This is a genomic window from Pseudidiomarina atlantica (genome assembly GCF_000753735.1).
Taxonomy (GTDB): Bacteria; Pseudomonadota; Gammaproteobacteria; order Enterobacterales; family Alteromonadaceae; genus Pseudidiomarina; species Pseudidiomarina atlantica.
Genome location: NZ_JPIN01000002.1, coordinates 170,939 through 263,046 on the forward strand (window position 1 = coordinate 170,939; position 92,108 = coordinate 263,046).

The window sequence follows — 92,108 nt, forward strand, 5'->3', positions numbered from 1 at the left end:
TGGATTAAATATTCTCCAGCATTTTGATTTGAGACCAGATGGTACACCGTCTGCACAGATGCGCTTATGGCACGCTTTAGAGCAGCAATTACTTGCACCATTTGAATACTATGCGTGTGCTGATGGCATCGATTATTCCGGTGTCAACTGGCGGAGCACAAATCAGGTAGCACAATTGGACCAGTTGCTCACCGGAGAACGTGGCCGCGCCCTTGCGGTGTTGCGCGCCTGGGAAGAGCATGTGAGTTCAATCACGGAATGCCGAGCATTGGCGTTCTGCGTCTCAATTGCTCATGCGGAATATATGACACGATTCTTTAATGGGCATGGCGTTAAAGCTGCACTCGTCACAGGTCAGACGCCAGCGCAAGAACGAGCACAATTACCGAAGCTTCTGGAACGACGAGAAATCAACGTGATTGTGACAGTTGATCTTTACAACGAGGGTGTCGATTTACCGTTTGTAGATACACTTTTGTTACTGCGTCCGACACAAAGTGTGACTTTGTTTCAGCAGCAAATTGGGCGGGGACTTCGTCTTCATGACGGGAAAGAAAGTTGTTTGATTCTTGATTTTGTTGGCCAGTACTCAGAAGACTTTCGTTTCGATATTTTGTACAGCGCAATTACAGGCTTGTCGAAACGACAAGTGGTTGATGGCGTTGAATACGGTTTTGGACACTTGCCGCCGGGCTGTTATCTGCAAATGCAAAAGCAAGCGCGTGAGCAGATTCTGAAGAGTTTACGCTTTGCCGTAAATTTGAATTGGAATCGTCTGCAAACTGAACTTACCAGTTACCGAGCGCGACACGGAGTGCAAGATGTTCATTTAGCAGAATTCGTTCGCGAGCAAGCTTTAGAGTTCGAGGATATTTATCGAAAGAATGGCGCTTCGGGCTGGACCCGTTTAAAGCGTGATGCACAGATATTGGAAGATAGACCTTCGGAACTCGAAACTCGCCTCAACCGCCGCTTTAAAGATGTGTTACACATCGACGATCCCGATTATTTGGCAGTGATGCGCGCCATCGGTAAGGGTTCGCTTGATACCGATGCTCTCTCGCGTAAGCGTGCGCTCATGTTGGCTTATCAAATATGCGGAGGAAGTGGTATTCAGACGGTTGATGGGTTTCTTGATGACTTGTCGCGTACGCCAGAGTTATTGGTCGAGTTGGTGGAGCTTGCTGACGCGTTGGATGCTGCCACGAACGAGCAATTTAGTCCGTTACCGGAGCTCGAGTCATCGGGTTTGAAGCTGCATAGTGCCTATCAAAATCGAGAGATTATGACCGCAGTTGGTTACCATACCGAATCGCATTTTGCAGCGGTGCGAGAGGGTGTTTGGCGTGACCAAGAAGCCAAGATAGAGCTGCTTTTTGTCACCCTCGACAAGCAAAACGCGCTGCATGAAGGTGTCGCATACGATGACTATGCGATCAACCGAGAACTGTTTCATTGGCAAACTCAAAATACTGCTGCACCTCACACCACAGCTGGGCGTCGCTACCTTGAAAGTGCGACAAATGGCTGGCGCTTTCAGCTATTTGTCCGACTAAACAAGCAGCAACCCTATCGTGCTTGTGGACCGCTCGAGTTCGTAAAAAGTGAGGGAGAACGGCCGATGAGTATTACGTGGAAGTTGAAGTATCCGCTTACGGCACGGCTTTTTCAGGAATATTCGATTGCGCGATGACATTTGGCTGCTTATGTTTGTTAGCGCTGAGGTGTCCGCCACTGTCCACTGCAATGTCTGTAATTAGAGTATTTAGAGAGATAGATTCAGTTGGCACCTACAAAAAAGGAGAACAGGATGCCATCAAGTAACTCTAATGAGTCTTTTAATATTTCAGCAGGACTGAGAGCGCACACTACTGAAAAACACAATGTCATTGCCTTGCAATGCGGTATTCATGACAAGACTGTTCAGCGTGCTATGAATGGGAAATTAGTATCTGCAGATACTGTTATGAAGATTGCACGCGGACTGGGCTTGGAGTTAGACGACCTAGTTAAGCAAGAATATTGCGGACGTGTTTGGATCGCCGCGCGAGGTGGAGACTTCCTCAAATTTGTTGCAATGGACTTTTATGACACTCTTGTTGAGGCAATACTCAAGATAACCGAAGAAGTTCGTGGATCTATCACGGAGCTGTCAAATGATGCTGTCGCGGTTGAAATTAAAGAGTCCGCCAATGAGATTTCTGTTTCGATAAGTTCGAAGTTAAATAGTTATGCGGCTAACTGGAAATTACGTCCCGCACGCTTGCGCGAAAGCGGTGTCTGCTATGAAAGATTCTCCAATTGGGACGATTTGAATTGGCATGACGCAAAGTTTGATCTGATGCTCAACCTATCGGATGACGTCACATTAAATGATTTACCCTACGTTTCAAAAATTCTCCCAGTGGGATGGATTGTGACGTTTTTGAATCCTGATGAAGTCGGACTGAAACAGAGGGTCGGAGTACAACATTTTGCTACCGATGCAGATTTTTGTGCTTCGATTAACGAGTTTCTCTCGACAGGACCTGTAATCAACGTCGAATTCGACGAGAGACTGCTGAGAATCGTCATTCATTTAAAGTTAGGGAGGTTAGAGCGACGAAAGATATTGATTGAGCGAGCAGCATTCGCGCCAGGTGGTAATCCCTACAAAGCCAGTTTCAATCGGCAGTTGGCTGAAGTCATGGTTCGTGAAATTAGCACACCAAACGAGCCCCGGCTAACATGTTTAATGGGCGATACCACGGAGGTGCGACCGTTTGGGCCGTGCGCAAAATCGATGTCGACCTATTAAAGCATCACCCGCGCGACAACACCTTAATCAAGTGCCAGCCGAACTGCGTTTTCACCGGTCCATGCACCTCCAGCGTGGGCTTGCCGAACACGACTTTGTCAAAGGCTGGCACCATTTGACCGCGACGAAATTCGCCAAGGTCACCGCCTTTTTTGCCTGACGGGCAAAGTGAGTGCTTGCGCGCTAAATCACTAAACTTCTTGCCCGCAGCAAGCTGCTTTTTCAGTTCTGCGGCTTGTTCTTGGGTCTTTACCAGAATGTGTAGAGCGTGAGCGCGGGCCATGGTGGTCTCCAATGAGTGTCAGTAATTACCAGTCTTGCAGTTGCTGCAATTGCTTAATGCGATCGCGTTGCACGGTGAGCGCTGCGAACACGTCTTCAAAATTGGTGTTGGCTGGCGCTAAATCAGGCAACGCTAGATTGGCTTTGGTGAAAAACTCGCGCGAATTGTCCTGCCATGCGCGTTGCCACCAGTTCAAAATGTAGTCTTTTGAATGCAGCAACCGTTGTCGGGTGGGGAGTTTATCCGATTTTGCTGCGTTGATGGCGGTTTTTGTCGGCAAGAGGTTCCACAAATCATTGTTTGGCCAGCGGGCAAACGGGAATGCGTGATCGACGGCGTAGGCGCTTTTGTTCAAGTGACTGCCGCTCCAACAACAATCAACGTCAGCCAAAGCTGCAACACGGTCACGAACTTGGCGAGTTGACCGCTCAGGATTTTCCCAGCGCAATGCGTTTAGATAGTCGACTTTGCTGTAGGCATTCGGATGGCTTCGATTGTAGCCTTCCATTAAGGTGACCCACTCGTTGACGAGTGCGGGCTCTATCCACACGCTGTAGTTGGCGAGTACGTCCCAAATGCTAATCGGGACATAGAAGATGCCTAATGATTTTAGATACTCATAGTCAAGCATTAAGCCATGCTTCGGCGCGTTTGTGCGCTTGAGTTCGACCTCGAAAACGCCTTCGTTGGTGCCCGGTAGCGTGATGTACTTGGCGGGCATGTTTTTAATCGTCGAGGCAATATCTTTTAGGGTGCGATGCAAGTTCTGCGCTTCACCTTGGTCGAGAATACAGCGACCAATATAGAAGTCATTGGCGTTAAAGCGTGTCAGCGTTTGCCAGCCGTTTTCTTTTACAAAGCCAAGTCCGCGACTGCCGCCCTGTTGCATGTTAAACGTATCAAGCAACGGCTTATAAAGCTTCAGCCAGTAGAGCGCAACGAGCCCCATGGGGAGTGCGACGTGTTTTGCAGTACGCTCAATTACGGCGCCGGGATGCCCTTCGGCAATTCGCAAAAGCGTGCGAAGCAGTGCCACCTTGTACGTCGAGGCTTTAGAGTCATTGATCACAATATTACGGAGGAGCGGAAATGCGCCGGTGCCGTCGTCGGGGAGTCGCAATATGACGGTTTGCCAGTAAACATCGGGGCGTTCGAGTTTGTCATCGCGGCGTTCTAGTAATTTGTAACTCAACCCTTGCTGCTGCGCGTACTGCTTCAGCTCATCGGCATCAACCGGGTGCATCGTCCGCCCGTCGGGGCTGGCACCGTGGCGCAACGAAACGACCATTTTGCCGTTCGGTTTTAGCAGCGAGCTGAGTTTGCGAAACGCGCGTTGGCGCTGACTCGGCGCTATGTGCATCCATACGGCACTCAACAGAATGAGGTCGAATTTGGTGGCTTGGCGTTGTACATGGGCGAGTTCTGGCAGGCTGTCGTCAATCCAATGAATGTTCGGGCTGGTGGCGTAGCGTTGCGCTTGTTCACGAATGCCGTGCGCGGGCTCGACGGCATACACGGTCAGGCCTTTACTGGCGAGGTAACGGGCATCGCGACCCGAGCCGGCACCGACGTCGAGCGCAATGCCATCGCGCGGCAGCTCTTCGAGCCAGTCTTGGTGCACTTGCTCGAAGTCGAGGCTGTCGTATTGCGCCGCTAGCTGCTCGGCGTGCTTGGTGTAATACTGAATCGTGTCGTCCATGTGCTCTTGGGTTGCGCGCTGCAGTCTGATTCGCATGTGCGATTCGCTTGTACGGTTAGCTCTCACTATAATGGCTTTTTGCGCTTAATCAAAAGAAGGTGTTCGATGGATTCGTTGCAGCCAGGTATTTACAAGCACTACAAAGGGCCTGAATACCAGGTGTTAGACGTGGTTAGGCACTCGGAGACCGAGGAGTTATTGGTGCTCTATCGGCCGCTATATGGCGAGCGCAAGCTATGGGTGCGACCCTATCCGATGTTTGTTGAAACGGTGCTGGTCGATGGTGTTGAGGTGCCACGTTTTCAGTATGTGCGGGGTGGTTAGGGTGGTTTGAAGTTTCAATTGGACGCAATAAGACTTTCAATTAGACGAACAAAAACTTTCAATTGGACGGAAGGCTATCTACACTTAGACGAAATCTGTCATTTAAAGGGGTTTAAGGCGTGTCTGAGTTTTATCCTCGGTTTGCTGAATCAATCATTAACGATGCCTTGCGAGATTCGCCGGTTGTATTGATACATGGCTCGCGGCAGAGTGGCAAAACAACGCTGGCAAAACAAATCGGTGAGCCTTTGGGCTATCATTATTTTAGTTTTGACGATGCGAACCAACTCGCCGCGGCAAAAGCTGATCCAGTGGGCTTTGTACGAGACCTCCCAGATTTCTGTATTCTCGACGAAATTCAACGAGCACCAGAATTGTTTGCCGCGATTAAAGCGAATGTCGATGCGAATCGAGTTGCAGGGCGCTTTATCTTGACGGGTTCAGCGAATATTTTGTTGTTACCAACGTTATCGGACTCGCTCGCTGGACGAATGGAAATAGTGCATTTGCGGCCACTTTCCAGAGCTGAGATTGCAGGACGCGTCGCTAAGACTGTATTTGATGAATTGCTCTCTGCTAAAGGATCTCCTACATTCGCACCAGCTAGATTACGACGATTGGGTAGCGAGTTAAGTGAAATTGTCTGTGCTGGCGGCTATCCTCCTGCGATCTTACGATCGAGCGTAAGGCGGCGTTCCGTGTGGTATCGCGATTATGTGACAACGCTCATTCAACGCGATGTTCAGGATATCGCAGCGATTCAAAATCTCAGTGTATTGCCACGTCTTTTAGAAACTGCTGCGAGCCAGACTGCGCGCCTTTTTAATGTAAGTGAATTGGCCTCACCTTTCGCTCTCTCGCGTCCCACAATCAGCGACTATATAGGGTTGTTAGGCCAGCTATTCATTATCGAACAGTTGCAACCTTGGCATACCAATAGACTCAGTCGGAGTATCAAAACGCCAAAGCTGCACTTCCTTGATACCGGCCTCGTGTGCTCATTATTGGGGCTGACAGCAGACACGCTTTATCAAGATCGAGGGCTTCTAGGGCAAATTCTCGAAACCTTTGTTTTGCAGGAGCTTCGTAAACATGCGGACTCATTTGATGAGCCTTTGAAGTTTTTTCACTTCCGCAATAAAGATAAAGTCGAAGTTGATATCGTGGTCGAAGCGGGACGTCGCATCTACGGAATCGAAGTAAAATCAGCAAGTACTGTAACTGCTGCCGACTTCAAAGGATTAAAAAAGCTACAACAGCACGTTCCAAGCGACTTCGGTTTAGGAGTTGTATTTTATGATGGCGATGCTGTTCTTCCATTTGGCGAAGGTCTATTTGCTGTACCTGTGAGTGTGCTTCTGTAGTCGAATTTGCGAACAACTGAGCCGGAGACTTGATTGCGCGCGTGTATTATTTTCCTGCAGAGTAGTCGGGGAGACCTATATGTCGCTAACCTACGAATCAGAATTCAGTTGCCCGTATTGCATGGCACCGAACAGCATCGAAGTGGACCCGCTGTACGATATTGGCGAGCAGCAAATTGTCGATTGCCAAATCTGCTGCCAGCCGATTGAAGTGGTCATCGTCGAGCTTGCTGCGGGCGACTTCGAGGTTATCGCCCGCACTGATGACGAGTAGAAAGGGCAGCCCTCCCTCGCGGTCGGGCGCAACCGCAGGAGGGGCTGCCCTTTTTCTAGCTGTTTTGCAGGCGGGACCAGAGCTGGCTGTTGTTGCGTTGCAGCATTACGAGCTGCAATTCGAGCGCTTCGGTGATTTTCAGCAGCGTCTCAATTCGGCCATCGCCAGAGCGCTCAAACCTTGATACCACGGCCTGTGTAGAGCTTATTCGTGCCGCTAACTCTGCCTGTGACCAGCCCAACGCCAGCCGTGCCTTTTTGATACTTTCCCCAATTTCTTTTGCCGTTTCGAGCCGCATAATCGCTTTATACCTTTTCCGATATATCCTGTTCTCCTTAAATATATCGTATTAGGCATAATAGGCAAATTAAATTTGCCCAATCCCCGCAGGAGGGGCTGCCCTTTCTACCGCGGGAAACGGGCGGTAGGTCTTGATGTCACTACATTGTCATGGAAAAGTTCGATACTATCTCGGCAATGAAATTTCTATGGTACGAGGGTGAAGATGCGAGTTATTGTTCTGGCGTTGCTGTTGGTAGGCGCGTTGCAAGTGAGTCATGCACAAGAGCAGGACCAAACGGTGGTGTTGATTTCTATCGATGGTTTTCGTCATGACTACATCGAAAAATACGATGCCAAGAACATTGCGGCGATTGCTGAACAGGGCGCTCGTGCTGAGGGGTTGATTCCGGTTTATCCGGCCAAGACCTTCCCGAATCACATCTCCATTGTGACTGGCCAGTATCCATCGAATCATGGCATTGTTGATAATCGCTTTTTTGATACTGAGCGGCAGCAAAAGTACCAAATGGGCGATGGTGTCAAAGACAGCACCTGGCTGACCACGCTGCCAATTTGGAACCTTGCCGAATTTCAGGGGGTAAAAGCGGCAACATTTTTCTGGCCAGAGTCTGAAGCACGCATCAATGGACGCACCGCCAGCTACTACTTTAATTACAGCAAGCCTGCGCCTTACGAGCAGCGCATCGACCAAATTGTGCAGTGGCTGCAACTACCGAAGCCCGCGCGGCCACGCTTGGTCACCGGTTATTTCTCGTTGGTGGATACCATGGGGCACCGCTTCGGACCTGACTCTGAGCAGGTCAAAGAGGCGGTCAGCTACCTCGATGAGCTCATCGGTGATCTGTGGCAACGTCTGCAAAATGATGTCGACGCACCCGTTAATCTGATTCTGGTTTCCGACCACGGCATGACGCAAATCACCGCTGCCGAGATGATCGATCCGGCGCAGCTGCCTATTGATAATGAATTGTTCACCGTCGTCAATGCGCAGACACGCCTGCTGATTTATCCAAACCAAGAGACAACAGAAGCGCAGGTGAACGAACTACGACAGCAACTTGAAGCGATGCCAAATCGTCAATTCGTCATTGAATCTGAAGCGCAGTTACAAGCCTTAAATGTGAGCCAAGGTCCGCGAAAACCCTCGTTAATTCTCGGCGTAGACGCGCCTGCGAGTTTCGGTCGAGGAGCACCTGAGGAGTGGCGCGATGGTGGCACCCATGGTTACCACTCCCATCGCGATATGGATGGCATTTTCATCGCTGCTGGTCCTGCGATAAAGCAACAACATCCGCTGCCGCGTTTTCAGAACATCCACATTTACCCGTTTATGGCGAAATTGCTAAGCCTTGAGCTACTGACGCCGATCGATGGTGACGAAACCGTTTTACAGCCTCTGATTTTAACGAAATAAGGGCTGCCCTTTCTGGCGGGGTGGGCGCATTTTAAAAGGCGTCCCAGCTCGGTGGGTCGCCGAAGTAGCCATCGATGAAGTCGATAAAGCTGCGCACTTTACTGGCGAGTAATTGGCGGTGTGCGAATACCGCGTAAAGTCCGAGAGGGGCGGGTGTCACGCCTGTCAGAATGGCCTGCAAGCGGCCAGCCGCGAGATCGACTCCGGCGATAAAGGTCGGTTGCAAAGCAATGCCTTGGCCGGCACACGCCGCGGCAACGAGCACGTCGCCATTATTGCTGCGCAATACTTGTTGTGCGTCATCTAAAACTGGTTCGCGCAAATAGCTGTAGTGCAAATATCGATGCGTCTGTAATGCGGCTAGGTCGGCAGGTTCACCATAGCGCGCAAGATACGCGGGTGCGGCGCAGTAGACTAAGCGAATCGGCGCAATGCGACGGGCAATGAGCGAGGACGATTCGAGTTGACCAATGCGTAAGGCAATATCAAAACCCTCCTCGACAATATCGACTTTGCGATCGTTGAGCTGCAAGTCGATGACCACTTCCGGATAGGCAGCCTGAAACGCCGCTAGCGCTGGCGGCAAATGGCGAATCGCAAACGATACCGGCGCGCTGATGCGCAGAACACCGCGCGGTTGCTGCTGCATACCGGTCAGTTGTAGTTCCATACTCTCGATATCGTCGAGTACCTGCTGGGCGCGTAAATAATAGGTTTGCCCAGCTTCGGTTAAATGCTGTCGCCGCGTAGTGCGATTTAGCAATCGAACATCAAGATCAGCTTCAAGTTGTGCGAGTGTTTTGCTAACAAGTTGCGGCGAAATATTGAGCTTATCCGCCGCGCCAACAAACGAGCCAGCGTCGACCACTGCCACGAATATGCGCATTGCTTGTACTTTATCCACTGTTTTACCTATCAATTAACCACGATTTGTAGTTAATAAAGCAAATTTTAAGGTATTAATCTATACCTAAGCGAGGCGTAAAGTAGCCACATCTTAAAACGTCATCGAGGATTTATTATGAACACAGCAAAATTTCGCACACTCTTACGCAGTAACGCCGGCTTCGCCGCACTTATTTTACGCGTTCCAGTCGGCATCATCTTGGCTGCGCATGGTGCGCAAAAACTATTCGGTTGGTTTGGTGGCTACGGTCTCGAAGGTACCGGACAATGGATGGCAAGTATCGGTCTCGAGCCTGGTTTTCTCATGGCGTTGCTAGCGGGTGCAGCTGAGTTCTTCGGCGGTCTCGCGTTGATACTGGGTATCCTGACGCGTCCAGCAGCGCTCATTTCGGCGGTTACCATGGTGGTGGCGATTTTCACGGTGCACTTTGAGAATGGCTTGTTCATGGCTAACAATGGTTATGAATTTGCCTTGAGCCTGCTGGCCGCCACTGCTGCCCTTACGGTTATGGGTGCGGGTCGTTTTTCACTTGATAATGCCATTGCAGGTAACTGATGAAATCACAGCAAGTCATCTTTGTGTCGCACGGTGGGGGCCCTTTGCCCCTGCTTGGCGATCCCCAGCATCAAGAGCTGACGATGCAATTGCGACAACTCGGCTCACGCATCGCCAAGCCGACTGCGATACTGGTGGTCAGTGCGCACTGGGAAGCGCTGCAGCCGACTGTAACAAGTGCCGCGCAGCCAGCGCTGCTCTACGATTATTACGGGTTTCCACCCGAATCTTACCAGCTCACGTATCCAGCGCCTGGGCATCCGCAACTGGCGCAGCAGATCGTCGCTACCTTGCACAAACATGGCATCACAGCAACGCTAGATGCACAGCGTGGACTCGATCATGGCGTCTTTGTGCCGCTTAAGCTGATGTTCCCGACTGCAGCTATTCCGGTGGTCCAGCTGAGCCTCAAGGCCAATCTCGACCCCCAGCAACACATCGATTTAGGACAGGCGTTAGCCGACTTGGAGTACGAAAACTTGCTGATTCTCGGCTCGGGCTTCTCGTTTCATAATATGCGGGCGTTTTTCGCGCCGCAAACGGAAGCTACTGAACGCCGTAATCAGGCATTTGAGAATTGGTTAAAATTGACCTTAACCGATACCCAATTGAATGAGAGTGAACGCCAACAGCGACTGATCCATTGGGAACAGGCACCCGAAGCACGCTTTTGTCACCCGCGTGAGGAACATTTGTTGCCGCTTTTAGTTTGCTACGGCGCCACGCGACGCGCTGCGGATAGCTATCAAATGGCACGAACTTTGGGCCGTACGGCCGGCATGTTTATCTGGTCCAAGCGATAATTCCGGCACTCATCCAAACCATTCCTTAGCTCGTAAGGAAAGCTTGGCGAGCATCGCAATGCCCGCGTCATACTGGCTCCAGTACAAAACAACAACACCCAAATACTGGAGCACAAACATGAACGCATTCGAAAAGAATCTACTTCGTTTAGGTATCGTCGCAAGTTTGGCAATGGCCGGCACAGCGCTGTATAACACCACTGTAGAACAGCCCAATCACTTCGAAACTTTAAATGTTGAGCGCATCAATATTGTTGAAGCCGACGGTACAGTTAAACTGCTGATCACCAACACCGAGCGTTTTCCGACTACCGAAGAAGTCAACGGCCGCGTACTGAACGAAACCCGTAAAAAGCGTTCGGGCATGTTGTTCTTCAACGAAGAAGGTATGGAAGCGGGCGGCTTGATTTTTGACGGCAGCAAAAATGAGCAAGGTCATAGTTCTGGTTTGTCGCTCACCTTTGATCAATACAACGGTGACCAAGTCATGCAGTTGTTGACGACTGATCAGGAACGCGGCGACCAACGTCGGGTGAGCTCGGCACTGGTTTTCAACGACCGTCCAGAGCACGAAACCCAAGATAAAGTGCGCGAGGTGATGCGTGAGATTGAACAAATCGAAGATCCGGCAGTGCGGCGCGCGAAAATTCAAGAGTATCAAGAGCAAGGGATTATCGGTGGCTCAACGCGCTTACTGCTCGGTAAAACCGGCTCACAAAATAACGGCTTGTTTTTGTTTGCGAAAGACGGTTCGCCACGGGCGATGTTTTATGTCGACGCTAACGACCAAGTTCAGTTACAGTTTATGAATGACAAAGGTGAAGTGACCCACTCATGGCCAGAACAGTAATGCTGCAACGTTTTATGCAGTTCCTCCACATCGACCGCGCCTTTTTAGGTGCGGTCTTTGTGTTTGCTTATATTTTTGTGATCAGCGTACGGCTTACGTCAGGCCAGTGGTCTTGGTATGTCTTCACGCCTGAAGGGCCGCTTGCGCAATTTATCCAGGCGCTGTTGATTTTCACGTTACTGCGGCTATTACTGAATCGGTTCGCCACCAGCGCACGTAAAAGCTATGTCAAAGCCAGCGTCGCAGCGCTCCTTGTCTATCTTGCAGCCGCCAACGCTCTAAGTCTGCTTATCGCGCTGAGCTTCGGAACCGTCGAACGCAATTTCAACAGCTATACGTTGCTGCTCAACAACGTCAATCTGGTCGTGCAATTCGTGCTGTTTGGTGGACTTTATTTGGCGTACAGCTACGCGCAGGACCTTAATCATGAGCGCACACAGTTGGCCAACTATCGCCAACAAGTGGCTGAATTACAGCTACAACAACTTAAACAGCAGTTGAATCCACACTTTGTTTTCAACGCCTTAAATGTGCTCGATGAACTGATTTATGCCGACACGCAACGGGCGAGCGACTACTTGAATGCGTTCGCGGAGCTTTACCGCGCAGTTTTAGAAGCCAGTGGCGAACGCCTCGTCAGCCTTGCGCACGAACTCAATTTCGCCAGCAATTACTTCAAGCTTATGCAGGTGCGCTACGGCGAGGGCTATACGCTGCAAGTACAAGGCGAGCCATCGGCACAGCGCTACTTACCGCCCTACAGCCTACAAGTGCTGATTGAGAACGCCTTGCAGCACAACCAAGCAAGTGCCACCCAACCGGTCGTCATCACTATCACCATCTCGGACGCTGACGTTACCGTGCATAACAACCGTCACCCTCGGCAACACGCGAAACTGTCTCACCAAGTCGGCTTAACAAGCCTTACCAAGCAATTTGCGGTGCTGACGCAACAGCCGCTCGAAATTAGGTCAACGGCAACGGAATTTAGCGTACGCATGCCGTTACTCACAACACAGGTAACGCAGCCATGACGAACGTCGTGATCATTGAAGACGAGCCTTTGGCGCGCGACAAATTACGTCGCATGCTACAAAACCTTGGCGAGCCAATTGAGGTTGTGGCCGAACTCGGTAGTGTTGCAGAGGTGAAACACTGGCTCGCAACTACCTCCCAAGCGGTTGATGTGATTTTCTCTGATATCGAGCTCAGTGACGGTAATGTCTTTGCGGCGTATGAACACGACATGCCGCCGGCACCTTTGATTTTCGTCACCGCTTACGACGCTTTTATGCTCGAGGCCTTCGAATCACAGGGTATCGCCTACTTACTGAAGCCGTATAGCGGCGCAAAGCTGGCGCAGGCATGGCAAAAGTTTAAGCAATTGACGCAAAAAGCCGCCGCACCGAGCGCGCATACGCAACCCGCAAACGAGCCCCTACAGCGCATCGCCATTAAAACTGCGCAACAAGTGTACTTTATGCGTACCGGTGAATTCGCTTACATCAAAGCCGATGGCAATCTCATCATGGGCTTTGATCAGCAAAACCGTCGTCATTATTTGCCATTCCCATCGCTGCAAGCGTTGGAGAAGCACCTCGATTCACGCCAATTTTTTCGCATCAATCGCAGCGAAATCGTTAATGTAGACGCTATCGACAAACTCGAACGTTACTGCAAAAACTCGTACTTGGTGTTACTCAAAAATGGCGCCCAACTCAAAACCAGTCAAAGCCGCACCAGCACGTTTAACCAATGGTTACGCTAAACCCCGGCGGCAATCTCGAAGCTGCGCAAACGTGCGGTATGGTCGTAGGCGTGACAGGTGAGCATCAGCTCGTTGACGCCGGTTGAGGCGACGAAGTCGCGTAAGTAAGTATGCACTTCTTCGGGCGTGCCGCAGGCGGTGTACTTCAGGGCGTGGTTGGCGCCCGCTAAAGAAACTGGATCAACTAAAGAATGAATGTCATCAACGGGCGCCGGTAAAGGCCCCGGATTGCCGCGGCGCAATGCGACAAACTGCAGTTGCATCGAGCTTTTCATCCGCAATGCCGCGTCGGCAGTGTCAGCCGCAAACACGTTCACTGCTGCCATCGCATAAGGCTCGGATAAGTAACGTGAAGGCTTAAATTCGCGCCGATAGGTATCTAAAGCAGCATGTAGGTGGTCGGGCGCAAAGTGTGAGGCAAACGCATAGGGCAGGCCGAATGCTGCTGCTAGCTGTGCGCCGTACAAGCTAGACCCCAAAATCCATACGGGCACATGCGAGCCTTGCCCCGGCACGGCGCGAATCTGCGCAGTATCATCGGCATCGCCCAAGTAGCCTAGCAACTCCCGCACGTCGTCGGGAAAACTAGATGCTGAGTTGTAGTCACGGCGCAGCGCACGCAACGTCACACCATCAGTTCCCGGGGCGCGACCCAAGCCCAAATCAACGCGGTCGCCATACAACGCCGCCAAGGTACCAAACTGCTCCGCCGCCACTAAGGGCGCATGATTAGGCAGCATAATGCCACCCGCGCCAATGCGAATCGTTGAGGTGACATTGCCAATATGCGCGAGTGCCACAGCCGTGGCCGCACTGGCAATACCCGTCATGTTGTGATGCTCCGCCATCCAGAAACGCTGGTAGCCCCAGCGTTCGGCATGCACAGCAATGTCGCCGGAGCGACGCAAGGATTCGCCCGCTGATGAACCAGCGGTAATCGGTGCTAAATCTAAAATCGAAAGAGGGACCACGAAAACTCCTCTGTTAACATGCTTAGTCTTTAAATTCGGTCGAACTCGCCCGCGCTTGACCATCGGCCGAGCGCGTGAACCGTTTATCGGTGCGTTCGGTGTAATCCATTAGCAGTATCGTAAGGTAAATCTTGGTAGGAAGCGACAGCACTACACCGATTGCACTCATCGCCGCGCCCAATATAAAGCCGCGATGGCCAATGGTGTCACTGGCGAAAGTCACCGCTAGCACGATGTGTCCACAGATCAGCAAGGTGACGCCAAGAATCATGGCAATTTTGAGCAAACGAACTTGTGTGGCTTCTGTCATCAGTGCTACCTCTACTGCATAATTTAGCGATGCCTTAACTATAAACCCATGTCGGTAATCGAAACAAATTGATAGCGATCAAGGTTTACTGCAATAAGCGCAATATTCAGCTAACCTTAAGCAAACTGTAAGAAAACTCATCTACTCTAAACCTACAAAACAGACCAAGGAGTCTACTATGCACTTACGCAAAATCGCATTCGTTGTCGCCGCAGCAGCTACACTGGCAGCTTGCAGTGGCGCCAAAGAAGTCACCCAATGCACGGTCGCGCCGATGAGCGATTGGCAGGACCAAGCACAATTCCAATTGGAATTGGTGAATCAAGGCTACGATATCAACGAATTTAAAGTCACCGAAGGTAACTGTTATGAAATTTACGGTACCGACGCAGACGGCAAAAAAGTTGAAATCTACTTTAACCCAGTGAACGGTGAAGTCGTCAAACGTGAAGAGCACTAAGCAGCGCACTGCCATGATGGTGCGGATCTGGCATCCGCTGATCCGCATCATTCATTGGAGTTTAGTGGCGATTTTTATCGCCAACTATTTTGTTTTAGAAGCTGGCAGTGATTGGCATCAATGGCTTGGCTACGCAGCGGTAGCACTTATCGCGGTACGCATTATATGGGGTTTTATCGATCCTGGTTTCGGTAACTTTAAAACCGTTCACCTGAGTCAAGCTGCAATCAAAAGCCACTTTTCCCACCTTAAACAGCGCCATCTGCCGATCAAGTCGGGGCACAATCCGCTTGGCTGGCTTATGGTGTTTGCGGTGATTGCCCTGTTCACCGGGCTGGGTGTGACCGGCTTTATGATGGAAGAAATCGACGCACTGTTTGGTAATTCAACGCTCGAAGAAGTCCATGGGTGGCTTGCCGACATCCTTTACGCCGCGGCAATTGTTCATGTAGTGGCTATTCTCATCACCGGTTGGCGCGGCCGCATCGAACTGATACGACCGATGATCACCGGTAAACGTCGGGTGCGCTAAAAAGCGCAACCCGTTACGGGCGACGGCGCCCCGTCATCGTCTGCAACACACCATCGCGACGAATCAGACCATGCTGAAGGGCGGCAGCCACGTGCACTAGAATCAGCACGATAAAGGCCAAGGCTACCCAGCCATGCACTTCTCGCAACATCCCGTACACTGCTAAATCCACCTCAAGCAACGCGGGTAGGGTCAGCACTCCAAACACTTCGAGCGGGCGACCGGCCGCATTTTGCATCAGATAGCCACTTACTGGCATGGCAAGCATACAGGCGTAGAGCCCGATGTGGCTCAACCGCGCACTGACGCGTTGCCATGCAGCCAGGTCTGCAGGCAACGCGGGCGCTTGGGTGCGCATGCGTACCCAAAGCCGAATCAGCACCAGCACCAAGGCGACCAAACCAAATGACTTGTGCAACTGCAATAAGGTTAGCTGCCACGGCTCTAGCGCGCGCACCATGGTCAGTCCCGCAAAGAGTAAGGACAGGAGAAGCAAGGCCATCGACCAGTGTAACCACCGCGCAGCGCGGCTAAATTGCGGTACCTTACTCATGTTATTGCTCCCGTGCGCGGCGGCGATACGACTCGGCATAGGCGGCCGAACGTGCGCGCAAAATTTTATCTGCGGTAGGGGCCATGCCGTCTGGCAACACCAACGGATCAAAATTAATGGCGTTACAGTCACCCTCGAGTTGCGCAGTGGCGCTGCGCAATACAATTTGACCGGCGACAATTTCAGTACGCGCTGCTGGCCACAACACCGTTGGGTCAGTTTCGTCGTCGCTGGCCTCCGCCAAGGTGAACACTAAATCAAATACCACCGGTTGTTCGCGTAAACGCGCAGTGAACTCTTGTTGCAGCGCATCGTCACTGTCAGCAAACTCTGCAGGAACAGTATCTACCAGCTCAGCACGCGGCACCGCGCGCCAACGCACGGCTTGGCGTTCGCCGTTGGCAGCAACCAGATAAAACGCATTAATGCTGTGGTACACCTCGGTGGCAAAGCTGCCGCTGGCGCGATATCCAGCCGCCCATTCACGAAAGGTTGCACTTTCAGGGTGTTCAGCAAAAAACTGCTGAATGGTGCCATTACCAAGCGCCACTAATTGCTGATAAAAATCTTGCGGATGACGCACCGCCATCACGGGTGGCGTGTTCATTGCGGTGCGCCAGACGTCACCTGCCGCAGTCTCGATACTGAGCGCTAAGCTGCGTACTGGTGCTTTTAAATCGGGTGCCATTGGATTGTTACCGGCAATCGAAATACGCCCTTGTAGCGGTGTTGAGCCCGCTGCAAACAGCGTCGCTGTTGAATAATCAGCCAACGCGCCACTACTGACAAAGTCACCAGCGACACAAAAGCCTTTGGCATGAGCGCGGCGAAAGCCTTCATGTGGGGTGGCGCCTTGTTGTAAATCGACAAAGTCCTGTGCATCGACCTTGCTTGACGGGAATCCTGTTGCGGCAACGTAAAATGCTAAGGCTAGCGCGCCAACCAGCACCCCTACCAAAGCATATCGCCACCAGCTGACTGCTTGTGCCATGATCAATCACTCCAACAAAATCTTGAATTCAAGATAAATGAATAGTAGTTTGAATTCAAGATAAATAAACCACGTGAGGGATTACCTGCCAATGGACGCTTTAGATCACATTCAACAACTTTGGGCTAAGCAAATGCCAGAGCTTGATACATCGAGCATGGCGCTCATTGGCCGATTACAGATTTTGCACAAGCAATTAACCCAAACAATGTCGCAAACCTTTCGTCAATTCCAGCTCACTGATGCGGGTTTCGATGTGTTAGCGACTTTGCTACGCAGTGGCCCACCACACGCGCTAACGCCCAAACAGTTGCTTGAACAGCTGCTCGTCACTTCAGGTTCAATGACCAGCCGCATAGACTCGCTTGAAAAGCAGGGCCTTATTGCGCGCACTATAGGCATAAACGACAAACGTCAGCGCCAAGTACAGCTAACCCCTAAAGGAAAAACAACTATCGAGCAGGCGATTAAGGCACACGTGGAGACACAGAAAAGGCTACTAAGTGTGCTGATCGAGCAGGAACAACGGGATTTAACAGAAATGCTGCGCACCTTTATGGCGCGCAGCGCACAAACTTAAGATTCGAGTTTTGCGTCAAGGGTGATTTCGGCTTTGAATAGCTTGGAAATTGGACAGTTTTCTTTGGCAGCTTCGGCCGCTTCCAGGAATTTATCAACATCAGCACCAGGAATTTTGGCGCGTAATTCTAAGTGAATTTTCGGTACGGCAAAGCCACCGTCTTGTTCTTCAAGGTGCACTGTCGCTTTGGTATCAATGCTATCGGCGACCATGTCATGCTCGCCCAACACCATCGACAAGGCCATTGAAAAACAGCCCGCATGTGCAGCACCAATGAGTTCTTCAGGATTGGTGCCTTTACCATCTTCAAATCGAGTACCAAACGAATACTGCTGCTCGTCGAGCACACCACTTTGCGTTGAAACAGTACCTTTACCGTCTTTCAAACCACCTTGCCAATGAGCAGATGCAGTGCGTTTCATAAGTACCTCCTTTTTAAAAGTGTACCTATAGTGTAGTCGCTACCCCCGGCTAAAGATCAAGTTAGCGGGTGCCGAATATCTTATCTCCCGCATCACCGAGCCCCGGTACGATATAGCCATGCTCGTTCAGATGGTCGTCGAGCGCAGCAGTATAAATCGGTACTTCGGGGTGGACAGCCGTCACTTTTTCAACGCCTTCAGGGGCGGCGACGAGCACCAGCACGCGAATGTCGGTGCAACCCTTGGCCTTGAGCATATCAAGCGTTGCGATCATGGTGCCGCCAGTGGCAAGCATGGGGTCGATGACCAATGCGGTACGGTTGTCGATTTCACCGGCTAACTTTTCAAAATAAGCCACAGGTTCAAGAGTTTCTTCATTACGATAAAGGCCAACCACACTGACCTTTGCCGCCGGCAGTGAGCTCAAAACACCGTCGAGCATCCCTAGGCCCGCACGTAAAATCGGCACCACAGTGACTTTCTTGCCTTTGATACGCTGCACCTTGATGCGCGCACCGTCCCAGCCCTCAATTTCCTGCTCGACCAACGCAAAATCTTTGGTTGCTTCATAGGTCAACAGGTTGCCAAGTTCATTGGCAAGTTCGCGGAAGCTTTTAGTCGAAATACCAGCTTCGCGCATGAGTCCGAGTTTGTGTTGGATCAAAGGATGGTCGATTACGTGTAGCGTCATGCTCTTTACTCGTAGTAGCTTGATTGGTACAAATGATTGACGGTAATTCTAGGTCAAAGGGAAGTGTCATGCAGCTATTGCTACGAATTTTATTGTCTAGCGTCATGTTAGTAGGCCTGACGGGCTGTGTTGGCGGCAGCCAAACGGCAGAAAGCGAGCCGGCGATCGCGCCACCCGATGCTGAAACACTCGCACTCGGACAGAAACAATTTAAATACAAATGCGCCGCATGTCACAGCATGGAAGCAGGCGAAAATAGTCTGTTTGGACCTCATCTGAGCGGCATCGTCGGACGTCAAATTGGCACGCTGGCAGACTATTCATTCACCGAAATTGTCGCCGATCATGATTTTGTTTGGACGCGTCAGCGTTTAGACGACTGGTTGTTTGACCCGCAAACCATGGTTCCAGAAATGTGTATGCCTTTCCTTGGCTTACGCAACCCCACGCAGCGCCTGGCTTTGCTGCGTTATTTGGAATTTGCTGAGGTTGCCAAGTGAAGTTTCCGATTAACGTAATCTGATTTTTCAATCATCTTTGCCAGTCCTAATCTGCGAAAACTAGTCTATAGTAGTTTTGCTATATCGACATCTCCTAAACTACATAGCAAAGGTGATAACAATGATGAAAAAAACTTTACCCCTCGTGTCTGCTTTGGCACTAGCGGTGTCCATGGGAGTTGCATCTGTTGATGTATCTGCTCAGGAAGCTAAAAGCAAAATGTTCTGGTGGCCAGATCAACTCGATTTGACCCCTCTGCGTGACCACGACGTTACCTCTGACCCGTACGGCGATGACTTCGACTACGCCGAAGCCTTCAAACAAGTCGACCTCGAGCAGCTTAAGGCTGACATCGAAGCGCTGATGACTGATTCGCAAGATTGGTGGCCTGCTGACTACGGTCACTACGGTCCGTTCTTTATCCGCATGGCCTGGCACGGTGCTGGTACTTATCGGGTGAATGATGGCCGCGGTGGTGCAGGCGGTGGTCAACAGCGTTTTGAACCACTCAACAGCTGGCCAGATAACGTCAGCCTCGATAAAGCGCGCCGCTTGCTGTGGCCAATCAAGCAAAAGTATGGTCGTAGCGTATCTTGGGCCGATTTGATGGTGCTCACCGGTAACGTTGCGCTAGAGTCGATGGGCTTTAAAACCTATGGCTTCGCTGGTGGTCGTGAAGACGAATGGGAACCTGACAATGTGTACTGGGGCCCAGAAAAGCAATGGCTTGAAGACAAGCGTTACAGCGGCGACCGTGAACTTGAGAAACCACTTGCCGCAGTGCAAATGGGCTTGATTTACGTCAACCCAGAAGGTCCAAACGGTAATCCTGATCCATTGTTGGCAGCCAAAGATATTCGCGAGACTTTCGCGCGCATGGCGATGAACGATGAAGAAACTGTGGCACTTATCGCCGGTGGTCACACCTTCGGTAAAGCGCACGGTGCACATAAGCCTGAAGAATGTTTAGGCGCTGAGCCTGCAGCAGCCCCAGTTGAAGAGCAAGGTTTCGGTTGGAAAAACAAATGTGGTAAAGGCCACTCGGAAGACACCATTACTTCTGGTTTAGAAGGTGCATGGTCAGTCAATCCGATTGCTTGGACCACCCAGTACCTTGATAACCTGTTCGGTTTCGAGTGGGAGCAAACCCGAAGCCCTGCTGGTGCTATTCAGTGGATCCCCGTCGACGGTCAAGCGTCGAACTTGGTACCTGACGCGCATATCGAAGGCAAGCGTCACGCGCCAATTATGTTCACTACCGACTTGTCGCTGAAATTTGACCCTGAGTACCGCAAAATCGCGAAACGCTTCCAAGAAAATCCGGAAGAGTTTGAGTTAGCCTTTGCCAAAGCTTGGTTCAAACTGACACACCGTGACATGGGACCACGTGCACGTTACATCGTGGACACCTCACCAGCGGAACCTTTGCTGTGGCAAGATCCAATTCCTGAAGTTGATTTCACTTTGATCAACGACAGTGATGCAGCCGACATTAAAGCGTCGATTCTTGACACTGACCTGACCGTTGCTGAATTGGTACGTACTGCTTGGGCCGCTGCTTCGAGCTTCCGTGGCACCGACATGCGTGGTGGTGTGAATGGTGCACGCATCGCACTGGCGCCACAAAACGAGTGGGCGGTGAACGACCCAGAAGAGCTCAATCGTGTGCTGGGCGTGTTAAAAGAAGTGCAAGCCGACTTTAACGACGGTCAACGCGGTGACAAACGCGTGTCATTGGCAGACGTTATTGTACTTGGCGGTGCTGCAGCCATTGAAAAAGCTGCTGCCGACGCTGGTTACGACGTGACCGTGCCGTTTGCGCCAGGTCGTACTGACGCTACGCAAGAAATGACCGACGTGCAGTCGTTCAGCTTCTTGGAGCCAACTGCTGATGGTTTCCGTAACTACTACAGTGCTGATAGCCGCATGTCGCCAGCCGAAATGTTAGTTGATAAAGCCGACTTGCTGACGCTGACCGTACCAGAACTGACCGTACTCGTTGGTGGTATGCGTGCTTTAGGCGCTAACTACGATGACGTGCAACACGGTGTCTTTACCGACCGCCCAGGTCAACTGACCAATGACTTCTTCGTTAACTTGCTAAGCATGGATAACGAGTGGAAGCAGGGCGACAGCGAAGGCGTTTACGAAGGTTATGACCGCGCGAGTGGTGAAATGAAGTGGACCGCAACACCAGTTGATTTGATCTTCGGCTCGAACTCAGAACTGCGTGCGATTGCGGAAGTTTACGCGCTGAGCGACTCAAACGAGAAGTTCGTTAACGACTTCGTCGAAGCATGGGTAAAAGTGATGCGTTTGGATCGCTTTGACCTCGACAGCTAAGCCGAAACACATACAAGTACAAGGCGCCTACGGGCGCCTTTTTTGTGGTTAAGTTTCACTGCATAGTCAATAAACCGTCACCGGGCTGTCACCTAAGTGCTTGATCATAAGCGCTTCCAAACACGGAGGCGCTTATGACTTACAGCAAACATCAATTGGCTATCGATACTCTGTTTCTGTCCGATATTCATTTAGGCACTATTTCGTGTCACGCCGAAACCTTACTTGAATTCTTAAAGATGGTGCATTGTCGCCGCGTTATATTGGTGGGTGATATTGTTGATTTGTGGTCTATAAAAGCCAAACGTCGCGGCCTTTGCGATGCGCAACTACAAGTGGTGAAGCAACTCTTAGCGATGGCGCGTGAAGGTATTGAGATCGTCTATGTGATGGGCAACCACGATGCCGGTTTTCGTAAGATCCTCGCCGACTATCCGTTTGATTATGGCATCACCAATATCAAGCTGTGTAATCAGCATGTCCACCAAACACGTCAAGGCAAGCGCTTTATTGTGGTGCACGGCGACCAATTTGATAATCAAGTGCGCTGTCCACAACTGCTGAGCTCACTTGCCGATAGTATTTATAGCGGTCTGTTGCTGGTCAATCGTTGGTGGAATCGGCGCCGCACGCATCGGGGAGAGCACTATTTCAGCCTTGCTAAAGCGGTTAAATCACGCTCAACGCGCGCGTTACGTTATATCCATGATTATCAACTGGCGGCGGCCGATTATGCTGCGCGCAAACATTTCGATGGCATTATTTGCGGTCATATCCACGTGCCAGCCATGCTTGAAATCGACAATGTCAGCTACCTGAATACGGGTGATTGGCAAGACTCGTGCACCGCCATTGTTGAGCACCTGAATGGCGAGCTCGAGCTACTCGAAGTGCCAGCGTGGTTGCGCAGTCGCAATGCCGAGAAACTGTTGCCTCAGATAGTTGCGTAAATACCCTTACAACTGTCATAAAAACGTCATACTAAGTGTCGGTGCATCACGTAAAGTAATAACGTGATGTAACCGAGGGTAATGCATGAAATTCTTTCCTAAAGAGCTCAGTTGGTTAGCCTTTAACGAGCGCGTATTACAAGAAGCTGCTGATAAAAGCGTGCCAGTCGTTGAGCGGATGCGCTTTTTAGGTATTTTCTCGGCCAACATGGATGAATTTTTCCGTGTCCGTGTCGCCGACGTGCGGCGGAAAATCTTTTATGCACAAACCCCAAGCGAGCATGAACAAGCCGAAAAGCTGATGTCCCAAATTCAGCAAACCGTGGTGCGCCAACAAGAGCGTTTCGAAGCCATCTATCAAGATGTCATCAAGGCACTCGCGAAAAAGAATATTGCCGTTATCGATGAAACTCAAACCACTGAGCAAGAACGCGAATGGCTAACGCAGTATTTTCACGAAAAGATTAAGCGCTATATTGTGCCGCTGCTGATTGGCCCCACCACCAATATGATTCAGGCCATTAATCAAGACGCCACCTACATGTGTGTGGAAATCAAGCTCGGCAAGAGTGTGCGTTATGCAGCACTCGAAGTGCCTACCGACGAGTTGTCGCGCTTTTTAAAGCTACCCTTTAAGAGCTTGAAGCGGAAAAAGCGCGTGATCATGCTCGATAACGTGATTCGTTTATGCATCGATGAGCTGTTCAAGGGCATTGTGCCTTACGACTCGTTGCGTGCCTTTTCGTTTAAAATGACGCGCGATTCCGAATATCGCTTGCCGCACGATATTGACCAAAGCGTGCTTGAGCGCATGGAGGAGGGCTTGCGTCAGCGTTTTGAGGCTGAGCCTGTGCGCTTGGTCTACGACAGCAGCATGCCGAAAGATATGCTGTATTTTTTGCATCATCAGTTGGGGCTGACGACCCATGATTCACTGGTGGCTGGCGGCCGTTACCGCAATACCCGCGATTTTGCCAGTTTCCAGAACTGGGGGCACAAATCACTGTTAAACCCGCCGATGCCGCCGCTTGAGCATCCGCATTTTGTCAAACATCGCAGCGTCTTTGATGCCATTGCCGAGCAGGACATTCTGCTTTACTACCCCTATCACAAGTTCGCGCACCTTACCGAAGTGATTCGCCAAGCCGCTTACGATCCCTTGGTACAGAGCATCCAAATTTGTATTTATCGTGTCGCGCCACATTCGCGTATCGTACATTCGCTCGTTGAAGCGGTGAATAACGGCAAGAAAGTAACAGTGCTGGTCGAGCTCCAAGCGCGTTTTGACGAAGAAGCCAATATCGAGTGGGCGAAACGCATGACCCACGAGGGCATACGCGTGATATTTGGTATTCAGGGGCTGAAAGTGCACTCCAAGCTGATTTTGATCAAGCGCAAGGAGCAAAAGACGCTGAAGCGTTATGCGCATATTGGCACTGGTAACTTCAATGAAAAAACCGCACAAATCTATACAGACTTCAGCTTATTCACCGCAGATCGCAGCATTTGTGAAGACGTAGAGCAAGTGTTTCAGTACTTAGAGGCGCCTTATCGACGCTTCCGCTTCAATCATTTGCTGGTATCACCGGTGAATTCACGCGACCGTTTAGACGATCTTATCGAGACCGAAATTGTGCATGCACAGCAAGGCAAACGCGCGGAGATTTTCGTCAAGGTCAACAATTTGGTCGATGAAGGCATTATCACTCGACTGTACCGTGCATCTCGTGCTGGGGTTCGCGTCCGCGCCATTGTGCGCGGTATGTGTGCGCTGCGTGCTGGCGTTGCCGGCGTCAGTGAAAACATCGAAATCATAAGCATTGTTGACCGTTTTCTTGAGCATCCGCGGGTCTATTGCTTTCATAATGCCGGACAAGAACGTATCTTTATTTCTTCAGCTGACCTTATGGCGCGCAATCTCGATGATCGGGTTGAGGTCGGTTGCCAAATTCAAGCCCAAGAGCTACAGCAACAAATCAAAACGATTCTTGAGCTACAATGGCAAGATACCACCAAAGCTCGCGTGCTCGATGCCGAACAAAAGAATACCTATCGACCGCGTGGTAACCGTAAGAAGATCCGCTCACAGCTAGCTATTTACGACTACTTAAAAGCTCAAGCCCAAGCCCCCAAGGGAACTGTTGAATGAGTAATGGACCGCAATTCGCCGCACTTGATTTAGGCTCGAACAGTTTTCACCTGATCACTGCGCGTGTCATCGATCAACATTTGCAGCCACTGCTGCGATTTAAGCAAAAGGTGCGCTTAGCCGAAGGCCTACGCAACAACGGTAAGTTGACCGAAGAGGCCATGCAGCGCGGACTCGATGCGTTGCAATTATGCGCGCAGCGGCTTGAAGGTTTTACCAGCGAACAAGTGCACGTGGTTGCCACTCACACCTTACGCGAAGCGCGTAACAGCGATGTGTTTTTAGCGCGAGCTGCGGCGATTCTACCCTTTCCGATCACAATTATTTCGGGTCATGAAGAAGCGCGTTTAATCTACCGTGGCGTGGCCCAAACCAGTGCCAATGTCGGCAAACGGCTGGTTATTGATATCGGTGGCGGCAGTACTGAAATGGTGGCTGGTAATGAGTTTGAGCCAGAGCTGTTGACCTCACGCTCCATTGGTTGTGTCAGCTACACCGAGCGCTTTTTTAGCAAAGGCAAGCTTAGCGCTAAGCGCTTTAACCGCGCGTTGACCGCGGCGCGCAGTGAGCTTGAGCCGATTGCCCAAAGCTTCCGCAAGTTCCAAGCACAGCAAGTGATTGGCACCTCAGGCACCATGAAGGCAATTGCACAATGGTTACAAGCGCGCGATCAATCACCGCCTGACCGCATTACGCGTGCGCAGCTTGAGCAGTGTATGCAAGAAGTGCTGCAACATTCGCTGATTAGCAACTTTACCGCGCCAGGTATCGATAGTGAACGCTTACCGATTTTGCCGGCAGGCTTAGCTATTTTGATTGCGATTATGGATGAGCTTGAACTCAACGAACTGATGACCCACGATGCTGCTCTCCGCGAAGGGGTTTTGTACGAACTGGCGGAGCGGGCTATCGAGCACCGCGATGTGCGTGAACGTACCGTAGACGGCATGGCGGCGCGCTACCGTATTGATGAGATTCAAGCCGCGCGGGTGATTGAGACCGTGCAGCACCTGCTTAAACGGGCGGCTAAGCCGTGGGGTATCCGCGCCAAAGAATGGCAACCCTTAGTCACTTGGGCAGCACGTTTGCATGAAGTTGGCTTACAGATTAACTCCAGCGCGATTCAAGCACACTCCGGCTACATCTTAGCCAATGCTGACATGCCCGGCTTCAATAAAGAAGAACAAGCCGTACTCGCCGCCTTGGTGCGGCAGTTCCGCAAAAAAATCCAAATGGAGCGGGTGCCGTTGTTGTATTTGTATCAACAACAAGATTTGCATCGCGTACTTGGCTTATTGCGACTGGCCGTGCTGTTTAATACGGACCGGCAGCCGTCACAGTTGCTCAAAGACGTTCAGGCAGGTGGCGATTGGTTGGTGCTGCAGCTTACCGAACAAGGGCAAAGCAATCCGATGTTGGTGGCCGATTTAGAGAATGAAATTAAACAACAAGCAAAATTAGGAGTGCAGCTACGCTTCCATGCGTAACCACACTAAAAACGCTTTAGAATGCGAAACTTGCGCCCAACTTGAACACGGTACCGTCGCCGTTACCTTCAATGCCGGCGATGCCATGCAAGTTCTCAGTAAATAGGACGCGGCCTTCGACCCCAAAAGTGGTGTCGTCAGCGTCGTCGACATCGACATAGTTGGCGTAACCTTTGACATGGAAAGTATTGCTAATCACTTGATTGATACCGGCCTTCACGCCGTAGCCGTCTTCTTCGGTGGTAAAGTTGTCAGACTCGCCTTCAAAACGCACCCACGCCGGTTCAACAAACAAGTGTGAGGTACGACTCAGCGGAAATAAAAAGCCCACACCGGCGCGCCAAGTGTCAACATCCACGTCAACCCGCTGCCCGCCAATATTGTAATCTTCGCCGAGGCGGTCATAAGAGCCGATAATATAAAAGTTTTCGGTGATCAGCTTAGAGCCTTCGATTTGAAAGCCCGTCGGCTCATAGTCGACACCGAGAAAGTCGTCATCATCGTAGTTTGCTGACAAGTAGTTTACCGATACATAATCGTAGACCGGTGTGTCATCAGCAACGGCTGTACCGCTAGCAAGTAGCGCGAGCGCAGAAGTAGAGAACAAAAGCTTTTTCATGACTAACCTCCCTATTGATGGTTAGCCATTAGTTTAGGCTTCGCACACCGTGGTACAAGGCGGTCGATGTTAAAACTTGTGTTAAGAGAGGGGCTTGATGGTTTAGGCCGCTACCGCAGTCACCCGATTCCGACCGTTCGCTTTACTACTGTGCAAGGCTTTGTCGGCGCGATTGATCAGGCGATTTAAGGTTTCGTTAGGCAGCAATTGGGTTACACCAATGCTAATTGAAACGGCAAGCTCGTCTTTAAGGAGTTCTTGCCAACGAAAGTCTTTAACCGTGCCACGAATACGCTCGGCTAGCAGTTGTGCGTTTTCGAGTGTGGTATTCGGCAGTAACACTAAAAACTCCTCGCCACCCCAGCGCCCAATCACATCGTGTTGACGCAGCTCGGTGCGCAGCAACTTGGTGAGACAGCAGAGCACTTCATCGCCTTTTTGGTGACTGAAAATATCATTGATCAGCTTGAAGTGGTCGGCATCAATCAAGAGCACGCTGAGCGGCATCGCAAATCGCTCTGCGCGTGAAATTTCCGCTTCACCGACTTCTGTCATGTGCCGCCGATTCTTCAGCCCCGTTAACATGTCGGTGCTTGCCAATTTGCGCAACGCACGTTGCCCTTCGATGACCGTTTCGATGTAAAACAAAGCCAAGTAACTAAACATGGCGAACACCACCGTCAAATTAAACAGGTTCACACCATCGAGCGCCGCACGAGACACTAAAGGCTGTAGCGGTGGAATCAGCTCAGACATGACAAAGAGTCCAGTGTAGAGCACCCACAACACCAGCAACGCTGCAATCGCCTTCGACCGCTTGAGCGTAACCGCAAGTGCCGGAATGAAGACCAGCAAGTAGTAATGAAAGCCGCTGCCCCAGCCAATCAAGAGAATGCCAAGCGCGGCATGAATCACGACTTCCGACCAAATCAGCCCAACCCCAAGCTTATTTTTGCGTTGCCTAATCGCCCAATAAGCAATTGCATACACCGTCATACTTCCAACACTCACCCACGCTAATATGGGCGAGCCGACCGCAAGGAAAATAAGCAGAAATAGCAAATTGGTACTTCCGGCAATCACGCAAGTACGCAGGGCGACCCGCCAAAATTGCGGGCGTGCTGAGGGAGTGGTTCGGCGCTCCGTGCGGTTCATGTAAGTTCCTTATCGCATCCAAGCTCAAATTAAGCTTTAATAAACAAAAATAGAACAAAATCACCAGTTATGGGAACCAAACTCAAAAAAAACTTCCCCCACCCAACACATATGGATTACCATATATAACGATTAACGATTAACGATTAACGATTAACGATTAACGATTAACGACCATGCACATTCTCTTCGTCTGTACCGCCAACTCAGCCCGCAGCCTCATCGCTGAAGCGCTGCTACAACAACTGGCCGGTGACCGCATGCACGTCAGCAGTGCAGGAACCGAGCCCACCACGGCGCATCCCCGCGCGCTGGCAGCCTTGCAGCGTCGTGGCATCGCTACCGATAACCTGCGCTCGAAATCACTTGATGGTTTGGCGGATACGCAATTTGATTACGTGATTAGCTTGTGTGACCGCGCGCGCAAAGAGTGCCAACCCCTTTTTCGCGGGCAAAACTTTATCAGTTGGGACTTCCCTGACCCGGTGGCAGCAGACACTGACGCGGCCTTTGATAAAACCGTGCATGAGCTGAGCGAACGTATTCGCATGTTTTTGCTGATTCAAGATAAACGCGACACCACCAAGCACCTGTTCAACGCGCCCACGGACTTCTTCAAAGTAATGGCGGATCCGTTGCGCCTACAGATGTTGCTATTGTTGCACCGTGGTGAACTGTGCGTGTGTGACTTGGTCGATGCTACTGGCATGTCGCAACCAAAGGTCTCGCGGCATTTGGCGCAATTGCGTGAATATGGCTTGTTGCTGGACCGTAAAGATTCACGCTGGGTTTATTACCGACTCAACCCAGCCATGCCCGATTGGATGGCGAAAATTATCGCCACCACTGCTGAATACAACCCAATGAAAAGGACGACGTCATGACAATTAAAGTAGGTATTAATGGCTTTGGCCGCATCGGTCGTTTAGCGATGCGCATTGCTGCAGCGCGCGATGATCTCGAAGTGATACAGATCAACGACCCAGGTGGTGATGCCAAAACCTTCGCGCACTTGCTGGAGTTTGATTCGGTGCATGGTCATTGGGATGCAGCTATCAGTGCGGATGATGCAAGTATTACCGTAAACGGCAAAACGATGAGGTTTACTCGCGAGAAAACCATTGAAGACAACGACTGGAGTGCTTGCGATGTAGTACTCGAGGCGTCGGGCAAAATGAAAACAGTGGCGGTATTGCAGGGCTATTTAGAGCAAGGTGTGAAGCGTGTCGTGGTGTCAGCGCCGGTCAAAGAAGCGGGTGCGTTGAACATTACCATGGGCGTGAACGATCATCTGTTTGACCCAGCTCAGCATCGTATTATCACGGCAGCGTCTTGTACCACTAACTGCTTAGCGCCAGTGGTCAAAGTTCTGCATGAACAAATTGGTATCAAGCACGGTTCGATCACTACCATTCATTCAATTACCAATACGCAGAGTATTCTCGACACGCCACACAAGGATTTGCGCCGCGCGCGTGCTTGTGGCGAGAGTTTGATTCCAACTTCAACCGGCTCAGCCACTGCCATTATTGAGATCTTCCCAGAGCTAAAAGGGCGCTTAGATGGTCACGCGGTGCGGGTTCCGCTGGCAAATGCCTCGTTGACCGATTGCGTGTTTGAGCTTGAGCGTGCAACGACGGTGGAAGAAGTGAACGCGCTCTTCAAAGCAGCGGCAGAGCACGAACTGAAAGGTATTTTAGGTTACGAAGAACGCCCACTGGTCTCCATCGATTACCGCACCGACCCACGCTCGAGTATTGTTGATGCGCTGTCGACTCGCGTCGTGAACGGCACCCATGTGAAGGTCTACGCTTGGTACGATAACGAGTGGGGCTACGCTAATCGTGCCACTGAACTCGTTGCCAAGGTGGGGGCATGTTAAGCACGCTGAGCCCGGCAGTGCGCCAGTACTTGATTGTTACTGGTAACTATTGGGCATTCACCCTTACCGATGGTGCGTTGCGCATGCTGGTGGTGTTGCACTTCCATCAGTTGGGATACAGTGCGCTTGAAGTTGCCATGTTGTTTTTGTTTTACGAGTTTTTTGGCGTGGTCACCAACCTCTTCGGTGGGTGGCTAGGCGCGCGCTGGGGGCTCAACCGCACAATGAACATCGGGCTTGGCCTGCAGCTAGTGGCATTAGCGATGTTGTTGGTCCCGGCCAGTTGGTTAACTGTGGTGTGGGTCATGGCCGCCCAAGCATTGTCCGGAATCGCCAAAGATCTCAATAAAATGAGTGCCAAAAGCACGATAAAGCTGTTGGTGTCGGACCAACAGCAAGGCACTCTATACAAGTGGGTGGCGCTGCTGACCGGTTCCAAGAATACCCTCAAAGGCGTCGGCTTTTTCTTGGGTGGCTTGTTATTGACTGTCATTGGCTTTCAGGGCGCGGTTGCGGCAATGCTAGCGATGCTGGCGCTGGTTTGGATACTGAGTCTAGTCACGCTCAAACAAGACACAGGCAAAGCTAAGTTCAAACCCAAATTTCGCGAGATGTTATCGAAAAGCCGTGCGATTAATGTGCTTTCGGCGGCACGTTTCGCGTTGTTTGGCGCTCGCGATGTTTGGTTTGTCGTTGCGTTACCAGTATTCCTAGTCACTCAGCTGCAATGGCAGCAGTGGCAAGTCGGTAGTTTTTTGGCGCTCTGGGTGATCGGTTACGGTATCGTACAGGCTTTCGCACCGCGTTTTACGCGCAGTGCTGTGCTGTCGTTACGCACTCTTACTATGATCTGGGGTACTTTGTTGACGGCAACGCCATTGCTTTTGATCGCTGGCATCGGCAGTGACTGGCCGCTCGACTCTGTCATCATTGCTGGGTTGGCGCTGTTTGGCTTCTGCTTCGCGGTCAACTCATCGTTGCACAGTTACTTAATCGTATCTTATGCACGTGCCGACGGTGTCTCACTGGATGTCGGCTTTTATTACATGGCGAACGCCGCGGGGCGACTGCTCGGAACGGTACTATCGGGGTGGCTCTATCAAACCTATGGCTTGCTCACTTGCCTGCTGGTTTCGGCAATTTTGCTGGTTTGTGCTACTTTGGCTATAGGGCAATTACCGCTGCGGCCGACGGAAAATGCAGCGCATTTACAAGGAAAAGACTGATGAAAATGACTTCTATTCTGACTGCTTGCGCACTGAGTGCGGCTGCACTGCTAGCGCTACCAAGCACGGCAAAAGGTTCTCTGACGATGTTGTCTGAAGGCGAGCGGGTCCGCGCTGAATTTATTGATGGTGATTATCTACGCATGGAGTCTGGTGACCCCGAGCAGGGCTACATGCTGATGCGTGATGGTAAGCTTTATTCTGTAGCTAATCAGGGTGGCATGACCATGGTCATCGACATTGCCGACGCCATGCGCATGATGGGTGATGCAATGGAAGTGCCGCAAGACGATCTCAATAATGAATTTGAGGGCTTTGTTTCGTTAGAGGCAACTGGGCGCACCACCACTGTTGATGGGATTGAGGGCGAGTATTATTTACTCACCACGAAAGAAAATGACGGCACCGAGTCAACTGAAGAAATATTGATGACGGATAACCAAGTGGTCGTCGACTTCAATCTCGCCATGCTCAATATGGTTGAAATTATGCTCGACGCCATGGGTGAGGAACTGCCGGAAGGCTTTGCTCATATGCGCGCCAACACTGTGGAAAAAGGTTTGGGCGTGATGCAGCAAGACAACAATTATGAACTTACCGACATCGACGCTACGGTGCCAGCAGCCGAACGCTTCGTACTGCCAGCTGAACCGATGAAATTGCCAGGTATGGGCGGTTAACTCGCCACTTTAATCCGACAGATAATATTCGACGGTGGACACCACGCGAATATTTTTCAAATGCGGATTGTGCCGATCACGCGCGCTGATGCTGAATTGACCTTGGCTGGCGCGCTTGATTTTACCGAGAGTGCTTTGTGAATCTTCAGCAAATTTCATTGCTACCTCGCGCGCATTTACCGTTGCTTCCTCAATCATTTCAGGTTTAATTTCGTTGAGTCGGGTAAATATATATTCGGGCTGTGAGTTGTAATCATCACCGTTGAGTACGATGCCCTGTTGGCCGAGTTCTGCCATTGAGCTCATGATGAGACGAATGTCTTCGACGGCTTCTGAATACACCGTGATAGTTTGCGTCGCAGTGTAGCGAAACGGACCTGGATCGCCACCACCATAGCGTTGGGCAGATTTATCCACAATCGCCGGCGCAGAAGTGGATATTTCTTCTTCATTGATCCCTTTGAGTAGCAAGAAAGCCACAATTTTCTTATTTGAAGCTTCGATTTCTTGATAAATCGCGTCAAGATCGTTACTTGCGGTGGTGTATTGGATGGGCCAAAGCACGATGTCAGCTAAATATTCACGTTCTGACAGGCCTTTCACTGTGACACTGCGCTCCATTGCGCGCGCCTCAAGAAAACCATTTGCCGCAATACTTGCAGCGGCCACTAAACCGACAATTAGAGATACGCCTAAAATCGTGGCGACGGTATTTCGCATAGCAAATCCTTAATGTTACGCTTCGGGGAGGTGTGGGCTAGGTTTGCCAAACCAATAACCTTGGAATACCTCGCAGCCCATATCTCGTAGACGTCCAAACTGTTCGATAGTTTCAACGCCTTCGGCGATAACGGTTAAATTCATATTGCGCCCCAAGCCAATGATGGTTGCAGCAAGCAAGGCGCCTTTGCCATCGTCGGCGAGGTCGGTAACGAACGCGCGGTCAATTTTTAATTCATCGAGTGGGAAGCGAGTCAGGTAAGCGAGTGAAGCGTAGCCGGTACCGAAATCATCGAGTGATAAACTCAGCCCCAGATCCTTCAGCGCCTGCATTTGCTCGACAATAAAGTCGATATTGCCGGCCATTAGGGATTCAGTGAGCTCCAGCCGCAATTGCGCAGGATCAGCCCCCGCGCGTTGCAAGATGGATTGGGTGCGCTTAACGTAATCGTCGCGGCGAAATTGCACTGCACTGACGTTAATTGATAGGCGCAAATGATGATAACAATTGGCTTTCTGCCAACGCACAATTTGCCAGCAGCATTGCTCAAAGACCCAATCGCCAATGGCGTGAATACTGTGATTGGACTCAGCAATCGGAATGAATTCGTCAGGCGGAATCAGACCCAGGACCGGATGCCGCCAACGCAGCAAGGCTTCGTAACCGACAACATGTTGTTGCACGTCTACTTGCGGCTGAAACTCTAAAAAGAATTGTTCTTTTTCCAAGGCCGTACTCAGCGCTTGTGAAAGCTTAATCCGCCGTTGAATGTTGGCCTCCATCGAGCGATCAAAAAACGCGATGGCAGTTTCTTCGCGTGATTTGGCATGCTTTAAGGCAATGTCCACTTGGCGCAGCAGCTCATGCTGATCCTCACTGCGGTTACCAAACACGGTGATGCCGATTTTCGCTTGCAGGTTATGGGGCTGTTGATCAATCGCAACTGGACGGCGCAGGGCTTGCAGCAGACGTTGCGCCGCTAGCTCTGCTTCGGTTGCGGCCGCGCCAATCGAGTGCTCAAGTGGTTGCAGTAACACCACAAATTCGTCGGCAGCAATGCGCGCCACTATGGATGGCTCGCTAATGTGATGCTGCAACCGCCGTGCGCAGGCAACCAATACTTGATCCCCAGCATCGTAACCGAGGGTATCGTTGATGCCATGAAAGTTATCAATATCGAGCAACAGTAAGGCGCCATATTGATGTTCCAAGCGCAAACCTTGTAATGCACCCTGCAGATGATCAAGCAACAGACGTCGATTTGGCAAGCCGGTCAAGACATCGAAATACGACAGCTTCTGCACTTCGGCTTCGGCGAGATCGAGAGCGCGCATGTCGGCATCCATACAAAACATGATCGGCTCTTCACCGGGTAACTCGACCACGGTATGGCTTGAATAGACCGGCACACTGCTACCGTTTTTGTGTTTTAAGTTGAGACGTCCCGAAGGAATGCCGGTTTTGTTGGCGAACATCCAATCCACTGCGCTACGTACTTCTTCGCGCATTTCGCTTGGGATAATCAAGTCCAGCAGGTTTTTACCTAGCGCTTCAGCAGGGCTGTAGCCGTAGATTTTCTCAGACGCAGCATTCCAGTACACCACCGTGCCATCTGAACGGTAGCCTTGAATCGACATGGCATGCGTTTCGTCGAAGAGTTTACGAAAGCGTGCTTCGCTGAGCTGTTTAGGTTTGACTGCTGGCATAGGTGCCTTAGAAACATCAATTAACAGGATAAGTGTAGAATAAATATGAAAACTTAAGTAATTTTGTCGTTACAGAACATTTCTACATACTAGTACAAATATTAAGCGGCAACTATGAGTGCTTCGCACATTTACCAAGTTTTGATTATCGGCACGGGCTTTGGCGGGCAAAGCGCAGCGATTCAGCTGCGCAAACGCGGCATCGATGACTTCGTTATGCTAGAGCGTCGTGCCTTTATGGGCGGTACTTGGTGCCAGAATAGCTATCCCGGTGCGCAGGTCGATGTGCAATCACCGTTGTACTCGCTCGCCAGTGAACCCTATCCGTGGTCGCAAATGTTCGCGGAGCAGCCCGAGCTTGCTAAGTACACCGAGCAAGTGTTGGCCAAGCATAAGCTGGCGGAAAAAGCGCAATTGAATTGCACCGTGCAGGCACTGGAATGGCTCGAAGTTGCGCAACACTGGCGCGTGCAGACCACTCAAGGAGAGTTTTTAGCGCGCACGGTCATCGCCGCGCAGGGGCCTTTGAGTAATCCTGCTATTCCGGAATTCCCCAATTTTGCTGATTATCAGGGCGTGAGTTTTCACACCAATCAGTGGAACCACGACTTCGCCTATCAGGGTAAAAAAGTGGCGATCATTGGCAGTGGCGCGAGTGCTGCCCAGGTGATTCCGGCCATTGCCGATAAAGTAGGTGAGCTGCATGTGTTTCAGCGCACGCCACATTGGGTGATGCCACGACCTGACCGTAAGTTTGCCCCTTGGTTTCGTCGCTTACTTGGCGTGAAGCCTTTTTATCAAACGCTGCGCAAGCTGATTTACTGGGCTTTGGAATGGCGGGTGCTGGCTTTTAAGTATTCCAAAACCTTGATGAAACTCATCGCTGAGCGCGAAGCCCGTGCGCATCTACGCAAACAGGTACCCGATCCAGAGCTGCGGGCAAAATTGACGCCTGATTACATGATTGGCTGTAAACGCATCATTGTCTCCAATACGCTCTATCCAGCCTTGAGCCGCAACAACGTGACCTTGCATGATCGTCACGATAGTATCGATCACTTCACCACCACCGGCCTCGTCACCAAGCAAGGGCAAGTGCTCGAACTCGACGCGGTGATTTTCTCCACCGGCTTTAAAGCCACCGACGGGGCACTCGGCTTTCAAGTCAAGGGTCGTGATGGGGTGCAGCTTGATGCGGTCTGGGAAGACTATCCTAGGGCTTATTTGGGCACTACTATGCCCGGCTTTCCGAATCTGTTTCTGGTGACTGGACCGAATACCGGTATCGGGCATACTTCGGCAATTTTTGTGATTGAGTCGCAAATGATTTATATCATGCGGCTTATCGAAGAGCTTGCAAAGCGCCATGCTGCAAGCGTTGAAGTCACTGCTGACGCTGAAGCGGAATACACCACCATGATTCATCGTGAAATGGCGAAAACAGTGTGGCAAAGTGGGGGGTGTGACAGTTGGTACAAAAGTAAAAGTGGTAAGGTAACCGCTATGTTTCCCGGCTTTAGCTTTGTGTATCGTTTGCTGGCATGGCGTTTTCGCCCGCAACACCACCGTTTTACTCAAGCTCATCAGCAAGGAGAGCGATCGTGAGAAAATTCGTTTGGGGCTTTGTCATTGTCATTGCGCTACTGTGGGGCGCCACTTGGCATCCCGCTACCGGTCAGTGGGTGTATGATCGAACCCAGGCCCTAGAAGCTTGGGCTTATGGTTTTGAAAAGCAACAAGTTGCGCTCGGTGATATCACCTTGAGCTTGTATCACCGTCCAGCACGTGACGAAACCGCACCGACCCTCGTCTTGTTACATGGCTATACTGCCTCGAAAGAGTTATGGCTGCGCTTCGGCGATGCTATTGGCGATTCCTACCACCTCGTTATTCCCGATTTGGCCGGGCACGGTGAAACCGGCTTTGATCCGCAGTGGAGTTATCGTCCGCAAGCCCAAGCTGAGCGCGTTAAGCGGCTGCTCGACGCGATGCGGGTGGAACAAGCGGTGGTAGGCGGTAATTCGATGGGCGGTCTCATTGCCGCTAACTTTGCGCTCGCTTACCCAGAACGCACCGTTGCCTTAGTGGTGATTGACCCAGCTGGTGTCACCGCCCCAGTTCCCAGTCGCGCGGAAAAATTATTCCGTCAAGGCCAATCACCATTTGAAATCGATAGCTGGCACGACTTCCAAGAGTTCTATGACATGACTATGGCCGAGCCACCTTATGTACCAACTTTTGTGCTTAGGGGTATGGCAGCGCGTTACCAAGAGCATAAAGCGGAGTATATTCAAATTGCCGAGGACTTTCGTAACTTTGATCAGCTTGATGGTCGCCTCGCCGCCATCAGCGTGCCGACCTTGATTATCTGGGGCGGGGCTGATCAGCTATTAGATGTCAGTAGTGCAGCGGTATGGCACGCGCAAGTGCCACAAAACGAACTGATTTTGATGGAAGGCATCGGTCATATGCCAATGGTTGAAAGGCCAGAGCAAACAGCAACAGCAGTGACGAATTTTGTGCAGTCACTACCAAACGAGTAGACGGAGCTTTAATAGGATGTCGAAACGACGCGTGATGAATCGCGGTGCTTTAGCACTTGTAGCAGCTGCTATTGCTTACATGCTGTGGTGGCCGGTGCCGATTGAGCCGCAGCCATGGAATGCACCGCGTGATTTGGGCTATGTGGGAGCTTACCAGCCGAATAGCAAATTAGCCGCCGCAGAGCAGGTTGCGGTACCGACGTCTGAAGGCCCTGAAGACATTGCCATTGATCCGCAAGGACGACCTGTATTTGGGCTGAAAAGTGGCGATATCGTTCGGCAAGAGGCAGACGGCAGCTTTACTACGTTAACCACCACGGGCGGCCGTCCGTTGGGGCTTGAATTCGATGACAACGGTGATTTATGGATTGCCGATGCCTATTTAGGCTTGATGCATTGGTCGGCAGCCAGTGGTTTGCAGTTACTGGTGACCGAGGTGGACGGCACAACGGTGCGCTACGCTGACGATGTTGATATCGCAGCCGACGGTACGGTTTATTTTACCGATGCCTCCACACGCTTCCCGGCGGACGGCATTGGCACTTATGAAGCGAGCTTGCTGGATATTATGGAGCATCGCGGGAATGGCCGCGTGCTGGCGTATGTGCCGAGTACTGGGCAAACCTATACGTTGCTGGGCGGCGTGCATTTTGCTAACGGTGTGGCGGTCAGCCATGATCAGCAATGGGTACTGGTGGCCGAAACCGGTAGCTACCGAATTCTACGCATCGGCATAGGTGCTGCAAATAACGGCGAAATCGAAACCATAGTGCACAATCTTCCCGGCTTCCCCGATAACGTGAATGATGCGCCAGACGGTCGCTTTTGGGTGGGACTCGTGAGCCCACGCAGTGGCGCATTAGATACGCTGTCAAACTACCCGTTCGTGCGCAAAATGGTGCAACGCTTACCCAGTTTTATGCGCCCACAAGCAAAGCCATATGGGCATTTAATTGCGATTGATATCGAGGGCAACGTGATCGAAAGCTTACAAGCTCCGAATGGCGAATTTGCTTTTGTGACAGGGGCTGCTGAATTCGAGCATCAGCTTTATATCAGCAGCCTCCACGAAACCGCGTTTGCAGTACTTAAGCGTTAACTCGGTTCGGATTTGAGATCGACTTGCAGTTGTGAGGTGCAGCTCGGGCAACGTGTGGCCTTGAGTGGAATTGCCGAGAAGCAAAATTCACAAGTTTTGGTCGTCACTGGCGCCGGCTCTTCTTTGGCTTTGAGGCTATTCATCGCTTTGACTAGCCAGAATACGGCAAAGGCGACAATAATAAAGCTAATGGTGTTGGTGATGAAAAGACCATAGTTGACGGTCACCGCACCCGCCGCTTGGGCATCAGCTAGGGTCGCATAAGGGCCGAGCTTTTCGGTGCCAGCGCGCAATACCACAAACATGTCGGTGAAATCGACGCCACCAAGCAGTAACCCGATAGGAGGCATGATGATATCAGCGACAAAACTCTTGACGATGGTGCTAAAGGCGCCGCCAATGATAATACCAACGGCCATATCAACCACGTTGCCTTTCATGGCAAACTTTTTAAATTCGTTTAACATAGTTGTCATCTCGGATTACGCCGCTTCCCCCATGGTTGCGTGCGCTAACTATACTTATAGTCTTAAATCAGTCGTTTACAAAGCGGAATTCTGTCATGGCTAGTTTTTCTGAACTCACCACCCCGTACTTATTACTGGATCCCGTTGTGATGCAGCGCAATATCGACTTTTTGCAACAGCGTATGGAAAAGCTTGGCGTACAACTACGACCGCATGTCAAAACCGCGAAGTCGTTGCAAGTTGCGCAACGGATTTTTAACGGTGGCCACGGACCTATTACCGTTTCGACCTTGAAAGAGGCAGAATATTTCGCCGAGCATGGTTACACCGATATCACCTACGCCGTGGGCATTAGTCCCGACAAGCTGGCGCGAGTAGCGCGCTTGAACCGCGCCGATGTCACCGTGCGAGTATTGCTCGACAGCGTTACCCAAGCTGAACAAGTGATGGCCTGGGCGGTGCGGGAACAGGTAAAAATCCCTGTGCTGATTGAAATTGATTGTGATGGTGAGCGTGCAGGACTCCGCGAAAATGACCCTAAAATCGTCGAAATTGCAAAAATTTTGGCGAAAAACGACCTATTTTCTGGAATGTTAATGCATGCGGGTGGTTCCTATCACTGTCCGTCGAAAGCCGCGAAAGAAGCCGCTGCTGAACACGAACGGGCAACGGCTGTGGCGGTACGCGATCGCCTTCAAGCCGCGGGTCTTGAGTGTCCGATCGTCAGTGTGGGATCAACCCCCACTGCCTACTTTGCTAAAGACCTTAGCGGTGTGACAGAGGTGCGCGCTGGGGTTTATGTGTTCCAAGACTTGGTGATGGCGGGTATTCACGTCTGTCAGCTCAAAGATATTGCCATCAGTGTGGTAGCAACAGTGATTGGCCATCGTCCCGATAAAGGCTGGATCATGACCGATGCTGGGTGGATGGCGTTATCTCGCGACCGTGGCACCGCTAACCAAGAAATTGATCAGGGCTATGGCGTGGTGTGCGCAATGGACGGCACCCCTTATAGTGACCTTATCGTCACCAGCACCAGCCAAGAGCATGGCATTGTGGCGCTGCGCAAAGGGAGTAAGGCGAAGCTGCCGCAACTTGAAGTCGGCAGCAAAGTGCGGATTCTACCCAACCATGCGTGCGCCACGGCCAGCCAGTTCGACGGCTACGTGGTTCCCGACGCCGACCAACTCGCCTTTTGGCCACGCATTAACGGTTGGTAGCTGCGGTGCGCGTCGCATTCCAGTTGACCGCTTGCCAACCGTCGCGTCGCTCCACTAACACACCAGTGTTAAGAAAGGTCTCACGACTGGCATCGGCGGTGCTGGTCGCGACCAAGGTGAAATTGACGATAACCGCGTCGCCAAATGATTTGAGTTCGATGTCTTCAGCGGTATACCAAGCACTGACTTGTTCATCGGCGATGCGGACGGCATCGGTCATGCCTGCCATGAGTTGCTCTTTGCCGAAGCGCGTGCCGCTAGAGCTGGTATAAGTGAGTTCTGGCGCCCAGAACTTGTCATGTGCTTGAACGTCGTTCACTGAGGCGCCGTAAAGGAACGCTTCGACGGCGGCGATCACCCGCTCACGCTGCTCGGCGCTGATGGGCACTGCTTCTTGTGCCGTTAGTGTTGCAGAAAACAGTAAAACGGCAGCCAGTATCAAAGTACGCATAACTTCTCCTAGGTTTCGCTAGCGGTAATCCATTTCGGTTGCTGTGGCGCTTCGTAGTCACGCATAAGTTGCAACAGCGCGGCCGGCTCGTCGTGACTGAGCAATAAGTGGCGATGCTCATCACGGATAAAGCCTTGCGAAATAGCGCCGTCAATAAAGTTGAGAATGCCATCGTAATAGCCGTCCACATTCAATACGGCGCAGCTCTTGCGGTGGAATCCTAGTTGCGCCCACGTCAGCATTTCGAAGAGCTCTTCGAGGGTGCCCATACCGCCAGGCATGGCGATAAAACCATCGGCGAGCTCTGCCATTTTGGCTTTGCGGGCATGCATGGAGGCCACCACATGTAACTCGGTCAAATCGTTGTGCGCGAGTTCTTTGTCAACCAGCGCTTGTGGAATAACACCAATGGCTTTACCGCCACGGGCAAGCACCTGATCGGCAATTACGCCCATTAAGCCGACGCTCGAGCCACCGTAAACCAAGGTAATACCAGCGTCAGCAAGCGCGTTGCCAAGGGCAACCGCGGCGTCTTTGTAAACCGGACTGAAGCCATTGTTGGAGCCACAATAGACACACAACGATTGAAATTCTTGAGTCATACTAGATCCTTCACAAGTCGAATTAACGAATCACATGCCATTGCGTTTGACGCCCCGCCAAATAATGCACGGTCTCACCATCAAAATAAGCACTCTGCTCGAGCATGATTTGCACATTTTGGTTATCCCATAATTTCACCGGCACCTTCACATTTCCTTCAATCGCATAGGCGGTATTCGGGTACAGCGGCCAGTCACCGCGAATCGGGGTAGGACCTTGATTGTCCCACATGCCAATTGTGGGACCTGGTGCGTGTCCATAAAACCCCAGTGGGTGGGTGTAAGTACTGCTGTTGAGTTGAGACGCTTCACTGGCGGCTATGGTATTGGCGAGCACGTCATTGCCCGAGCGGCCGCTACTAAAATTGCCAGTGAGTTGGTCTTGCCATTGATTCCCTTTGCCCAATGCAACCACCAGTTCATCGGGGACTTCAGTCGCATTCAGCGGCAGTACATAAGCCATCTCCTGCGTGTCGGTGCAGAGTTTTAAGTAACAAATTCCGACGTCTGTGTGTAGTACATCGCCGCGCTGAATTGTATGCCCGCTTTGTCCACAGAAGGCTTGTTCATCGGCACAATTAAAGCCTTGGCGTTGCAGCGTGACATACGGCATGAACCAGATTGGCAACTGCAGTTCGGCAAAGCGATTACGAATATACCAAGCGACCTCATCGGTAGTGGTCACACCCGGCGTGATGACTTGGTTACTAAAAGCCTCGGCAATGACGGCACGGGCCAAGCTTACCACCTGTGGATAGACTTCGAGTTCGGCGGCAGAACGCGTTTCGACCCAACGAATGACTAAGTCTTCGGCACTGACTAAACGCTGCTCAAGTGACTCTGGTAAGACTTCCAGCAGGCGTTGGTGGAGTCCTTCAGTTAACCCGTCTGCGACTGGCCAGTCGCGCGAGACGTTAATGCCGATGTTGCGTGGATCTTTATTGGTAATGAGTTCGCCCAGCGCTTGCCATTGGTCGTCGAGATTGCCGCCGGCCCAAGCTGACTCGTAAGGTTTGCCAAGTGGATAGCGATTGACCGATAAGCGCTCAACGGTGCCATCGTCATTGCGTACAAAGACCAGCATAGTGGTGCGGCGTGCGGCAAAAGTTGGCTGTGGTACTAAGGTGAAGTAAACAGGGTCTTCGGCGTATTCGCGGTTGATCACCAGCCACATGTCGAGCTCAGTCGCTGCCATTAATTCCGGCAACAAGCTTTCCAGTCGGTCGTTCAACAGCCGATTCTCGGTGGCGGCACGCGCTTGAAAATCAAGCACTGCCAACTTATCGGCAGTTTCAAACACACGGCCTTGACTGAAGTCTGCAGCAGCGGTGTTACTGATGAGCAACCAAGCAACGAGGAATAAGCGTGGCACTAGAGACATTTCGAGTTCCTTGCGAAAGCTAACGAGTGTCTTGATAGTAAACAGCTTTTCGTGACAGGTGCAATCTACTTCTGCGTGCTTTGCGATGATCGTCGCGGTCGTGCCGACGGACGTACATGGCGAGCGAGAATGCGTTTACCCTCTTGTTTAACGGTATCTTGTTTGCGATAACTCCAGAGCAAATCACGCGCCCGCTTACCCGCACTGGTGAGATCGATAATGGGTTTGGGGTAATCTACGCCTAATTTGCAGGCATAGAGTTGCTGTTCCATCGCACTTAATTGCCAGGGTTGATGGATAAGCTCATTCGGGACTTGGTTTAGCTCCGGACACCATTGACGAATAAATACGCCGTCGGGGTCGTGCTCCTCGCTTTGCTTGACCGGATTGTACATGCGGATGGTGTTGGTGCCAGTTACGCCGGCCTGCATTTGAAATTGTGGATAATGAATGCCTGGCTCGAAATCTAAAAACAGTCGTGCTAAATGGTGTACACCTAAGCGCCAGTCAATGAGTAGGTGATGGCATAAAAAACTCACTAACATTGCGCGCATACGAAAGTTAATGTAGCCCGTCTCATGCAAGCACCGCATGCAAGCATCCACCAAAGGATACCCTGTGTGGCCGCTTTGCCAAGCATGTAAGTGCTCGCTCACTTGGTCGTCATCACGATAAGGAAAGTCGATATAGGCGCGGTTAACAGGTTGCCATTCCATCCGGTGTTCGCTTTCGAATTTCTGTATAAAATGGCAATGCCAATGCAGACGCGAAACGAGCGCGCGCAATGACATACGCCAACCCGGGGTTTGCCAATGCTTGAGCACTTTCTGATAAAACTCGCGCAAGCTGATGTTGCCCCATGCCAAATAAGGTGACATGCGCGAGCAAGCATCGCGACTGGCGGCCGGCTTCGAGATAGCATAGCGATAGTCTTTACCGCGACCTTCGAAGAAGCTTTCCAACGTCTGATGGGCGGCGAACAATCCGCCCGCTTGCATGTGTGGATGCTCGGTGCGCCATGTTTGTGGTAGTCGCTCGCGCTCATCAAGTTGCGCTAGCCAGTCAGCGCGCCACGTCTGCGCTTGCTCCCAATCGGGGCGTGCCAGTGGTGCGCGCATGGTCTGTTGCCAAGCCTCGTCCCATTGTTGCCGCGAAGTTTTACCGCGCTGTACCGCACCGGTTGGCGTTTCGTGCCAAGGGATATCCTGTGCGCAACACCACTGCTGAACTTGTAAGTCGCGCTCGAAAGTACGTTTGATGCCAATTTCTTCGTGGCTATAGAGTGCCGCGATGGGCGTTTGTTGCTGCAACTGCTGCAGTTTCTCAAAGGGTGCACCATATTGAATCAGGAGCGGCAGCTCAACCCGATGCTTTAACCCTTGCTCGAGAGCCATTAAGCTTTGCCAGACGAAGCGCCAGTGACGTTCGTCATAGTGCGGATCAGCGACTAACTCAGGCTCAAAGCAATACCACAGCAACACGCGGTGGCCGCTGGCGATAGCGCGCTGCAGTGGCTCGTGATCGCGGAGCCGCAAGTCACGCTTCAACCAAACGATGGCAATCGGTTGCGCAGTCACTACTTACTCGCTAATCGGCCAGTCTGCAGCATCGACCCAATCGGTCGGCGTACTGACGTTGCCGTGCCAGCGCTCAATGAATTCATGCTTGGCATCATACTGGCGCGTTTGTTTATCGAGGTCAAAGCGTCGATGGCCGCGCGGATCAGCGCCGACCCCAGCTAAATATTGCCAATTACCCCAGTTGGAAGCGACATCATAGTCAATCAATTGTTGCTCAAAGAAGGCTGCGCCGTAACGCCAGTCCAATTGCAGTTCGTGCACAAAACAACTGGCAACCAGCTGTCGCCCACGGTTGGACATGTACCCTATCGCATTGAGCTGATTCATGCAGGCGTTGACGATAGGGTGCGCGGTGGTGCCGCTGCACCATTGTTGCCATCGGGAGCCATAGAAACTAGTTTGTGGGCGCTGTCGCTTTATCCCGGCAAAGGCATACAAGCGCTGGCCGTGCCGTTGTGCATACCAATGAAAGTATTCGCGCCAAAGCAACTCAAAAAAGATCCAGTAAGTACTCTCATTGCTGCCATGTGCTGCTTCGTATTGCAGCAGTTGCTGATGCAAGCGGCGCACGCTCAGTGACCCGTCCGCCAGCCAAGGTGAGAACTTGGTTGATGCAGGCCAATCATCCAAGGCGTTACGGGTTTCTTTATAGGTGTGAGCGGCACCGCTCGTAAAGTAATCGGTGACGTGTTGTTCCGCCGCACGGCTGCCGCCCTGAAAGTATTCATGGGCAGGCGCTTCAATCGGCGGCAACGCATGTTTGCGCTCAGCGAACAAGGCATTAGCGCTGGCCGGCAGTGGTGGCAACTGCCGCGGCGCTGGTACGGGCGCGGGGATTTGCCCACGCAAATCCTGTTTTTCAATTTGCCGGCGAAACTTTGAAAACGTATCGGGTAGATCATTTAAGCCAAACGGTAATTGCGCAGCCTCCCACAGCGTTGCTGTGGTCAGCTGTTGATGTTGGATAAACGGGTAACGCTGCCGCAATAAGCGTGCATAGCTTTGCTCATAAAAGCCCGCGTGTTGACTGCTGTAAATAACCTCGATGCCACAGCGCGTAATCAGCTCTGGAATCGCCTGCAACGGTGATTGATAAACCACCAATAGATCTTGCCCAAGCTGTCGCAACTGTTGCTTGAGGTCGGTTAAGGCCGCAGCGCGAAAGCGCCAACGTGCTGCGCCCATACTGCGCAAGCCATAGCGATTCGGCTGAAACCACTTAGGGTTCACACAGTAAACAAATAGGAGCTGTTGACACTCTGCGGTGGCTTTCTCCACCAGGGCGTTATCGTCTAAGCGAATGTCATCCTGCAGCCATACTAATCCACTACGATAAGTCATCATGAAAGCGATCGATTCCAAATTAAAACAAGTATCGAGTAATACGCTACAATCCCCATTATCGATTAACGAATAACGAATAACGAATAACGAGGACCTTAACATGCAGCAATTGCAGCGCGACACCTCGCTGGCTGGAGCCATGCTACTTGGCCTAGGATCTATTATCGGCACTGGAGCCTTTGTCAGTATCGGCTTTGGCTATGACCTAGCCGGTGAGTACTTGCTCTATGCCTTGTTGCTTGCTGCTTTTGTTGCACTCTGTAATGGCCTCTCCAGTGCCCAGCTGGCGGCGGTGCATCCGGTGAGTGGTGGTACCTATGAGTATGGCTACGAGTTCCTCAATCACGACTTAGGTTTTATTGCCGGCTGGTTTTTCGTCTGCGCCAAAAGCGCATCGGCCGCTGCCGCAGCGCTTGGTAGCGCTTGGTTGCTTAACCACTACCTGCAATGGCCGCCGTTGTATGTCACCTTGCTCGCAATCGTTTTGTTGCTGTTGATAACTGTATTAGTGCTGGCCGGACTCAAACGCTCCAACCAAGTGAATGCGGTGCTGGTGAGCTGTGCCATTTTGAGCTTGTTGTTGTTTGTCGGCTGGGCGTGGCAACAGCCGCCAGCAATGGCGCCGGAACTCAGCCGTGCGCCCACCGAGTTAAGCGATGTTTTCGCGGCAGCGGCGTTGCTATTTGTGGCCTACACCGGATATGGCCGCATCGCCACTATGGGGGAGGAAATCCGTGACCCCCGCCGGAATATTCCACGCGCCATTGTCGCGACCATGATTGTGGTGACGCTGCTATATGCGTTGATTGGCATTACGTTAGTCAAGCTGGCGCCGCTCACAATCGGTGGTGATTTTATTCTTACTAAACTGATGCCAGCAGGCATTTATCATGATCTAGTGATGATTGGCGCCCTGCTTGCGATGCTCGGCGTGACGCTCAATCTAGTGCTCGGTGTCTCCCGCGTGGTGTTGGCCATGGCGCGTCGAAATGACCTGCCGCGAGGCTGGGCCAGCCTCAACGTGGGGCAAACGTCAGCACCTGCGGCAACTATCGCCACCGCAGCAGTGATGATGCTCATTGCGGCATTCGGTGGCATTAAATTGGCGTGGACCTTTAGCGCGTTTACCGTGTTGATTTACTATAGCATCACCAATCTCGCCGCACTTAAGGTTCGTTCCGAGCAACGCTTCATTGCCAAGTTTTGGTCTGTGCTGGGGCTTATCGGTTGTTTAGGACTGGCTTTTATGGTCGACGTGAACACCATCTTTGTCGGTAGTCTTCTGCTGCTTGCAGGCCTTGTTTGGCACCGCTATCGCCTGAGTCGGCGCGGGTAAGTAAAAGTTTCGATTGAAACTGAAGCAAACATTGTCAATACTCGGTGAAATCTCAACAAACTTGCGAAGTATTCGTACAGGCCGTTGTTCCAATGGAGTAAAGGATTGTCGATGAATGAGCTTGACTGGCAAGACCAAATTCTAGTGTTAGGACTTGTCCTAGCGCTAATTTTGTTTGCCATCACTTGGTGGATAGGTCATCTCGAACGACTACGGCTCGCGCAATTGGTTTCAGCCAAATTCAAAACTCTCGCCTCGCTCGCACAGAACAAATCACTTGAACAAAAACTTGAGGATATTTGTGGGCTTATCGAAAGTCAGGTCAATGACTCGTTGTGCTCGGTGATGTTAGTGGACTCTAGTAAACGACAACTGAATGCCGCAAGCGCGATTAGCTTACCAGAAGACTTTATCCTTGCCTTGCAAGGCTTGCCCATTGCTGACGGTGTCGGAGCCTGCGGCACTGCCGCTTATCGGAAGGTTCCGGTTATTGCAGCAGATATGTCGATTGATTCACGTTTTGATGCGTTTCGTAAACTCATCGATGAATACGAACTCAAAGCATGTTGGTCGTTTCCTGTCATTTCTCCGGTGAGCAAATCGGTCATTGGTACTTTTGCCGTGTACTTTCGTCGCAAACGCAAACCTAATTTGCGCGAATTAGATTTGTTGCAGCGCAGTCGTGACCTCGTGGCGTTGGTGATCACACAGCATCAAGACCGGGTACAGCGAGAGCGCAGCGAGCAGCACAGTCGCTCATTGTTTAGCTACAACCCGGATGCAGTGTTCACGCTCGATCTTGACGGTAATTTCAAAAGTCTAAACCGCGCCGGTACTGACTTGATTGGCTTTACTGAACTGGAAGTCTTGGGGCAACATTATGAAGTCGTGGTGCCAGAAGAGTATCGTGAGCAAACGCGAGCGCACTTCGAAGCGGCAAAGCAGGGTAAGCCGCAACGCTATGAAATAAAAATTGTGAATCGCGGCGGTGAGCTGCACGACCTCGACATCACCAATATGCCGATCATCATTAATGGCGAGATTACAGGGGTGCACGGCATCGCCAAAGATATGACTGTTGCCCGCCGCAATGAATCACAATTGTTACTGCTGCAGCGCAGTGTAGAATCGAGCACCAACGGTGTAGTGATTGCCGACGCCAACCAATCTCACTATCCGGTCATCTATTCGAATCCAGCTTTTCAAGAAATCACTGGTTACAGCGAAGCTGAAATCATCGGGCGGAGTTGTAGCCTTTTGCAAGGCGCCGACACCGACCCAGAGACAGTGCAGCAAATCCGTGATGCTTTGCATCAACGCTCCGAAGTGCGCGTCAATATTCTCAACTACCGCAAAGATGGTTCCCCTTTTTGGAACGATTTGCTGATATCACCGGTGCGTGATGGCGAGCGCGTGACCCATTTCATTGGGTTACAAAGTGATGTGACTGAGCGTGTATTCCGCGAAGAAAAACTTGAGTTTTTGGCTCAACACGACGTACTTACCCACCTACCGAATCGCAACGCGATTGAGAAATGCTTGGCGCGTTTAGTGACGCAGCCAGATACCCAAGTAGCTGTATTGTTTATCGATCTTGACGGTTTTAAACCGGTGAACGATAGTCTTGGACACGCGGTCGGTGACCGTATTCTTGAAGAAACAGCTGAGCGCTTGCAAAGTCAGATCGCGCCGCACGATTTACTGGGTCGCTTTGGCGGCGATGAGTTTGTGGCTATTGTGCATACGCAGAAGGCCGAGCACGAAGTGGTGCAACTTGCCCACAATCTACTTGCCCAATTTAATACACCTTTTCATTTTGAAGATCTTGAGGTGTCGCTATCGGCAACCATTGGCATTGCGGATAACTCCGAGCCGCTACAACATCCCCTCGAGTTGATTCAACGGGCGGATGTCGCCATGTATGAAGCCAAGCGCCGTGGTGGCAGTTCTTATCATTGGTATAGCAGTGACCTTGATGCGGGAATGCAATCGCAAGTGGAATTGCGCACCCAATTACAAGAGGCCATCCAACAACAGCAATTTGAGTTGTTCTATCAACCTATTGTCGATGGCGCCGGACATCCGGTTGGGGTCGAAGCCTTGGTGCGCTGGAAGCATCCGCAGCGCGGTTATATTTCACCGGGAGATTTTATCCCGCTGGCCGAGGCGACAGGACAGATTATTGCCATTGCCGATTGGGTGTTTGAGCAGGCGTGTAAAGACACTCCGACGCTTTTAGCTGCCGGCATTGAGAGTGTCAGTATTAACTTTTCGCCGCTACAGTTTTACCGCGATGATCTGTTAGAGAATATTGAACATGCGCTGCAGCGTTATGGCGTGAAACCGCAAGCCTTGGTGGTCGAAATCACCGAGAATGTGTTTATGCGTGACAGCCAACACATGATTCAAATGTTGCATCGGCTGCGTAAATTAGGCTTGTCGATCGCCATTGATGACTTTGGTACCGGTTTCGCGAGCTTGAGCTATTTGAACCAGTTGCCGGTGGACAGCTTAAAGATTGATCAGAGTTTTATTCGAGGTATTGAGCAAGCGCGGCGTAATTCGGCGATTGCGCGTGGGGTACTTACCATTGCCCAAGAGCTTGGCGTAAAAACCATTGCTGAAGGGGTCGAAACAGAAGCCGAGCGTGACTACCTCATTCAACACAACTGCAGTCAAATGCAGGGTTTTTTGTTCTGTCGGCCGCAGCCCCTAGCAGCCACTTTGCAGTGGCTGCAGGAGCAACAGATCAAGATTTAAGTTGAGCGTTTAGAAGCGATAGTCAAAGCCGACAGAAATATTCTGCGGTTTGTTGGGGCGCGCACCGTATGGCAAACGACCGATGATGACTTGCTCATCGAGCAAGTTTTCCACCTTCAAAAACACTGTCGTTTGCTTCGTCAGCGGATAACGGCTGATAAAGTCGACAGTCGTTAGTGCTTCGGTGTAAGCATAAGGGCTAGTATCGTTTTGGCAGCCCACACTCACACAGGTCTCATCCATATATTTGATAACCAAGTGTTGATTCCAACCACTGTCATGTAACAAGCCAATTTGCGCGCTCATCACGTGCTCAGGAATGGCGGCTAACACATCGCCATCTGCTACGCCGGTGACTGCATTGTCGGCACTGATCTCAGCGCTAGTGTAGGTGTAGTTAAATGCTACCGGAATTTCAAATGCACCGTGCTGCCAAGTGTTACCTAATTGCAGCTCTAAACCTTGTACCAAGGCTTCGCCAGTGACAAAGCTACCTGAGGTGGCGCCGTTGCTACATGGGCTCGCCACTGAACACAGCTCAGCTTGGTTATCGAAATCACTACGGAAGGCAATAGCTTCAGCAAACCATGCATTGTCGCTGTAACGCAGGCCAGCTTCAAAGTTGACGCTAGTTTCCGGTTCGTCGTTGGCAGTTGCACCGCCACCGAGCGGCGAGAAGCCACGATGTACACCAGCGAGGACTTGTAAGTTGTTATTGACCGCATAGGTGAAGGATACACCAGGCAGCCATTCTTCGGCTGCGCTACTGCGGAAACTTGGGCTGTCGCTGCGCTCTGGTGTGGCAAACTGTCGACGATAGGTTTCGGCGTCCTCATAACGTAACACCGCGTTCACCGCTAGGCGGTCGGTCATTTGCCACAAATCGGCAAGCCAGAACGCTTGTGCGTCGGCACCTTCTAGGCGGTTATCGCCGCCAGTTGGTGCAATGGTCGACTGATAAACGAGGCTACCATTGACTTGGTCATACACGTCCACCGGTTGGTAGCGGTCCATGGTATCGCTGTGATCGCGGACACCAAATTCCAGTTCATGGTCACCAAGGTCGGCAAACAACCGCGCTTCTATACCGTAAGATTCATAGGCACGGTTGTTATTTTTGTATTCCAACCCAGCGTAATCTTGACTGCCATTGAGCACCGCAATGGCATCGGCATCACCGGCGTTGGCGGCGGCAATCAAGCTGCTCGGGCTGCCTTTAAACCAGTTGCGTTTGTAATCATTGCGATAGGCTACAGCGGTTAAACGCCACAGTGCGTTAATGTCGAGTTCGTAGGTGAGTGAGTAACCATTGTGCTGGTTATCCATCTGGTCAATCGACGTCAATCCATAACGACGGTTAGGGTCACGATTAAAGTCTGCATCGGTTAAGCCAGCATAGGTTTCGTTGGAAATCTGCTCAGAGTACTGGGCCTTCGCGGTCAAGCTTTGGTTGGCGCCAGTCCAACGCAGTTTTACCAGGTAGTCCTGAATATCGTAACCAGCATCACGATTGCTGCGATCAATGGTTTTGAAACCATCTGAATCACGCTGGACAGTATCAATTAACCAGCCAAACGCGCCTTCGGTACCGCCATAGTACGCATGAATGTCACGACTGTTATTTTCACCCAAACGTAAGGTCACCTGTCCCTGCCGTTCTTGTGGAATTGGCGTGGTGACTAAATTCACGACACCACCAGTAGTTTGTGGGCCGTAGCGCAACAGCGGTGCGCCTTTGAGTACTTCAACGCTGTGCATGCGATAGGCTTCAGGGAAGTAGTATGCGGCAGGGTTAGAGTATGGCGCTGGCGCGATCATTACACCGTCGACCATTAAAGTAACTTTACTGCTACGTTCACCGCTGGCGGCGCGAATACCAATGTTTGGGCGCAGACCCTCGCCGTCTTCCTCACGCACATAGACGCCAGGTACGGTTTTCATCAATTGGTTGATATCGGTCTGCACTTCAACATTGAGTTGCTCTGGCGCGATCACCGAACCTGAACCTGCGACGGTCTTTGCATCTTCTTTCGAACCGATAATTTCGATGACTTCATCGGCTTGGGTGGTTGGTTCAGCAAGAGCTGAGGTGCTAACCGCGGCGAGTGCAATCGCCATAGCAACTTTTGAATAACGCATGTAAACCCCTAGTTGATGTTATTAGTTATCAAGTCGGGGCAATTATAAATGCAAACTATTCGCATTAACAAGGGTAAATGAGAGTTATTCCCAATTGGTTAGATCACGAATAGGTTGCGGTACATGCGATGTGCATAATCGTCGGTCATGCCGGCAATATAATCGCAGAGAATGCGGTCTGCAGCGATTTGCCCACCGGTTTCAAAAGCCAATTGCCAACGTGATCGGGTGTTGTGGGGCAACAATCGCAGCGGCTCGTTGTAAAACGCAGTGTACAGATCGAGCAGCATATTCTGGCTGCGATAGCGCAATTGTTGAATCGAGGGCTGATTGATGACGTGCTCAAACACAACTGCTTTGAGGCTATCGAGTAAAAAGCGTTCAGCGGACGGCAAGGTAGCGTTATAGCGAATCAATGGCTCCTCTGCATCACCCAGCACTTCTTGCACACGCACTGCAGTCACAAAAATATTCACCAGCGCACCGATGGCGTCTTTGCGTGCGCTATGAGAGCTCGAAAACAGCTGAACGCCAAGTCGCGGAACTAAATCAGCAAGTTCACCATCAAGTTCGGCGACGACCCTGTCGAGATGTGCATGCCATTGGGCTTCCGACAAAGTGCCGGTGACCACGGCATCTTCCAGATCGTGCACACCATACGCAATGTCATCGGCAAGCTCCATCAACGAGGCATCGAAACTTTTGTGCAACGACTTCTGCCACGGGCTTTTATCAAGTTGTTGGACTTGTTGGAATAACGCACGGTCGGCGCTCGACAAAGGTTCAAGGACCCAATCCAGCAAGTCGGCATCGCAGGCAAACAGTGCTTTAGCTGGTTTCCATTGCGCCAAACTGCCAGGTTGTTGAGCCTGTGGTGGTTGTGGCAGCTGCGGCATCAGCACTGGGTACTTCAATAGACCCAGCAGGCTGCGGCGGGTCAAGTCCATGCCGTGTTCACTATGGTAAGCCTCGAGCTTGCCAACAATGCGAAATGTTTGGCCATTACCTTCGAAACCACCGGAGCCGAGCATTTTATAGTTCAGCGCCGTCTCACCACCATGACCAAAAGGCGGATGGCCAATGTCATGGGCAAGGCACAGGGTTTCCATTAGGTTCAAGTCAGGCAACAGTGCTTGCTCTTGCGCGCTACCGACATGGGCGAGCTGATTAATGAGTGAGGTACCAATTTGTGCAGCCTCTAACGAATGGGTCAAACGCGTACGATAAAAGTCATTTTCGCCCACGTTCATAATTTGCGTTTTCGACTGCAAACGGCGAAACGCCGCAGAGTGCAGCACTCGAGCACGATCGCGTTGCCATGGGGTGCGACGGTCGCCAGGTCGCTGTGCTGATGGACCAGAACGTCGTGCTTGCCAATGTGCACTCATGTGAACTCCTGTAATAGCTGCCATTCGAAGGTTGTTGTCATTGTATGCTATGTTTGACCTATGTTGCCAATTTCCAAGGAGTTTTCGATGGACGCATTTCTTCAGCAGTGGCAGTCGGCGAGCCTCACCAGTGTTGGCTTTTTCTGGATGGCGCTGTGGGCGTTTGTACTCGGTTATTTTATCAGTAGCATTATTCAAGTGCTCATCACGCGTCGGCAGATGCGTGAGGTGATGGGCGACGACGGCGCTAGGTCGGTGGCCCTAGGTGCTTTTTTTGGTTTCATTTCAAGCTCCTGCAGTTTCGCTGCCTTGGCAACCACGCGTGCATTATTCAACAAAGGTGCGGCGTTTACCGCGTCGATGGCGTTTTTGTTGGCTTCAACCAATTTAGTCATTGAGCTAGGCTTTGTGATTGCGGTTTTTTTGAGCTGGCAGTTTGTCATCGGTGAGTATCTAGGTGGTATTTTACTGATTGTTTTGGCTTGGTTGTTTGTGAAGTTCACAAGACCGCGGCAATTGATTGAAAATGCCCGCGATGAAAATGCTGACGGCGCTGATGATGAGAGCTACGATCTGCGTCACTGGGGGGATGTGACCGATCCAGAACTGTGGCAGCAAGTTGCGCAAAAATTTGTGATGGAATGGCAAATGGTGTGGAAAGACATCTTGCTGGGCTTCACCGTTGCCGGTCTCATCGCTGCTTTTGTGCCGTCTGAGTTTTTCGCGTGGCTGTTTCAAGGTGTTGGTACCGAAACCAATGATGTTGGCTTTTGGGCAGTGTTACAGCAAGCTGTGGTGGGTCCCATAGCTGCATTTTTCACCTTCATCGGTTCTATGGGTAATATTCCTTTGGCGGCGGTACTTTACGGCGAAGGCGTGGCCTTTGCGGGGGTGATGGCGTTCATCTTTTCTGACCTTGTAGTGTTGCCGGTGCTGCGTATCAACGCTCAATATTACGGTTGGAAAATGGCGCTTTACATTACTGCGATGCTGTTTGTGTGTTTGGTTGCAACTTCACTGATCCTCCATTATGGCTTTGCCGCATTTGATTTATTGCCTAGTGGCGATAGTGTCAAAGCCATCACTGAACGCGATCATTTTCAACTCAATTACGGATTCTATTTGAATCTTGCGGCGCTGGTCTTAACTGCGGTATTGGCGCGGTTTTGGTGGCAGCGACAACAAGCGCATGCGCATCATGAACATCACCACGATCATGGTTCTACTTCGACTGGCCTCGCGACCTATTTGATGCGTGTACTGGTGGTACTGGCGCTGCTATGGTTGGCGGGCGGTCTTGTGCTGGCGCTTATTTAGCTGGTCGCCGCAGCATCACGACATCGGCAGCGACATAGTCGATTTCAAGGTGAAAGTGCTCAGCGAGCCAATGAAAGGTGTCTAGATGAAAAAAGCTGATATGGGTTGGGTCGTTGAGGTAAAACCAAGTGCCGAAACGTTCGCGGTTGAGCCAACGCTTGGTCATGATAGCAAGCCAGCCTTGGGGTTTCAGGCAAGCAACGAGTTGTTCGAACACCTCGCGGGGCTGGCCAAGATGCTCAACAACTTCCGTGCAAGTGATGAAATCGTATTGTTGTTGCAAGCGTTGTGGCACGTTAGCGTAGTACAAATCGTAGGTGGTGGTCGGAAAGCCTGCTGCGCTTAACATAGCTGCAAGCGCTGGCTGCGGACCACAGCCAAAATCAAGTCCCTGTGCACCCGCGCTCAAACGCGCCGCTAGCGGCTCTGCTGTACGGTTTAGAAAGCGTTGATAGCCGACGTCGTTGGGTTCATTCTGATGCAAGTCGTAGATCGCTTTTTCGGCGGCGGTATCGAGCCGTTGCGCGACTGGAACTTGAATCAATTGGCAGTTGGTGCAGCGCCAATACTCGCGCCCGGCAAGGCTACCTTTGTGGCGTTGCCAGAAGCGTTCAGACATGGGGTGATAGCAAAGTCCGCAAGCGAAATCAGAGTGCATTACTTGCTCTTCAACTGCGCGCTGATGGTTTGTTTGCGGCCGGCGTTTTTTGCTTGGTACATAGCAGTATCGGCGCAGTTCACTAGCTCATCCACCGTCGCTCCATGAGCTGGATACAGCGCGATACCGATACTCGCGGAAATTTGCAGCTGCTTATTTTCGATAGCAAAGGGCTTTTCTAGCTCGTCATGGAGACGCGCCGCGATGGTCTGGGCTACTTCTTCCGCCTGTGCTAAATCGGTAAAGTCATGCGCTAACACCAAAAACTCATCACCGCCGTTGCGACAAGCTAAATCGGTATCTCGCAGACATGACTTGAGCCGCCGCGCAACGTGCACCAGCATTTGGTCGCCAATGCTGTGGCCATGTTCATCGTTGACCGGTTTAAAATGGTCGAGGTCAACGAACAGTATCGCTAAACAGCGCTGTTGAGCTGCACAGTGCTGCAATACCCGCGCCAAGTGCTCGTCAAAATGGTTACGATTGAGCAACTGAGTCAACATGTCATGACGTGCCATGCGAGCGAGTTTTTCCCGCTGTACACGTTGTTCGGTAATGTCACGCGCGATTCCGAGTAAGTACTGATGCTGCCCATCCTGGTCGTCAATCCGTGAGGCACGACACGCATACCAGCGCCAGTCACCATTTTGATGGCGCACTCGGAATTCAATGTCACTAATCGGGCTACCGTCAGAAAACAAGGCTTGGATAAAAGCGTGGCAAGCACTGACATCTTCAGGATGCACAAACTGCTCAAACGACTGCTGTAAATTACCATTCGGTTGGTAGCCTAAATGGCGCTCGAGATTGGGCGACAGGTAATCAATAATGCCGTTGCGGTCAAGAGTAAAAATAATATCGTTGGCGTGCTCTACCAAGCTGCGAAAGCGTTTTTCACTACTCCGCAACTCAACCTCAAGTTGCCGGCGGTGCGTTGCCTCAACAATGTAACCGCTCCACTCAAGGGTGCCGTCGTCACGAACGCGCCCTGAGTCATGGGCGTCGAGCCACAGCAGCGTGCCATCAGGGCGAATAAATCGAAATGGGTAATGCCACTCAAGCCCTTGCTCTGCAGCCAGTATGCTGGAGCTGATAACGTTCTCAACATCGTCAGGATGAATGGCGTTTAAAAGTGGTTCGGCATCTTTGAGCAGCGGTGCACTTTCAAAGCCGAGCAAGTCGACCGCTGAGTCACTTAAAAAGGTAAAGCGAAAGCGACCATTAGGTTCGCGTATCAGTTGATAGGCGATGCCCGGGAGTTGTTGCACAAAGTGCTGCCAGTCCATGTTCAACTGCAACCATCAGTCACGGAAATTCTCAAACTGTAGCGGTTGCTCAATGTCTGATTGGCGCAGCATGGCAATGGTCTGCTGCAAATCATCGCGCTTTTTGCCGCTCACCCGCACTTTATCGCCTTGAATCGAGCTTTGCACTTTGAGTTTGCTGTCTTTGATCAGTTTGTTGATCTGCTTCGCCAATGGCTGGTCGATACCTTGGCGAAAAGTGATCGTGGTACTGAAAGTTTTGCCGCTATGCGTCAGGTTCTCCGGTGTTTCGGTGCCGGCTAGGCTAAGATTTCGTTTGGCACAGTGGTTGGCAAAGATATCGTACAGTTGTTGCACTTGGAAGTCGGATTCTGAGGTCAGTTTTACGGTCAGCTCGTTGAGCTCGATACTGGCATCAACACCACGAAAGTCAAAACGCGAGGTGAGCTCACGATTGGCATTGTCCACAGCGTTCTTCAGCTCGACACGATCGACTTCAGAGACAATATCGAACGTTGGCATAAGCAAACTCTCCAATAATTTGTATAACAGATTGTTTTATTATCATTAATAAACGGCAATGTCACAAGATTTAAGTTTTAGATGGCTAGATGTCTGGATTGACATTGATAGCTATTTGCGGTTTGCTATTGGCTGTTGGTGGGGCGGATTCCTTGAGAGGATTATGAGTATTGGGTTTGTTGACCATAAGGTCATAACAAGTTACGGCGAACTGTGTTTGCGGCAACAAGGACCAAGCGGTGCGCCACGGGTGCTGGTGCTTGGCGGTATTTCGGGCGGGCGCTTAGCCTATTTAGCCGACGGCTCGGGTTGGTGGCAGGGGCTCTTCACCCACCTCGACTTACATGCTTACGAGGTTTGGACGTTGGATTACTTGGGCGGCATGGGCGACAGTTTATGTGACGCTCCTCCCGCAACGGTTGAAGCGCAAGCTGAAGCTATTGCCTTGGCACTGCAAAAACTTGGTTGTACCCAGTGGCATACTATCATCGGCGGCTCTTTTGGCGGCTGTGTGGGGATGGTGTTGGCATTGCATGAGGCATTGCGTGTGCAACGCTTGGCGGTGCTTGGTGCGGCGCACCGACCGACCGCACAAGCGGTGATGTTACGTAGTTTGCAGCGCGACTTTATCGAATTAACAGCGCAAACCCAACAGCCTGAACGCGGTGTGGCTTTGGCACGCGCGCTTGCCATGGTCACCTATCGTGGTACCACCGGCTTGGACGTGCGCTTCCCCGATGGCAATGCTGCGGTCCATTATATGCACGACCGTGCAGCCCGCTTGGTGCAACAGAATCCGCTACAGGCACGGCAATTGTTCACGGTCTTCGGGCCGGCTCTTGATGCCTTTCGGATTGCACCGCAAGCTTTGCAACTGCCAGTGTGTGTGATTGGCTTTCAAGATGACCTGTTAGTGCCGCCGCATTTGCTCGAGGAGTTCAGTCGACAGTTGCCGCAGTGTCAAGCTTATGAACACGTGGCAACGGCCCATGGGCACGATGGTTTTATTCTGAATACCGCGGCCTTTGCGCCGCGTTTGCAACAGTTTATGGAGGCGTGATGAGCGGTGCAGAAGTTGCAATTGGGGTGATTGGTGTCGGTACTATTGGCGGTTACTGGCTGGATCATTTTGCGCCCACTTTACCGCTTCAGAGTCGCGCGCGGGTGACCGCGATTTTTCGCCGGCAACAGCAGTGGCTTGCACCTCGTGGTATTGCCAGTAAGCACTGGCGTGAAACTTTTACTCAGCATGCGCAAGCGCGTCAAGCTGATGGGGTTGAGCAATGGTTGCAAGCAACTCGGCAACGTGAGCAACAACCGGTTGTGCTTGATTTAACTGCCGATAAAACCATCAGCCGTCGCTATCCTGCGTGGTTTGCTAGTGGTGCTCACATTATTTCTGCCAATAAATACGCTGGTTCCAGTGCTTGGTCGTTTTACCAGGAACTGCAACGGGTGCGGCGTCAATACCAGCGTCATTGGCTCTACAACACCACGGTCGGCGCTGGACTTCCGATATTGTCGGCGCTACACGAGCGTTGCCTGTGCGGTGACCAGGTGCAACGCGTCGAAGGTAACTTGTCTGGTTCGCTGTCATGGATTTTTCAGCAGTACCGCGCCGGCGATAAGCTCTCAGACTGGGTGTTGAAAGCGCAGAAAATGGGACTAACCGAGCCTGATCCGCGGCTCGATCTTGGCGGTATGGATGTCGCTCGCAAACTGGTCATTTTGGCGCGTGAAGTCGGCTGGAAACTGCAACTCAAAGATATCAACATGCAAAATCTAGTGCCGGATACTTTGCAGGCGGTTAGTGCGACAAATTTTGTCGCACGACTTGACGACTTTGATCAGGCATTTGACGCTTGGCGTCAACGCGAGCACCCCAATGCTGAACAATTTGTCTATTTGGGTTTTGTCGCGCGTGATGGTGCTGGCCAAGCCAGTGGTGGCACGCGGTTGCAACCGATTGATGACAGTTCTCCTTATGCGCGACTCCCCGCCGGCAATGCCAACTTTACTGTGCAGTCGCGGCAGTACGATGCTAATCCATTGGTGATCCAAGGGCCAGGTGCAGGTCCTGAGGTCACCGCTGCGGGTGTTCATAGTGACGTGCTGCAATTAATCGCGCGCTTAAAAAATAATTAGAAATGGGGTTGCAATCAAAACAGCTTTAATTAATATGGACGTCTAAACGTATAAACATTTAAAAGTGTATTTGCTTTGAGTGAGGCTTCCATGACCCAGAATTATCGCGCAGCAACCCTAGCCATCCATCATGGCTATGAGACCGACCCAACGACGAAATCTGTGGCGGTACCGATTTACCAAACCGCTGCATTCGCTTTTGACGATGCCCAACACGGCGCTGATTTATTTGATTTGGCAGTACCAGGTAATATTTACAGCCGCATCATGAACCCAACCAACGATGTGTTGGAGCAACGGGTTGCGGCGCTCGAAGGTGGAATCGCAGGTCTTGCCGTTGCCTCGGGCATGGCAGCCATTCAATATGCTTTGATCACGCTGGCTAAGCATGGTGATAACATTGTCACCACCCCGAATCTGTACGGTGGCACTTACACCTTGTTTGCTCACATGCTGCCGTCGTTTGGCATCGAGGTGCGCTTCGCCAAATCGGCGGATGCTGCGGATATCGCCGCCTGTATCGATGCCAATACCAAGGCTATCTATTGTGAAACCATCGGCAACCCCGCCGGTAACATTGCCGACCTTGAAGCATATGCGGCAATTGCTGAGCGTGAGGGAGTGCCTTTGGTGGTCGACAATACCGTGGCGACGCCAACCTTGTGTAAGCCGCTTGAGTGGGGTGCGCACATTGTGGTGCATTCACTGACCAAATACATTGGCGGTCATGGCACGACTATCGGCGGTCTGATTGTCGATGGCGGTACTTTCGACTGGGCCAAACATGCGCATAAATTCCCGCAGTTTAATGAACCGGAACCGGCTTATCACGGCGTGGTGTACAACGAAGCATTTGAAGCCGCAGCGTTTATCGCGCGTGTCCGTACGGTCGCCCTGCGCAACACCGGTGCGGCCTTATCACCATTCAATGCGTTCTTGATCCTGCAGGGACTCGAAACCCTGGAACTGCGCATTGAACGCCATTGCTCGAATACCCAACGCGTGCTGCACTTCTTGCAGCATCACCCAGATGTGGCTTGGGTCAACTATGCTGGCCTTGAAAATCACCCGCAGTATGAATTGGCGCAAAAATACATTCGTGGTGGTTTGCCTGCATCGCTACTGACCTTTGGTTTAAAAGATGGCTACCAAGCGAGTGTGCAGTTCTACGATAAGCTCAAGTTATTCAAACGTTTGGTGAATATTGGTGATACTAAGTCGCTCGCCTGCCACCCAGCTTCCACTACGCACCGCCAATTGACACCGGAAGAGCAGTTGCAAGTTGGGGTCAAGCCCGAGGCAATTCGCTTGTGTGTCGGCATCGAACATCCTGACGACATCATCGCAGATCTGGAACAGGCGTTGGTAAAGACGGTGCAGGAGACTGCACAAACGACAGTAACTGCGGTAGAGTAAACGTCAAGTAACAAACACATGGAATGGCGGCATGAAACAGGCAGTAAAATTAAGCGCACTTGCTCTGGCAAGTGCGTTTTTAGTTGGTTGTGCGACTATTGTTGAATATCAATTGGCGCAGCGGCCGCAAAACTTTAAGCTCGACCACGAGGTTGACTTAAGTCAGTTTAATTTTGACGAACGCGAGTTTTGCTTACCACATCTCGGCGGTTGTACCGGCTATATCCTTGGTCATCCGGCTACTGCCGAGGACGACAAATACACCATGAAAATGGACATCGAAGTCGATGACATCGACTATCAGACGGAACTGGTGCTGCAGCGTGAAGAGCTGCCCCTACGCAAGGGAACTGTTGTACTTCTGCATGGTTATGGCGTCGACAAACGTGCGACTCTGATGCTTGGTTTGCACTTTCGTTTTCTTGGTTATCACACGATTGCCCCTGACCTAACTGCCCATGGCGGTTCACGTGTCGATACCCCGAGTTATGGCGTAACTGACGCATTAATGCTATCCACTTTGATTGACAGTTTGCCGGCGCGCGAAGTCCCCAAACCGCTGCACATCATGGGCATCTCGATGGGTGCTGTTGCTGCCGCCCATTTGGCAAAGCAACGTGACGATGTCACCAGCGTCATGCTGTTAGCACCGATGCGGCCGCTTAATGAGGCGTCGCGTGCTATGGCGCAGCTAACAATGCCCAATTTGAGTCGTTTATTGCCGGCCGAAGCGTTCGATGAGGGCGTTACGGCGGCTTTGCAAAAACAAGGCTTAACGGTGGCTGATACCGATTTGCGAGAGCTCATTCCTGAGCTTGGCGCGCCAGTGTTTATCGCGGCCAGTGATAAAGATGCAATTGCACCCTACGAATTCTTCTTACCGCTGGAGTCTGAGCAAGTGGAGTTGGTGATGCGCCCAGGTTATCACCATTTAACCGCTGCGATTCCCGATGCTGAGTTGCATGCCGAAATCCTTGAGTGGTTGCAGCAGGTGGAATAACCACCTACTGCAGCATTTCGTCTGGTAACGGCACCTCAATACAGGCACACAAGATGGCTAACAGTTGCCGCTCAGCGGGCGAAATCTTGCCATCTTTACGAACCGTGGTGAGCCAATTATCGACCAACCGCTCTTTCTGCGCGGGTGACCAACCACGACAGGTATTCAGCGCCAACGCCAATTGCTGGCGATCAACATCATGACCTTTATCGGTTTGTTCCAGCGCGTGCACCGTAATGGTTAGTGCTTCGCCGTTGTCGACGGTTGCTTTGAAGCGTGTTTTTGGCAACAACTGCCGCGCCAATAATTGATACAGCCCCCAATGGAAAAGATCCTGACTGTCGGCCATTTGCTCTAAGTCTTTCAATAGGTTGAGCCTATCGCTTTCTTTTGCTTGACGTAAGGCCGGCACGGCAAGCTCCACCAGCGCCAGTTGTTGTGCTGGGTTGAGCTCGGCAAAAGTTTCGTTGTGTTCATCGAGTAATTGCGACAACACCAAATCATGCACGACCTGCGGCGCTTGTTGCGGGCTATGAATTTGTTCCAGTAAGGCTGCCGGTAAGGCGAGCATTGCCAGTTTGTTTAATGCTGACGGTTGGGGTTGTGCTGCCGTGTGCTCTTTTTCGCTGCGACTACGCGCTTTTCGCGGCTCGGGATAGCGACCATTCCAGCGCGGCTCGATTCGCTTGATGCGTTTTTCCAGCGGAGGATGAGTGGCCATCATGCCAAACCAGTGTTTCAGTGCTTCACCGAAGAACATATGTGCCGCTTCGTCGGCATTTTGGTGTTGAATGCGGCTGCCATATTCACGTGCGCCAATCTGCTTCAAAGCACCAGACAAAGCATCAGGATTGCGGGTAAATTGCACCGCCGCGGCATCCGCCAGGTACTCGCGTTGGCGACTCACCGCCGCTTTGATCAAGTTGCCAAACAACACGCCAATCCAACCGATGATCAGTAACGCCAAACCGACCATGGGCAACGGGTTCTTATTATTGCGACTACGGCTGGAGCCAGTGTGCAGCAGGATTCGCCCCAAGTGTGCGACGGCAAGAATACCGGCGAGCGCAGCGATAAGACGAATATTAAGGCGCATATCGCCATTCAAGATATGGCTAAACTCGTGGGCAACGACGCCTTGCAACTGTTCGCGCGAAAAGGTCTCGATGGCACCTCGAGTCAGGCCAATCACCGCATCACGGGTGTCATAACCTGCCGCGAAGGCATTGATAGTGCTCTCGTTCGGTAAAATATAAACCGCAGGGACCGGCATATTCGCGGCAATCGCCATTTCTTCAACCACATTGAGCACGCGTCGCTCGACTGGATCTTGGGTGTCAGGGCTCACTAAAGTGCCACCAAGGTGCTCGGCGACCACTTTGCCGCCAGCTTTAAGTTGCAGCCACTTGATCAGCATGACCAGCAAAATACCACCACCGACGACCAAGCTGACCCACATAAAGGGCAGCCAATCGAGTTCGTAAGTGCCGCCCTGTTTCGCTTTTACTGCACCCATCACCATTGCTGCAACAACGGTTAAAATACCAATGATCAGGGTAAAGGCGAGAAAGAAAAGCACAACCAGCAGGCCGGTGTTGCGCCGTGCCTGCTGTTGATGTTCAAAAAAGTTAACCATAGTTGAATAACAACGCTAAGTTAGAACTGAACTTTCGGTGCAGCTTGAATTTCTGCACTGTCAGCGAACTCCAGTAATTGGGCGTCTTTGCTGTGACCAAAAAAGCTCGCAAACATCACCGGTGGGAAGCTTTGACGGTAAGTGTTGTAGCTCATCACCGCATCGTTGAACGCTTGCCGTGCAAAAGCCACACGGTTTTCAGTGCTGGTCAACTCTTCGGACACTTGCATCATATTTTCGTTAGCTTTCAGGTCAGGATAGGCTTCCATCACCACATTTAGGCGGCCGAGAGCGCTACCTAATGCAGTTTCGGCACCGCCGAGCTCAGCCATGGCGCTAGCGTTGCGTGGGTCAGATGCAGCTTTCGGAAGGGCCGCTGCAGCTTGGTTACGCGCAGCTGTGACCGCTTCTAAAGTTTCACGCTCGTGACTCAAGTAGGCTTTGGCGGTTTCGACCAAATTAGGAATTAAGTCGTAGCGGCGCTTCAGTTGCACTTCGATTTGCGCAAAAGCGTTTTCGAACTGGTTTTTCAAGCGCACGAGTTTGTTGTAGATACTGATCAAGTAAATGAACAGTACAACGGCGATAATGATAATAATCCATCCGGTAGTCATGGACTGCTTCCTCGTTGTTAGGGTGTCGCGCAACGGTGCGCAACATGCTATTCTTTGCCGTCATTTACTGGTCAAATTTTAGATGAATCCATCGATGACGACAGCTGACGGCAATTTATTTATTATCGCTGCACCAAGTGGTGCAGGTAAGTCTAGTCTAATCCGTGCGTTGCTGGCGCGCCACAATGACGGCAGCATGCAAGTGTCAGTGTCTTGTACCACGCGAGCGCCACGTCCCGGCGAAGTCGATGGTGAACACTACCACTTTCTAGATGTTGACACGTTTCGAACAAAAATCGAAGAAAATGCGTTCTATGAATGGGCAAAAGTTTTCGATAACTACTACGGCACCTCGCGCCAAGTCATTGAACATACCCTTAAACAGGGCATCGATGTGTTCTTAGATATCGATTGGCAGGGCGCGCGCCAGGTGCGTGAAGCATACCCTGCGGCGCATTCGATTTTCATTGTGCCGCCGAGTCTAGAGCTACTAGAGCAGCGTTTGCGCTCACGCGGGCAAGACTCAGATGAGGTCATTCGTGGACGCATGGCGAAAGCGCAAGCCGAAATGTCGCATTATCATGAGTTCGATTATTTACTCGTGAATGACGATTTTGATGCAACCTTATTGAATTTTGAGCATATTGTGCTGGCGCAACGGCAAAGAATGGCATTGCAGCAAACGCGTCATGCGACTAAACTCAAAGATCTCTTGGCGAATGATGGCTAAATCCGTATAATTCGTGACCCATTTTCGATCGTACGCACGATCGCAGATTAATCAGTTGAGTTGGAGTAAACATGGCGCGCGTAACAGTAGAAGAAGCCGTAGATCGTATCGGTAACCGTTTTGACCTCGTATTGGTTGCAGCTCGTCGAGCTCGCCAGTTAGCGACCCAAGGTAAAGACGCGATGGTGCCGTGGAAAGGCAATGAGAAAGCAACCGTAATCGCCCTCCGTGAAATTGAAGAAGGTCACATCGACGCGAAGAAACTCGACGTCGTTGAGCGTTCTGAAATGGCGCAGCAAGAAGCTGACGAACTGGCTGCAGTTGATGCGATTCGTGGTCTTGAGTAACGCGGGTGTATTTATTTGAAGGGCTTCGGCAACAACTAGCCGAGTACTTACCAGCTGAACACGTTCAGCGTGCCGCTGCGGCCTTTAAACTGGCCGCAGAAGCGCACAAAACGCAAAAACGCCAAAGCGGCGAACCTTATATTACCCACCCAGTAGCAGTTGCCGGTATCCTCGCCGATATGCGTTTAGACCATGAGACCATCATGGCCGCATTGTTGCACGATGTCATTGAAGACACGGTCTTCACCCAAGAAGATCTCGCCGAACAATTTGGCTCCACAGTGGCGGAGTTGGTCGAAGGCGTGTCGAAACTCGACAAGTTGAAGTTTGACTCGAAAGAAGAGTTACAAACTGAGAACTATCGCAAAATGATTATGGCGATGGTGCACGATATTCGGGTCATCCTTATCAAGCTTGCTGACCGCACGCATAATATGCGCACGCTTGGCTCACTGCGGCCCGACAAACGGCGGCGCATCGCCCGCGAAACGCTTGAGATTTATGCGCCACTTGCGCATCGCTTGGGTATTCACGACATCAAGAACGAATTGGAACTGCATGGCTTTAAGGCCTTGTATCCGTGGCGTGCCAAGTTGTTGGAGTCGCAAGTGCGCCAAGCACGTGGCAACCGCCGCGAATTGGTCGAGCGGGTACAAACTGAAATCGAGAGCCGCTTGCGCGAGCACGGTATCGAAGCACGGGTGATGGGGCGCGAAAAACATCTCTACAGTATTTACCAAAAAATGCTGCACAAAGAGCTACGCTTCGAACAAGTCATGGATATCTATGCGTTTCGCGTGATTGTTGATGAAGTCGATACCTGTTATCGCGTGTTGGGCGCTTTGCATAATTTGTATAAGCCGATAGAAACGCGCTTCAAAGACTACATTGCTATTCCTAAATCAAATGGTTATCAGTCGCTACATACCTCGCTCAAAGGTCCGCACGGGATTCCGGTCGAAATTCAGATCCGTACCGAAGAGATGAACCTAATGGCGGATCGTGGTGTGGCTGCGCATTGGCTGTATAAAACCGATGAAGCCACTGGGACCACGGCGCAAGTACGTGCACGGCGCTGGATGCAAAGCTTGCTGGAGCTGCAACAAAGCACTGGCAATGCCTTTGAGTTTATTGAAAACGTTAAGTCAGAGCTGTTCCCTGAAGAAATTTACGTGTTCACCCCTGATGGCCGTATTATTGAGCTGCCGCAAGGTGCTACGCCGGTCGATTTTGCCTATGCAGTGCATACAGACATCGGCAACACTTGCATTGGTGCCCGGGTGAATCACAAGGTCTACTCGTTGAGTAAACCCTTGGAGACCGGACAAACGGTTGAGATTAAAACGGCGCCAGGTTCGCGGCCTAATATCGCATGGTTAAACTTTGCAGTAACCGGCAAGGCGCGCGCGAAAATTCGCCAGTACTTGAAAGGCCAAGAAACCCGCGAAGCTGAGCAGCTCGGAGAGCGCTTGTTACGGGCTGCATTGGGGCCAGTCAACTATAATGACATTACTGAAGACGAGTTTGCACGGGTCTGTGAAGAGGTCAAAATAGCCTCTAAATCCGATTTATTACGAGAAATTGGCCTTGGCAACATGATGTCGGTAGCTATTGCCAAACGCCTGCTGGGTGAAATGCAGCAAATTAAAGATGACCAACCGAGCTACCGGAGTCTTGCTATCAAAGGGGCTGAAGGTCTGTTGGTTAGCTTCGCCAAGTGCTGTCGACCGATTCCGGGTGACGATATTATTGCCCACGTAAGCCCAGGCAAAGGTTTGGTTATTCATCGACGCGAATGTAAGAACGTGCGTGGGCATGAAGACGAACCGGGGCGTTATTTCCCGGTGCAATGGGATAACAAACCAGAAGCTGAGTTTATTACCGAAGTGCGGGTTGAGGTGGTCAACCATCAAGGCGCACTGGCAAAGCTGACGTCCGCCATTTCGGCGACTGGCTGTAATATTCATGGCCTGAAAACAGAAGAAGTTGATGCCAATATTTATTACATCGATGTGGCATTAACCGTACATGATAGGAAGCAACTTGCCGATGTGATTCGCCACATCCGTAAGATGCCAGATGTTCAGCGCGTTGCGCGCTTAAGGAAGTAACATGTCAAAAGTGATCATTAACACAGAGAATGCGCCAGCTGCAATCGGCACTTATTCGCAAGCGGTGAAAATTGGTACTACGGTGTATTTGTCGGGGCAAATTCCGCTGGTCCCTGCGACCATGGAGTTCATCAGCGAAGATTTTCGCGCGCAAGCAGTGCAAGTCTTTAAAAACTTGGCGGCGGTGTGTGAAGCGGCAGGCGGCGAATTACAAGATATGGTCAAAGTGCAGATTTATCTTGTCGATTTAGGCCAATTCGCCATCGTCAATGAAGTCATGGCTGAGTTCTTCGAGACGCCTTATCCTGCGCGCGCCGCAATTGGCGTGAAAGCGTTGCCAAAGGGCGCGCAAATTGAAATCGATGGAATTATGGAGCTAAAGAGCACGAACTAAGTCGTGCTCGGCTCGAGCTTTTCACGCCCTTCCAGCGGTTTGCGCCAGATAATCATGGCAATTGCAACAGCCGCTAAAATAAAGCAATAACCGGTATGAACACTGACCTCGATAGGTGCAAGCCCAAAGCTTGCGCCCATCAAGAGTGCCTGCGCGCCATAGGGCAATACGCCTTGCACCACACAAGCGAAGATATCGAGTAAACTCGCACTTTGTCGTGGTGCCAAATTACCTTCTTCGGCAAGCCGTTTGCTGACTTCACCGGACAACAAGATAGTGACCGTGTTGTTCGCTACAGCAAGGTTGGTTAAACCGGTCAAGCCGGCGACACCAAAAGCAGCACGCTGTTGCTGATGTTTGAACAACTTTTTGGTAGCGTTACTAACAGTATTCGATAAAAATTTCAGGCCGCCCTGTTGACGAATCAACGCCGAGAGTCCACCGATCAATAAGCTCAAAAAGAAAATTTCTTGCATGCTGACAAAACCAGCATAGATGTCTTTGCTGAACGCGACCCATTCATAACCCACGGTGACCATGCCAAATGCTGCGGCAAGGATGATTCCTAGGGTGAGCACGGCAAACACATTGAGGCCCATCACCGCCAGCACGATGATAAAGAAGTAGGGCAAACTCAACCACAAGTTCGCTTCAGGGATCTTGGGTGGCACGGCGCCCGTATCATAAGTGACGAGCCAAATAAGAGTGATAATTGCTGCTGGAATTGAGATCTTTAAGTTCGCTTTGAACTTATCGCTCATATTACAGCCTTGGGTGCGGGTGGCGGCGATGGTGGTGTCAGAGATGATCGACAAGTTATCACCGAACATGGCGCCGCTGACCAAGACCCCAGCGAGCAACGCCAGATCAATTTCGGCTGCTTGCCCTAAACCAAGCGCCACGGGTGCCAAGGCTGCTAAGGTCCCCATCGATGTACCCATGGCAGTCGACACGACGGCAGCAATGATGAACAGCCCCGGTAACAAGAAGCTGGCGGGAATGACGTTAAGGCCAAGGGCGACCATGGCGTCGACACCACCGGTGGCTGCCGCAACGGTAGAGAAGGCACCAGCGAGCAGGTAGATCATACACATGGTGACAATATTGCGTTCACCAACGCCAGCTACGAAGGTGTTGATGCGCTCTTCAAACTTTTGCTTGCTTAGCAGCACGCCCAGAATGATTGCAGGCAAAATCGCTACTGGGCTGGCGAGTTGGTAAAACGCCATGTCGACGCCGGTCTGTTGAAAGTAGATGCCGGCACCAAGAAAGAGTGCGAGAAAAAGAGCCAGAGGAAGTAGCGCACGAGCGCTGGCCGATTCAGTCATAATACAGCTTACCTTGTTCTTGTAATTTTTAGACGTCCAGAAGTTTATATGTCTTGCTCTTCTGGTGCAAGCGTTGAAAGCCTATTGGTTGTTGCCAATTACTACGACTTCGTCATACTAAGTCTTATGTTGTACTAAGGAATCAAAAGGATGTCTATGAGCCCCGATGAACTGCACTTACAATTACGTAATTTGCGCAAAGAAGATTACCCCGCCCTGAAAGAATTGATGGATAAGGTCTATCCCGATATTGGCGGTGCTTGGGGTGAGCATACCATCCTGAAGCTGGCTAAAGAATTTCCCGAGGGACAAATCCTACTCGAGGACAACGGCAAGCTGGTCGGTGTGGCGCTAACTGTGCGTGTGAAGTACGCACGTTTCAGTAACCCGCACACTTACGATGATCTAATGGACGCCCGCGAAAATATTCTCAACGACCGCAAAGGTGATGCGCTCTATGGTTTGGATGTGCTGATTCATCCTGACTATCGTGGCTTCCGCTTGGGGCGTCGCTTGTATGACGCGCGCAAAGAGCTGTGTCGGCAAATGAACTTGAAAGCTATTTTGGCTGGCGGACGCATCGTTAACTTCCATAAATACGCCGACGAAATGACGCCAGGACAGTATATTGAAGCGGTGCATCGCCGCGAGATTTACGATCCGATCCTGACTTTTCAGCTGGCCAATGATTTCACCGTAAAACGTCTACTGGGTCGCTATTTACCGGAAGACAAGCGTTCGGCGGGCTTTGCCACTTTACTCGAGTGGAATAACTTCTTGTACGAGCCAGCCGACAATATTCTCGGCAGCCGTATCCGCAATGTGCGCGTAGGCGCGGTGCAATGGCAGATGCGCGAAATTGACTCGGTCGAAGAAATGCTTAAACAGGTCGAGTACTTCGTGGATGCCATGTCGAGTTACCAAAGTGACTTTGCAGTGTTCCCTGAATTCTTTAACGCGCCGTTAATGGGTTTGACCGATCAAAGCCAACAAAAAGACGCGATTCGTTTCTTGGCCGGCTTCACCGACCGCTTTAAACGTGAGTTTTCGCAACTCGCGGTTAGCTATAACGTTAATATCATCACCGGCTCGATGCCGCTTAATGAAGACGATGTGATTTACAACGTTTCCTACTTATGCCGTCGCGATGGCACTGTCGAAGAACAGCGCAAGGTGCATGTAACGCCGCACGAGAAACGCGACTGGGTCATCGAGGGTGGCAATAACGTCCAAGTATTTGACACCGATGCGGGCAAAATCGGCATTCTGATTTGCTATGACGTCGAATTCCCAGAACTAGGTCGTCTAATGGCAGCTGAAGGTCTTGAGATCCTGTTCGTGCCGTTCTGGACCGACACCCGCAACGCATATTTGCGCGTGCGTCACTGCGCGCAGGCGCGTGCCGTCGAAAACGAATGCTATGTGGTGACGTGCGGCAGTATCGGTAACTTGCCACAAGTTGAAAGCTTAGACGTACAGTACGCGCAGTCAGCGGTGTTCTCACCGTCAGACTTTGCGTTCCCATACGATGCAATTCTGGCTGAGACAACACCGAATACGGAGCAGCTGATATTCTCTGATCTAAACTTAGATGAGTTAAGGTATTTACATCACGAGGGCTCGGTCACGAATTTGAAAGACCGACGCACTGATATTTACGAAGTCACCCGCAAGTGGTGACAACAACGTTACTCGTTATTCGTTGTTCGTTAGGGTGAGGAAAAAGCCGATTGGGTAGTTCATTAACGAATAACGATTAACGAATAACGATTAACGAATAACGATAATTTCTACAGAACAAAAGGAACGAGCTATGGCGGTAAAACTAATTCCACCGGCGGATGACGCCTATAACTACCCGCTCTTAATCAAGCAACTGCTGCTGTCGAGCGAACGCTATGCAGGCGATAACGAAATCGTTGCCGGCAACACTGGTAAACGTTACAGCTACAGTGAATTTATTGAACGCATTCATCGTTTAGCCAATGTACTAACCGAAGCGGGCGTCAAAGAGGGGGATACCGTTGCCGTGTTGGATTGGGATACACCACGTTACCTTGAATGTTTCTTTGCGATTCCGATGATAGGCGCGGTGCTCCACACGGTGAATGTGCGCCTTGCGCCGGATCAGGTGGTGTACACCATGAATCATGCGGCCGATGATTTGGTGTTGGTCCATGATGACTTTTTGCCCCTCATCGCGCAAGTCAAAGACCAACTGACCACAGTCAAAGGCTACATTCATTTGAGTGATGACGCCGAACCTAAGGCCGCACCGTTTGAAGTGGTAGGTGAGTATGAGCAACTGTTGGCAGGTGCGCTGACCGAGTTCGACTTCCCCGATTTTGATGAGAACGCGATTGCGACCACCTTCTACACTACCGGCACCACCGGCAACCCGAAAGGTGTGTTCTTCTCGCACCGCCAGCTGGTCTTGCATACACTGGCGCTGGCGGCGACCACCAGTATGAACGACAACATGCAGTTGTTGCAGGCGTCGAGCGTGTACATGCCGATTACGCCGATGTTCCACGTGCATGCCTGGGGGGTGCCTTACGTTGCCACCATGATGGGCTTGAAGCAGGTCTATCCAGGACGCTACGAGCCGGCCTCGCTACTCAAGTTATTTGTCACGGAAAAGGTTACCTTCTCGCATTGTGTGCCGACCATTTTGCAAATGGTGCTCAGCAGCGAAAAAGCCAAAGCTATCGACTTTAGCGGCTGGCAAGTGTTGATTGGCGGCAGTGCCCTCACCGAAGGCCTTGCCCGTGCGGCACTCGAGCGCGGTATTCAGGTTTATACCGGTTATGGTATGTCAGAGACCTGCCCACTGTTGAGTACCACGTGGTTGCCGCTGGATGCGGCGGATATGAGCCTTGAGCAGCAAGTGCGCGAACGCGTTCGTACGGGTAAGCCGGTGCCCTTGGTAAACATGCGGATTATCGACAGCAACGGCCGTTTCTTGCCACATAATGGTGAAGACATGGGTGAAGTGGTGGTACGCACACCTTGGCTCACGCAAGGCTATTTAAACGAACCCGCCAAGAGTGAAGAACTCTGGGCTAATGGTTGGATGCACACCGGTGATGTCGGCAGTATCGATGCTGGCTATACTTTGCAGATCCGCGACCGCATTAAAGATGTGATTAAAACGGGTGGCGAATGGGTGTCATCATTGGACATCGAAAACTTGATCAGTCAGCACCCCGATATCGAGCTGGCCGCAGTGGTCGGTTTACCTGATGCTGAGTGGGGCGAACGTCCACACGCAGTGGTGACGGTACGCAGTGGTGCGCAGGTCAGTTATGACGATCTCGTTGCTTTTATGACGCCACTCGTTGATGAAGGTCACATCGAAAAATGGGCGATTCCAGACACCATGAAAGTGGTCGATGAGATCCCGCGCACGAGCGTTGGCAAAATTGACAAGAAACTTATCCGTAGTCAGCTTGCCGAGTAACTTGCGCGTTAAATCAAACCTTTGATAAATGCGACCACACTTCTGCCCAAGGAGCTGTGGTCGTAGCCTCCTTCAAGCATGGCCACCACGCGGCCGTCACAATGACGTTCAGCGAGTGTTTTCATCTGCTTGGCAAACCAGTGATAGTCTTCTTCACGCAAATTGAAGTTACCCATGTCGTCCTCGGCGTGACCATCGAAGCCTGCCGAAACGAAGATCAGTTGCGGCTCGAAGTGATCAAGTGCTGGCAGCCAGCGGTTTTCGACTTCAGCGCGCCACTCAGTACCACCGGTACCTGCCGGCATTGGGCTATTGATAATGTGTGGGCTGATGGTGTCGGCGCCAGTGTCGGGGTAGAACGGATGTTGAAACGAGGAGCACAGTAAGACGCGTTCGTCGTTGGTAAAGATGTCTTCGGTGCCATTGCCATGATGTACATCGAAATCGACAATGGCGACGCGCTCGAGTTGGTGCGCATGCAATGCGTGGGTGGCAGCAACAGCGATATTGTTGAAAATACAAAAGCCCATAGCTTTGTCGTAACAGGCGTGGTGGCCGGGCGGTCGCACCGCACAAAACGCGCGCGGATTCGCCCCTTGCATGACTTCATCAACGGCACTGATACCGCAACCAACCGCATATAAAGCAGCATTGAGTGAACCAGGTGTCATTAAGGTGTCGGGGTCGAGCCAAATGTGGTCTTCTTGCGGCGCGCGAGCAAAAATGTCATTTACATAATCGGCATCGTGCGCGTGGTAAAGCTGTTCTTTGGTTGCCTGTTGACCATCGCGTTGGGTAATGGCCAGCTCCAGCCCCGAGCGAATGATTTGGTCATTAATTGCACTCAAGCGTGCCGGTTCCTCCGGGTGAATTTCAGTCACTTGGTGCTGCATACAGCTAGGATGGCTAAAAACAGTGATCGACATAATACTACTCGCCGGTTAAGGATAACTTCAGGTGAACTTCACCCATCTCTTCGCTTGGTAGACGCTTAAAGCCAGCACGCTCAAATACTGCGAGCATTTTGTGGTTTTCGGCACGGACGTAGGCCACCATATGGTTTAATTTGCGTAGCTTGGCGATACGAATCATTTCGCCCAATAGCAAACTCGCCATACCTTTGCCTTGATACTTTTCGCGGGTGACAAAAGCGACTTCGCAGCTATTGTCGCTGGCCACATAGTAGTAACGCCCGACGGCTTGGATTTCTGCGGCCGAGCCTTTTTGTCGAACAATACAGAGCGCGAGGTCGGTCGACTGATCAACGCTGACTAAGGTGCAGGATTTTTCCCGACTCATTTGCGTGGGCACAGTGTTGTAACGCATTTGCAGCGTTTCTTTGGTGTGCGAGTAAAAGAACTCCTGCAAGCGTCGTTCGTCGCTTGGGTTCAGCGGGCGCAAGTCAAATTCTTGACCATCGATGACCAGTTCGCGAAAACCAACATCGCCAAGTTCCGGTACTTCCACCGATTTAATGGTTTGATAGTTAGGTACGTAATAGTACTCACGCACCTCTTCGAGGAGTTGCTGGCGGAACTTTGGATGCGCCACGCGAATCAGTTCAAGCGCCCGTTCACGGATACTTTTGCCGCGCAGCGAGGCGACACCGAATTCGGTAACCACGTAGTACACATGTGCACGCGACGTGGCCACGCCAACGCCCTCGGTCAAGTGTGGCACAATGCGTGAAATGGTGCCGTCTTTAGCCGTTGAGGGGAGCGCGATGACCGGCTTACCGCCTTTGCTCATTGATGCACCACGGCTGAAATCAACGTGCCCGCCGATACCGCTGTAAAATTGATGACCAATCGAGTCCGATACCACTTGTCCGGTAAGGTCGACCTCGATGGCACTGTTAATCGAAATCATGTTGTCGTTGCGCGCAATATTAGCCGGTGAATTGACGTACTCACTCGGGTAAAAGCCAATATGCGGGTTGTTATCGACAAAGTCATACAGCGCTTGGCTACCGATACAGAAGCTGGTGACTGCTTTGTGCTGGTGATAGGTCTTCTTGCGGTTGTTGATCACGCCTTTTTGCATGAGCTCCATGATACCGTCGGTGATCATTTCACTATGCACGCCGAGGTCGCGGTGATTGCCAAGGTAACGCAACACGGCGTCGCAAATATTGCCAAAGCCGATTTGAATGGTCGCGCCATCGTCGATCAACAATGACACGTACTGACCAATCCGCTCAGTTACTGCATCAAGTTCGGGTGCAGCGATTTCTGGCAGCTCTTCTTCGGCTTCAAAAAACGCATCAATCTGCCCTTTATGGACAAAGGCTTGGCCAAAAGTGACCGGCATGCGCGGGTTAACCTGAGCGATCACTTTTTTCGCCGAGCGCAGTGCCGACGACACGATATCTACCGACACTCCCAACGAGTGATAGCCGTACTTATCGGCCGGACTGACCATAATCAGCGCCGCATCGAGCGGTAAAATCTCGTCCTGAAATAACGAGGGAATATCTGACATAAAGCAGGGCGTGTAGTCCGCACGACCTTCAGCCACCGCTTGCCGCACTTGTGGTCCACCAATGAACAAGCTGTTCACTTTGAATTGCTGACTGTATTTCGGCTCGGCCCATTGATTATCACCGAGCGCGTACACCTGCACGATTTCTATATCGTGCAGGTGTTGGCTGTGTGCCATCAGGTCGTGAATCAACTTATGTGGCACTGCTGCGTGGGAGCCAATAAAAATACGACTCCCTGATTTAATGAGCTGTGACCAAGGGACCTGTTGCGCAGTCACCTGGGTTACTCCTGTGCTGCGTAATCAAACACCCAGTTCACGTACATTTCGGTACCGGTTTTCAGTGCTGCTTCATCCGCATAAAAGAACGGTGAGTGATTGCTCGGTGCTGTTGCTGGATCTTGGCCCTCTGGTGTGATGCCAAGGAAGACAAACAGGCCTGGGACTTCTAGGGCGTAAAATGAGAAGTCTTCGGCGCCAGTAACCAGTGCGTTCACTTTCACTTTATCTTTGCCGGCCACGCGCTCCATAGTGGGGAGCATTTTCTCGGTCAGGCTAGGATCATTCACAGTCACCGGATAACCTTCGTCGATATGCACATGGGCTTCGGCACCTGAGCTCAACGCGGTGTGCTCAGCTGTGGTTTTCAGCTTTTCAAAAATCTGTGCGCGGTTTTCCATACTGAAATTACGGATAGTGCCTTCAAGGTACACATCGTCTGGAATGATGTTATTCCGCACACCGCCTTCGACAATACCGAAGCTCACCACTGCTGGCGCTTTGGTGATATCAATTTGACGACTGACGATATTCTGGGTGTTTTGGATGATTTGTGCGGCCGTCACAATCGGGTCAACCCCGCCCCAAGGACGTGAACCATGGGTTTGGCGGCCTTTCACATTGATTTCGAAGCGATCTGAAGAGGCCATCAATGGACCTGAACGATAACCGATATGTCCAGTAGTGCCGGCTGACCAGACGTGAATACCAAATACCGCGTCAGGCTTAAGTTCAGCAAACAAGCCTTCTTCCAGCATCAATTCTGCACCGCCTTCTTCACCTTTAGGCGCACCTTCTTCAGCGGGCTGGAAGATAAACATTACAGTTCCTTCGATGTCTTCTTGCATGGCCGCTAATTGCTGTGCCGCGCCCATTAGCATCGCGACATGTAAATCATGGCCACAAGCGTGCATGACGCCAACTTCTTCACCACGGTATTCGGCAGTCGCAGTTGATTTAAAGAGTAAGTCTGTTTGCTCCGTTACCGGTAGGGCGTCCATGTCAGCGCGTAGCGCGATGACTGGCCCCGGCTTACCCCCTTTTAAAATGCCAACAACACCGGTGTGGGCCACTTCTGTTTGTACCTCAAGGCCAAGCTCACGCAAGTGTTCAGCGACGACTTTTGAGGTTCGAAATTCGCGGTTACTCAATTCAGGATTTTGGTGTAAATCACGACGCCATTCGATGACTTGTTGTTCGAGCTCAGCAGAAATCCGAATCGGGTCTTGCGCGAAGGCAGAGCCGCTAGCGAACAGGGTGGTAGCGCAGGCAAGGGCGAGAGCAGTAGGTTTTAACATGACAGAAGACCTTATAGTTATGCGAAACATAGGTCTTTGAGTATGCAACGAGTGCGGTTAGTTTGCCACTCCGTCTTTGGTCGTAATTTGCGCGGCGACGGCCGGAAACAATCCATAGTCAGGCAGCGGGGCGGTGATCACGATCGCTTCAGCGTCATAGTTGAACGCTAACTGCCAGGCATGCAAGTGTAAATGTGCGTTGGCTTCACCGCCATATCGCGTGTCGCCGACAATCGGCACACCCAAGCTTTTTAGCGCGACGCGTAATTGATGGGTGCGCCCGGTCTGTGGTTGCAGTCGATACAGCCGGTAGCCGGGCTGCAGTGCGGTGCTGGTAAAATAGGTGCGGGCCGGATTCTCCTTGCTATGCAATAAGCGCCAATTGCCGCGCCGAACCTTATCCATATCACCGATGATCCAGCCTTGTTTTTTCTTGGGTTTACCTGCCGCCACAGCTAAGTATGTTTTGTGCATGGCGTGATCGGCAAACAGCTGGCTCAGCTTTGCCGCTGCGATTTGTGAGCGGGCGACTAACAACACTCCTGAAGTAGGCGTATCGAGTCGATGCACGGGCCACAGTTGTTCGTCGAGTTGCGCAGCGAGTTGGTGTACGACGCTGAGTTGTTCATCGTTGGCATGCATGGGGGCGCCCGCCGGTTTGTTTAGGGCGTAAAAATCACGATGTTGAAAGACTAGGGTTAACGCCCGCATGAAGTTATACTCCCTAAAAAACCGTTATTCGTTAGCCGTTACTCGTTAGGGTGAGGAAAACGCCGATTGGGTCGTTCATTAACGAATAACGAATAACGAATAACGAATAACGAACCACGAAACACGCTCTTGGATTGAACATGTCACCTGAACGATTGCAGCGAATCAATACACTGCTTGACCAGCGCCAACCCGATCTTACGCTGTGTCTCGAGAGTGTCCACAAAAATCACAACCTGTCAGCGCTAGTGCGCACTGCCGACGCCGTTGGCTTACACGAAGTCCATGCCATTTGGTTCGACCGCAAAGGCAAAGTCAAAGGCGGAACTGCAATGGGCTCGCAGCGCTGGGTGAAGGTGCACCATCATGACTCGACCGCGGCTGCCATCGAGCAATTGCACGCCGAAGGTAAGCAAGTGCTGGTGACCCACTTGTCAGCGGAAGCGGTCGACTTTCGTGAGATTGATTACACCCTACCGACGGCGATTTTGTTTGGCGCCGAAAAGCAAGGGACTTCAGCACAAGCGCTGGCATTAGCCGATCGCCATGTAGTGATTCCAATGGTGGGTATGGCGGAATCGTTGAATGTTTCAGTGGCGGCGGCGGTGATTTTGTATGAAGCGCAACGTCAGCGCCAAGCAGCGGGTATGTACCAACGTCCGACCTTGTCGCATGCGGAGCGACAACGGGTGCTGTTTGAAGGCGGCTATCCGATTTTCGCCAAACTTTGTAAGCGCAAAAACATCGCCTACCCCGCGTTGGATGAGCAAGGTCAGATTGTGGCGGATGACAGCTGGTGGCACGCCATGAGGTCAGCGTAGCGATGGCGTCGGCAGGGTTGCATCGGATCCCGCTTTCCGTGTTAAAAGGGGTGGGACCTAAGTTGCAAGAGCGCTTGGCGAAGCTGGGGCTTGCCAATGTGCAAGACGTGCTGTTACACCTGCCGTTGCGTTACGAAGACCGTTCACGTATTTATCCGATCGCGGCATTACTGCCTGGAACTAGTGCGACCGTTGTGGCCCATGTGGTCAAGGCTGAAGTAGTCTACGGTAAGCGCCGCATGCTGAAGGTTCGCGTGCAAGATGCCAGCGGTATTTTGAACTTGGTGTTTTTTCAATTCAGCGCGGCACAGCTGAAGCAATTTGCGGCCGGTACTCAATTGCAGTTGTTTGGTGAAACACGCCGCGGGCTGCAAGGCCCAGATATGATTCACCCTGAGTACAAAATTATTCAAGGCGATGCGCCGCAGTTGGCTGAAACCTCGCTGACCCCGGTGTATCCAACCACCGAAGGGGTGCAGCAGGCGAGTTTACGCAAGATCAGTGAGCAAGCACTTACCTACCTCAATGACGCTGCGTTACCTGAGTTGATGCCACCTGCGTTGCGCCCGGGTGGAATGGACTTGGCAGCCGCTATTCGCACGCTGCATCGACCGCCGCTCGATGTCAGTCTCAGCGAGCTACAAGAAGGTACTCACCCAGCACAGCAACGGCTGGCGCTGGAAGAGCTGGTCGCCCATCAGCTGAGTTTACTGAAGTTGCGTAGCATTAAGCAGCAACATGCGGCGCGCGCGCTGCAACCGCACAGCGCCCTCGAACAGAAGTTTCTTAACCAATTACCGTTTCAGCCGACGGCTGCGCAGCAACGGGTCGTAGCTGAAATTCAAACCGATTTAGCAGAGCCAGTGCCGATGATGCGCTTGGTGCAAGGCGACGTCGGCTCAGGCAAAACCCTAGTCGCGGCGCTCAGTGCGCTCACCGCGATAGGTCAAGGCTATCAGGTCGCGCTGATGGCGCCGACCGAGATTCTTGCAGAACAACACGCGCTCACCTTCCAGCAGTGGTTCGCACCGCTTGGCATTGAGGTCGGTTGGCTGGCGGGTAAACTGGCGAGCAAACAGCGGAAAGAAACCTTGGCAGCGCTCGCCAGCGGGCAAATTCAGATGATTGTCGGTACCCATGCGTTGTTTCAAGCGGAAGTCACCTTCAGCAACTTGGTGCTGGTGATCATCGACGAACAACACCGCTTTGGCGTGCATCAGCGCCTTGAGCTGCGTGAGAAAGGCGTGCAGCAAGGGTTTCAGCCGCATCAGCTGATCATGACTGCAACGCCAATCCCGCGCACCTTGGCAATGACTGCCTACGCTGATTTGGCGACCTCGATTATTGATGAGCTGCCACCGGGACGCACCCCAGTCACCACGGTGGCGGTGCCCGACACACGCCGCGAACAAGTGGTGGAAAGAGTGCATGACGTGTGCACCAAAGAGCACCGACAAGCGTATTGGGTATGTACCTTGATTGAAGAGTCGGAAGCATTGCAGTGCCAAGCAGCGGAAGATACCGCCAATCAGTTGGCAGCCGCGCTGCCGGATTTACGTATCGGTTTGGTGCACGGACGCTTAAAAGGCCAAGAAAAAGAAGCGGTGATGCAGGCCTTTAAGGCCCACGAGCTGGATTTATTGGTGGCAACCACGGTGATTGAAGTGGGCGTCGACGTTCCCAATGCCAGTTTGATGATTATTGAAAATCCCGAACGGCTGGGCTTAGCGCAACTTCATCAGTTGCGTGGGCGGGTCGGGCGTGGTGCGGTTGCGAGCCATTGTGTGCTGCTCTATCACGCACCTTTGTCGAAAACCGCGACCCAGCGCTTGGGCGTGTTGCGTGACAGTAATGACGGTTTTGTCATTGCCCAACGTGACCTGGAGCTGCGCGGACCGGGCGAATTATTGGGACAACGGCAAACCGGGATTACCGAAATGCGTGTCGCCGATGTAATGAAACACAGTTATTTACTGGAACAAGCACAGCACTTAGCGCAGACCCTCTGGCAGCAGTATCCGGAAAGCGCGGAAGCATTGATCCAGCGCTGGTTACCACGCCGCGACCACTACGCCCAAGCCTAAAATCGTAGTACACTAGGCGCTCACTTGAGAAAAGGCAGCAAGATGAAAGATTCGAAATCTGAAACCATTGATTTTGGCTACAAACAGGTCGGTAAAGAAGAAAAGCAAGGCTTGGTTGCCAATGTATTTAATTCAGTGGCGAAGAAATACGACGTCATGAACGACGTGATGTCGTTTGGTATTCACCGCTTATGGAAGCGTTACACCATTGATTGCAGTGGTGTGCGCGCGGGCATGAAAGTGCTTGATATCGCCGGTGGTACGGGTGATTTGACGGAACAATTTTCGCGTCGAGTCGGACCTAAAGGTGAAGTGGTATTAGCTGACATTAATCAGGCCATGCTTGATGTGGGGCGCGATAAACTGCGTAACCGCGGCATTGTTGCGAACGTCGACTATGTGCAGGCCAATGCCGAAGAACTGCCCTTTGCCGATGATACGTTTGACATCATCACCATCGCCTTTGGTTTGCGCAATGTGACCGATAAGCAAAAAGCACTCGAGTCGATGTTTCGCGTGCTGAAACCGGGCGGGCGTCTATTAGTTTTAGAATTTTCCAAGCCAGTGCAACCGATGCTGTCGCAAGCTTATGACTTCTACTCGTTCAATGTCTTGCCAAAAATGGGACAATTGATTGCTGGCGATGCCGACAGTTATCAGTACTTGGCCGAATCGATTCGGATGCACCCTGATCAAGAGACCTTGAAAGGCATGATGGAGCAAGCGGGCTACGAAAACGTGACCTTTGATAACCTCACCGGCGGCATTGTGGCCTTGCATCGCGGGTTTAAATTCTGATGTTATGGACCGTGCTACCCACCCAACTGCTTGAGCTAGGGCTCAACCAAGTATTAGCGCTTGATGCGCAGACACCGCAACGGCGCGATAAGCTCGCTGGCAAGCGGCTGCGGGTGACCTTGAAAGAGCTCGGTGCGCCATTGACGGTCACTGTAACTGAGACCACGGTGTTGTTGAGTTGGTTGGACCGCGGTGACGTCGATTGCCATATCGTCAGCGAGCTGGCGGTGTTGCCTGAGCTGCGCGATAGCGCCAATATCACTCGCTTAATTAAAGCCGATAAGCTCGATATCGAGGGCGATCCGCTGCTGGCACAGCAATTGAGCAAATTGGTGACCGATCTCGATATCGACTGGCCAGAACAGTTATCCCAGCGGATTGGCGACGTACCCGCGCAACTGGTCACTAACGCTTTTCGGCGCAGCCAAAAACAGTTCCAACAATGGCGCAACGATCAGCGGCAATGGGTGCGCGACACCCTGATCGAAGAGCAGCGTGTATTACCGGCACGTGCCGAATTTCAGCAGTTCCAACACGAAGTGCAACAATTGCGTGCGAAACTCGACCAATTGGAACGCCACATGAACCGTCATCGAGAGTGATTATGCGAGCGAAGCGTCTGTACCAAATCACCCGCACCTTTATGCATTATGGGCTCAATGACTTGATCCCACCGCGCTATATGCCATGGTCGATTCGCGTGGCGCGCATTGGCTTGTTTTGGCTGCCGAATAAACATAAAGACAAGTCTCCCGGCGCTCGCCTGCGCCTAGCACTCGAGTCATTAGGTCCGGTGTGGGTCAAATTTGGACAAATGCTGTCAACCCGTCGCGACTTGCTGCCGCCAGATATCGCGCTAGAACTCGCCAAGTTGCAAGACCGCGTAAAGCCGTTTGATGGCGCGAAAGCACAACAGCTGATCGAGAAAGCACTCGAATTAAAGTCGATTGACGAACTGTTTGATGATTTTGCCGTGGTGCCGCTGGCCTCAGCATCGATTGCACAAGTACACACCGCACGGTTAAAAAAGGGCGAGGGTGCGGGCGAGGATGTGGTGATCAAAGTGATTCGCCCTGATATTCGCGGTGCCATTGATGCGGACTTGCGCCTAATGGAAACCCTCGCCGCGGTGCTCGCCAAGCATTTGCCTGACGGCCGCCGTTTAAAACCCAAAGAAGTGGTGCGCGAGTACCGTAAAACCTTGCTGGATGAACTGGACCTGGCGCGTGAGGCGGCTAACGCGATTCAACTCAAACGCAACTTCGAAGACTCGCCGCTATTGTATATCCCCACGGTGTTCAGCGATTACAGCCGCACCAACGTGATGGTGATGGAGCGCATTGACGGCATTCCGGTCAACGATGTCGATACCTTGGTGGCGCTGGGTGTGGACATGAAAAAGCTTGCCGAACGCGGAGTTGAAGTATTTTTCACGCAAGTGTTCCGCGATAGTTTCTTTCATGCGGACATGCACCCGGGCAATATTTTCGTGTCGCGCGAAAACCCAGACGATCCGCAATATTTAGGCATTGATTTTGGTATTGTTGGCACGCTCAATCGCGAAGATAAGCGTTATCTTGCCGAGAATTTCTTGGCCTTCTTCAATCGTGACTATCGCAAAGTGGCGGAACTGCACATTGATTCCGGCTGGGTGCCTGCGCATGTCAACGTTGAAGAGTTTGAATCTGCGATTCGCACCGTGTGCGAGCCAATATTTAATAAACCTCTGGCCGATATCTCCTTCGGTCATGTGTTGGTCAACTTGTTCAACACTGCGCGGCGTTTCGAAATGGAAGTGCAGCCGCAGTTGGTGCTATTACAAAAAACGTTGCTGTACGTTGAGGGGCTTGGCCGGACACTTTATCCGCAGCTAGATTTATGGAAAACTGCGAAGCCATTTTTAGAGCGCTGGATGCAAGAACAGCTAGGCTGGCGCGCAGTGTTGCGTTCAGTCAAGGAACATGCGCCTTATTGGGCCGAAAAAATGCCGGAAATGCCGACCTTACTGTACGATTACTTGCGCAATCAGCGGCATATGGTGGAGCAGCAGCAAGCTGCTACAGCAGCGCTGATCCACAGCCAACGCAAGCATTCGTGGCGCATTTGGTGGGGACTCGCCAGCGCTGCGACCGTCGTCACTACAGCCTTGTTCTGGGTTTCGGGACAACCGGTTTGGCTAACAGCAAGCAGTGCAGTCGTAGCGATTGCGAGTATAATGATGAGTTGGCGTCAACCTGCCAACCAAGCGTGAGGAAATTATGGGTATCAGTATTTGGCAATTATTAATTTTATTGGTCATTGTGGTGTTGTTATTTGGCACCAAGCGACTGCGTTCAATGGGCAGTGACTTAGGTTCGGCGGTGAAAGGCTTTAAAAAGTCAGTGAGCGACGAAGACACCAACGAAACGACTAACAGCGAGCAAAAGAAAGTACCGGGTAAGTCTGAGCAAGACAAGGACGCCTAACTCCTATGTTTGATATCGGCTTCTGGGAGCTTGCTTTCGTCGCGATTATTGGCCTGCTGGTGTTGGGGCCAGAGCGGCTGCCTAGCGCGCTGCGTGGCTTACAGCGTGGCATCCAGAAGATCAAAAGCTTTGGTAGTTCGGTGCAAGCCGAGCTTAACCATGAGCTGCGCATCAAAGAGCTGCATGAGCATTTGCGCAAAGCCGAACAACTCGATGTCGATAAGCTTTCGCCCGAGCTGCAACGTTCCATGGCGGAGTTGCGTAACGCTGCTGCGGCGGTGCAACGTCCTTACGCAAAGTCCGAGCCATCCAAAGCGAACGAGGGCGACGCGAAGCCGCCAAGCGACCCGCCAGAATCTTCATCATGAGTCAGTCACCGTTACTCGATCATTTGCTGGAACTGCGTCGCCGTTTACTGATTGGCGTGATTGTGGTGCTGGCGCTCTTCTCGGTGCTAGCGTTTTTCGCCGATGACCTTTATAGCTGGCTTGCAGCGCCCATGCTTGCGAGTTTGCCGCAGGGCAGTACGCTAATAGCTACCGACGTCGCGACGCCGTTCTTCACGCCCTTTAAACTGGCGTTGGTGGTGAGTATCGCGCTAGCTGTACCAGTCTTACTTTGGCAACTGTGGGCCTTTATTGCGCCCGGTTTGTATCAGCGCGAAAAACGTCTTGTAGTACCTTTAATGGTGTCGAGTTCATTGCTGTTTTACGCCGGCATCGCCTTTGCCTATTTTGTTGTGTTACCTTTAGCATTGAACTTTTTAGCAAATGCAGCGCCTGAAGGAGTGACAGTTGCCACGGACATCGCCAGCTATCTGGATTTCGTTTTGGCGATTTTTATGGCGTTCGGTATCGCATTCGAAACGCCAGTTGCGATTATTTTGCTGTGCTGGACCGGCGTCACCTCGGTCACATCCTTGCGTGCTAAGCGTCCTTATGTCATTGTCGGTGCGTTTGCCGTAGGCATGGTGCTGACACCGCCGGACGTGATATCGCAGACATTATTAGCGATACCGATGTGGCTGCTATTTGAACTTGGTCTATTGATTGCTAGTCTATATCAACATAAACCACCCTCGGCCGCCCCCGAGAGTGACTAAAAAATTGAAGTAGGAATCACTTAAGATGATGAAATTGTTAGGTTTGGGGAGTGTTGTCGGTTGTATTTCATTGGCAGCTTTGTGGGCTCCAAACGCGCTTGCGCAAGACTCGACAGCAGAACAGTTGGCGAAGTGCGCCACCATTGAAAATCCACTTCAGCGCTTGGTTTGTTACGACAAAGTCGCAGCCGGTGAAGCTCCCGCTGAAGGCAGTGCGGGACCAGCAAATTCGCGTGCACAAGCGGCATCACCTGAGGAAGAATTCGGCCGTGAGCATCGTGAAGATCCCACCGATAACCGCCCAGATAAAATCTATGTCGAGTTAGCGGACGCGCAACGTAACTATTACGGCAAATGGGAAATCACCCTGAAAAATGGCCAGAAGTGGGAACAGGTCGACAGTCGCACCACGCCACTACCTTTAGATGGCGATTACTACATTGAGCGCGGCGTGTTTAATAGTTTCTTCTTAGGCCGCGTGGGCGAAAATCGACGTATTCGTGTACGTCGTGTAGATGAGTAACCTATTGCAGTGGTTTGATGCGGGCGTCAACCTCACCAACGCCCGCTTTCATTCTGATCCCCTTTATTATCTTGACCGCGCTGCCGAGCAGGGCGTCACTAAACTTTTAGTCATCACCTGTAATCTGAACGATACCGAACAAGCACTGGTACTTGCCGAGCGTTACCCACAATTGAAAGTGACGGCTGGTGTCCACCCACATGATGCCAGTGCCGCACCACTTGACCTGCAGCAACGCATCATGGCGTATGCTGAGCACCCAGCAGTGGTTGCCATCGGCGAGTGTGGGCTCGATTTTAATCGCAACTATTCCCCTCCCGACGTGCAACTACGCGTATTCGAGCAACAATTAGAGGTCGCGGCTGAACTGCAACTGCCGGTGTACCTACATGAACGCGATGCATTTACTCAACAACAAATGTTGTTACAAAAATTTGACGAAAAAATACCAAGAAAATTAGCACATTGCTTTACCGGTGGTTGCCAAGAGCTGAAAGAGTATCTAAAGTTAGGCTGTTATATCGGAGTGACAGGTTGGATATGCGACGAGCGGCGTGGGGGCGCTTTACGTGAGGCTGTATCCACCATTCCGAGTGAGCGTTTGCTGCTAGAAACCGATGCTCCGTTTCTGCTGCCGCGAACCCTCAAACCCCGCCCCAAATTTAACGAACCTTGTTGGCTACCGGAAGTGGCCCGTGTCGTTGCCGAATTACGCGGTGTCAGCATGCAAACACTAGCGGAACAAACTTGGCGAAACAGCCACGAATTTTTTGGAATATCAGAATGACAACTATGTTGATGCGTTGGGTAGTAACCTTAGCTCTGTGCTTTGCCTTCATGGTGCCAGCGGTACAGGCACAAGAGTCGATGCCGCCAATCTATTATCACGTCGATGGTACGGGCAATCAGACCGTTAACAACCTAGTTAATAAGCCACGCAATGAGTGGCGCGTATTAAGTGGCAGTAATGCCTCGTTTGGTTACACCGACGATGTCTATTGGTTTCAGTTTGAGCTGCCGGAAGTAAACTTCGACCGCGTGATTCATTTGCCGTATCCGCTCCTCGATCGCATCGATACCTATTTTGTGCAAAGCGGTGAAGTGATTGAGCAAGTGCGCAGCGGCGACCAGTTTGAGTTCTCTGAGCGCCCTGTTAATAACCGTAATTTCATGATTCCAGTCGCCACCCAAGAGGCGGTGACGGTATTTATGCGAGTCGAAACCACGAGTTCCATGCGGGTGCCGATTTCAGTTTGGCAACCGAGTGAGCTTGCCGGCAACGAGCAAGCCATCAATATGGTCACCGGCATGTATTTCGGCTTGTTGCTGTGCATGATGGCGTATAACTTCTTTACCTATCTGACGACTCGCGATTATCGCTTTGCGATCTACAGTGGCTACATCATTGCGATTGGTTTGTTGATGGCATCGCTCGATGGTACTGGCTATCAATACTTGTGGTCGTGGTTCCCGTGGCTACAAGAAAAAGCGATCAATTTATTCGGCGCCTTGGTTTTTGTGTTGGCGAGTTTGGTGGCGAGTAAAATTTTACAAACCGAAATACGGAGTCCACTGCTGCACCGTGGCTTGCAGGCCATTATGGTGATAGCTGGTTTACTCTTTGTAGCGTCCATCTTTTTACCTTATGCGACGATGATCTCGATTGTGCTGATCGTCGCAATTCTAGCGAGCTCCTTCCTGATTTTTACCGGCATCATGCTGTGGCGTCAGGGGCTCAATTATGCACGTGTCTATACCATTGCCCTGAGCGCCTTGTTGCTTGCGATTATTGTCAACGCCATTGGTTATTTGGGCTTTCTCGAATCGTTCTTTGTGCAGCGCTATTTGATCATGATCGGTTCTGCCATTGAGGTCATGTTACTGAGCTTGGTACTGGCAATTCGCTACAGCGAAGACCGTCGTGAGCGATTGGCTGCTGAACAGCGCGCCAATGCCCGCTTAGAAGTCAAAGTGAAGCAGCGTACCGGCGAACTCGAAAAGGTAATGCGCAAGCTCAAAGAAATGAACCAGAAATTAGAAGTGAAGAGCAACGAAGATCGCCTCACTAAGCTCTATAATCGCGGCATGCTCGACGAGGACTTGCCATTAGAAGTGCGCCGTGCGCGTCGCACGGGCTACGATATTGCCGTGGTTATGATCGATATCGATCACTTCAAAGAAATTAATGACCGCTATGGCCATCCAGTCGGTGATGAGATTCTGGTCGAGTTGTCGCGGGTGCTGCGTGTGAACTTCCGCCGCGCAGGTGATCGTATTTATCGCTATGGTGGTGAAGAGTTTGTGGTGCTGATGCCTGGTGCGCAAGAGCTTGGCTGTCACGATAAAGTGCTAACCGTTACCGATGCAATTCGTACGCACGAATTCAAAACTGAACGCGGAGAGGTTAAACTTACGGTCAGTGTTGGCATGGCGCTGTTGAATACGCTGCCCGGCCACACCTCGAGCAAGCAGCTATTAGAAGCTGCTGATAACGCCCTATATCAAGCGAAAAACGCGGGTCGCGATCAGATTCGTATCGCCCGCACGCTGAACGAAGCGAGTGAAAAGCCGTAGATGTATAACGTCAGTCAGTTTCCTTTCCGTCGCATGCGTCGCCTGCGGCGGCACGACTTCAGCCGCCGCATGGTGGCTGAAAATCACTTAACTCCTGCAGATTTCATCTATCCAGTGTTCGTACTGCCTGGTGAGCAGCAGCGTGAAGCAGTTGCTTCGATGCCTGGGGTCGAACGCTTATCGATTGATTTGCTAGTCGAAGAATGCCGTGAAGTCGCTGCTTTGGGGATTCCTGCCGTGGCGTTGTTCCCCGTTACTCCAGCCGCGGATAAGTCGCTGACGGCTGACGCCGCTTGGGATTCTGAAGGCTTGGCGCAACGCGCGGTGCGCGCCATTAAAGCTGCCGTGCCTGAACTGGGCGTCATTACCGACGTCGCACTCGACCCCTTTACCACCCATGGCCAAGACGGCATTTTGGATGACGAAGGTTACGTACAAAATGACATCACTACCGAAGCACTGGTCAAGCAAGCCCTGTCGCACGCAGCGGCGGGAGCGGATGTGGTGGCACCGTCCGATATGATGGACGGTCGTATTGCTGAAATTAGGGCGGCGCTCGAAGAGCATGGTTACGTGAATGTGCAGATCATGGCTTATTCGGCGAAGTACGCCTCAGCGTTCTATGGTCCGTTCCGTGATGCGGTCGGCTCAGCTAGCAACCTCAAAGGTGGCAATAAAAAGACCTATCAAATGGACCCAGCCAATAGCGATGAAGCCCTGCATGAAGTAGCGCTGGATCTCGATGAGGGTGCGGACATGGTAATGGTGAAGCCGGGTATGCCCTATTTAGATATCGTCCGACGGGTAAAAGACACCTTCAAGGTGCCCACCTTCGCCTATCAAGTCAGTGGCGAATACGCCATGTTGCAAGCGGCAATTGCCAATGGCTGGCTGAGTGAAGAGGTGATTTTCGAAAGCTTACTGAGCTTCAAGCGGGCTGGAGCCGATGGTATTTTGACCTATTTCGCCAAGTTCGCGGCGCAACGTTTGCAGCAGCAAAGCTAGCTTAAGCTGCGTTTGCGCTCATCTAACATCGCATGAACCAAACCCTCGCGCAGAGCGCCCTGTGCGAGGTCAATCTCGGCAATCGCTAAGCTGTCTAACAACGCCAGCAAAATCGCCAAGCCGCCACAAAAGACTGCAATTCTGTCGTCACGAATACCAATAGTTGCGAGCTTATCGCGCGAGCCCACCGCAATCGCTGCCGCTTGGCATTGCCGAATCATCGCCGCGTCGATCGCACCTTGGTGGTGTTGTTCTCGGGCATAATCCTGCAACGCACGAAAGGTCCCAGAAGCACCACAGACCTGTTGCCAACCATGGGCCTTGTAAGTTGCTGCCAGCGGCTCGATAAAGGCTCTAGCGGCCGCTGTAGCTGCTGCAAATCGCTTTGTAGTGATACTACCGTCGGCAAAGTAACGGTTTTGCCAAACCACGCAGCCCATGTTGAGGCTTTTCAAGACGTGGGGCTCGGTACCTACGCCGGCGATGACTTCGGTACTGGCGCCGCCAATATCGAGCACTAGCATTGGTGCTGCGGTTTTCAGCTCGGCAGTGGCGCCTTGGTAGATCAGATTGGCTTCAGTGCTACCCGAGATAACATCGATAGGATACCCTAGCGCTTGTTCGAAGCGCTTCAGCAATTGTTTGCGATTGCTGGCAAGGCGGAGTGTCGCCGTGGCAACGCAGCGAACTTGAATGGGCTGGTATTGTTTAAGTAGCTCGGCAAAGCTCGTTAAACAAGCAACGCCGCGTTCGAGCGCGGCGTCATCAACAGAGTGGTCGGCATTCAAGCCATCGGCAAGACGGACTTTTTGCCGTTGTCGGGTCAGAATCCGATAACCGCGCGTCGTCGCCCGAGCAATCAACAGGTGGAAACTGTTGGAGCCCAAATCAATAGCGGCGATGCGCGTACTTGTAGCCATTAACTCGAACGCTTCGAACCTGACGCGCGTTGTTGACCGCCACCACGTCGCTGATTGCCACTACTTCCGCCACGGCGTCCGCCTCGGGTGCGACGGCGACCACTTGGACGCGGTGCACGAATATCGGTCAGTAGGGCATCCGGGTCGTATTTAGTCACCGGGATACTGTGACCGATATACTCTTCAATGGCGGGCAAGTTGTAGACGTATTCTTCACACGCCATATTAATCGCCTTACCACTGGCACCAGCACGTCCGGTACGGCCAATGCGGTGGACATAATCTTCGAAGTCGTCCGGCAAGTCGTAGTTATATACGTGGCTGACTTCAGGGATATGCAGACCACGCGCAGCGACGTCGGTCGCCACCAAGAAGTCGAGACTACCTTCGGTAAACTCCTCGAGGATCTTCAAGCGCTTACGCTGTGCGACATCACCGGTAAGTAAACCGACACGATGGCCATCTGCGGCGAGCCATTCGTAAAGCTTTTCACAAACATGCTTGGTGTTAGCAAAGATAATGGCTTTTTCTGGCCAATCTTCTTCAATCAGTGTCAGCAATAACTTCATTTTGTCTTGCTTCGACGGATAGAAGAGTTCTTCGGTAATACGAGTTCCGGTTTTCTGCGTCGGCTCAACTTCAACTTTAGTCGGCGAATTCATGTGATCATAAGCCAACTCTTGCACGCGTTGCGACAAGGTTGCCGAGAACAACATGCTTTGGCGTTCTTTAGCCGACGGCATTTTGTTGAACATGTAACGAATATCTTTGATAAAGCCCAAGTCAAACATGCGATCGGCTTCGTCGAGCACGACGACATCAATTTTGTCGAGTTGATAAATGCCTTGCTTGTAGTAATCAATCAAACGGCCGGTGGTGCCGATAAGAATATCGACGCCATCTTCAAGCTTTTGCCGTTGACTTTCATACCCTTCGCCCCCATAGATAATACCGAGACGCATATCACACTCAGAGGCAAGTAATTCTGCATCGTTGGCGATCTGGATAGCAAGTTCTCGCGTAGGAGCCATGATGATAGCGCGCGGATAGCGCGAGTCACCGCTCCGCGGTTTGTTGAGCAAGGTCGTAAACACGGCAATTAAGAAGGCCATGGTCTTCCCGGTGCCGGTTTGCGCTTGGCCTGCAACATCTTGGCCTTGCAGGGCAATCGGTAAACTTAAAGCTTGGATTGGCGTGCAATATTCAAAGCCCGCCTTGTTTAAAGCAGTTAATACCTGCGGATGCAGGTCGAGATCGGCGAAGCGTGTCTCTGTAAGGTGTGTTTTACTCATAGCGTAAGCATACCAGTTTGCGCTAACATTCAAAAACAGAAATAATAGTGTTTTATTATTTCACGCGAATTCAGCAGCGGAGATTACCATGAGTGATAAAATTGTTCAGCTAAGTGATGATACTTTTGAGTCAGATGTACTCAATTCTGATAAACCAGTACTGGTCGATTTCTGGGCCGAGTGGTGCGGACCCTGCAAAATGATCGCGCCAATCCTCGACGATATCGCCAACGAGTACGGTGACCGCATCACGATTGGTAAACTGAACGTCGACCACAACAGCGAAACCCCGAAAAAATATGCAATTCGTGGCATTCCAACGCTGTTGTTGTTCAAAAACGGTGAAATCGCAGGCACTAAAGTAGGTGCGTTGTCGAAAGCACAACTGGCCGAATTCATCGACCAAAACATCTAAAGTTTGTCGCCCAATGACTTGCCGGAAGGTGATTTTCGGCAAGTTTTTGGTCTTTTCGGGCAAATTTGCCGCAAAAAACTAGACGTTTTTCGATTTAGGTGTTACTTTTTCACCATATTTCTTCAAGTTGCCAAGCCTTTCGGCAACCCGATAGCAATCCCTAAAGCTATTAATGAACACATAAACCTTTGTTTCTTTGGACACTAAAGTCATACCCCTCATATGAATCTAACAGAATTAAAAAACAAACCAGTTAACGAGCTGGTACAGCTCGCAGAGACCATGGGCCTTGAAGCCATGGCCCGAACCCGCAAACAAGACATTATTTTTGCGATTCTTAAAGCACACGCTAAGAGTGGCGAAGATATCTATGGCGATGGTGTCCTAGAGATATTGCAAGATGGTTTCGGCTTCTTACGCTCAGCGGATTCATCATTTTTGGCCGGTCCGGACGATATTTACGTATCACCTAGCCAAATTCGACGCTTCAACTTGCGCACCGGTGATACGGTCGCTGGCAAAATTCGACCGCCGAAAGAAGGCGAACGCTATTTTGCCCTCCTCAAGATCCGTGAAGTCAACTTTGACAAACCCGAAAACTCTCGCAATAAAATCCTCTTTGAAAACCTTACGCCACTGCATGCCGAAGAGCGTTTGCGCATGGAGCGTGGGAATGGTTCGACTGAAGACATCACCGCGCGTGTGCTCGACTTAGCGGCGCCAATTGGTAAAGGTCAACGCGGACTTATCGTGGCACCGCCAAAAGCGGGTAAAACCTTATTGCTACAGAATATCGCGCAGTCGATTGCCGCGAATCATCCCGATTGCGTGCTGATGGTCCTGCTGATCGACGAGCGCCCAGAAGAAGTTACCGAAATGACGCGCTTGGTCAAAGGTGAAGTTGTCGCCTCGACCTTTGATGAGCCAGCCAGCCGCCACGTGCAAGTTGCTGAAATGGTCATCGAAAAAGCGAAGCGTTTAGTTGAACATAAAAAAGACGTGGTGATTTTGCTCGACTCTATCACGCGTCTCGCGCGCGCATACAACACCGTCATTCCAAGCTCTGGTAAGGTATTGACCGGTGGTGTTGACGCCAACGCGTTGCACAAGCCGAAGCGTTTCTTTGGTGCTGCGCGTAATGTTGAAGAAGGCGGCAGCTTAACCATTATCGCTACCGCGCTGATTGACACCGGTTCGAAAATGGATGAAGTCATTTACGAAGAGTTTAAGGGTACCGGTAACATGGAACTCCATCTCAATCGTAAAATTGCTGAAAAACGTGTATTCCCAGCGATTGACTTCAACCGCTCAGGTACTCGCCGTGAAGAGCTCATGGTTTCACAGGAAGAGCTTCAGAAGATGTGGATTCTGCGCAAAATCGTGCATCCAATGGACGAAACCGAAGCTATGGAATTCCTCATTGATAAGCTATCGATGACCAAAACCAACGATGAGTTCTTTGATGCGATGAAGCGTCAAAAATCTTAGCGACTCGTTGTAGTCAAACTCACTTGAAAATGCCGCATTGCCCGTAACCGGAATGCGGCATTTTTTATTACGCAAGATACCGCACTAAGAATTTATGAGCTTGGTCGCTTTACGCAGCTCAATCATCAAGGCTTCAATAACAGCAGCTACAGCTATAATGCAGCTAGTCAATTAAGTAGCAAAAGTGTTAGCAACAGCGATTACCAAATCCAAGTACCGACGTTGGCGACCGAGTTTTACAAAGTCAACGTGATGAACCAGTACACCGAGGTCGCCAGCGACAGCGCATTCGATATTCTTTATCGACTACTTGTATGATGGCAACGAAC

At 51.5% G+C, this 92,108-nt stretch carries 88 protein-coding genes (1 of these 88 cut by a window edge); 54 read left to right on the top strand and 34 right to left on the bottom strand.

The features are described 5' to 3' along the window. Both IDAT_RS03590 and IDAT_RS03595 read left to right on the top strand, forming a co-directional pair. On the top strand, positions 1-1,693 hold the 3' portion of the coding sequence (locus IDAT_RS03590; RefSeq protein ID WP_034730578.1) for a DUF3427 domain-containing protein. 1,424 nt of this gene lie to the left of the window's left edge; 1,693 of the gene's 3,117 nt are visible here — the last part of the coding sequence; its start codon lies beyond the left edge, outside the window; its stop codon occupies positions 1,691-1,693. Between the two features lie 117 nt (positions 1,694-1,810). Next, positions 1,811-2,797, top strand: coding sequence for a hypothetical protein (locus IDAT_RS03595; RefSeq protein WP_034730579.1), 987 nt, complete (start codon positions 1,811-1,813; stop codon positions 2,795-2,797). A 4-nt stretch (positions 2,798-2,801) separates the two neighbouring features. On the opposite strand, the gene ppiC is transcribed toward IDAT_RS03595, so the two are convergent. Both ppiC and IDAT_RS03605 read right to left on the bottom strand, forming a co-directional pair. Beyond that, complete coding sequence (gene ppiC / locus IDAT_RS03600) at positions 2,802-3,080, bottom strand: peptidylprolyl isomerase PpiC (RefSeq protein ID WP_034730580.1); 279 nt, start codon at positions 3,078-3,080, stop codon at positions 2,802-2,804. Between the two features lie 25 nt (positions 3,081-3,105). Continuing rightward, positions 3,106-4,815, bottom strand: coding sequence for a class I SAM-dependent methyltransferase (locus IDAT_RS03605; RefSeq protein ID WP_244441597.1), 1,710 nt, complete (start codon positions 4,813-4,815; stop codon positions 3,106-3,108). Between the two features lie 69 nt (positions 4,816-4,884). On the opposite strand from IDAT_RS03605, the gene IDAT_RS03610 reads away from it, so the two are divergent. The 3 genes from IDAT_RS03610 to IDAT_RS03620 all read left to right on the top strand — a co-directional run bounded on the left by IDAT_RS03610 (position 4,885) and on the right by IDAT_RS03620 (position 6,741). Next, positions 4,885-5,103: a DUF1653 domain-containing protein gene (locus IDAT_RS03610; RefSeq protein ID WP_034730581.1), complete on the top strand. Its 219-nt coding sequence runs from the start codon at positions 4,885-4,887 to the stop codon at positions 5,101-5,103. Positions 5,104-5,222: 119 nt separating this feature from the next. Continuing rightward, positions 5,223-6,467, top strand: coding sequence for an ATP-binding protein (locus IDAT_RS03615; protein WP_034730583.1), 1,245 nt, complete (start codon positions 5,223-5,225; stop codon positions 6,465-6,467). Positions 6,468-6,546: 79 nt separating this feature from the next. Continuing rightward, complete coding sequence (locus tag IDAT_RS03620; protein WP_034730586.1) at positions 6,547-6,741, top strand: zinc ribbon domain-containing protein; 195 nt, start codon at positions 6,547-6,549, stop codon at positions 6,739-6,741. A 55-nt stretch (positions 6,742-6,796) separates the two neighbouring features. Here IDAT_RS03620 and IDAT_RS03625 read toward each other — a convergent pair whose 3' ends face one another. Then, positions 6,797-7,039 carry a helix-turn-helix domain-containing protein gene (locus IDAT_RS03625; RefSeq protein ID WP_034730588.1) on the bottom strand — a complete coding sequence of 81 codons (243 nt, stop codon included), beginning with the start codon at positions 7,037-7,039 and terminating at the stop codon, positions 6,797-6,799. 207 nt (positions 7,040-7,246) lie between these two features. On the opposite strand from IDAT_RS03625, the gene IDAT_RS03630 reads away from it, so the two are divergent. Further along, positions 7,247-8,458, top strand: a complete 1,212-nt coding sequence (locus IDAT_RS03630) for an alkaline phosphatase family protein (RefSeq protein ID WP_034730591.1) — start codon at positions 7,247-7,249, stop codon at positions 8,456-8,458. A gap of 31 nt (positions 8,459-8,489) precedes the next feature. On the opposite strand, the gene IDAT_RS03635 is transcribed toward IDAT_RS03630, so the two are convergent. Continuing rightward, positions 8,490-9,362, bottom strand: a complete 873-nt coding sequence (locus IDAT_RS03635; protein WP_034730593.1) for a LysR family transcriptional regulator — start codon at positions 9,360-9,362, stop codon at positions 8,490-8,492. A 117-nt stretch (positions 9,363-9,479) separates the two neighbouring features. Between IDAT_RS03635 and IDAT_RS03640 the strand changes: the two genes are divergently transcribed. From IDAT_RS03640 to IDAT_RS03660, 5 genes are all read left to right on the top strand, one after another. Next, on the top strand, positions 9,480-9,920 hold the full coding sequence (locus tag IDAT_RS03640) for a DoxX family protein (RefSeq protein ID WP_034730596.1): 441 nt from the start codon (positions 9,480-9,482) through the stop codon (positions 9,918-9,920). Next, entirely contained in the window at positions 9,920-10,723 is an 804-nt protein-coding gene (locus tag IDAT_RS03645; RefSeq protein ID WP_034730598.1) for a DODA-type extradiol aromatic ring-opening family dioxygenase, read from the top strand. The genes IDAT_RS03640 and IDAT_RS03645 overlap by 1 nt, the downstream gene beginning before the upstream one ends. A 118-nt stretch (positions 10,724-10,841) precedes the next feature. Continuing rightward, positions 10,842-11,573: a hypothetical protein gene (locus tag IDAT_RS03650; protein ID WP_034730600.1), complete on the top strand. Its 732-nt coding sequence runs from the start codon at positions 10,842-10,844 to the stop codon at positions 11,571-11,573. After that, positions 11,558-12,607: a sensor histidine kinase gene (locus IDAT_RS03655; RefSeq protein ID WP_081909740.1), complete on the top strand. Its 1,050-nt coding sequence runs from the start codon at positions 11,558-11,560 to the stop codon at positions 12,605-12,607. The genes IDAT_RS03650 and IDAT_RS03655 overlap by 16 nt, the downstream gene beginning before the upstream one ends. Further along, entirely contained in the window at positions 12,604-13,341 is a 738-nt protein-coding gene (locus tag IDAT_RS03660; protein ID WP_034730606.1) for a LytR/AlgR family response regulator transcription factor, read from the top strand. Before IDAT_RS03655 ends, IDAT_RS03660 begins: the two co-directional genes overlap by 4 nt. Here IDAT_RS03660 and IDAT_RS03665 read toward each other — a convergent pair. Both IDAT_RS03665 and IDAT_RS03670 read right to left on the bottom strand, forming a co-directional pair. Further along, the gene (locus IDAT_RS03665) at positions 13,338-14,312 is read right to left on the bottom strand and encodes an LLM class flavin-dependent oxidoreductase (RefSeq protein ID WP_034730608.1); all 975 of its coding nucleotides are present in this window, start codon (positions 14,310-14,312) and stop codon (positions 13,338-13,340) included. The two genes, IDAT_RS03660 and IDAT_RS03665, sit on opposite strands and share 4 nt — an antisense overlap. A 22-nt stretch (positions 14,313-14,334) precedes the next feature. Beyond that, on the bottom strand, positions 14,335-14,622 hold the full coding sequence (locus tag IDAT_RS03670) for a hypothetical protein (RefSeq protein WP_051986555.1): 288 nt from the start codon (positions 14,620-14,622) through the stop codon (positions 14,335-14,337). Positions 14,623-14,800: 178 nt separating this feature from the next. Here IDAT_RS03670 and IDAT_RS03675 point away from each other — a divergent pair, with 178 nt between their 5' ends. Both IDAT_RS03675 and IDAT_RS03680 read left to right on the top strand, forming a co-directional pair. Next, positions 14,801-15,082: a PepSY domain-containing protein gene (locus IDAT_RS03675; protein ID WP_034730613.1), complete on the top strand. Its 282-nt coding sequence runs from the start codon at positions 14,801-14,803 to the stop codon at positions 15,080-15,082. Further along, positions 15,069-15,614 carry a cytochrome b/b6 domain-containing protein gene (locus tag IDAT_RS03680; protein ID WP_244441598.1) on the top strand — a complete coding sequence of 182 codons (546 nt, stop codon included), beginning with the start codon at positions 15,069-15,071 and terminating at the stop codon, positions 15,612-15,614. The genes IDAT_RS03675 and IDAT_RS03680 overlap by 14 nt, the downstream gene beginning before the upstream one ends. A gap of 13 nt (positions 15,615-15,627) precedes the next feature. Here the strand turns inward: IDAT_RS03680 and IDAT_RS03685 are convergent, their stop codons facing one another. Together IDAT_RS03685 and IDAT_RS03690 are read right to left on the bottom strand one after the other, a co-directional pair. Further along, positions 15,628-16,167 carry a cytochrome b gene (locus IDAT_RS03685; protein ID WP_034730616.1) on the bottom strand — a complete coding sequence of 180 codons (540 nt, stop codon included), beginning with the start codon at positions 16,165-16,167 and terminating at the stop codon, positions 15,628-15,630. 1 nt (position 16,168) lies between these two features. After that, positions 16,169-17,158, bottom strand: a complete 990-nt coding sequence (locus IDAT_RS03690) for a catalase family peroxidase (protein WP_034730617.1) — start codon at positions 17,156-17,158, stop codon at positions 16,169-16,171. A 91-nt stretch (positions 17,159-17,249) separates the two neighbouring features. Between IDAT_RS03690 and IDAT_RS03695 the strand changes: the two genes are divergently transcribed. Beyond that, positions 17,250-17,738: a MarR family winged helix-turn-helix transcriptional regulator gene (locus IDAT_RS03695; protein ID WP_034730618.1), complete on the top strand. Its 489-nt coding sequence runs from the start codon at positions 17,250-17,252 to the stop codon at positions 17,736-17,738. Here the strand turns inward: IDAT_RS03695 and IDAT_RS03700 are convergent. Together IDAT_RS03700 and upp are read right to left on the bottom strand one after the other, a co-directional pair. Continuing rightward, positions 17,735-18,160 (bottom strand): OsmC family protein, encoded by a 426-nt coding sequence (locus IDAT_RS03700; RefSeq protein WP_034730619.1) that lies wholly within the window; start codon positions 18,158-18,160, stop codon positions 17,735-17,737. The genes IDAT_RS03695 and IDAT_RS03700 overlap by 4 nt on opposite strands. A 61-nt stretch (positions 18,161-18,221) precedes the next feature. Continuing rightward, positions 18,222-18,851 (bottom strand): uracil phosphoribosyltransferase, encoded by a 630-nt coding sequence (gene upp, locus IDAT_RS03705; RefSeq protein ID WP_034730620.1) that lies wholly within the window; start codon positions 18,849-18,851, stop codon positions 18,222-18,224. Between the two features lie 68 nt (positions 18,852-18,919). On the opposite strand from upp, the gene IDAT_RS03710 reads away from it, so the two are divergent. The 5 genes from IDAT_RS03710 to ppx all read left to right on the top strand — a co-directional run bounded on the left by IDAT_RS03710 (position 18,920) and on the right by ppx (position 26,281). Beyond that, positions 18,920-19,351, top strand: coding sequence for a c-type cytochrome (locus IDAT_RS03710; protein WP_034730621.1), 432 nt, complete (start codon positions 18,920-18,922; stop codon positions 19,349-19,351). 121 nt (positions 19,352-19,472) lie between these two features. Further along, positions 19,473-21,695: a catalase/peroxidase HPI gene (gene katG, locus IDAT_RS03715; protein WP_034730629.1), complete on the top strand. Its 2,223-nt coding sequence runs from the start codon at positions 19,473-19,475 to the stop codon at positions 21,693-21,695. A gap of 134 nt (positions 21,696-21,829) precedes the next feature. Next, entirely contained in the window at positions 21,830-22,645 is an 816-nt protein-coding gene (locus IDAT_RS03720) for a UDP-2,3-diacylglucosamine diphosphatase (RefSeq protein ID WP_051986557.1), read from the top strand. Between the two features lie 85 nt (positions 22,646-22,730). Continuing rightward, positions 22,731-24,794 (top strand): polyphosphate kinase 1, encoded by a 2,064-nt coding sequence (ppk1, locus tag IDAT_RS03725; RefSeq protein WP_034730632.1) that lies wholly within the window; start codon positions 22,731-22,733, stop codon positions 24,792-24,794. Then, the gene (ppx, locus tag IDAT_RS03730; protein ID WP_034730633.1) at positions 24,791-26,281 is read left to right on the top strand and encodes an exopolyphosphatase; all 1,491 of its coding nucleotides are present in this window, start codon (positions 24,791-24,793) and stop codon (positions 26,279-26,281) included. The genes ppk1 and ppx overlap by 4 nt, the downstream gene beginning before the upstream one ends. A 16-nt stretch (positions 26,282-26,297) precedes the next feature. Here ppx and IDAT_RS03735 read toward each other — a convergent pair whose 3' ends face one another. Together IDAT_RS03735 and IDAT_RS03740 are read right to left on the bottom strand one after the other, a co-directional pair. Continuing rightward, complete coding sequence (locus IDAT_RS03735) at positions 26,298-26,900, bottom strand: outer membrane beta-barrel protein (protein WP_034730634.1); 603 nt, start codon at positions 26,898-26,900, stop codon at positions 26,298-26,300. A gap of 102 nt (positions 26,901-27,002) precedes the next feature. Then, positions 27,003-28,055 carry a GGDEF domain-containing protein gene (locus IDAT_RS03740; RefSeq protein ID WP_034730635.1) on the bottom strand — a complete coding sequence of 351 codons (1,053 nt, stop codon included), beginning with the start codon at positions 28,053-28,055 and terminating at the stop codon, positions 27,003-27,005. A gap of 176 nt (positions 28,056-28,231) precedes the next feature. Here IDAT_RS03740 and IDAT_RS13540 point away from each other — a divergent pair, with 176 nt between their 5' ends. Genes IDAT_RS13540 through IDAT_RS03760 form a run of 4 tightly spaced genes read left to right on the top strand, consistent with a single transcriptional unit; the run spans position 28,232 to position 31,843 of the window. Next, the gene (locus IDAT_RS13540) at positions 28,232-28,939 is read left to right on the top strand and encodes a metalloregulator ArsR/SmtB family transcription factor (RefSeq protein ID WP_034730640.1); all 708 of its coding nucleotides are present in this window, start codon (positions 28,232-28,234) and stop codon (positions 28,937-28,939) included. Continuing rightward, positions 28,936-29,937, top strand: a complete 1,002-nt coding sequence (locus tag IDAT_RS03750; protein ID WP_034730642.1) for an ArsJ-associated glyceraldehyde-3-phosphate dehydrogenase — start codon at positions 28,936-28,938, stop codon at positions 29,935-29,937. Before IDAT_RS13540 ends, IDAT_RS03750 begins: the two co-directional genes overlap by 4 nt. Continuing rightward, a complete protein-coding gene (gene arsJ, locus IDAT_RS03755) occupies positions 29,931-31,163 on the top strand; it encodes an organoarsenical effux MFS transporter ArsJ (protein ID WP_034730645.1) in 1,233 nt (410 codons plus the stop codon). Before IDAT_RS03750 ends, arsJ begins: the two co-directional genes overlap by 7 nt. Further along, a complete protein-coding gene (locus IDAT_RS03760; RefSeq protein WP_034730646.1) occupies positions 31,163-31,843 on the top strand; it encodes a hypothetical protein in 681 nt (226 codons plus the stop codon). The genes arsJ and IDAT_RS03760 overlap by 1 nt, the downstream gene beginning before the upstream one ends. 9 nt (positions 31,844-31,852) lie before the next feature. On the opposite strand, the gene IDAT_RS03765 is transcribed toward IDAT_RS03760, so the two are convergent. Both IDAT_RS03765 and IDAT_RS03770 read right to left on the bottom strand, forming a co-directional pair. After that, positions 31,853-32,563, bottom strand: coding sequence for an SIMPL domain-containing protein (locus tag IDAT_RS03765; protein WP_034730649.1), 711 nt, complete (start codon positions 32,561-32,563; stop codon positions 31,853-31,855). A 15-nt stretch (positions 32,564-32,578) separates the two neighbouring features. Further along, positions 32,579-34,270 carry a sensor domain-containing protein gene (locus IDAT_RS03770; protein WP_051986558.1) on the bottom strand — a complete coding sequence of 564 codons (1,692 nt, stop codon included), beginning with the start codon at positions 34,268-34,270 and terminating at the stop codon, positions 32,579-32,581. A gap of 114 nt (positions 34,271-34,384) precedes the next feature. Here IDAT_RS03770 and IDAT_RS03775 point away from each other — a divergent pair, with 114 nt between their 5' ends. Genes IDAT_RS03775 through IDAT_RS03785 form a run of 3 tightly spaced genes read left to right on the top strand, consistent with a single transcriptional unit; the run spans position 34,385 to position 37,912 of the window. Beyond that, positions 34,385-35,875 (top strand): flavin-containing monooxygenase, encoded by a 1,491-nt coding sequence (locus IDAT_RS03775; RefSeq protein ID WP_034730651.1) that lies wholly within the window; start codon positions 34,385-34,387, stop codon positions 35,873-35,875. Continuing rightward, positions 35,872-36,813 (top strand): alpha/beta fold hydrolase, encoded by a 942-nt coding sequence (locus IDAT_RS03780; RefSeq protein ID WP_051986559.1) that lies wholly within the window; start codon positions 35,872-35,874, stop codon positions 36,811-36,813. Before IDAT_RS03775 ends, IDAT_RS03780 begins: the two co-directional genes overlap by 4 nt. Before the next feature lie 16 nt (positions 36,814-36,829). Then, a complete protein-coding gene (locus IDAT_RS03785; RefSeq protein ID WP_244441599.1) occupies positions 36,830-37,912 on the top strand; it encodes an SMP-30/gluconolactonase/LRE family protein in 1,083 nt (360 codons plus the stop codon). On the opposite strand, the gene mscL is transcribed toward IDAT_RS03785, so the two are convergent. After that, entirely contained in the window at positions 37,909-38,388 is a 480-nt protein-coding gene (mscL, locus tag IDAT_RS03790) for a large conductance mechanosensitive channel protein MscL (RefSeq protein ID WP_280113575.1), read from the bottom strand. The genes IDAT_RS03785 and mscL overlap by 4 nt on opposite strands. 86 nt (positions 38,389-38,474) lie before the next feature. Between mscL and IDAT_RS03795 the strand changes: the two genes are divergently transcribed. Next, positions 38,475-39,599, top strand: a complete 1,125-nt coding sequence (locus tag IDAT_RS03795) for an alanine racemase (RefSeq protein ID WP_156099475.1) — start codon at positions 38,475-38,477, stop codon at positions 39,597-39,599. Here the strand turns inward: IDAT_RS03795 and IDAT_RS03800 are convergent. The 5 genes from IDAT_RS03800 to IDAT_RS03820 all read right to left on the bottom strand — a co-directional run bounded on the left by IDAT_RS03800 (position 39,586) and on the right by IDAT_RS03820 (position 44,957). Beyond that, positions 39,586-40,050, bottom strand: a complete 465-nt coding sequence (locus IDAT_RS03800; RefSeq protein ID WP_034730655.1) for a nuclear transport factor 2 family protein — start codon at positions 40,048-40,050, stop codon at positions 39,586-39,588. The two genes, IDAT_RS03795 and IDAT_RS03800, sit on opposite strands and share 14 nt — an antisense overlap. Before the next feature lie 8 nt (positions 40,051-40,058). Then, positions 40,059-40,652: an LOG family protein gene (locus tag IDAT_RS03805; RefSeq protein WP_034730657.1), complete on the bottom strand. Its 594-nt coding sequence runs from the start codon at positions 40,650-40,652 to the stop codon at positions 40,059-40,061. Positions 40,653-40,674: 22 nt separating this feature from the next. Further along, positions 40,675-42,033 (bottom strand): M24 family metallopeptidase, encoded by a 1,359-nt coding sequence (locus IDAT_RS03810; protein ID WP_034730659.1) that lies wholly within the window; start codon positions 42,031-42,033, stop codon positions 40,675-40,677. Positions 42,034-42,098: 65 nt separating this feature from the next. Beyond that, the gene (locus tag IDAT_RS03815; protein ID WP_034730661.1) at positions 42,099-43,610 is read right to left on the bottom strand and encodes a cryptochrome/deoxyribodipyrimidine photo-lyase family protein; all 1,512 of its coding nucleotides are present in this window, start codon (positions 43,608-43,610) and stop codon (positions 42,099-42,101) included. 3 nt (positions 43,611-43,613) lie between these two features. Next, positions 43,614-44,957 (bottom strand): DASH family cryptochrome, encoded by a 1,344-nt coding sequence (locus IDAT_RS03820; protein WP_051986560.1) that lies wholly within the window; start codon positions 44,955-44,957, stop codon positions 43,614-43,616. Between the two features lie 100 nt (positions 44,958-45,057). Here IDAT_RS03820 and IDAT_RS03825 point away from each other — a divergent pair, with 100 nt between their 5' ends. Both IDAT_RS03825 and IDAT_RS03830 read left to right on the top strand, forming a co-directional pair. Further along, positions 45,058-46,293 (top strand): APC family permease, encoded by a 1,236-nt coding sequence (locus IDAT_RS03825; RefSeq protein ID WP_034730662.1) that lies wholly within the window; start codon positions 45,058-45,060, stop codon positions 46,291-46,293. Between the two features lie 111 nt (positions 46,294-46,404). Further along, positions 46,405-49,053, top strand: coding sequence for an EAL domain-containing protein (locus IDAT_RS03830; protein WP_051986561.1), 2,649 nt, complete (start codon positions 46,405-46,407; stop codon positions 49,051-49,053). A 9-nt stretch (positions 49,054-49,062) separates the two neighbouring features. Here IDAT_RS03830 and IDAT_RS03835 read toward each other — a convergent pair whose 3' ends face one another. Next, positions 49,063-51,192, bottom strand: coding sequence for a TonB-dependent receptor family protein (locus tag IDAT_RS03835; protein WP_034730665.1), 2,130 nt, complete (start codon positions 51,190-51,192; stop codon positions 49,063-49,065). Positions 51,193-51,290: 98 nt separating this feature from the next. Then, positions 51,291-52,580 (bottom strand): anti-phage deoxyguanosine triphosphatase, encoded by a 1,290-nt coding sequence (locus IDAT_RS03840; RefSeq protein ID WP_034730668.1) that lies wholly within the window; start codon positions 52,578-52,580, stop codon positions 51,291-51,293. A gap of 87 nt (positions 52,581-52,667) precedes the next feature. Here IDAT_RS03840 and IDAT_RS03845 point away from each other — a divergent pair, with 87 nt between their 5' ends. Further along, positions 52,668-53,897: a permease gene (locus IDAT_RS03845; RefSeq protein ID WP_034730669.1), complete on the top strand. Its 1,230-nt coding sequence runs from the start codon at positions 52,668-52,670 to the stop codon at positions 53,895-53,897. Here IDAT_RS03845 and IDAT_RS03850 read toward each other — a convergent pair. From IDAT_RS03850 to IDAT_RS03860, 3 genes are read right to left on the bottom strand one after another with little or no spacing between them, the layout of a single operon-like run. Then, a complete protein-coding gene (locus IDAT_RS03850) occupies positions 53,890-54,555 on the bottom strand; it encodes a class I SAM-dependent methyltransferase (protein ID WP_034730672.1) in 666 nt (221 codons plus the stop codon). The genes IDAT_RS03845 and IDAT_RS03850 overlap by 8 nt on opposite strands. Continuing rightward, the gene (locus tag IDAT_RS03855) at positions 54,555-55,841 is read right to left on the bottom strand and encodes a sensor domain-containing diguanylate cyclase (protein WP_034730674.1); all 1,287 of its coding nucleotides are present in this window, start codon (positions 55,839-55,841) and stop codon (positions 54,555-54,557) included. The genes IDAT_RS03850 and IDAT_RS03855 overlap by 1 nt, the downstream gene beginning before the upstream one ends. A 15-nt stretch (positions 55,842-55,856) precedes the next feature. Next, on the bottom strand, positions 55,857-56,342 hold the full coding sequence (locus IDAT_RS03860; RefSeq protein ID WP_034730676.1) for a YajQ family cyclic di-GMP-binding protein: 486 nt from the start codon (positions 56,340-56,342) through the stop codon (positions 55,857-55,859). A 163-nt stretch (positions 56,343-56,505) separates the two neighbouring features. Between IDAT_RS03860 and IDAT_RS03865 the strand changes: the two genes are divergently transcribed. The 4 genes from IDAT_RS03865 (at position 56,506) to IDAT_RS03880 (ending at position 60,903) form a co-directional block, all read left to right on the top strand. Further along, positions 56,506-57,402, top strand: coding sequence for an alpha/beta fold hydrolase (locus tag IDAT_RS03865; protein ID WP_034730677.1), 897 nt, complete (start codon positions 56,506-56,508; stop codon positions 57,400-57,402). Continuing rightward, positions 57,402-58,487, top strand: a complete 1,086-nt coding sequence (locus IDAT_RS03870) for a homoserine dehydrogenase family protein (protein WP_051986562.1) — start codon at positions 57,402-57,404, stop codon at positions 58,485-58,487. The genes IDAT_RS03865 and IDAT_RS03870 overlap by 1 nt, the downstream gene beginning before the upstream one ends. A 90-nt stretch (positions 58,488-58,577) precedes the next feature. Beyond that, complete coding sequence (locus IDAT_RS03875) at positions 58,578-59,903, top strand: O-acetylhomoserine aminocarboxypropyltransferase/cysteine synthase family protein (protein WP_051986563.1); 1,326 nt, start codon at positions 58,578-58,580, stop codon at positions 59,901-59,903. A 31-nt stretch (positions 59,904-59,934) separates the two neighbouring features. Then, complete coding sequence (locus tag IDAT_RS03880; protein ID WP_034730680.1) at positions 59,935-60,903, top strand: alpha/beta hydrolase; 969 nt, start codon at positions 59,935-59,937, stop codon at positions 60,901-60,903. Positions 60,904-60,907: 4 nt separating this feature from the next. Here IDAT_RS03880 and IDAT_RS03885 read toward each other — a convergent pair whose 3' ends face one another. Further along, positions 60,908-62,539: a M48 family metallopeptidase gene (locus IDAT_RS03885; protein ID WP_034730682.1), complete on the bottom strand. Its 1,632-nt coding sequence runs from the start codon at positions 62,537-62,539 to the stop codon at positions 60,908-60,910. 20 nt (positions 62,540-62,559) lie between these two features. Further along, positions 62,560-63,153, bottom strand: a complete 594-nt coding sequence (locus IDAT_RS03890) for a LemA family protein (protein WP_034730684.1) — start codon at positions 63,151-63,153, stop codon at positions 62,560-62,562. Positions 63,154-63,247: 94 nt separating this feature from the next. Here IDAT_RS03890 and gmk point away from each other — a divergent pair, with 94 nt between their 5' ends. The 4 genes from gmk to IDAT_RS03910 all read left to right on the top strand — a co-directional run bounded on the left by gmk (position 63,248) and on the right by IDAT_RS03910 (position 66,735). After that, complete coding sequence (gmk, locus tag IDAT_RS03895; RefSeq protein ID WP_034730686.1) at positions 63,248-63,883, top strand: guanylate kinase; 636 nt, start codon at positions 63,248-63,250, stop codon at positions 63,881-63,883. A gap of 71 nt (positions 63,884-63,954) precedes the next feature. Beyond that, positions 63,955-64,230, top strand: a complete 276-nt coding sequence (rpoZ, locus tag IDAT_RS03900) for a DNA-directed RNA polymerase subunit omega (RefSeq protein ID WP_034730689.1) — start codon at positions 63,955-63,957, stop codon at positions 64,228-64,230. Between the two features lie 5 nt (positions 64,231-64,235). Beyond that, positions 64,236-66,341, top strand: coding sequence for a bifunctional GTP diphosphokinase/guanosine-3',5'-bis pyrophosphate 3'-pyrophosphohydrolase (spoT, locus tag IDAT_RS03905; protein ID WP_034730693.1), 2,106 nt, complete (start codon positions 64,236-64,238; stop codon positions 66,339-66,341). Between the two features lies 1 nt (position 66,342). Next, complete coding sequence (locus tag IDAT_RS03910; protein ID WP_034730695.1) at positions 66,343-66,735, top strand: Rid family detoxifying hydrolase; 393 nt, start codon at positions 66,343-66,345, stop codon at positions 66,733-66,735. Here the strand turns inward: IDAT_RS03910 and IDAT_RS03915 are convergent. After that, complete coding sequence (locus IDAT_RS03915) at positions 66,732-68,111, bottom strand: Na+/H+ antiporter NhaC family protein (protein ID WP_081909745.1); 1,380 nt, start codon at positions 68,109-68,111, stop codon at positions 66,732-66,734. The genes IDAT_RS03910 and IDAT_RS03915 overlap by 4 nt on opposite strands. A 108-nt stretch (positions 68,112-68,219) precedes the next feature. On the opposite strand from IDAT_RS03915, the gene IDAT_RS03920 reads away from it, so the two are divergent. Then, on the top strand, positions 68,220-69,743 hold the full coding sequence (locus IDAT_RS03920) for a bifunctional GNAT family N-acetyltransferase/carbon-nitrogen hydrolase family protein (RefSeq protein ID WP_034730869.1): 1,524 nt from the start codon (positions 68,220-68,222) through the stop codon (positions 69,741-69,743). 133 nt (positions 69,744-69,876) lie between these two features. Then, positions 69,877-71,523: a fatty acid--CoA ligase gene (locus IDAT_RS03925; RefSeq protein WP_034730702.1), complete on the top strand. Its 1,647-nt coding sequence runs from the start codon at positions 69,877-69,879 to the stop codon at positions 71,521-71,523. Between the two features lie 8 nt (positions 71,524-71,531). On the opposite strand, the gene IDAT_RS03930 is transcribed toward IDAT_RS03925, so the two are convergent. Genes IDAT_RS03930 through IDAT_RS03945 form a run of 4 tightly spaced genes read right to left on the bottom strand, consistent with a single transcriptional unit; the run spans position 71,532 to position 76,292 of the window. Next, complete coding sequence (locus IDAT_RS03930; RefSeq protein ID WP_034730705.1) at positions 71,532-72,449, bottom strand: histone deacetylase family protein; 918 nt, start codon at positions 72,447-72,449, stop codon at positions 71,532-71,534. Between the two features lie 4 nt (positions 72,450-72,453). Next, positions 72,454-74,283: a GNAT family N-acetyltransferase gene (locus tag IDAT_RS03935; protein ID WP_034730708.1), complete on the bottom strand. Its 1,830-nt coding sequence runs from the start codon at positions 74,281-74,283 to the stop codon at positions 72,454-72,456. Positions 74,284-74,288: 5 nt separating this feature from the next. Then, a complete protein-coding gene (locus IDAT_RS03940) occupies positions 74,289-75,581 on the bottom strand; it encodes an amidohydrolase (protein WP_034730711.1) in 1,293 nt (430 codons plus the stop codon). Between the two features lie 57 nt (positions 75,582-75,638). Continuing rightward, entirely contained in the window at positions 75,639-76,292 is a 654-nt protein-coding gene (locus IDAT_RS03945; RefSeq protein WP_034730714.1) for a TIGR01621 family pseudouridine synthase, read from the bottom strand. Between the two features lie 140 nt (positions 76,293-76,432). On the opposite strand from IDAT_RS03945, the gene trmH reads away from it, so the two are divergent. From trmH to hemB, 12 genes are read left to right on the top strand one after another with little or no spacing between them, the layout of a single operon-like run. Continuing rightward, the gene (gene trmH / locus IDAT_RS03950) at positions 76,433-77,113 is read left to right on the top strand and encodes a tRNA (guanosine(18)-2'-O)-methyltransferase TrmH (protein ID WP_034730717.1); all 681 of its coding nucleotides are present in this window, start codon (positions 76,433-76,435) and stop codon (positions 77,111-77,113) included. Positions 77,114-77,115: 2 nt separating this feature from the next. Further along, positions 77,116-79,197, top strand: coding sequence for an ATP-dependent DNA helicase RecG (gene recG / locus IDAT_RS03955; protein WP_034730720.1), 2,082 nt, complete (start codon positions 77,116-77,118; stop codon positions 79,195-79,197). Between the two features lie 42 nt (positions 79,198-79,239). After that, positions 79,240-79,995 (top strand): bifunctional demethylmenaquinone methyltransferase/2-methoxy-6-polyprenyl-1,4-benzoquinol methylase UbiE, encoded by a 756-nt coding sequence (ubiE, locus tag IDAT_RS03960; RefSeq protein WP_034730723.1) that lies wholly within the window; start codon positions 79,240-79,242, stop codon positions 79,993-79,995. After that, entirely contained in the window at positions 79,995-80,597 is a 603-nt protein-coding gene (locus tag IDAT_RS03965) for a ubiquinone biosynthesis accessory factor UbiJ (RefSeq protein ID WP_244441600.1), read from the top strand. Before ubiE ends, IDAT_RS03965 begins: the two co-directional genes overlap by 1 nt. 2 nt (positions 80,598-80,599) lie before the next feature. Then, the gene (gene ubiB / locus IDAT_RS03970; RefSeq protein WP_034730728.1) at positions 80,600-82,246 is read left to right on the top strand and encodes a ubiquinone biosynthesis regulatory protein kinase UbiB; all 1,647 of its coding nucleotides are present in this window, start codon (positions 80,600-80,602) and stop codon (positions 82,244-82,246) included. Positions 82,247-82,253: 7 nt separating this feature from the next. Continuing rightward, positions 82,254-82,460 carry a Sec-independent protein translocase subunit TatA gene (gene tatA / locus IDAT_RS03975; RefSeq protein ID WP_034730732.1) on the top strand — a complete coding sequence of 69 codons (207 nt, stop codon included), beginning with the start codon at positions 82,254-82,256 and terminating at the stop codon, positions 82,458-82,460. Between the two features lie 5 nt (positions 82,461-82,465). Then, positions 82,466-82,828 (top strand): Sec-independent protein translocase protein TatB, encoded by a 363-nt coding sequence (tatB, locus tag IDAT_RS03980; RefSeq protein WP_034730735.1) that lies wholly within the window; start codon positions 82,466-82,468, stop codon positions 82,826-82,828. Beyond that, entirely contained in the window at positions 82,822-83,562 is a 741-nt protein-coding gene (gene tatC / locus IDAT_RS03985; protein ID WP_341871918.1) for a twin-arginine translocase subunit TatC, read from the top strand. Before tatB ends, tatC begins: the two co-directional genes overlap by 7 nt. Before the next feature lie 25 nt (positions 83,563-83,587). Then, the gene (locus IDAT_RS03990; RefSeq protein ID WP_051986565.1) at positions 83,588-84,085 is read left to right on the top strand and encodes a hypothetical protein; all 498 of its coding nucleotides are present in this window, start codon (positions 83,588-83,590) and stop codon (positions 84,083-84,085) included. After that, positions 84,078-84,872 (top strand): TatD family hydrolase, encoded by a 795-nt coding sequence (locus IDAT_RS03995; protein WP_034730741.1) that lies wholly within the window; start codon positions 84,078-84,080, stop codon positions 84,870-84,872. The genes IDAT_RS03990 and IDAT_RS03995 overlap by 8 nt, the downstream gene beginning before the upstream one ends. Continuing rightward, positions 84,869-86,659, top strand: a complete 1,791-nt coding sequence (locus IDAT_RS04000) for a sensor domain-containing diguanylate cyclase (protein ID WP_051986566.1) — start codon at positions 84,869-84,871, stop codon at positions 86,657-86,659. The genes IDAT_RS03995 and IDAT_RS04000 overlap by 4 nt, the downstream gene beginning before the upstream one ends. Continuing rightward, entirely contained in the window at positions 86,660-87,664 is a 1,005-nt protein-coding gene (hemB, locus tag IDAT_RS04005; protein ID WP_034730743.1) for a porphobilinogen synthase, read from the top strand. Here the strand turns inward: hemB and IDAT_RS04010 are convergent. After that, positions 87,661-88,584 (bottom strand): Ppx/GppA phosphatase family protein, encoded by a 924-nt coding sequence (locus IDAT_RS04010; protein ID WP_034730745.1) that lies wholly within the window; start codon positions 88,582-88,584, stop codon positions 87,661-87,663. The two genes, hemB and IDAT_RS04010, sit on opposite strands and share 4 nt — an antisense overlap. Further along, a complete protein-coding gene (rhlB, locus tag IDAT_RS04015) occupies positions 88,584-89,876 on the bottom strand; it encodes an ATP-dependent RNA helicase RhlB (RefSeq protein WP_034730747.1) in 1,293 nt (430 codons plus the stop codon). The genes IDAT_RS04010 and rhlB overlap by 1 nt, the downstream gene beginning before the upstream one ends. Positions 89,877-89,964: 88 nt before the next feature. Between rhlB and trxA the strand changes: the two genes are divergently transcribed. Both trxA and rho read left to right on the top strand, forming a co-directional pair. Beyond that, positions 89,965-90,291, top strand: a complete 327-nt coding sequence (trxA, locus tag IDAT_RS04020) for a thioredoxin TrxA (RefSeq protein ID WP_034730749.1) — start codon at positions 89,965-89,967, stop codon at positions 90,289-90,291. Between the two features lie 222 nt (positions 90,292-90,513). Beyond that, positions 90,514-91,779, top strand: coding sequence for a transcription termination factor Rho (rho, locus tag IDAT_RS04025; protein WP_034730752.1), 1,266 nt, complete (start codon positions 90,514-90,516; stop codon positions 91,777-91,779). The last annotated feature ends 329 nt before the right edge of the window (positions 91,780-92,108 follow it).

What these genes read in the sequence shown, in the direction of transcription:
- IDAT_RS03870 (WP_051986562.1), top strand. Translation starts at nt 57,402, where the DNA reads ATGAGCGGTGCAGAAGTTGCAATTGGGGTGATTGGTGTCGGTACTATT.
- IDAT_RS03770 (WP_051986558.1), bottom strand. Translation starts at nt 34,270, where the DNA reads ATGCCAGCAGTCAAACCTAAACAGCTCAGCGAAGCACGCTTTCGTAAA.
- IDAT_RS03655 (WP_081909740.1), top strand. Translation starts at nt 11,558, where the DNA reads ATGGCCAGAACAGTAATGCTGCAACGTTTTATGCAGTTCCTCCACATC.
- IDAT_RS03625 (WP_034730588.1), bottom strand. Translation starts at nt 7,039, where the DNA reads ATGCGGCTCGAAACGGCAAAAGAAATTGGGGAAAGTATCAAAAAGGCA.
- IDAT_RS03800 (WP_034730655.1), bottom strand. Translation starts at nt 40,050, where the DNA reads ATGCGTACTTTGATACTGGCTGCCGTTTTACTGTTTTCTGCAACACTA.
- IDAT_RS03595 (WP_034730579.1), top strand. Translation starts at nt 1,811, where the DNA reads ATGCCATCAAGTAACTCTAATGAGTCTTTTAATATTTCAGCAGGACTG.
- IDAT_RS03675 (WP_034730613.1), top strand. Translation starts at nt 14,801, where the DNA reads ATGCACTTACGCAAAATCGCATTCGTTGTCGCCGCAGCAGCTACACTG.
- ppiC (WP_034730580.1), bottom strand. Translation starts at nt 3,080, where the DNA reads ATGGCCCGCGCTCACGCTCTACACATTCTGGTAAAGACCCAAGAACAA.
- IDAT_RS03940 (WP_034730711.1), bottom strand. Translation starts at nt 75,581, where the DNA reads ATGTTAAAACCTACTGCTCTCGCCCTTGCCTGCGCTACCACCCTGTTC.
- rpoZ (WP_034730689.1), top strand. Translation starts at nt 63,955, where the DNA reads ATGGCGCGCGTAACAGTAGAAGAAGCCGTAGATCGTATCGGTAACCGT.
- IDAT_RS03965 (WP_244441600.1), top strand. Translation starts at nt 79,995, where the DNA reads ATGTTATGGACCGTGCTACCCACCCAACTGCTTGAGCTAGGGCTCAAC.
- rho (WP_034730752.1), top strand. Translation starts at nt 90,514, where the DNA reads ATGAATCTAACAGAATTAAAAAACAAACCAGTTAACGAGCTGGTACAG.
- IDAT_RS03830 (WP_051986561.1), top strand. Translation starts at nt 46,405, where the DNA reads ATGAATGAGCTTGACTGGCAAGACCAAATTCTAGTGTTAGGACTTGTC.
- IDAT_RS03995 (WP_034730741.1), top strand. Translation starts at nt 84,078, where the DNA reads ATGAGTAACCTATTGCAGTGGTTTGATGCGGGCGTCAACCTCACCAAC.
- IDAT_RS03925 (WP_034730702.1), top strand. Translation starts at nt 69,877, where the DNA reads ATGGCGGTAAAACTAATTCCACCGGCGGATGACGCCTATAACTACCCG.
- IDAT_RS03640 (WP_034730596.1), top strand. Translation starts at nt 9,480, where the DNA reads ATGAACACAGCAAAATTTCGCACACTCTTACGCAGTAACGCCGGCTTC.
- IDAT_RS03930 (WP_034730705.1), bottom strand. Translation starts at nt 72,449, where the DNA reads ATGTCGATCACTGTTTTTAGCCATCCTAGCTGTATGCAGCACCAAGTG.
- tatB (WP_034730735.1), top strand. Translation starts at nt 82,466, where the DNA reads ATGTTTGATATCGGCTTCTGGGAGCTTGCTTTCGTCGCGATTATTGGC.
- IDAT_RS03700 (WP_034730619.1), bottom strand. Translation starts at nt 18,160, where the DNA reads ATGAAACGCACTGCATCTGCTCATTGGCAAGGTGGTTTGAAAGACGGT.
- arsJ (WP_034730645.1), top strand. Translation starts at nt 29,931, where the DNA reads ATGTTAAGCACGCTGAGCCCGGCAGTGCGCCAGTACTTGATTGTTACT.
- IDAT_RS03710 (WP_034730621.1), top strand. Translation starts at nt 18,920, where the DNA reads ATGCAGCTATTGCTACGAATTTTATTGTCTAGCGTCATGTTAGTAGGC.
- IDAT_RS03820 (WP_051986560.1), bottom strand. Translation starts at nt 44,957, where the DNA reads ATGATGACTTATCGTAGTGGATTAGTATGGCTGCAGGATGACATTCGC.
- IDAT_RS03865 (WP_034730677.1), top strand. Translation starts at nt 56,506, where the DNA reads ATGAGTATTGGGTTTGTTGACCATAAGGTCATAACAAGTTACGGCGAA.
- recG (WP_034730720.1), top strand. Translation starts at nt 77,116, where the DNA reads ATGGCGTCGGCAGGGTTGCATCGGATCCCGCTTTCCGTGTTAAAAGGG.
- ubiB (WP_034730728.1), top strand. Translation starts at nt 80,600, where the DNA reads ATGCGAGCGAAGCGTCTGTACCAAATCACCCGCACCTTTATGCATTAT.
- IDAT_RS03875 (WP_051986563.1), top strand. Translation starts at nt 58,578, where the DNA reads ATGACCCAGAATTATCGCGCAGCAACCCTAGCCATCCATCATGGCTAT.
- IDAT_RS03605 (WP_244441597.1), bottom strand. Translation starts at nt 4,815, where the DNA reads ATGCGAATCAGACTGCAGCGCGCAACCCAAGAGCACATGGACGACACG.
- IDAT_RS03885 (WP_034730682.1), bottom strand. Translation starts at nt 62,539, where the DNA reads ATGGTTAACTTTTTTGAACATCAACAGCAGGCACGGCGCAACACCGGC.
- IDAT_RS04010 (WP_034730745.1), bottom strand. Translation starts at nt 88,584, where the DNA reads ATGGCTACAAGTACGCGCATCGCCGCTATTGATTTGGGCTCCAACAGT.
- IDAT_RS03720 (WP_051986557.1), top strand. Translation starts at nt 21,830, where the DNA reads ATGACTTACAGCAAACATCAATTGGCTATCGATACTCTGTTTCTGTCC.
- IDAT_RS03610 (WP_034730581.1), top strand. Translation starts at nt 4,885, where the DNA reads ATGGATTCGTTGCAGCCAGGTATTTACAAGCACTACAAAGGGCCTGAA.
- mscL (WP_280113575.1), bottom strand. Translation starts at nt 38,388, where the DNA reads ATGACAACTATGTTAAACGAATTTAAAAAGTTTGCCATGAAAGGCAAC.
- IDAT_RS03850 (WP_034730672.1), bottom strand. Translation starts at nt 54,555, where the DNA reads ATGCACTCTGATTTCGCTTGCGGACTTTGCTATCACCCCATGTCTGAA.
- IDAT_RS03860 (WP_034730676.1), bottom strand. Translation starts at nt 56,342, where the DNA reads ATGCCAACGTTCGATATTGTCTCTGAAGTCGATCGTGTCGAGCTGAAG.
- IDAT_RS03645 (WP_034730598.1), top strand. Translation starts at nt 9,920, where the DNA reads ATGAAATCACAGCAAGTCATCTTTGTGTCGCACGGTGGGGGCCCTTTG.
- IDAT_RS03890 (WP_034730684.1), bottom strand. Translation starts at nt 63,153, where the DNA reads ATGACTACCGGATGGATTATTATCATTATCGCCGTTGTACTGTTCATT.
- IDAT_RS03910 (WP_034730695.1), top strand. Translation starts at nt 66,343, where the DNA reads ATGTCAAAAGTGATCATTAACACAGAGAATGCGCCAGCTGCAATCGGC.
- IDAT_RS03810 (WP_034730659.1), bottom strand. Translation starts at nt 42,033, where the DNA reads ATGTCTCTAGTGCCACGCTTATTCCTCGTTGCTTGGTTGCTCATCAGT.
- IDAT_RS03880 (WP_034730680.1), top strand. Translation starts at nt 59,935, where the DNA reads ATGAAACAGGCAGTAAAATTAAGCGCACTTGCTCTGGCAAGTGCGTTT.
- katG (WP_034730629.1), top strand. Translation starts at nt 19,473, where the DNA reads ATGATGAAAAAAACTTTACCCCTCGTGTCTGCTTTGGCACTAGCGGTG.
- IDAT_RS03945 (WP_034730714.1), bottom strand. Translation starts at nt 76,292, where the DNA reads ATGCGGGCGTTAACCCTAGTCTTTCAACATCGTGATTTTTACGCCCTA.
- IDAT_RS03695 (WP_034730618.1), top strand. Translation starts at nt 17,250, where the DNA reads ATGGACGCTTTAGATCACATTCAACAACTTTGGGCTAAGCAAATGCCA.
- IDAT_RS03765 (WP_034730649.1), bottom strand. Translation starts at nt 32,563, where the DNA reads ATGCGAAATACCGTCGCCACGATTTTAGGCGTATCTCTAATTGTCGGT.
- trxA (WP_034730749.1), top strand. Translation starts at nt 89,965, where the DNA reads ATGAGTGATAAAATTGTTCAGCTAAGTGATGATACTTTTGAGTCAGAT.
- IDAT_RS03620 (WP_034730586.1), top strand. Translation starts at nt 6,547, where the DNA reads ATGTCGCTAACCTACGAATCAGAATTCAGTTGCCCGTATTGCATGGCA.
- IDAT_RS03845 (WP_034730669.1), top strand. Translation starts at nt 52,668, where the DNA reads ATGGACGCATTTCTTCAGCAGTGGCAGTCGGCGAGCCTCACCAGTGTT.
- IDAT_RS03825 (WP_034730662.1), top strand. Translation starts at nt 45,058, where the DNA reads ATGCAGCAATTGCAGCGCGACACCTCGCTGGCTGGAGCCATGCTACTT.
- IDAT_RS03685 (WP_034730616.1), bottom strand. Translation starts at nt 16,167, where the DNA reads ATGAGTAAGGTACCGCAATTTAGCCGCGCTGCGCGGTGGTTACACTGG.
- IDAT_RS03990 (WP_051986565.1), top strand. Translation starts at nt 83,588, where the DNA reads ATGATGAAATTGTTAGGTTTGGGGAGTGTTGTCGGTTGTATTTCATTG.
- IDAT_RS03795 (WP_156099475.1), top strand. Translation starts at nt 38,475, where the DNA reads ATGGCTAGTTTTTCTGAACTCACCACCCCGTACTTATTACTGGATCCC.
- IDAT_RS03760 (WP_034730646.1), top strand. Translation starts at nt 31,163, where the DNA reads ATGAAAATGACTTCTATTCTGACTGCTTGCGCACTGAGTGCGGCTGCA.
- IDAT_RS03660 (WP_034730606.1), top strand. Translation starts at nt 12,604, where the DNA reads ATGACGAACGTCGTGATCATTGAAGACGAGCCTTTGGCGCGCGACAAA.
- tatA (WP_034730732.1), top strand. Translation starts at nt 82,254, where the DNA reads ATGGGTATCAGTATTTGGCAATTATTAATTTTATTGGTCATTGTGGTG.
- IDAT_RS04000 (WP_051986566.1), top strand. Translation starts at nt 84,869, where the DNA reads ATGACAACTATGTTGATGCGTTGGGTAGTAACCTTAGCTCTGTGCTTT.
- IDAT_RS03670 (WP_051986555.1), bottom strand. Translation starts at nt 14,622, where the DNA reads ATGACAGAAGCCACACAAGTTCGTTTGCTCAAAATTGCCATGATTCTT.
- IDAT_RS03630 (WP_034730591.1), top strand. Translation starts at nt 7,247, where the DNA reads ATGCGAGTTATTGTTCTGGCGTTGCTGTTGGTAGGCGCGTTGCAAGTG.
- upp (WP_034730620.1), bottom strand. Translation starts at nt 18,851, where the DNA reads ATGACGCTACACGTAATCGACCATCCTTTGATCCAACACAAACTCGGA.
- ubiE (WP_034730723.1), top strand. Translation starts at nt 79,240, where the DNA reads ATGAAAGATTCGAAATCTGAAACCATTGATTTTGGCTACAAACAGGTC.
- IDAT_RS03805 (WP_034730657.1), bottom strand. Translation starts at nt 40,652, where the DNA reads ATGACTCAAGAATTTCAATCGTTGTGTGTCTATTGTGGCTCCAACAAT.
- IDAT_RS03775 (WP_034730651.1), top strand. Translation starts at nt 34,385, where the DNA reads ATGAGTGCTTCGCACATTTACCAAGTTTTGATTATCGGCACGGGCTTT.
- IDAT_RS03735 (WP_034730634.1), bottom strand. Translation starts at nt 26,900, where the DNA reads ATGAAAAAGCTTTTGTTCTCTACTTCTGCGCTCGCGCTACTTGCTAGC.
- IDAT_RS03855 (WP_034730674.1), bottom strand. Translation starts at nt 55,841, where the DNA reads ATGGACTGGCAGCACTTTGTGCAACAACTCCCGGGCATCGCCTATCAA.
- trmH (WP_034730717.1), top strand. Translation starts at nt 76,433, where the DNA reads ATGTCACCTGAACGATTGCAGCGAATCAATACACTGCTTGACCAGCGC.
- IDAT_RS03690 (WP_034730617.1), bottom strand. Translation starts at nt 17,158, where the DNA reads ATGGCACAAGCAGTCAGCTGGTGGCGATATGCTTTGGTAGGGGTGCTG.
- rhlB (WP_034730747.1), bottom strand. Translation starts at nt 89,876, where the DNA reads ATGAGTAAAACACACCTTACAGAGACACGCTTCGCCGATCTCGACCTG.
- IDAT_RS03785 (WP_244441599.1), top strand. Translation starts at nt 36,830, where the DNA reads ATGTCGAAACGACGCGTGATGAATCGCGGTGCTTTAGCACTTGTAGCA.
- ppk1 (WP_034730632.1), top strand. Translation starts at nt 22,731, where the DNA reads ATGAAATTCTTTCCTAAAGAGCTCAGTTGGTTAGCCTTTAACGAGCGC.
- gmk (WP_034730686.1), top strand. Translation starts at nt 63,248, where the DNA reads ATGACGACAGCTGACGGCAATTTATTTATTATCGCTGCACCAAGTGGT.
- IDAT_RS03920 (WP_034730869.1), top strand. Translation starts at nt 68,220, where the DNA reads ATGAGCCCCGATGAACTGCACTTACAATTACGTAATTTGCGCAAAGAA.
- IDAT_RS03840 (WP_034730668.1), bottom strand. Translation starts at nt 52,580, where the DNA reads ATGAGTGCACATTGGCAAGCACGACGTTCTGGTCCATCAGCACAGCGA.
- hemB (WP_034730743.1), top strand. Translation starts at nt 86,660, where the DNA reads ATGTATAACGTCAGTCAGTTTCCTTTCCGTCGCATGCGTCGCCTGCGG.
- IDAT_RS03835 (WP_034730665.1), bottom strand. Translation starts at nt 51,192, where the DNA reads ATGCGTTATTCAAAAGTTGCTATGGCGATTGCACTCGCCGCGGTTAGC.
- IDAT_RS03650 (WP_034730600.1), top strand. Translation starts at nt 10,842, where the DNA reads ATGAACGCATTCGAAAAGAATCTACTTCGTTTAGGTATCGTCGCAAGT.
- IDAT_RS13540 (WP_034730640.1), top strand. Translation starts at nt 28,232, where the DNA reads ATGCACATTCTCTTCGTCTGTACCGCCAACTCAGCCCGCAGCCTCATC.
- ppx (WP_034730633.1), top strand. Translation starts at nt 24,791, where the DNA reads ATGAGTAATGGACCGCAATTCGCCGCACTTGATTTAGGCTCGAACAGT.
- IDAT_RS03740 (WP_034730635.1), bottom strand. Translation starts at nt 28,055, where the DNA reads ATGAACCGCACGGAGCGCCGAACCACTCCCTCAGCACGCCCGCAATTT.
- IDAT_RS03750 (WP_034730642.1), top strand. Translation starts at nt 28,936, where the DNA reads ATGACAATTAAAGTAGGTATTAATGGCTTTGGCCGCATCGGTCGTTTA.